The sequence below is a fragment of the Citrobacter sp. MGH105 genome, assembly GCF_001037485.2.
Lineage (GTDB): Bacteria > Pseudomonadota > Gammaproteobacteria > Enterobacterales > Enterobacteriaceae > Citrobacter > Citrobacter portucalensis.
In genome coordinates, this window is record NZ_CP073048.1 from 2927034 (window position 1) to 3042376 (window position 115343).

Genomic DNA, 115343 nt, shown 5'->3' on the forward strand with positions numbered 1-115343 from the left:
CTCCAGCATCTCTTGTGTATCAATTCCGCTAATGATTATTGACTCACAGCTGGGCGATAGTTGCGCCAGAATAGCCCGCATAAACGGTTCAAACGAAATATGTGCAATCCTTTGTTGAACAAAGTTTTTATCCAGCACGACGTGTTTGAACAGGCCGTCAAAAATTGCCCGGGTTGATATACCGCCAGAACCATAGTTTGTCAGGACTAATGGAAATCGCGCAGCAAGTGCGGCCAATACTGGATTATCTTTACCTTTGTTTAACTCCGGATAGCTTTCATTAATAGTCAGCTCCAGAAATGAAAATCGTTCAACTTGTGAAGCAAATTCAGTATCTGATAATAAAGTATTAGCAACTGCTGGCGTTAAATTAATCCAGGCGGATACTTTTCGCTGAATAAAAAAATGTTGGCACGTTTCGATTAATTCTAGTTTTTCTACAAATAAACGACATTGTTCGTCGTCTGACATCCGAGGTAGGACCAGCTCGGTGGGTATACGCACATCCCCATGCGCACTGGCGAAACTGGTGATGATATCGACGAATTCAAGATCGCCTTTTTCGCTTCTCGCAGGAAGAAAAGAGAACTCAGAATGGTAAAGATTATCCAGTGAAACAATCATCGTGCCAGCCCCGCTGCATGGGTGTTATCCGGCATCCTGTAGCAAAGGATGGAGAAATACGTTACTGCTGATGCAAGTAGAGGCCCTTTCATTTTTCCCTTTTTAGCCGGTAAATCGAATCCTTTTTTTTAGCTTATCCTGATTATAAGCGAATATCCAGCTTTGCACTTTTTAATATCTCGGAATAAATCATATTTTTAGCAAGATACGCTCTTAATGTTCAGGGGTATTGTCTAACCAAAAGCAGAAATAAAAGTTAACTTTCAAATGGTGATGTTGAGGCTGCGCACTCGATGGCAGCCTCGGAGTTGCGGGGGATTAAATACGTCGTGCCTGCCAAAAGTTTTTACGCCAGTAAACGTTATCCAGAGACGAGCGCATCACGCCACGACTGGTTGAAGCATGAATAAATTGATTATTGGTATCGTAAATACCAACATGCAGACCGCTTTCCCCAGACCCGGTTTTAAAGAAAACCAGATCGCCGGGCAGCAAATCGTCTTTATCAATTTCGGTACCAATCTTTGATTGCGTACGCGTATCGCGCGGGAGTTGCAGGTCGAATTTATCGCGCATCGTCATCAAAACAAATCCAGAACAATCCACCCCACTACGGCTCATGCCGCCATAACGATAGGGTGTGCCATGCCAGGTTTGTAGCTGATCATTAAGACCGGCGATAACGGCAATAGAATCCGACAAGCGGGCATTTGGCGCAGGCGCACGATGGCTGCTGCAGCCCGCCAAAAACAATGCTGTGATGAAAAGGAGCCAAAAGCGCATTCAGTACGAATCCTCTGAATTTTATTTTTATGCCAATTTAGCGTGGAAATTATATGATTTTCAAGAACCCATTTCACTTAAGTGGTTGATATGAGCATTCTGTGCCCTTCAATATCCAAACGTCGGAAGTTGACGCCATAGGCCGCAGACAGATTGGCCGGCGTCAGTACCGCATCTCGTGAACCACTGGCAAGCAGTTTCCCGCGTTTGAGTAGCCAGGCTTTATGCGCATGGCGTAAGGTGTGATTAAGGTCGTGGCTACTCATCACAATCGCTATGCCCTGCAAACACAGCTGACTCAACAGTCGGTCCAGTGCGTTTTGTTGCGCGACGTCCAGACTGTTCATCGGCTCATCCAGCAGTAAAAGCTGACCTAATGGATTCGCTTGTGGGCAAATCTGCAGGATAACCGCAGCCAGGCGCACACGCTGCCACTCACCGCCGGAGAGTTGGTTCACGCCGCGCCCCAGTTTATCTCCCAGGCCGAGCGCATCGGCGATCTCCTGTAACAGATCGGTGCGTGCTTTGTCGGGTTGATGCAGCGTCAGAAAATGCCAGACCGGCATGGCAAACGGCGGATTTTGCTGTTGCGCAAGATAGGCGCGATATTGCGCCAGCCTGGCGGCCGGCCATTCCTCCAACGGCATATCACCAAAAGTGATACTGCCCTCTCCGTTTGTCAGACCCGCCATACGCGCCAACAGCGTACTTTTTCCGGCACCGTTTGGTCCCACTAAATGCAGGATCTCTCCTGCTTTTATCTCACCAGTAAGCGGGCCGAGACGGGTCGATTCCGCGACGTCCTGTAGCTGCATCAATCGAGACATTAGTTTGCCAGCGCCTGCTTGATGGTTTGCACCAGGATGGGATCCTCAGGCGTCATATCCGGTGAGAATCGTTGCAGCACTTTTCCATCGCGACCCACTAAAAACTTCTCGAAATTCCACAGGATATCGTCCGGGTAAAGCGGCGCACGACCTTTGCTCACCATTCGCTCGTAGAACCCACTGTCCGCAGGTGCAACGGCCGTTGGTGCGGCATCAATCAGCTTCTGATACAGCGGATGGCGTCCCTCACCGTTGACGTCAATTTTGCTGAACATCGGGAAAGTTACGCCCCATGTGGTACTGCAGTACGTTTTTATTTCCTCTTCGCTGCCCGGCTCCTGGCCCAGAAACTGGTTGCAAGGGAAACCAAGAACGCTGAAGCCCTGTTGGTGCCAGGCTTTCTGCAGATTCTCCAGTTGCTCGTACTGCGGCGTCAGTCCACATTTTGAAGCAACGTTGACGATTAACAGCACATTCCCGGAATACGGCTGCAGTGAGGTAACCTCGCCGTCAATGGTCGTCACTTCTGTATCGAGGATAGAGTTTTGCATAGCATCTCCAGAACAACAGGTGGATTTTCAGTTTTTAATCATAGACCGAACCAACGCGTTCTAGCGCGCGGCTTTTAACAATAGCCAGATAAATACCGGTGCACCCATGGTGGCCGTTACCACGCCGATAGGTAACTCAGCCGAGGCCAGCACCAAACGCGCGACAACATCAGCAAACAATAATGCGATTGCGCCAGCCAACGCACAACCTGGCAGTAAAACACGGTGATCGGTGAGGCCGCACAGTCGCAAAATATGCGGGATCACAAGCCCAATAAAACCAATCGCCCCTGCCAGAGCCACGCTCACGCCAACCATCCAGCCTGTGGCAACCACCAGCAGGTTGCGCCAGAACCATAATGGCAGTCCCAGCTGACGCGCAGAAGTCTCTCCTAACGCCAGCATATTCATCGGCTGCGACTGACAGCAGATCCACACCAACACCGGAATCAACGCCACCATGAGCCAGGCCTGATGCCAGTCTACGCCACCGAAGCCCCCCATCATCCAGTACATCAGCTGTCGTAAGTCAAACGAGGTAGAGAAGTAGATAGCCCATGTCATCAGCGCGCTACAGATTATCCCCAGCGCCACCCCCGCCAGCAGCAGACGGCTGGTAGACAAATGTCGACGGGCGAAACGTAGCAGAATAAGCGTGATAACTAGCGCCCCGGCAATGGCGCAAAGGCCCAACGCCCAGCCGGGGAGTTGCCCCTGCCCCAGCAGCACCGCCGCGATAAGCCCGACTCCCGCGCCGTTAGATACGCCCAGTAATCCAGGCTCTGCGAGCGGGTTTTCAAACAGAGCTTGCATCACTGCGCCAGATAAGGCCAATGCAGCGCCTACCAGCAAAACGGCAAGGGTACGGGGAAGTCGAATTTGCCAGACGAACAGATCGCCGCGGGCGCTGAACCAGTCGCCGGGAGCGATCCATTGTTCTCCTGCGCACAAGCTTAGAATCGTTGCCAGTAGCATCAGTACTGACAGTGACAGTATCCAGCGCACGTTTCGGCGCTGTTGTTGATGGGCGAAAGTCAGCATGTTTTCCATTCTGCTGAAAAGAGATGGAGGTGATTCTACGGTGCTGATTCGGTAGTGAAAAGGAAAAAGGCCGCATAGCGGCCTTTTTAGTTATACGCGTCATACTCTGCGTATCGTTAAATCACTCTTCTTTGGGCGTTGCGTTTTCAACCCGGCTTTTTAACTTCTGTCCGGGTCTGAAGGTCACCACGCGCCGTGCTGTAATGGGAATATCTTCGCCCGTTTTCGGGTTACGGCCCGGACGTTGATTCTTATCACGCAGATCGAAGTTACCAAAACCAGAGAGTTTTACCTGCTCACCATTTTCCAGAGCACGACGGATCTCTTCGAAAAACAGCTCGACCAGTTCTTTGGCATCCCGCTTGCTAAGCCCAAGCTTATCAAACAGATATTCTGACATTTCAGCTTTTGTAAGCGCCATAGGTTCAATCCCTCAATGATGCCTGGAATCGCTCTTTTAATGCCTCTACACATTTGGCGACGGTAGCGGCAATCTCCTCTTCTTCAAGTGTACGGCTGGTATCCTGAAGGATCAGGCTGATAGCGAGGCTCTTATAGCCCTCCGCAACACCCTTACCGCGGTACACGTCAAATAAGTTTACGCCAACTACCTGATTTACGCCAACTTTCTTACACTCGGATAAAATATCCGCAGCGGGAACGTTTTCTGCGACAACGACTGCGATATCGCGACGGTTCGCTGGGAAGCGAGAAACTTCACGCGCCTGAGGCACCACGCGGTCTGCGAGCTTATTCCACTCCAGTTCAAACACCAGAGTGCGACCGTTCAGATCCAGTTTACGTTCCAGTTCAGGATGAACAACCCCAATGAAACCAATACGTTCACCTTTCAGATAAATCGCCGCAGACTGACCCGGATGCAGTGCTGGATTCGCTTCAGCTTTGAACTGAATGTCCGCCAGTTTGCCGGTCAGATCGAGAACCGCTTCCAGATCGCCTTTCAGATCATAGAAATCAACGGTCTCTTTTGCCAGATTCCAGTGTTCATCATGACGGTTACCGCAGATCACGCCCGCCAGCATTAGATCCTGACGGATCCCGAGGTTGGCCTGCGTATCTGGCACGAAACGTAAACCCGTTTCGAAAATACGTACGCGGTTCTGCTGACGGTTCTGGTTATACACTACCGTAGACAGCAAGCCGGTCCACAGGGACAAACGCATTGCCGACATATCAATAGAGATTGGGCTTGGCAGCAGCAGCGCTTCTTCACCCGGGTGCAGCAGCGACTGGACTTTCGGGTCGACGAAGCTATAGGTAATGACTTCCTGGTAGCCTTTGTCATTCAGCATGGTTTTTACACGTTTCAGCGACAAATCCGCTTCGCGATGCGTACCCATGATAAGACCCGCCTGAATCGGCGTGTTCGGGATATTGTCATAACCGTATACGCGGGCGACTTCTTCGACCAGGTCTTCTTCGATTTCCATATCGAAACGCCAGCTCGGCGCGACCGCTTTCCACTCATCCTGCCCTTCCGTCACGTCACAACCCAGACGACGCAGAATGTCACTCACCTGCTCATCGGCAATATGGTGTCCGATCAGACGATCCAGTTTGCTACGACGAAGCGTAATGGTTGCGCGTTTTGGCAGCGTGGCTTCATTCGTCACGTCAATGACTGGGCCCGCTTCACCGCCGCAGATATCAATCAGCAGGCGCGTTGCACGTTCCATGGCCTTATGTTGCAGCGCAGGATCGACACCACGCTCATAGCGGTGAGATGCATCGGTGTGCAGGCCGTGACGACGCGCGCGACCGGTAATAGACAACGGGCTGAAGAATGCACATTCCAGCAGGACGTTTTGTGTTTCATCATTCACGCCGGAATGTTCGCCACCAAAGATGCCGCCCATCGCCAGCGCTTTGTTGTGGTCCGCAATCACCAGCGTATCTGCATTCAGCTTCGCTTCGCTGCCGTCCAGCAATACCAGGGTCTCACCCTCTTTTGCCATACGGACAACAATTCCGCCTTCAATGCGGTCTTTGTCGAATGCGTGCATTGGCTGACCCAGTTCGAGCAGCACATAGTTAGTCACGTCAACCACGGCATCGATAGAACGAATACCGCAACGGCGCAGTTTTTCTTTCATCCACAGCGGGGTCGGCGCTTTAACATTGATGCCTTTCACCACGCGGCCCAGATAGCGTGGGCAGGCTTCCACGGCTTCGACCTGAATCGGCAGGACGTCGCTAATGGTCGCGGCTACTGGCGCGATTTCCGGCTCAACCAGCGGGGCTTTGTTCAGTACAGCAACGTCACGCGCTACACCGATGATGCCTAAGCAGTCGGCGCGGTTCGGCGTGACGCTGATTTCGATGGTGTTGTCGTCAAGCTTCAGGTATTCACGGATATCGGTACCAATTGGCGCATCGGCAGGCAGTTCGATAATCCCGTTATGATCGTCGGAAATACCCAGCTCGGAGAACGAGCACAGCATGCCTTCAGATGGTTCACCGCGCAGTTTCGCGGCTTTAATTTTGAAATCGCCCGGCAGAACGGCACCAACGGTTGCCACAGCCACTTTCAACCCCTGACGGCAGTTTGGCGCACCGCAGACGATATCCAGCAGGCGGTCGCCGCCTACATTCACTTTGGTGACACGCAGTTTGTCAGCGTTCGGGTGCTGGCCACACTCAACCACTTCACCCACTACAACGCCGTTGAACGCGCCGGAAACAGGTTCCACACCGTCAACTTCAAGACCCGCCATCGTGATTTGGTTTGACAGCGCATCGCTATCAATCGCCGGATTTACCCATTCGCGTAACCACAGTTCACTGAATTTCATTGTTTTATCCTGCCTTTATTTAAACTGTTTGAGGAAACGCAGATCGTTTTCGAAGAAAGAACGCAGATCGGTAACGCCGTAACGCAGCATAGTAAGACGCTCCATACCCATACCGAATGCAAAGCCGGAATAGATTTCCGGATCGATGCCAACATTACGCAACACGTTCGGGTGAACCATCCCGCAGCCCAGCACTTCCAGCCATTTGCCGTTTTTGCCCATCACGTCAACTTCCGCAGATGGTTCAGTGAACGGGAAGTAGGAAGGACGGAAACGAACCTGCAGGTCTTCTTCAAAGAAGTTGCGCAGGAAATCGTGCAGTGTGCCTTTCAGGTTGGTGAAATTGATGTTGGTATCAACAATCAGCCCTTCCATCTGGTGGAACATTGGTGTGTGTGTCTGATCGTAATCGTTACGATATACACGGCCCGGGGCGATAATACGGATCGGCGGCTGTTTTTCTTTCATGGTGCGGATCTGCACGCCGGAAGTCTGTGTGCGCAGCAGACGCGTCGCGTCAAACCAGAAAGTGTCGTGGTCAGCGCGCGCCGGGTGATGGCCAGGAATGTTGAGCGCATCGAAGTTATGATAGTCATCTTCGATTTCCGGACCGGTCGCCACGGTAAAGCCCAGCTCACCGAAGAAACTTTCAATCCTGTCGATTGTACGCGTCACCGGGTGCAGACCGCCGTTTTCGATACGACGCCCAGGAAGGGAAATATCGATCGTTTCTTCAGCCAGACGAGCATTCAGCGCAGCACTTTCTAATTCGGCCTTACGCGCGTTCAGCGCTTGCTGTACCTGCTCTTTGGCTTCGTTAATCACCGCACCTGCTGCCGGGCGCTCTTCTGGCGGCAGTTCGCGCAGGGTTGTCATCTGAAGGGTCAAGTGCCCTTTCTTGCCCAAATATTCGACGCGGACATTGTCTAACGCGGCAACATCTGAAGCCTGGTTAATGGCGGCCGTTGCACTGGCAACCAGCTCTGCGAGATGTGACATGGTTTTCCTCGTTATGTTGCGATATTCACTAGTCGCTCGTATATACGCAAAATTATTCAAGTTGTATCAACGCGGCCAAAGAGCGAATGCAGCCAATACAGAGACAACTTGAAGGATGACGCGTATAAAAAAAGCCTCCACCAGGGAGGCTTTTAGGCGCTGTTTTCCGTTTCTTCTTTCACGCGCAAGCCTCCTGAGTTCAGGTGCTAAAGTAAAAGAAGAAGCGGAAAATAGCAGCATTCATGCTTGCGTTACCTTGTGTGGTAAAAACCGGACAACCTTTATTGAAAAGGCTTACGGATAAATTGTCAACTAATTGATTGCACTACAAATAAAAGAGAGGGAGCCAGGCTCCCTCTTTTCACCGGCTTATGCCAGAGCTGCTTTCGCTTTTTCGACCAGAGCGGTGAACGCTACTTTGTCGAATACTGCGATGTCAGCCAGGATCTTACGGTCGATTTCAACAGAGGCTTTTTTCAGGCCGTTGATGAATTTGCTGTAAGAAATACCGTTCTGACGTGCTGCTGCGTTGATACGCGCAATCCACAGTTGACGGAACTGACGCTTTTTCTGACGACGGTCACGATAAGCGTACTGACCAGCTTTGATAACAGCCTGGAAGGCAACGCGGTATACGCGAGAACGCGCACCGTAGTAGCCTTTAGCTTGTTTCAAAATTTTCTTGTGACGTGCACGGGCAACTACACCACGTTTTACGCGAGCCATATGTGCTCTCCTGTATCTATATTCTTAGTAAAAAAATGAATTAAACGTTAACGGCTTATGCGTACGGCAGGCACGCGATAACCAGACCCAGATCGCCTTTAGACACGAGGCCTTTTGGACGCAGGTGACGTTTACGCTTAGTAGATTTTTTGGTCAGAATATGACGCAGGTTTGCGTGCTTACGCTTAAATCCACCACCACCGGTTTTTTTGAAACGCTTAGCAGCACCGCGTACGGTCTTAATTTTTGGCATTTTAATAACTTCCACTTCGCATTGTTAATAAACGAAACGTAGGCGAACAACGGCTGTGGAACCCGTAGGCTCCACAGACATTGCTACTTGAAGGCCTTACTGTTTCTTCTTAGGAGCGAGCACCATGATCATCTGGCGGCCTTCGATCTTCGTAGGGAAGGATTCGACTACTGCCAGTTCACTCAGATCGTCACGGACGCGGTTGAGCACTTCCATACCGATCTGTTGGTGGGCCATCTCACGACCGCGAAAACGCAGCGTGATCTTAGCCTTATCGCCATCTTCCAGAAAGCGTACCAGGCTGCGGAGTTTTACCTGGTAATCGCCATCGTCGGTGCCAGGACGGAATTTAATTTCCTTAACCTGGATAACTTTTTGCTTTTTCTTCTGTTCCTTAGAAGACTTACTCTTTTCATAAAGGAACTTGCCGTAGTCCATAATACGACAAACTGGCGGTTCGGCGTTAGGGCTGATTTCAACTAAATCTACTCCAGCTTCTTCAGCTTTTTCGATCGCTTCTCTCAGACTCACAATACCCAAAGCTTCGCCTTCCAGACCTGTTAAGCGAACTTCCAGGGCGCGAATCTCGCCATTGATACGATTCGGACGTGCCGTTTGAACTCGTTTTCCGCCTTTAATACCTTATTCCTCCAGTTGTTGAAGACTGCGGCTGCGAATCTCTTGTTGCAGCTTCTCAATCACTTCATTTACGTCCAGGCTGCCCAAGTCTTTGCCACGACGGGTGCGCACGGCAACTTTGCCTGCTTCTACCTCTTTGTCGCCACAGACCAACATGTAAGGGACACGACGTAAAGTGTGCTCGCGGATTTTAAAGCCAATCTTCTCATTTCTCAAGTCTGCTTTTACACGAATACCCGCATTTTGTAGTTTCTGCGTTAATTCGTTAACGTATTCAGACTGAGAATCGGTGATGTTCATGACCACAACCTGAACTGGCGCGAGCCAGGTCGGGAAGAAGCCCGCGAACTCTTCGGTCAGGATACCGATGAAACGTTCCATCGACCCAAGAATTGCACGGTGAATCATAACCGGAACCTGACGCTCGTTGTTTTCGCCAACGTAAGAGGCGCTTAAACGGGACGGCAGGGAGAAGTCCAGCTGTACAGTACCGCACTGCCATGCACGATCGAGGCAGTCATACAGGGTAAATTCAATTTTCGGACCGTAGAACGCGCCCTCACCCAGTTGGAACTCAAACGGGATGTTGTTTTCTTCCAGCGCAACGGCCAGGTCAGCTTCAGCACGGTCCCACATTTCATCGCTACCGATACGTTTTTCGGGGCGAGTGGACAGTTTGACGACGATTTTCTCGAAGCCAAAGGTGCTGTACATATCGTAGACCATACGAATGCATGCGTTAACTTCATCACGAATCTGCTCTTCAGTACAGAAGATATGTGCATCATCTTGAGTGAAGCCACGAACACGCATCAGGCCATGCAGCGCACCTGACGGTTCATTACGGTGGCAGCTACCAAACTCAGCCATACGCAGCGGCAGATCGCGATAGGATTTCAGACCCTGATTAAAGATCTGCACGTGGCCTGGGCAGTTCATTGGCTTAATGCAGTATTCACGGTTCTCAGAAGAGGTGGTGAACATTGCATCTTTGTAGTTGTCCCAGTGACCTGTTTTTTCCCACAGCACACGGTCCATCATGAACGGACCTTTCACTTCCTGATACTGGTATTCTTTCAGTTTTGAACGAACGAATACTTCCAGTTCACGGAAGATAGTCCAGCCATCGTTGTGCCAGAACACCATACCAGGTGCTTCTTCCTGCATATGATACAGGTCAAGCTGTTTACCGATTTTACGGTGATCGCGTTTGGCTGCTTCTTCCAGACGTTGCAGGTAGGCATTCAGGGCTTTTTTATCTGCCCATGCAGTACCATAAATACGCTGCAGCATCTTGTTATTGCTGTCGCCACGCCAGTATGCCCCTGCGGTCTTCATCAGTTTGAAGTGATGGCAGAAACGCATGTTCGGCACGTGCGGGCCACGGCACATATCGACATATTCTTCATGATGGTACAAGCCAGGCTTGTCATCATGGGCAATGTTTTCATCAAGAATGGAGACTTTATAGGTCTCGCCACGCTTCACGAAGGTTTCACGCGCTTCGTACCAGCTGACTTTCTTCTTAATGACATCGTAGTTTTTCTCAGCGAGCTCGTGCATCCGCTTCTCGAGCGCGTCGATGTCTTCCTGGGTTAACGTACGGTCAAGATCGATATCGTAGTAAAAACCGTTATCAACAACCGGTCCGATCGCCATTTTGGTGTGCGGCCAGAGTTGTTTGATCGCGTGCCCTAACAGGTGCGCACAGGAGTGACGAATGATCTCCAGACCTTCTTCATCCTTCGCGGTGATGATGGAGAGCTTCGCATCATGCTCAATCAGATCGGAAGCATCTACCAGCTCACCGTCAACACGGCCAGCAATAGTGGCTTTCGCCAGACCTGGACCGATGTCCAGCGCAACATCCATGGGGCTTACAGCGTGGTCGTAATGGCGTTGGCTGCCATCAGGAAGAGTAATAACAGGCATGTTATATCCTTATTTGCAGTGGTGCCCCACACGTAAGAGCACATACAAAGATTCAATATTTAAAATTATCAAAAAGGTCTGGGCTGATTCCCGCTTCACTCTGCGAAATATGTCACTGGTCGCCTTAGAGACTACACTGGACCTACACCCGCTTTTTGATAACACCGTTTGACAGTGTACACGGCATTACGGGTCGATCAAAGCAACAATCAACGCGCGCTCTATGATGTAAATCAATTCACTGACACCCAACCGTCTTTGTTACACTTGCACAAAGTCATCTAACCTGAGCAGGAAAAAAACAATGCCCACAAATCGCTTTGCGAAGAAACACTGGAAGATGGTTGTGATTCTGCTCGTTATTTGTGCGGCCATGTTGATGCTGCGCTGGGCTGCGATGATCTGGGGCTAAATGACGCTCACCCACTGTTCCGCTTTCGTTTATTTATCGATTAATCGAATTTGTCTGAAAATAGTGCGTTATGACCAGATAAAAAAATAAAACGCAAATTAAATATTAAATAAACTTAACTTTAATTTAGGAAAGCCAGGTCATTTATTTGACCCGGCTTGTCATTACATCCGATAGCCGAGGGAAACTGTCGTGCGGCGATCGGTATGCTCCGGCGCTGTTGCCGGCGGTTCAGAGTTCCAGGTCACGTTGTAAGCCACCTTTAACCCAAAGTGCTCATTGATGGCAACGTTGAGGGCAGTTTCAGAGTTGAGCGTGGTATCGTCAGCGCCGAATACCGACACACCCTGAGTAAACTTGGTATTGTCCGTCATCTGCCATGCATAGGCCCCGGACGCATAGCCCAACGGCTGTGTTTCGGTGGTGCCATCCGTGTGCTCGTCATAGCGCACGCCAGGACCGAATTCGAAACGGAAGCTGTGCACAGGTCCGTTGAGGAACTGACGACCGTAACCTGCGGTCAGTACGTCACGCTCGCGATAACCGTTGTAACGGTCGGTCAACCAGCTTGCCTGCCCAAAGAGATAGTCATAGTCGGTCATGTTATAACGACTACGGCCACCTACGGCATATTTCTCCGATGAACGCTCATCATTTGAGGAGGTATTGCTGGCATTTCCCCACAGAGACCATGCGGTCGTTTGGCCGTACCAGGTCATGGTGGTATCTGCGGTTAAAGAAGAACTTTTTGTGTTGCCTGACTGGGCGAGATATCCCGCGTTCAGGTTACCTTCAAAGGGTTTTTTCGCGCTGGAAGGGTCATCCATGACAGTAAAAACGGAATCATCGGCTACAGCATGCATTGACGCAAGCAGGCCTCCCGTCAGCAGTAATGCTGCGGGCACTGTCTTCAAAAGCTTCATTTATTAAGAGTCCGTACAACAAAAAAAGAGACCATTACGGTCTCGGAAACTTTCATATGGATCAATGACAAAAGACCCTTGAAAGGTAACAAATTATAAAAAGACTCGAATAACATAGCAATAAATTCTTATTTCATTTTTTGAATAAGAGCGTTCCTAAACCTTTATTTTATTTATATATCTTTATGACGATAATTTTAAATAAAGATATGAAAAATCATGTTGTTAATTACTTCACTTTCGGGAGGTTAAGTGCCAGACTGAGTTCAGCCTAACAGGAGGTAAAGATGGTACGTATCTATACGTTAACACTTGCGCCCTCTCTCGATAGCGCAACAATCACCCCGCAAATTTACCCGGAAGGTAAGCTTCGTTGTACCTCGCCGGTTTTTGAACCCGGCGGCGGCGGTATCAACGTCGCTCGCGCAATTGCCCATCTTGGCGGAACCGCAACAGCGATTTTCCCCGCGGGGGGAGCAACCGGAGAGCATCTTGTTGCATTGCTCGCCGACGAAAATGTTCCCGTATCTACCGTCGAAGCCAAAGACTGGACCCGACAAAATCTTCATGTCCACGTGGAGTCCAGCGGCGAACAATATCGTTTTGTCATGCCAGGCGCTGCGCTGACCGATGACGAGTTCTACCAACTTCAGGATCAGGTGCTGGAAATTGAGTCTGGTGCGCTGCTGGTCATCAGCGGCAGTTTGCCGCCCGGCGTACAGCTTGAGAAGTTGACCCGACTCATTACCACCGCACAAAAACAGGGGATCCGCTGTATTGTCGACAGTTCAGGCGAAGCACTGACGGCGGCGTTAGCCATCGGCAATATCGAACTGGTCAAACCCAACCTCAAAGAACTGAGTGCGCTGGTAAACCGTGAACTCACTCAACCCGATGATGTGCGCAAGGCCGCGCAGGAAATCGTACAGAGTGGGAAAGCGCACCGCGTTGTGGTCTCGCTTGGGCCGCAAGGGGCGCTGGGCGTAGATCGCGATACCTGCGTTCAGGTGGTTCCGCCACCGGTGAAAAGTCAAAGTACCGTAGGCGCAGGCGACAGTATGGTCGGGGCTATGACGCTTAAGCTGGCTGAGAACGCGTCTTTTGAGGATATTGTCCGTTACGGTGTTGCCGCGGGCAGCGCAGCAACGCTGAATCAGGGTACTCGCCTGTGCTCTTTGGACGACACGCAAAAAATATATTCGTATCTCGCTCAGTAATGACACCGTCCCTCTTTTGAAGAAAAAGGGGGATTCTCGCGTAAAACTGTCAGCATGGGTGTTATGCGACTATGATAAAAAATCACGTGATTACAAAGAAGTGAATCATGTGCAGTCAGACGTCTCCACAACGGTGCGAGGTGAAGAAGAGCGACAAACATTAAGTGCCTTTCCAGCGATGACGCGTCCGTGGTGTGCGTCAGTTCGTGTTTTTTAACCGCATTCTTGCGCTAACCTTATGATCTGGCAGACAACATGGGGAGAGACATCATGTGGCAGGCTATCAGTCGTCTTTTAAGCGAGCAATTAGGTGAAGGCGAAATCGAACTGCGTAATGAACTGCCCGGCGGAGAGATCCACGCCGCATGGCATTTACGCTATGCGGGGCGAGATTTTTTCGTCAAATGCGATGAAAGAGAGCTGTTAACCGGCTTTACGGCAGAAGCCGATCAGCTGGAGCTACTTTCCCGCAGTCAAACTGTATCTGTACCGAAAGTCTGGGCAGTAGGCGCAGACAGAGATTACAGCTTTCTGGTGATGGATTTCCTCCCTCCCCGTCCGCTTGATGCGCATAACGCGTTTATCCTCGGTCAACAGCTTGCGCATTTGCACGAATGGAGCGACCAGCCTCAGTTTGGTCTCGACTTCGATAACGCGCTCTCTACCACGCCGCAGCCAAATACCTGGCAACGTCGCTGGTCAACCTTTTTCGCTGAGCAGCGTATAGGCTGGCAGCTGGAACTCGCCGCTGAAAAAGGCATTGCGTTTGGCAATATTGACGCCATCGTCGAACATATCCAGCAACGTCTCTCTTCTCATCAGCCGCAGCCGTCTCTCCTGCACGGTGATTTGTTGTCCGGGAACTGCGCCCTCGGCCCGAACGGTCCGTACATCTTTGACCCTGCCTGCTACTGGGGGGACAGAGAGTGTGACCTGGCAATGCTGCCGTTACATACCGATCAGCCGCCGCAAATTTATGACGGTTACCAGTCTGTCTCGCCACTGCCGCTGGACTTTCTCGACAGGCAGCCAATCTACCAGCTCTATACGCTGCTGAATCGGGCAATTCTGTTCGGGGGACAGCATTTAGTTGTGGCGCAGAAAGCGCTGGATAGATTACTGGCGGCTTAACGACGTACCGTGTTGCTTATCAGGCCTGCCGTTTCGCAACGTGGCAGGCCCGATAGAGTGGCACTTACAAAAAGCCCAGCAGTGAGAAGAAGAAGTAGCCGATCACGATAACGATCACCGGCAGAATATAAAGCGGGAAAATTTGTAAGAAGATCGTATGGTGCGGTACCACAATTCGCGACTCCAGTTGCTCGCGGGATAATCCTTCACTGCCCTTTGCTTGTTCCAGAATTAGCTGATCCTCAACGCCTTCGCGTAAGAAACGCGCCTGGCGGCTCATTCTGGCGCCTGAGTCCTGCAGCGCCAGGCCGATAAAAATCAGAATGAATATCAGCCAAAAAACGAGATTCAGTCCACTTTGAAAATCGGGCGTTGGCGAGTTATACCAGAACACGTTAAGAAAAGGTGTGTTCACCCGCATCATGTCGATCATCACATGGGCAAAATCGAGCATGACCGCGTTAATCCCTTCCTGCTTTTCGCTGTGCGCGTACATAAACTTCAGTACTGAAACCAGCGTTGAAATCAGCGCGGGAATGAAAACCACCCATCCCACCAGCCTTTTCAAGATGGCAATGCGTCCAGCTTGTTGATACGTCATGAGTTCCCCTTGATTAAGACGTGTCATTTTGGCCTAAGTTTACCCGTTGATTACCGTTTTCGCCTGATCTTTAAAGGCGGTATACTTCTGAATTAGCCATAATGAACGCTCAGAGTCCGTCCAGGCTGGCTCTAATCCCTTTTATCACCGTAAAGGAGAGGTTGTAATGTCAACCCCGCGTCAAATTCTTGCTGCAATTTTCGATATGGATGGGTTACTGGTCGATTCTGAACCGCTTTGGGATCAGGCTGAACTGGATGTGATAGCAAGTTTAGGCGTTGATATCTCCCGCCGCCATGAACTTCCCGATACCCTTGGCTTACGCATCGACATGGTGGTTGATTTGTGGTTTGCGCAGCAACCCTGGAACGGCCCCTCACGTCAGGAAGTCACCGAGCGCATCATTACCCGGGCCATTGCGTTGGTTGAAGAAACAAAACCGCTGCTGCCAGGCGTTCGTGAAGCTGTGACACTGTGCAAATCTCAGGGAATCAAAGTAGGACTGGCATCCGCCTCGCCGCTACATATGCTGGAAAAAGTGCTGACCATGTTTGATCTGCGCGATGACTTCGACGCGCTGGCTTCTGCAGAAAAACTGCCTTACAGCAAACCGCACCCACAAGTTTACCTCGATTGTGCGGCGAAACTGGGCATTGACCCGTTAAACTGCGTAGCACTGGAAGACTCAGTGAACGGCATGATTGCCTCGAAAGCTGCCCGTATGCGTTCCATCGTCGTACCAGCGCATGAGAATCAGGACGATCCTCGCTTCGTTCTTGCCGACGTCAAACTAACCTTGCTCACCGAACTCACAGCCGCTCATCTGCGCGGCTAATCCTGTAACGGGCAATGATCGTATTGCCCGTCTTTTCAGACCTTAATTTTTAAAACGCCGTTTCATTTTTAATTGTGTTTCTGTTTAACCTCTCCTATCCTTGCCCTATAGCGCAAGCGTTAATGACATAAATAGTTGAGGTAAACATGATTCAGGAAGCTTTTCGTCTCGAGGGTAAAGTCGCCATCGTCACTGGATGTGACACCGGCCTCGGGCAGGGTATGGCAGTGGCGCTGGCTGAAGCGGGCTGCGATGTAGTCGGCGTGAATCGTAAAATACCGCATGAAACCGCAGAGAAAATTAACGCCCTCGGTCGACGCTTTATGGCCATTCAGGCCGACCTCAGTCAACAAGATGCTCTCACCAGCATCGTGACACAAACGGTGTCGGCGTTTGGCCGGGTCGATATTCTGGTCAACAATGCAGGAACTATACGCCGTCAGGATGCGCTGGACTTCAGTGAAAAAGATTGGGATGACGTGATGAATCTGAATCTCAAATCCGTTTTCTTTCTGTCGCAGGCCGTGGCGCGCCAGTTTGTGGCGCAGGGCAATGGTGGAAAAATCATTAACATTGCCTCGATGCTCTCTTTTCAGGGGGGTATCCGTGTACCTTCCTATACCGCATCAAAAAGCGGCGTTCTGGGCATCACTCGCCTGCTCGCCAATGAATGGGCGGCCAAAGGAATTAATGTCAATGCTATCGCGCCCGGCTATATGGCGACCAACAACACCCAGCAACTGCGCGCAGACAGCGAGCGCAATAAGGAGATTATCGATCGTATTCCCGCAGGGCGCTGGGGCACGCCGGATGATCTAAAAGGTCCGGTCGTGTTCCTCGCAAGTCCCGCCTCTGACTATATTCATGGCTATACGCTGGCCGTGGACGGTGGTTGGCTGGCGCGGTAAAGGCGCACTTGTGACAAAGGGTTACAACGTCACCTCTTCCGCCTACTGTATAAAACCCCTATACTGTATGAATCGACAGTTTATTGGGTTTTATCATGACGGCGGAAGGCCACCTTCTTTTTTCTATTGCCTGTGCGGTATTTGCCAAAAATGCCGAGCTAACGCCCGTTCTTGCGCAGGGTGACTGGTGGCATATTGTTCCTTCAGCCATTTTAACGTGCCTGCTGCCGGATATCGATCATCCCAAATCTCTGCTGGGGCAGCGTCTGAAGTGGATATCAAAACCCATTGCCCGCGCATTTGGCCATCGCGGGTTTACGCATAGCCTGCTGGCGGTTTTTGCCCTGCTGGCCACGTTCTACCTGAAAGTCCCGGATACCTGGATAATACCGGCCGATGCCTTACAAGGTATGGTACTCGGCTATCTTAGTCACATTCTGGCTGACATGCTGACTCCAGCAGGCGTTCCCCTGCTTTGGCCCTGCCGCTGGCGTTTTCGTCTGCCCATCCTCGTGCCGCAAAAAGGCAATCAACTGGAGCGGTTTCTGTGCATGGCACTGTTCGCGTGGGCAATCTGGATGCCGCAGACCGTACAAGAGAACAGCGCGGTACGCTGGTCTTCGCAGATGATTAATACGCTACAAATGCAGTTCAATCGTTTCATAACGCATCAGATTGACTAATAAATCAGCCAAAAAGTCATTTTCGGTATAAACAATTCCATTTGAATATAAGAGGCAAGTCACAGTTCTGCTAATCTTGCGCCAACAGAATCACCTTTCAATGGTGATACGCATAATAAGATCAGGAGAACGGGGATGAACTTTCCATTAATCGCGAACATTATCGTGTTCGTAGTGCTGCTGTTCGTGCTGGCGCAAGCCCGTCACAAACAGTGGAGTCTGGCAAAAAAAGTACTGGTCGGTCTGGTCATGGGTGTGGTGTTCGGCCTCGCGCTGCACACCATTTATGGCTCCGACAGCCAGGTTCTTAAAGATTCAGTACAGTGGTTCAACATTGTTGGCAACGGTTATGTCCAGTTGCTGCAAATGATTGTTATGCCGCTGGTCTTTGCCTCTATACTCAGTGCCGTTGCGCGTCTGCACAACGCCTCTCAGTTAGGTAAAATTAGCTTCCTGACCATCGGCACGCTGCTGTTTACCACGCTGATTGCCGCACTGGTAGGTGTTCTGGTGACCAACCTGTTCGGCCTGACCGCCGAAGGTCTGGTGCAAGGTGGTGCCGAAACCGCCCGTCTGAACGCGATTGAAACCAACTATGTTGGCAAAGTGGCTGACCTCAGCGTTCCGCAACTGGTGCTGTCGTTTATTCCGAAAAACCCGTTTGCCGATCTGACTGGCGCGAACCCGACGTCGATTATCAGCGTGGTTATCTTCGCCGCATTCCTGGGTGTAGCCGCACTGAAACTGCTGAAAGATGATGCACCAAAAGGCGAGCGCGTTCTGGTCGCTATCGATACCCTGCAAAGCTGGGTGATGAAACTGGTTCGTCTGGTGATGCAGTTGACGCCGTACGGTGTTCTGGCGCTGATGACCAAAGTGGTTGCAGGTTCCAACCTGCAGGACATCATCAAGCTGGGTAGCTTCGTCGTGGCCTCTTATCTCGGTCTGGGCATTATGTTCGTTGTACACGGGATCCTGCTGGGTGTGAACGGCGTTAGCCCGTTAAAATACTTCCGCAAGGTATGGCCAGTGCTGACGTTCGCCTTCACCAGCCGTTCCAGCGCAGCCTCAATTCCGCTGAACGTTGAAGCGCAGACCCGTCGTCTGGGCGTGCCTGAATCCATCGCCTCATTTGCCGCCTCGTTTGGTGCCACGATTGGTCAGAACGGTTGTGCGGGCCTGTACCCGGCAATGCTGGCAGTAATGGTTGCACCGACCGTCGGTATCAACCCACTGGACCCAATGTGGATTGCCACGCTGGTTGGTATCGTGACCGTGAGCTCCGCAGGGGTTGCGGGTGTAGGTGGCGGTGCAACATTTGCCGCGCTGATCGTCCTGCCCGCTATGGGTCTGCCGGTCACGCTGGTTGCGCTGCTGATCTCCGTTGAGCCGCTGATCGATATGGGTCGTACCGCGCTGAACGTAAGCGGTTCCATGACTGCCGGTACGCTGACCAGCCAATGGCTCAAGCAGACTGATAAAACGATTCTGGACAGCGACGATAACGCCGAACTGGCGCATCGCTAAGTCTGTCAGCTAAAAAACAAAAAACCGCCGGAGTATCATGCTCCGGCGGTTTTTTTATATCCATTAATCCCTTAGTTCATTTTCCTGGCGAACCTGATTAGCCCAGCGCTGTGCTGATTCCGGGACCGTAAATGCAGGCGAACGTTGAAACGCCTCCCCCATTAAGACAAAAGCGACATATTTTCCGCGTAGTATCCATACGTCACGAAACGCATCCATTTTAACCGCATGCTCTGGTGGCGCGGGCTCCACGCGAGGAACATAGCTGATAACCGGACGATTTTGTTGGCGAAGAGGTTTCATAATCAGTTGCTTCACTAAAGACAAATTCTAAAAATCAGAAAACCGCTATCTTAGCCGATTTTGCCGCCTTGCGTCCTGCCTTGCGTGCGCTGTTTGCCTGGTTCATCGCGCTTTACGTCATCGGCCTGTACCTGCGCCGCTGAGTGAGTGGTCTATAGTTAAAGCTTTTGACAGCAACAACGACCCTTTCAGCAATGAAACCAGGAGACGAGTTTAATGTCACAGAATGATAAGCATCCACTCCATCACTCAGCGCCGGTTCATGATGCCAGCGAATCCCAGCCAGGACTTGATTCACTGGCACCCACAGACGGTTCACATCGGTCAACACCTGAACCCACGCCGCCAGGTATGCAGCCCACTACGTCCGGCAGTTTAAAAGCGCCGGATATCAAAAGTGACAAACTCAATGCACTGGACAGTTTTCGTAAAGGAAGCGAAGATTTTGCTCTGACAACTAATCAGGGTGTGCGAATCGCAGACGATCAAAACTCTCTGCGTGCAGGTAATCGCGGGCCAACCCTGCTGGAAGACTTTATCCTGCGGGAAAAGATTACCCATTTTGATCATGAACGCATCCCGGAGCGGATTGTACATGCCCGAGGTTCTGCCGCTCATGGTTACTTTCAGTCCTATGTCAACCTGAGTGCGACGACGAAAGCGGACTTTCTAAGTGATGAAAATAAAATCACCCCGGTTTTTGTCCGATTCTCTACCGTTCAGGGCGGCGCAGGCTCTGCGGATACGGTCAGAGATATACGGGGATTTGCGACCAAGTTTTACACTGAAGAGGGCATTTTCGACCTGGTGGGAAACAATACTCCCATCTTCTTTATTCAGGATGCCCATAAATTCCCGGATTTCGTCCATGCGGTTAAACCGGAGCCGCATTGGGCTATCCCGCAGGGCCAAAGCGCCCATGACACCTTCTGGGATTATGTCTCATTACAGCCTGAAACGTTGCACAACGTCATATGGGCAATGTCCGATCGGGGTATTCCGCGCAGCTATCGCACGATGGAAGGCTTCGGTATTCACACATTTCGGTTGATTAATGCGCAAGGGAAAGCCACCTTTGTCCGTTTCCACTGGAAACCGCTGGCAGGCAAAGCCTCGCTGGTATGGGATGAAGCGCAAAAACTTACCGGTCGGGATCCTGACTTTCATCGCCGCGATCTGTGGGAAGCTATCGAAGCGGGCGATTATCCGGAATATGAACTGGGACTACAGCTGATTCCCGAAGAAGATGAATTTAAGTTCGATTTTGACCTGCTCGACCCAACCAAGCTGATCCCGGAAGAGCTGGTTCCGGTGCAACGCGTCGGTAAAATGGTGCTGAACCGCAATCCTGATAATTTCTTCGCCGAAAATGAACAAGTCGCTTTTCATCCCGGACATATCGTCCCTGGCATCGATTTTACTAACGATCCCCTGCTGCAGGGTCGCTTGTTCTCCTATACCGATACTCAAATCAGTCGCCTGGGCGGGCCCAATTTCCATGAAATCCCGATTAATCGCCCGACCTGTCCGTACCATAATTTCCAGCGTGACGGCATGCATCGAATGGACATCGATACCAATCCAGCCAACTATGAACCGAATTCCATCAATGATAACTGGCCGCGTGAAACGCCGCCGGGGCCAAAACGCGGTGGATTTGAGTCGTATCAGGAACGGATTGAAGGAAACAAAATCCGCGAACGTAGCCCCTCTTTTGGCGAATACTATGCGCACCCTCGCCTGTTCTGGCTAAGTCAGACGCCAATTGAACAGCAGCATATTATCGGCGGATTCAGTTTCGAACTCAGTAAGGTTACGCGCCCCTATATTCGGGAAAGAGTGGTCGAACAGTTAGCTCATATTGATGCTGCCCTCGCCGAGGCGGTTGCCGATAATCTCGGTTTTAAGCTAACCAAGGAACAGGCCAGCATTGCGCCACCGCCCAACGTCAACGGTTTGACAAATGCACCGTCACTCAGTTTATATGCAGGTGCGCAAGGTGAGATTAAGGGCCGCGTGGTCGCCATCCTACTTAATGACCAGGTGAAATCGAGCGACCTGCTCGCCATCATGCAAGCCCTACAGGCCAAAGGCGTTCATGCCAAATTGCTCTATTCCCGAATGGGTAAGGTAGTTGCCGATGATGGATCTGCTCTGACGATCGCCGGTACTTTTGCGGGTTCGCCATCCCTGACGGTCGATGCGGTTATCGTTCCATGCGGTAATCTCGCGGACATCATTAAGAACGGTGATGCCCGATATTATTTACTCGAAGCGTATAAGCACTTAAAACCTATCGCCCTGGCCGGCGATGCTCGTCAGTTTAAAGTAACGTTGAATATCAAAAATGAAGGAGAAGAAGGTGTGGTGGAAGCGGACAGTGCAGACGCACAGTTTATGGATACCCTGTTGACGCTGATGACCGCACACCGCGTCTGGTCACGTGCCGGAAAAATAGAAACGATTCCCGCCTAAAAAAATGCGGCGCACGATTGCGCCGCAAACTCAGGAATTACACGTTCAGAAAACTGCCAAGACGATAACCGCGCTCCGCAATTGCATATTTCAGTGACGAAGACGTCAGCACGTCGAGCTCAGTTAAGCGGGGGTAACAGTAGGCACTTTGACGAATAATGTCATCGATAAAGGCCGGATGACACATCACTTCCAGCGAAGACTCTCCCCGGTCGGCTGACGCATCCAGCGTCTGTAAAAACAGAGCCTCGGAAATCGCTTCACCGTAAAACTCGCTGCTGAATCCCTGGGAGGTACGTAACGTTTCCGGAAAACCAGACGCCTGAAACACGGTCTGACGATCGATACGCAATGCAATCCCCTTCTCGGCAGCAAACCCGGCTACGATAGGGAAAATTTGCGGGAACATATGCACATGGTGATGGCTATCCAGATGCGTCGGCTCCCGCCCGAACAGGTCAATAAAACGCTGATACTGCGCGGCCAGTTCCTGAGAAATTTCATCCAGCGGCAAAGTGTCCTCCTCTGCCATCTGCCAGATCCATTTCCCCAGTAATCCGTCACGGGTAAGGCCCGGCATTGCCGTCAACGGCCTACCCAGCGTCAGAACAAAATGCATCCCGACGGCAAGTGCAGGTATGTCGCGACTCAGCTGTACCGCATGGTCAATCGCCGCACCGTTAACCAGTGCCGTTGTCGAGGTGACAACGCCATTACGACAGGCTTCAACAATGCCGTAGTTTTGTCCTTTACTCAGGCCAAAATCATCCGCATTCACTATCAGTACGCGTTCCATAGCCGACCTCAGTTAGTGTTGTTCGCTTTTGAGTTTCTCAATGCACCCGGCGAAGTTTGGCAACCATTTTTCATGCGCCAGGATTAGCTCACGCGCCAGAATCTCGGCATCGCTGTCAGAATGCACCAGCGGACTCAGGTTTAACGCCAGCAGCACATCATTCAGCTCGCCGCTCAATGCCGCATTGCTCGCCGCAACCTCAAAGCCTTTAATGGTGTAGATAAAGCCAAGTACTTTCTCATCAAAATGGGTAATACGTGGGTGCGGCGTAGCACCGTTACGTCCCAGCGTGCAGGTCATCTCAACCGCCCAGTCCGCAGGAATGTTATCAACATGTCCATGATGTGGAATGTTGACGTAGTGCTCGGTCTGTTTGTCGTTGTAGATGGCGTTGATCACTTCACAGGCCGCATCGGAGTAATACGCGCCACCGCGCTGCTCCAGCTCTTTCGGCTTAACGTTTAACTCAGGATTTTTGTAGAGGTCAAACAATTGTTTTTCTACTTTTTGTACTACCTGGGCACGTGCGCCGCCCTTATAGTACTCGCCCATTTCGATCGCCAGCATCTCTTTTGGCTTGAAGTAGTACAGCAAATACGAGCACGGCAGCAGCTTCAGCGAACGAATCAACCCTTCGCTGAACGGCAGGTCGAAAATGTTCTTCACGGTGGAAGCTTTCAGTTGTCCAGAAGCCACGCCGTCCAGCAGTTCATCAAAGCGCGATGTACCGTTCACCAGCACGTCTTTAATAAAGACCATGTGGTTCAGACCGAACAGATCGATGGATAAATCATCGCTTTCTTTCAGCGCCAGCACATCGCTAATGAACATTTTCATGCCGACAGGAATATTACACACGCCGATGAATTTCTTAAAATTCGTGTGGCGATAGACCGCTTCAGTCACCATCCCTGCCGGGTTAGTAAAGTTAATCACCCAGGCATTCGGGCACAGTTCTTCCACATCTTTAATAATATCAAAGATAACCGGAATGGTACGCAGACCTTTGAACAGCCCACCCGCACCGTTGGTTTCCTGTCCCAGATAACCGTGGCTCAGCGGAATGCGTTCATCCTTTTCACGGGCTTTCAGTTGCCCTACGCGCAGTTGGGTGGTAACGAAATCAGCATCTTTCAGTGCTTCACGGCGGTCCAGCGTTTTAAACAACTTCATCGGTACGCCGGCTTTGTCGATCATGCGCTGGCAAAGGTCAAAAATAATGTCCAGCTTCTCTTTTCCACCGTCGACATCAACCAGCCACAACTCAGAAACCGGTAATTCATGATAGCGCTTAATAAAGCCTTCAAGTAATTCAGGGGTGTAGCTGCTCCCGCCACCGATAGTGACGACTTTTAATTTCTGGCTCATACTTTCTCCCTTCAGTGTCAAAACACTGACGTGTATTATGCTCAACCCGTTTGTCAGGTATAGCGTGGCTGTCCCGACGCTATTTTGGGCAAGCTATAAAAAATGGGTTATTGGCAAATAATATCTACTGATTAAATTCAGTTAATTTCTTACGGTAGCTATTCGGTGTAAACGACGTCAGCTTTTTAAACGTTTTAATAAACAGGCTTGGACTACTGTAGCCAGACTCGTAAGCAATATCCGTTACAGAATAGTTCGTCATTTCCAGCTGTTTTTTAGCAAAGTTAATGCGGATTTCATTAATAATCTGCATCGGCGTTTTGCTGTAATAACGCTGGGTAGCGCGGGTCAGATACTCCTGGGATTTCGCGGACAGGTGTACCATATTTTCCAGCGCATTCTCGCTAAACTGCCGTTTGTCGTGCATGGTCTCGACGGTGGTTTTAAGCCACTGCGGAATATCATCCAGCACCTGCTCTTCGCGATGATGGCGTAACCGATTAATAATATAGAAGGTGACCACTTCTACAAATTCATCCAGCCCGCTCTCGCGAAAGTTCAGTGATGCAATAACCGTTTCAATGTAGGTAAGAAACGAGTTATTCGCCCGATAGACCTGCGATGCAACGAAACAAAATGGCAGCAGCGGGTGATAGTGCTGTTCAAAAAAACGTTTACTGATGCCGACGTTAAGGATCCTTGTCGCACCAAAATCATAAAAACTCTGGTGGTGCGATCCCAACGGGATAAAGACAAAGTCTCCACGTTCTAGCAGTACGCGTTTACCGTTGATTTCCTGATAATAGCGCCCGGTTAAAACCAGGGTAAACTCATAGTAGTCATGCTGATGCAGCCCGCTGATACTCTCAGTTTTGTTATAGATGAACACATGGAAATTTTTGCCATTAAACAGCTGCTGTTCATAAACGGTTTTGATTTCCGGTGCGTTAATCTGTAGCTGCATTATGCACTCCTCGCTATTTCAGCTTTTCGTGAAGCTCAATCAGTTCAGTCACCAGCTCACGCGCCAGCATTGATGTCATCAGGTGGTCCTGTGCGTGGACCAGCACCAGGCTGACTTTCATTTTACCTTCACCCTGATCGCCTTCAATCAATTTCGTTTGCACGAGGTGCGCTTCGTTCAGCGCCAGACGAGACTGGTCCATCATGGCCCTGGCCGACTCAAAATCACCTTGCTTGGCCATTTTGAGTGCCCCGTACGCCAGGCTACGCGCCTGACCGGAGTTGATGATGAGGCCCATCACCACTTCTTCAAGTTCTTCTGCTTCTGACTGCGTGTCGACGATATTCTCGATATCCAACATACTTTTTTCCTCTGGTTCAGTCCGGCATGACCGTAAAGCCATGCCGGATTAAATTTAGAATTTTAATGCGTTAGCGATATCTTCTTCGCTTTCTTCTTGGTCAATAACGTTCTGCGCTTTGTTGGCTACCACCACGAACGGCAGGTAAACCAGCGTTGCGATACCGAGGTTGAACAGCGCGACCAGCAGAGCAGCGACGCTACCGTTGGTGTTAAAGAACGCGCCCAAACCGGTTGGCATAGTCCACGGTGCAATGTTGGTAATCGGTGGAATAATGCCTGAGTAGTAAGCTGCCAGCGTAATCGCCGCCAGAATCGGTTGTACCAGAATGAACGGGATAAACATCACCGGGTTCATGATGATCGGCAGACCGAACAGGATAGGTTCGTTAATCTGGAACAGACCTGACGGCAGTGCCAGTTTAGCTACCTGACGATAGTCAGGACGACGCGATGCCAGGAAGATAGCGATAATCAGACCCAACGTTGCTCCGCTACCCCCAAGGAAAATATAGGAGTCGAGCATCGGTTTCGCCCAGACGTGGAACGTCTTACCGGCTTCCAGCGCGGCGTCTACGGAACCAAACTGTTGGTAGATAGAGATGTTTTCCAGCGCCCATGGCGTCATGATACCGCTGTCCAGCGCAGTCAGCGCCAGTGAACCGTGAATACCGAAGAACCACAGCAGCGGAACAAAAATCACATAGGCCCAACCCACTACGCTACCCAGCGATGCCAGCGGCGTTGAAATGGAATCCATAATGATCTGGTGGAAGTTGGTACCCCAGGTGTTCAGCGCCCAGGCGATGATCCCCATAATGGAGAGAATAAGGAAGCCAGGAATCAACGCAGAGAAGGAACGCGATACGGACGTCGGTACGCTATCAGGTAATTTAATCACCCAATTACGATGGACCACAAAAGTGAACATTTCCGCGACCACCAGGCCGATAATAATACCGGAAATAATATTGGCACCGCCGAGCCAGTTCGCGCCAACGGCATAGGCTTCACCCACGCTATAAGGCGTTACGGTCATAAACGCGGCGACGGATAACAGCCCGGCAGCCAGTGAGTCGACTTTACGTTCTTCTGCCAGCGCCATGCCGATAAAGAACGGTGCCATCAATGACATGATACCCAGCGTACCGTTATAGACGTTTCCACCAATGCCTTTCAAGCTATTCAAAGTTTCAATAGTTGAAGCATCAAGTCGAATGCCCATTGAATAAAAAAACGACCCCTCCCCAAAGCTCAGGAAAACGTTATTGATTAATACAAACATGGCCCCTGCGAGGGTTAACGGCATTAAACGAATAAAGCCGTTCTTGATTGCATTAACGTGTGGCTGCTTTCCAATTTTTACAGCAAAAGGAAGGAGTACCTTTTCAAGTGAAGCAATAGCGTTACTCATAGAAAAATACCCTTAAATACCGCAATTAAAAATTGCGGTGAATGTTAATGAAATAACTCTTTGACGGGAAAAATTAAAATAAAATAATTAATTTGCTGCGGCTTTTTTAATTGCTGCAACAGCAGCCTTAAGCACGCCTAAACCATCGACTTTGCCATACAGCAGCGAGTCAATCACTTCCACAGGCTTGTTGGGTAACAAACGCTGAATTTCGGGCAACATATAAGCAATTTGTGGACCTAATAACACGACATCGGCGACAGGACCTTTTTCTCCGGCCAGCGTTTCAGGAAATGCTTCAATAATAACCGGTACTTCGTATTTTTCGGCCTGAGCACGCATCTTCGAAACCAACAATGAAGTCGACATGCCCGCAGAACAAAACAGATAAATGTGTTTCTTTTCCATTAAAACGATCCTCATGTGCGATTATCTGTCAACCAGACACTCCGCAAGCCATAACCTGCATCCATGCTCTGGGTAACTTGCGTCAGCTAAATTACTTTTTTAGGTGGCTGAAATGAGTATACGGGATTGCACCGGTGGATGGTATTTCCTTGACCAACTAAATTGTCTCTCCTTGACCTATCGTTATGACCCCCCTCACATTTCGGGCAAATAATTCGCAGCAATAAATAAGATCGTTCGGCACAAAAAAACCGGCACGATGGCCGGTTTTCCAGAGAGCTCAGGCAATAAGCAGTTGTTACTTCTTCGCCGCCTGCGGGTCAGTGTCGTACTCTGCGCAGGTCTGGTAACCGGAGTTAATCACATGTCCGGTGTCGTCTAAAGCAACAAAATAGGTTTCAGCTTTACCATCTCGTTGACCCAGGATGTAGGTCTGGCATGTCCCTCGCGCATGAATCATGCTGACTTCAGAAGAAGGTTTACCGGCAATCTGCGCCACCTGCGCCCTGCTCATCCCTTTCTTCACATCTTTCACCACGGGCTGAACAAATTGGTCTTTGGTGCGATCGTAGGCCGTACATCCTGCCAGCATAGTCAAAACAGCCGCTGCGCTTAGAATTCCTGTTAGGTTCTTGTTCATATTCCGTCCTCTTGTATTTCAGCGTGTTATATAAGCCTGGAGCACAACAACACATTTTTCAAGCAATCAGATGATACTTAGGTCGTTTCGGAAAATTCTATTAAAACAAAATGATGTTAGATCAGGCCTGCATCCCTTGTCGTTTGGGTCCCAACGCGTTAGCTTTAACACATCATTTTTTTGATCATTTCATTTTTCGGAGGGGGTTAAATGACTCTGCAGCAAGAGATAATCCAGGCGCTTGGCGCAAAACCGCAAATTAATGCAGAAGAGGAAATTCGCCGCAGCGTGGATTTCTTGAAATCCTACCTGCAAACCTACCCTTTTCTGAAATCACTGGTATTAGGGATAAGCGGCGGACAGGACTCAACGCTCGCGGGAAAACTTTGCCAGATGGCTATTTCCGAGCTTCGCGAAGAAACGGGGAATGACGCGTTGCAGTTTATTGCCGTACGTCTGCCGTATGGCGTTCAGGCTGATGAACAGGACTGTCAGGATGCCATCGCCTTTATCCAACCTGACCGCGTGCTCACAGTAAATATTAAGGGTGCGGTACTGGCCAGTGAACAGGCCCTGCGTGAAGCGGGTATTGAACTGAGCGATTTTGTCCGTGGCAATGAAAAAGCCCGTGAACGTATGAAGGCCCAGTACAGTATCGCCGGAATGACCAGCGGTGTTGTCGTGGGTACCGATCATGCAGCAGAAGCCATCACCGGATTTTTCACCAAATACGGCGATGGCGGTACTGACATTAACCCTATTTTCCGCCTGAACAAGCGTCAGGGTAAGCAGCTGCTTGCCGCGCTGGGTTGCCCGGAACATTTATATAAGAAAGCGCCAACCGCCGACCTCGAAGACGATCGCCCTTCTCTGCCGGATGAAGCCGCATTAGGCGTCACCTATGACAACATCGACGATTATCTGGAAGGAAAAACGCTGGCTGCCGACATCGCGAAAAAAATTGAAGGCTGGTATCTGAAGACCGAGCACAAACGTCGCACACCGATCACGGTGTTTGATGACTTCTGGAAAAAAGCGTAATTTTTTTAATCACATATCGCCGGATAGCACTGGGATCACCGCTGTCCGGCCCCTCCCCCTGGTCTGATGCCGCTTTTTTAATCGGTTTCAAACTGCTACACTGGATGAATAACCAGCATCCGGAGTGAGAAGTGGTACGGCGTCAATCAGCCCCACGCCTGACATTTGAGGCAGCGGCAATCTATGAATATCCAGAACACCTGCGTCCATTTTTGAGTGCGCTTCCCACCGCACCAGGCGTCTATCTGTTTCACTGTGAAAGTGACACTATGCCTCTCTACATTGGTAAAAGCGTCAATATTCGCAGCCGCGTGCTGGCACACCTGCGTACCGCGGACGAAGCGGCAATGCTGCGTCAGGCCAAACGCATTAGCTGGATTTGTACGGCGGGAGAAATTGGTGCCCTGCTGCTGGAAGCGCGGTTGATCAAAGAACAACAGCCGTTGTTTAATAAACGACTGCGGCGCAATCGTCAGCTTTGCGCCTTGCAGCTTACCGACCGAACTGTTCAGGTTGTCTACGCACGAGATATTGATTTCTCCCATGCACCCAATCTGTTTGGCCTGTTTGCCCATCGTCGCGCAGCGCTACAAGCGTTGCAAAACCTCGCGGATGAACAGCAGCTGTGCTACGGCCTGTTGGGGCTGGAACCCCTGAGTCGCGGGCGTGCCTGTTTTCGCTCCGCGCTTAAACGCTGCGCCGGGGCGTGCTGCGGGAAAGAGAGTCATGAAGCGCATCACTCGCGTCTGCTAGAGGCGCTGGAAAGAGTGAAAGTGATTTGCTGGCCATGGAGCAATGCCATTGCCTTGCAAGAAACCGGTGCCGAAATGACACAGTACCATATCATCAACAACTGGCTGTGGCTGGGAGCCGTTTCAACGCTGGATGAAGCGACTACCCTGGCGCGTATGCCAGCAGGCTTTGACCATGATGGCTACAAAATTCTCTGCCGGCCTGTTCTGTCTGGTCAATATGACATTATTGAACTGCATCCGGAGAATGCCCCGGCATCCAGTTAATCTCGCTGAACAGCAATTTTCCCTCGCGTTCCAGCAGTCGTAATGTGTGTTTGCCGTCATGCCAGCTCGCACCCTGGTCGGCCGTCAGCAGTTTATCGCCCAGTTGCCATGCACCACTGATAACAAACACCACGCCGCCGCGTGAACCAAAGGTCGTAAAGGTGCGATCGGCCACTCTGACTTTTGCCTGGCAAACATCTCGTCGGGTCATGATATTAAAATCCATCGACATCTGCCCTTCCGTCAGCTTTGCTTTTACCACCTTGTCACCGGCAAAGGTAAAAGGTTGATGCTGTTTCAGGGTATGCGTAAAGATGTTCGCTTCTTCCAGAGTGACTTCCCCTCCCTCCAGCAGCGTAATCACGCGCTCTACACCCGGGAAAAGTGAAAATTCACCGTTTGCTGCAATGGAGGCGATACTCGCCCGCCAGTGAAAATCTCGTGTTGCTGGCGGAAAACAGCAAATCTCACGCGTTTCTCCCGCACCATTCCGCCAGAGATTAACCGGCATTTTGCGGATATCAAAGTATTCCATCATCCCTCCAGAAAGGAGCAGCATGGCAGCCTGCCGTAAACAGACAGCCATAAATCATCATTATTATGTTCACCCTGCAGATTATTGTTATCGGCAGCAGAGTTGATTTGCCTTAGCGATAAACCCGGCATTTTGCAAAAAAGAATAACGCGCTGATCCAGGTAGAATTTTCGCGGGCTTCAGGAGAATAGCGTGTCGTGCGTCCGGTGCAATAGGCAGAAATGAAAAAACCGCCGATCCTGCCCACATCGTTATACGTGTTGTGGACAAGAGCGGCGGTCTTGAGTTTGGTTTCACACTGTGCGGCAATCAGCGCGACACAGTGTGAGTGATTTAGTGTAGACGCTGATCGATTACTCGGCAGCTTCCGGCATTTTACCTTTCTGCGCTGCACGTTCTGTCAGACGCTTCTCAAAATTGGCATTAAACTGCTTTTTCTGTTCCGGGGTCAGAATGTTGTAAATTTTGTTCTGGGTTTCCATATGCGCCAGCATGTTGGCTTTGCGCTGTTCTTCCATCTTCGCAATCTGCGCTTCGGCTTTCGCTTTATCGAAGCTATCGCTGGCGATGATATCGTGCATTGCACGGCGTTCTTCCAGCGGCGGACGTTTCATCTGATCGCGCTGGCCTTTCATGATCTCGCGAATCTGCTGTTTCTGAGCGTCAGTCAGATTCAGGTCTTTAAACATCATGTCGTGATGCGGGGCAAATTTGCCGTTGTGGTGCATCATCGGTTTAGCATCCGCTGGTGCAGCTGTTGTAGTGTCAGCAGCATGAGCCAGGTTCGCAGCACCCAGCGCCAGAGTAGAGGCAACAAACAGAGCAGTCAGTTTACGCATAATTTCTATCCTTTCTTTCAGTTATTTTTACGACACTCATGCGACTCTTATGCAATGTGATGTCGTGTTGACGAGATTAACTTTACCGGCTTAAGCGTCAATTAATCAGAGCAACGGTAAAACAGTGAAAGTGTAAAAAACAAACTTTCATCAATTATGAAGAAAAAAAGAATAAATTGCGCAGAGTTGCAATAAAAAATTACAACCGGATGATTTTGAAAGGATTATGGAGAACTATACCTGAACCCTGATTATTAAGAAAGCAATTCACCAGGAATAATCCGTAATAAATAAAAACAGCACGCAAAAATAAGCCCTAAAGGATAAACCTGCAGGGCGAATATATTTATCACAACTTTTCGAGCATCAATCCGGCACGTAAACCACAAGCCACGTTAGGGTTGGGAAAGAGAACGTATTCAACATCATGGGTGACGATAAAACGTTCATCTCCGTCCTGCGCCAGCAAGGTGCCTTCTTTAAAGGGGGTAAAGTTTAGCGTCTGGTTATCCATGTGGAGAATGAAATCGTCGCTACGACGCGTGATTTGCGACACCACGCGATAACGCAGCGGGGATATTTCTCTCGTCGGCACCCGCTCACCCCGCAGCAGTTTCTCCAGTGCGTCTGCCGTTTGCGCAAACTGGGTGAGATCGTTTTGCCCGAACGGCAGCGCTTTACCCAGTTCCAACGTACAGGCCAACGCACCAAAATATTCACCACTAAAATGGGTGAACGTGCCGCCAGGCGTCTGATGGAAAACCAGCGCTTCCAGTCCCGCATCTCCCAGCCATTCAAGAAAATCCTCGTCCCAGGCAACGTTGCGTTGTGGCAATACGCCAAAGCGCAGATGCTGTGAACCGCGGATCGCGGTGTGCAGATCCAGATGCCAGCGTGTTGGCTCTTTCGCCCGCGAATAAAAATCTTCCAGACACAGCTCAAGCTCATGGGCTCGGTGCGTTTCTTCACTTGCGGTAAAAATCTGCCACCGACCGCCAAACATACGATTCAGGTCGCTATGACAATACCGTTTTCCCGCAGCCAGCGCCTGCGGGTTTCCCAGAATCACCAGCAGCCGCCATGTCAGTGTCAGCTCGCCGCTAAACAGCCTGGAAAGCAATGAATCGAGTATCTCTACCGGCGCTGTTTCATTGCCATGGATCCCCGCAGACAGCACCAGAGAATGTTCAACGGGTGCAAGCGGCGTCAGTTCCAGAATTCCGTGACCGATCCACTGCCAGTCAAAACCATGAGTGGTTCCTTGCGTTTTCTCTGGAGTGGCGCCTGCGAGCGTGATCGCCAGAAAGTTATCCATGGTGCATCCCCTCCTGCTGGAAAGGATACACTGAGCCGAGGTTGAGCAATTGCGTCAGCGTATCCAGCGCTTCACGCCCCTCGCGCAACAGCTGTGGGTCGGCAAGGTCGGCAGCGGTAAGACGATCGCGATAGTAACGGTCAACCCAGTTATTCAACGTGTTAAACAGCGTGTCGTTCATGATAACCGCCGGATTCACCGCCTGCTGTTCCTGCGGAGTGAGCACCACTCTCAGGCGCAAGCATGCCGGACCACCGCCGTTGGACATACTTTCACGCAGATCGAATACCCGCAGGTCATCGATCGGATTGTCTTCCTCGAGAAGCCGGTTCAAATACCTCCACACGCCAGCATGCTCCCGACACTCCTGCGGCAGGACCAGCATCATCGAACCGTCACTACGACTCAGCAACTGACTGTTAAACAGATAAGTGGTCACGGCATCCTGCACCGACACTTCCGCTGTCGGGACTTCCAGCGGGGTAAAACCTGCCACCTGGCTGCGCAACTGCTCTAACAATGCCTGCTGTCTGACAAACGCCTGCTGATGACAAAACAGCACCTGGCGATTCGACACCGCAATCACATCGTTATGGAACACGCCAAGATCGATAACGTCCGGGTTTTGCTGAGCAAAAATGCGCTGATGTGGGTTAACCTGATTCAGTCGCGCGACCGCCTCGCTGGCCTCACGGGATTGCCTTGCCGGATAGCGCTTCGGTTGGGATGCATTGCCTTCTTCACGACCGTAAACAAATAGCTGTACGCCGGGGTCACCGTAATCTCCACCGAGGCGGTTATGGTTTGCCGCCCCTTCATCGCCAAAAAGCGCAACCTGGGGTAACGCACCGTGGACCGCAAAGCTATTCTCATCACGGAAAATCGCCCGTAACAATGCTTCGGTAGTAGGCGCTTCCAGTGAACGGTGGAACTTATTATTCAGATTCGCCACCGTCAGATGCACTTTCCCGTCCAGCGAGTCTGCCGAAGGGCACACCGTTGCCGCATTCGCTACCCACATAGGAGATGCGGAGCTGGCACTGGAGAGCCAGTGAGGCGCCTGACGCGCCACTTTATCCAGCACCTGTTCGTCACTGCCGCTAAAACCCAACTGACGCAGAACCGGAATATAAGGCCGCTCGTGGGGCGGGATCACCGCCTGAGGAAATCCCGCATCCGCCAGCGCTTTCATCTTTAGCAGACCTTGCTTTGCCGCCAGACGCGGGTTCGACACCTGAAATCGATGTTTGGTTGAGGCCTCATTACCAAATGACAATCCAGCATAGTGGTGAGTTAGCCCCACCAGACCATCAAAATTTACCTCACGGGCTTTCATAGCTTATCCTCGCGAGAAAAATCCAGTCCGGGGCTAAGCGCCGATGGCAGCGTTAAGGCCGGGGATTCCAGACTTGCCATCGGCCAGGCGCAATAATCTGCGGCATACCACGCGCTGGCGCGATGGTTCCCGGAAGCGCCTACACCGCCAAACGGTGCGGTACTCGCAGCGCCGGTTAACGGCTTATTCCAGTTGACGATCCCTGCCCGCGCCTCCAACAGTAGCTGTTCAAACTGGCCGCGATCGGGCGAAACTAACCCACACGACAATCCAAAGCGGGTATTGTTCGCCAGACGAATCGCATCATCAAAGCTGTCATAACGCCAGACGCCGAGCAGCGGACCGAAAACCTCTTCATCAGGTACGTTCCCCGCCCCGGTCAGTTCGATGATTCCAGGGGTCAGCAGTGACGTTCCGGCATTTACCAGACGTGGCGCTAACAGCGTACGGCCGCCCAACGACGCCAGACGCTGCCAGGCATCATAGACGTGCTGCGCGGCCTGTTCGGAAATCAGTCCACCCATAAATGGCTGCGGTTGTGCATCCCAGTTGCCGGGCACTAAACGCTGACTAACCTCCACCAGACGCGTCAGGAACGCATCACCCTGCGCGCCTTTTTTTACGAGCAGGCGGCGGGCACAGGTACAGCGCTGTCCGGCGGTGACAAATGCGGATTGAATAGTCAGATGCACCGCGGCATCAATATCCTCCGGATTCTCAATAATCAGCGGGTTGTTGCCCCCCATCTCCAGGGCAAGGATTTTTTCCGGCTGGCCGGATAACTGCTTATGCAGCTGATAACCGGTATTCGCACTGCCGGTAAACAGCAGGCCATCGAGGTCTTCCAGCGCACTCAGCGCCTGCCCCGTTTCACGTCCGCCCTGCACCAGATTCAGCACGCCCGGCGGCAACCCCGCCTGCTCCCACAGTTTTATTACTGCCTCACCGGTCCACGGCGTCAACTCGCTGGGTTTGAAAATCAACGTATTGCCTGCCAGCAATGCCGGAACAATATGACCATTGGGTAAATGTCCGGGGAAGTTATACGGACCAAAAACCGCCAGCACGCCGTGTGGGCGATGGCGCAACGTTGCCGCACCATCCGGTAGTTCGCTGTGCTGCTCACCGGTACGGGCGTGATAAGCTTTGACGGAGATAGCGATTTTATTGATCATCGCCGTCAGTTCAGTCGCGGCTTCCCAATGAGGTTTTCCGGTTTCCTTGGCGATAATCTGAGTTAGCTCGGCTTTATTGCTTTCCAGCAATAAAGCAAACTTTTCAACAATAGTCTGGCGTGCGCTGAAAGGCTGTTTAGCCCAACCGGCAAAGGCTGCGCGTGCGGCCTGGCACGCTTGCGTCACCTGCATTGCATCTGCATCATTACCGTGCCACAGCACATCACCGCTTACCGGGTTGGTTTTCACCCGACGCTCGCCCAGACCCGTCACCCAGTCACCGTTTATCCATAGTGTCATGCTGTTTTCTCCTCTGCACAAAGACGTACAAAACGTACATGGTCGCCCGCGTGGCATTTCAGGGCATCCAGTTGCGCCGCCGTCAGTACCAGACGTTGGGTATCCGGGTCTGCGCGAACCAGCATGACGCGGAAATTTTGATAGTTTTCATTGGCAACCAGACAGGCCGGATAATCGCCGGTTGCTGGCTGACCTTCCGCCACTTCCACCAGCCTGCTTTTACGAATAGCCCGAACCCGGTCGATATCGCATTCCAGCGTTGGCCCGCCGTCGAAAATATCGACATAGTTGCGGTAGCGAAATCCTTCTTTCTCCAGCACCGCCCGCGCCGGGGCCGTTTGCGGATGTACCTGACCAATCACGCCTTGCGCTTCATCAGACAGAAAATGGGTATAAATAGGATGCTTGGGCATCAGTTCAGCAATAAAGGCTTTCTGTCCTGTTCCGCAGAGAAAATCCGCCCGGCTGAACTCCATTGAGAAAAAGCGTTTACCGAGGCTTTGCCAGAACGGAGAGTAGCCATGCTCATCGATCACGCCGCGCATCTCGGCCACGACCTTCTCATTGAATCGGTCGCGAAAGGCCGCCATAAACATAAAGCGCGATTTTGACAGCAAATAGCCGTTGCCCTCTTTACGCCAGTCCGGATCGAGAAACAGAGTGCAAAGCTCACTGCTACCCGTGTGATCGTTACTCAGAAACAGTGTCGGCAGCGCGTTATAGACATTCAGCTCTTTCGAGGCGTGGACCAGGGTACCAACCCGATAGTTGTACCAGGGATCGTTAAGCCCCACCGCCACCTCGATGGCGCAAATTCCCGCCACGGTTCCGCTGGCGCTGTCTTCAAGCACAAACACATATCCCTGCTCACTTTTTGGCAACTCACCGCGCCAGGTTTGGAGTGAACGTTCGATACGCGCCATCAGCGTAGCTTCATTCGCCGGTAGCGAGGTCAACCCGCCACCGGTCTTACTGGCAAGCTGCATCAACGCGGTGATATCCGCGCGTTCAATGGGACGAATCACCATCATGATGAACCTCCTGCTTTAATGCGTTCGCAGGCCAGCGCAAAGCGATCCAGTCCGGTAGCGACTTCTTCTTCGCTGACGTTGAGCGCTGGCGCAAAACGCACCACGTTAGCGCCAGCGATCAGTACCATCACCCCGGCAACAGCAGCTTCTTGCGAGATGAGTTTCGCTTTCCCGGCAAATTCCGCGTTCAGCACGCAGCCGATCAGCAGTCCGAGTCCACGAATTTCACTAAACAGTCCAAAACGTTCGTTAATGGCGTTTATACGCTCCACAAACCAGTCGTGGCGCTGTTTTACTCCGTTGAGCACTTCCGGTGTATTCACAATTTCCAGCAATTTACCTGCCACCGCCGTAGCCAGCGGGTTTCCGCCGTACGTTGTACCGTGTGTGCCAACCGTCATCACGCTGGCGCAACGCTCTGTCGCCAGCAGTGCGCCGATGGGGAAACCACCGCCCAGCGCTTTTGCTGTCGTCAGAAGATCCGGCGTCACGCCGTAGTGCATATAGGCATACAGTTCCCCGGTACGGCCAACGCCGGTCTGAACTTCATCAAAAATCAGCAGCGCATTATGGCGATCGCATAACTCACGTAGCCCCTGCAAAAAGGCTTTTGTTGCCGGTACCACACCACCTTCACCCTGCACAGGCTCCACGATAACCGCACAAGTGGTGTCATCAATCAGTTGGCTGGCAGAATCGAGATCGTTGTATACGGCATGACGGATATCCGGCGGCAGCGGCGCGAAATCCTGTGAGTAGGCAGGCTGTCCTCCGGCGCTGACGGTAAACAGCGTGCGTCCATGGAAAGCATTTTTAAACGCTACAATCCCGCTCTTCTGACTGCCAAAACGATCGTGGGCATATTTACGCGCCAGTTTTAGTGCCGCTTCGTTGGCTTCTGCACCGGAGTTACAGAAGAAAATGCGCTCGGCGAAGGTGGCGTCAATCAGCTTTTTCGCCAGACGCAGTACCGGCTCGTTGGTGTAGCCATTTCCCGTATGCCAGAATTTGCTCGCCTGGTCGTTTAATGCCTCGCGCAATGCCGGGTGGGCGTGACCCAGCGCGTTAACCGCAATGCCTCCCGCGAAATCGATATACTCTTTACCCTGCTGATCCCACAGACGTGAACCTTCACCCCGCACCGGAATAAAAGGGGCCGGAGCATATACGGGCATCATCCATTCATCAAAATTTTCACGCGTAATTGACAGAGACATAGCGACCTCAACGGTAAATAAAAGGTTATTTATATGTTAATAAATATAGTGTTTGCGGTGTAAATGTAGATTGCAGGGTTCGTGCCAGCCAGCGAAAAAAGTGCATAAACGGAGGTCGATGACGAAATATCAACAGGTTACAACGTGGCGATATTCACTGCATGTGCATATAAAGTGAATATGTTTGCGCATCAGGCGACTAAACAGAGGAAAAAACGCAGTTTTATTCAGTCGCCAAATATAATTCTGGAATTGTGATCGTATACGAAATTTTTCGGAAATTATTGCTCCATTCCGACGCGCTTCGCGCCAAAACGGTGCAGTTTTTGCTCCATCGTTAACACCATTAGCAATCATTGTTGGAATCAGGTGACAAGAAGCAGTCAGCCTGCAGAAATTCTGCTACCATCCTTGCACTATTCATCTTGCAAAGTGGCAGCGACTATGAAATTTGTCTCTTTTAATATCAACGGCCTGCGTGCCCGTCCCCATCAACTGGCAGCCATTGTCGAAAAACACCAACCGGATGTTATTGGCTTACAGGAGACAAAAGTCCACGACGATATGTTCCCTCTCGAAGAGGTAGCAAAGCTCGGTTACAACGTCTTTTATCACGGCCAGAAAGGTCATTACGGCGTGGCGCTGTTAACGAAAGAAACGCCAATTGCGGTACGTCGTGGCTTCCCAGGCGATGACGAAGAAGCGCAGCGTCGGATCATCATGGCAGAAATTCCGTCCCCTCTGGGCAGCATCACGGTGATCAACGGCTACTTCCCGCAAGGAGAAAGCCGTGACCATGAAACCAAATTCCCGGCCAAGGCCGCGTTTTATCAGAACCTGCAAAACTATCTGGAGACTGAACTGAAACGCGACAATCCGGTATTGATTATGGGCGATATGAATATCAGCCCAACCGATCTCGATATCGGCATCGGCGAAGAAAACCGTAAACGCTGGCTGCGTACCGGTAAATGTTCCTTCCTGCCGGAGGAGCGTGAGTGGATGGAACGCCTGCTGGGCTGGGGTCTGGTGGATACCTTCCGTCACGCAAATCCTGAAAAGAATGACCAGTTCTCATGGTTTGATTATCGCTCAAAAGGCTTTGACGATAACCGTGGCCTGCGTATCGATCTGCTGCTGGCGAGCAACCCGCTGGCGGAACGCTGCGAAGAAACCGGCATCGACTATGAAATTCGCAGCATGGAAAAACCGTCCGACCATGCGCCTGTATGGGCTAAATTCCGCGTCTGACCTTCTGCGTCTTTTTACTCTCCAGGCCCGGCCTGGAGAGTCTGTTTATTCTGTGCAAAATCAATAAAGTGACGGTAATACATTGTTACGGCCGGGAATTTATTATATCTTCGCGCGCGCTTTTCGCTGACGAAAATGCTCCATTGCACTCGGTTTTACAGGAGAACCCCCATGAAAAAGAAGTTCGCATAAAGCAGAATACCGGCTGCTGATTGTCGCGGTCCTGTTCTGCGTTCTGGCGGGAGTTTTCCATCATTATGGTCTGAGCGACCTGATAACCAATTTCCATCATTTACAAGACGTCATCCGCCAAAGCGGTATGTTCGGCTATACGCTTTATATCCTGCTGTTTATTGTTGCTGCGCTGTGTCTGATCCCAGGCAGCATCCTGGTGATCGTCGGCGGTGTGCTGTTTGGCCCCGTGGCTGGGACGCTTATCTCGTTAGTGGCAGCAACCGTGGCCTCAGCGCTGTCGTTTTTGCTGGCTCGATGGCTTGGACGGGATCTACTACTGAAATACGTTGGGCACACGGCGACGTTTCAGGCTATCGAAAAAGGCATTGCCCATAACGGAGTAGACTTTCTAATCCTGACCCGGCTCGTGCCGCTGTTCCCCTATAATATTCAAAATTACGCCTATGGGCTGACGGCCATTCCGTTCTGGTCATTTACCGTAATATCGGCACTTACTACCTTACCCGGCATCTTTATCTATACGCTGATGTCGCATGAACTCGCCAGCGAAGGCATTACCCTGGTATTCATCGGTAAGCTCAGCGTGGCAGGGCTGGCGTTATTCACCCTCGTTCAGGCAGCCAAAGCCTGGGCCCGATATAAGCATATCGATCCGTCAGCCAACCATGAGTGTACGGGTAAATGATAAAACGGAATAAAGCGCGGCTGGCTCGCTATTACCGGGCGGGTTTGATTGCTCTGCTACTGCTCGGGCTAATGGCATGGGCATGGATACCTGGCGTGAGTGATTTTCTCCACGGCAGCCTGGCAGCATTTACCACACTCGATCAGCATGCTCTTGAGAACTTTATTCGTTCTTATGGAACCCAGGCGGCAGTGGTGTCGTTCTTCCTGATGATCTTACAGGCCATCGTTGCACCGCTTCCTGCGTTTGTGATCACGTTTGCCAATGCCTCGCTGTTTGGCGCATTTTGGGGCGGCGTACTATCCTGGAGCAGCGCAATGGCAGGTGCGGCGCTGTGCTTTTTTATTGCCCGCATTTTAGGTCGCGGTGCGGTGGAAAAGCTGACCGGAAAAACGGTGCTGAACAATATGGACGCTTTTTTCGAGCGCTATGGTAAGCACACTATTCTGGTCTGCCGCCTGTTACCTTTTGTGCCGTTCGACCCGGTAAGCTACGCGGCTGGCCTGACCTCAATTCGTTTTCGCCATTTTTTCATCGCCACCGGCATCGGACAGTTACCCGCCACTATCGTCTACTCATGGGCGGGAAGCCTGTTAACCGGCAGCACATTTTGGTTTGTGACGGGTCTGTTTGTCCTGTTTGCCCTAAGCGTGGTGATATCGATAGCGAGAAGCCTTTATCTTGAGCGCCAACGGAAAAAAAGCTGAGACCTTCCCCCATTTTTAACCATGGAGATATTATGCGTTACTGCTTATTGTGTCTGAGTTTGTTGCTCTGCCCGCTGGCGACGTTTGCCCAGGACGCCAGCTGGCAACAAATCAAAAATGACGCCCGTGGTCAAACGGTGTGGTTCAACGCCTGGGGTGGCGACAATGCAGTTAACCAGTATCTCGACTGGGTTAGCGGCGAGATGAAAACGCACTACGACATTAACCTGAAAATCGTGCGCCTGGCGGACGCCGCCGATGCCGTAAAACGCATCCAGACGGAAGCGGCATCCGGGCGAAAAACCGGCGGCTCTGTCGATTTACTGTGGGTTAACGGCGAAAACTTCCGTACGCTAAAAGAAGCCGGGCTGCTGCAAACCCAGTGGGCGCAAACGCTGCCTAACTGGCGCTATGTTGATACACAAAAACCGGTGACCGAAGATTTCTCCGTTCCAACAGAGGGGGCTGAATCACCGTGGGGCGGTGCCCAACTCACCTTTATTGCCCGGCGCGATCTTACCGCGCAGCCGCCGCAATCTCCGCAGGCACTGTTTAAATTCGCGCAGGCGCACCCTGGCACGGTGACCTATCCACGCCCGCCAGACTTTACCGGAACGGCTTTTCTTGAGCAGTTGCTAATTTCGCTCACCACCAAACCACAGGCATTGAAAGTTGCGCCAGATGCAGCGACATTCGCCGAAGTTACCGCGCCATTGTGGCAGTATCTTGATACCTTGCATCCTGTACTTTGGCGTGAAGGCAAAGATTTTCCTCCCACGCCAGCACGAATGGATGCACTGCTCAATAGCGGCACCCTGCGTTTATCATTGACCTTTAACCCTGCCCACGCGCAGCAAAAAGTGGCGAGCGGCGAATTGCCTAAAAGCAGCTACAGTTTTGGTTTCTCACAGGGCATGCTCGGCAACGTGCACTTTGTTGCCATTCCGGCGAATGCCCACGCCAGTGCCGGAGCAAAAGTCGTGGCAAACTTCCTGCTTTCTCCTGAAGCACAACTGCGCAAAGCTGACCCGGCTATCTGGGGAGATCCTTCGGTGCTTGATCCACAAAAATTACCTGACGAACAGCGTGATGCGCTGCTGGCGCGGATCCCACAGGGGCTCCCTGCCGTGTTGCCAGAACCGCATGCAGCCTGGGTAAACGCTCTGGAACAAGAATGGCTACGCCGCTACGGTACGCATTAATTCTGCTACTCTGGGCCATCATGGCGGCAGTTTATCTGCCGTTGGCGCCAGCGGCATGGTCTCTGATAACACCGGCGCTTAGTACCACACACTGGCTGGCGCTCTTTGCCGATCCTCAACTCCCGCAGGCGTTACTGGCAACGCTGGTTTCCGTCGGCCTCGCGGCTGGGGGCGCGCTGATTATCGCGCTGCTGGCGATCCTCGCCTTGTGGCCCGGCGCAGGCTGGGTACGTCTGTATACGCGTCTTCCGTGGCTGCTGGCAATTCCGCACGTTGCCTTCGCCACCAGCGTGCTGTTGGTTTTTGCTGAAGGCGGCCTGCTCTGGCAATGGCTTGCGTTCTTCAGCCCACAGCCGGACCGCTACGGCATTGGACTTGGCGTAACGCTGGCGGTGAAAGAGAGCGCTTTTTTGTTATGGATTCTCTCGGCCCTGCTGAGTGAAAAACAACTTTCTCAGCAGGTTATCGTATTGGATTCGCTGGGTTACAGCCGACTGCAATGCCTGAACTGGCTGGTTCTGCCCGCTATCGGCCCGGCATTAGGTAAAGCTATGCTGGCAGTCGTGGCCTGGTCACTCTCCGTTGTTGATGTGGCAATCGTTCTTGGCCCCGGCAATCCGCCAACGCTTGCCGTATTGAGCTGGCAGTGGCTCAGTCAGGGCGACGTCGAACAGCAGGCGAAAGGCGCACTTGCCAGTCTGTTGCTGGTGCTGTTACTCCTTGTTATCGCGCTGGTGGGTTATCTGCTCTGGCGTACCTGGCGACATACTATTCCGGCAGTAAACGGTGAACGCCAGCATTTTTCATCTATGACAATCGTACGCCCGCTGGTACAGATTTTGCCCGTCAGCGGTGTGGTATGCGCGCTGGTACTGGCGCTTATCGCCAGCTATTCCTCGCTAAACAACGAGGCGCTCAGCAATAGCCTGCAACTGGGGCTCCTTTCCAGCGTGCTGGCGCTTCTGATACTTTTTGCCTGGCTGGAATGGGGTCCACAAACCGGACACCGCTGGGTCTGGCTACCGCTCATTTTGCCTGCGCTACCGCTGGTAACCGGACAATATCTGCTGGCGTTATATGCCGAACAAGATGGACTGATGACGACCATTATCTGGGGCCACCTGCTGTGGGTGATGCCCTGGATGCTATTTGTGCTTAAACCGGCGTGGCAGCGCATTGACCCACGATTAATTTTGATTGCGCAAACCCTGGGCTGGACGCGGGGGCGGATATTCTGGCTGGTGAAATGCCCGCAGCTGGCGCGCCCGGCATTGATTGCCTTCGCGGTTGGCTTCTCGGTTAGTATCGCCCAGTATATGCCAACGCTGTGGCTAGGTGCCGGACGCTATCCCACGTTAACCACCGAAGCGGTGGCATTAAGCAGCGGCGGTAGCAGTGCGATTCTGGCAACACAAGCGTTGTGGCAGCTGCTTTTACCACTGCTCGTTTTCGCACTTGCAGCCTTTCTCGCCGCGTGGATCGGCCGCTTTCGACAAGGACTCCGCTAATGCTTACCGTACGAGGCGTTTCGTTGTACCAGGGCGCGAAAGCGCTGGTGAAAGACGTTAATTTTCAGGTTAACAAAAGTGACATTGTCACAATTATGGGACCTTCCGGCAGCGGGAAATCTTCGCTGTTTTCATGGATGATCGGGGCGTTATCTCCCCAGTTCCAGTCCTCAGGCGAACTGTGGCTTAATGAACGACGCATCGATACGTTACCTACCACGCAGCGCCAGATTGGCATTTTGTTTCAGGATGCGCTGCTGTTTGACCATTTCAGCGTTGGGCAGAATTTACTGCTAGCCTTACCCGCCAGACTGCAAGGTCCTGCCAGGCGTCATGAGGTAGAAAGCGCCCTCGCACGCGCGGACCTGGCAGGATTTTATTCACGCGATCCGGCTTCGCTCTCCGGTGGGCAGCGTTCGCGGGTCGCCCTGCTCCGCGCGCTGCTGGCGCAGCCCCAGGCGCTGTTACTTGATGAACCCTTTAGCAGGCTGGATGCGTCGCTACGCGATAACTTTCGCCAATGGGTCTTCACCGAGGTGCGTAAATTGGGGATCCCTGTGGTACAGGTGACACATGACGCGCAGGACGTACCGCCTGCAGGCCGCGTATTTCAGATGGAAAACTGGGCGTGAATGTGGCGATATGCTGCGTTAACGCAAGGTTTTTACGTAACTGGCGGCACAGAATGTCGTCTTCTTTTTTTCAACGTCGGGCTATTCGATGAAACGTGTTTCTCAAATGACCGCGCTGGCACTGGCTTTAGGGCTCGCTTGCGCTTCTTCCTGGGCTGCTGAAACAGCACAGACGCTCACCCTCAACCAGTTACAGCAAAAGCAAGGCGCGGCGATCGATACCCGTCAGAGCGCTTTTTACAACGGCTGGCCACAATCACTCAATGGTCCTTCAGGACACGAACCTTCCGCACTGAACCTGTCTGCCGCCTGGCTCGACAAGATGAATGATGAACAACTCAGCGCCTGGGTTAAGTCACATCAACTTAAGACCGACGCTCCGGTGGCGCTGTATGGCAGTAATAACGACATGCAGGCCGTTAAATCCCGTCTGCAAAAAGTTGGCTTTAACCAGATTTCAACCCTCAGCGATGCGCTGACAGATCCTGCGCGTCTGCAACGTCTGCCGCACTTCGAACAGTTGGTCTACCCACAGTGGCTGCACAATCTTCAGCAGGGTAAAGACGTGACGGCCAAACCGGCGGGTGACTGGAAAGTGATTGAAGCCGCCTGGGGCGCGCCGAAGTTGTATCTGCTCAGCCACATCCCGGGCGCGGGCTATATTGATACCAATGAAGTTGAAAGCGAACCGCTGTGGAATAAAGTTTCCGACGAGCAGCTCAAAGCGATGCTGGCGAAACACGGTATCCGCCACGACACCACGGTGATTTTATATGGCCGCGATGTTTATGCCGCCGCGCGCGTGGCGCAAATTATGCTGTACGCAGGCGTGAAAGATGTTCGTCTGCTCGACGGCGGCTGGCAAACCTGGTCCGACTCAGGTTTACCGGTCGAACGCGGCACTCCGCCAACGGTGAAACCAGAACCTGATTTCGGCGTAAAAATCCCTGCCCAGCCGCAGCTGATGCTCGATACGGAACAGGCTCGCGGTCTGCTGCATCGCCAGGATGCGTCTTTGGTAAGCATTCGTTCATGGCCAGAATTTGTCGGTACTACCAGCGGCTACAGCTACATTAAGCCAAAAGGCGAGATCGCAGGCGCGCGTTGGGGCCACGCGGGCAGCGACTCTACCCATATGGAAGATTTCCATAATCCGGATGGCACCATGCGCAGTGCGGATGACATCGCCGCCATGTGGAAGCAATGGAATATCCTGCCGAATCAACAGGTCTCTTTCTATTGCGGTACCGGCTGGCGTGCTTCAGAAACGTTTATGTATGCCCGTGCAATGGGCTGGAAAAACGTCTCTGTTTACGATGGTGGCTGGTACGAGTGGAGCAGCAATCCGAAAAACCCGGTCGCCAGCGGTGAACGGGGTCCGGACGCCAGCAAGTAAGACAGGCATTATTGCCGGATGCGGTGAGAACGCTTTACCCAGCTACCTATATCATTGTTGTAGGCCGGATAAGCGAAGCGCATCCGGCAACGCATTACCTTACATCTGACGCTGAACGGTTTTCAGCGTCAGATATCCGCTCCAGATCCGGGTGAACGTTGTCATCCAGCACAACGCGCCAAAGACCCACGCCAGCACGGCAAAATAGTCCGGGAACAGACACCCCAACACAAACAGCAAAATTGTCTCAGTTCCTTCGGTCAGCCCGCCAAGATAATAAAACGATTTATGCGCGTAACCGGGGTTATCAATCTGATGTTTCGCTGCCAGTGCGGCGAAGGCCAGAAAGCTGCTACCGGTGCCAATAAACGCGAACAACAGCCAACTGCCTGCCAGCGCATTTTGCGCCGGAGCGGCAAGAATAAAACCAAACGGCACAAGGGCGTAAAACAGAAAATCGAGCGATATATCGAGAAATCCGCCGGCGTCGGATAGCCCTCTGCGCCGTGCCAGCGCCCCATCCAGTCCGTCAAACAACCGATTGAGCACAATGGCCACCAGCGCCGCCAGATACCAGCCTAACGCCAGAAATGGCAACGCCAGCACGCCAATGGCAAATCCGACCAGCGTAAGTCCGTCCGGGGTAATCGCCGGTTTATCGATAATACCTACGCACCGATGCAACAGCGGTTTTAATCGTGGATGAAGATGGCGGTCAAGCATGCGGGCGTCCTTTAAAACTGTCGCACAGTCCCTGCGAGGGAATATCGAGAGCGGCATTAAAACGCGCCGAGAGATTTTGAAACGCAATCAGCGCGGTCATTTCCGTAATGGCATCATCGGTAAAATGCTGCTTCATCTGCACTTTCAGCGCATCGTCAACCTGTGGAGGCGTTGCGGTAACCGCATCGGCATAGGCCAGCGCTACGCGTTCTTCTGCACTGAACAGCGTCGATTCTTGCCAGTTGGCAACCTGCAAGACTTTATCCAGCGCGCCACAGCGTTCTGCCAGCCGTAAACTATTCGCATCAACACAGAAAGCACAGTGGCAGACCTGAGAAACGCGGGTCATCAACAGCGCACGCATCACCGGCGTTAAGCGCGCCTTTTTACGCTCCAGAAACCCGACAAACAGCGCCACCAGCCAGAACAGAAACGGCATCCGCCCCCACCAGCGCGTGGGATGCAGCACATCGCCATAATGTTTTTTCTGCGTGGCAACGAGCGGTTTTAAACTGGAAGGGATACGCGTTAACGGCTTTACCCACGACTGAGGTTCGTTCAACGGTGGCTCCTGAATACTTTAGATAAAACAAAGATAACGATAGTATGTCATTTTCTGCTGTTAGATCTTGATGAATATGATGAAAACCCTCGACGTGGTCGCCGCTATCATTGAACGTGATGGCAAAATTTTACTGGCTCAACGTCCGCTGCATGCGGATCAGTCAGGCATGTGGGAGTTTGCCGGCGGTAAGGTTGAATCTGGCGAAAGTCAGCCCGAGGCGCTGATCCGTGAACTGCGTGAAGAGTTGGGCATTGAGGCGGTCGTGGGGCGCTACATTGCCAGCCATCAACGCGAGGTTTCAGGCCGATTGATTCACCTACACGCCTGGCATGTACCGTCTTTTCAGGGGGAATTGAGAGCATTTGAACATCAGGATATCGTCTGGTGCTCACCTGAAGAGGCGCTGCGTTATCCACTGGCGCCCGCCGATATCCCGCTGTTAGAGACGTTTATCCTTTTACGCGCCGCCAGACCAGCGGATTCGTGCTGATCGCTTTATCATCGCGCTGGCACTGCAACAGAACGCCATCGGCTTTAATCACCGCCCCTTCAGAGTAGTTTTGATCCTGATAAATACAGCACTGGCTACAGGGCTGCGCCCGCTGACCGCTGGAACTGAACACTTCCGGCGGTACATTCACCTGCACGTCCGGGCGATAAAGCTGATTTGCCAGCGTCGCGCAGGACACCAGTACCAACGCTCCTGCCATGATTAAACGGCGCATTGTCTTTCCTTTTTAACTGACATTTATGCTCAGTATAACGGTATAAATCGGCAGAAACTTTAGTCCCTTCTATCATCGCTTTTGGTTATGACCCACGGCGCAATATTAATTTACTTAGCGGGGTTAATTTTTTCTTGCGTCACGTCACACTGCTGATGGTATAGTCAAAAACTGCACAACACATAACATAAATATCAAAAATATAACCATATCAATACATAAGAGGTTCTTATATCTATGGATCAGACATGTTCTCTGGAGTCATTTCTTAACCATGTGCAAAAGCGCGACCCGAATCAGACCGAGTTCGCGCAAGCCGTTCGTGAGGTAATGACGACGCTGTGGCCCTTTCTCGAGCAAAACCCGCGTTATCGTCAGATGTCGTTGCTGGAACGTCTGGTTGAACCGGAGCGCGTGATCCAATTCCGCGTAGTTTGGCTGGACGATCGCAATCAGGTACAGGTCAACCGCGCGTGGCGCGTACAGTTTAGCTCTGCCATTGGCCCGTACAAAGGCGGTATGCGTTTTCACCCTTCCGTGAACCTGTCTATCCTGAAATTCCTGGGTTTCGAGCAGACCTTTAAGAACGCACTCACCACGCTGCCAATGGGCGGTGGTAAAGGCGGAAGCGATTTCGATCCGAAAGGTAAAAGCGAAGGCGAAATCATGCGTTTCTGCCAGGCACTGATGACCGAACTGTTCCGCCATTTAGGTCCTGATACCGACGTCCCGGCGGGCGATATCGGCGTGGGTGGTCGTGAAGTCGGCTTTATGGCCGGGATGATGAAAAAACTGTCCAACAACAGCGCCTGCGTCTTTACCGGTAAAGGTCTCTCTTTTGGCGGCAGCCTGATCCGCCCGGAAGCCACCGGCTACGGTCTGGTGTACTTCACCGAAGCAATGCTCAAACGCCATGGTCTGGGCTTTGAAGGCATGCGCGTGGCGGTTTCTGGCTCCGGCAACGTAGCGCAATTCGCCATAGAGAAAGCCATGGAGTTTGGCGCGCGAGTAGTTACCGCCTCCGATTCCAGTGGTACCGTAGTTGACGAAAGCGGATTTACCAAAGAAAAACTGGCGCGTCTGTGCGCGATCAAAGACAGCCGTGACGGTCGCGTGGCGGATTACGCCCGTGAGTTTGGCCTGACCTATCTGGAAGGCAAACAGCCGTGGTCGGTTCCGGTCGATATCGCCCTGCCGTGCGCCACTCAGAATGAACTGGATGTCGATGCAGCGCGCGTACTGATCGCCAACGGCGTGAAAGCTGTCGCCGAAGGGGCAAACATGCCGACCACTATCGAGGCCACCGATCTGTTCCTCGAAGCGGGCGTACTGTTCGCACCGGGTAAAGCCGCCAACGCAGGTGGCGTAGCGACATCCGGTCTGGAAATGGCGCAAAACGCCGCTCGTCTGGGCTGGAAAGCGGAGAAAGTGGATGCGCGCCTGCACCACATCATGCTGGATATTCACCATGCCTGCGTTGAATACGGCGGCGAAAGCAAGCAGACCAACTACGTACGTGGCGCCAACATCGCGGGCTTCGTGAAGGTTGCCGACGCGATGCTGGGTCAGGGCGTGATTTAACATTGTCTCTGCAGGCCGGATTGGGCACGGGTGCCGCATCCGGCTAAGCCTGATGCGCTATGCTTATCAGGCCTACAAACTTACAGACCCGCCTCTTCAGATGGCGGGCTTTTTTTCGCCGGACGTTTACGCGGTGCGCTTTTTTTCTTATCGCTACCACTACCGCCAGGTGCAGCAATTCCACGAAAGCGTCGTACCGGTGTGCTGCGCGCCTGATCGATAAGCTGATACAGCGTCCCCACCAGCGGCTGCATGAAATCCTGATAGCGACACTGCTTTTCGCTGATTTGGGTCAGGATAGATTCCCAGTGCGCGGTCATGTCCGGGCGCGTCGCCATTTCTGGCAGCGAGTGGAACAGCGCTTTTCCCGCGTCGGTCGAATGGATATAACGTCCTTTTTTCACCAGGAATCCGCGCTTAAACAGCAGCTCGATAATTCCGGCGCGTGTAGCTTCCGTACCTAAACCATCCGTTGCGCGCAGGATCTTTTTCAGATCTTTATCCTGCACGAATCGCGCAATCCCGGTCATCGCTGACAGCAGCGTGGCATCGGTAAAGTGCCGCGGGGGCTGGGTCTGACGTTCAACCACTTCGCCTTTTTCGCACAGCAGTTCGTCATCTTTTGCCACCACCGGCAGCGGCGTTCCGTCGTTATCTTCGTCGCGCTCTTTGTTACCGAGGAGCGTGCGCCATCCGGCTTCCGCCAGAAAACGCGCTTTGGCGACAAACTTACCTTTGGCGATATCCAGCTCAATAACGCACTTCCTGAATACCGCATCTGCGCAAAATTGCATCAGATACTGACGGGCAATCAGGTTGTAAATTTTCGCTTCGTTGTCGTTCAGGTTAATGGACGAACTGCGTGCGGTAGGAATGATGGCGTGGTGCGCATCCACTTTTTTGTCGTCCCAACAGCGATTTCGCGTATCGGGATTGACCGCCGGCTGCGGGAGCAGATCCAGCGCATGGACGCTAATCGCGTTCAGTACCGCGTGACGTCCGGCAAAGTGTTCTTCCGGCAGATAACGGCTATCCGAACGCGGATAGGTAATCAACTTATGGGTTTCATACAGCTTCTGGCAGATATCCAGAACGTTTTGCGCACTTAAACCGAAGCGCTTCGCCGCTTCAATCTGCAACGCCGACAGCGAGAACGGCAACGGCGCGGATTCTGATTCCCGTTTATCGTTATAACTGGTGACTATCGCCGGTTGACCGTTAATGCGGTTCACCACGTGTTCAGCCAGCGTGCGATTCAGCAAGCGCCCTTCTTCATCCTGATACGGCTCACACGCTTCGCTCGGCTGCCAGATAGCGGTAAACCGCTCATCGGCGGGCGTTACGATATGCGCTTTCACTTCGAAGAAGTCTTTGGCGACGAAGTTCTCTATCTCTTCATCGCGACGCACAACCAGCCCGAGCACCGGCGTTTGTACGCGCCCGACCGAAAGTACGCCCTGATAGCCCGCGTTACGTCCAAGAATGGTGTAAGCGCGCGTCATATTGATACCGTACAACCAGTCCGCACGCGCTCGCGCCAGTGCCGACACGCACAGCGGGATAAACTCACTGTTGGCGCGCAGCCGCTCAATAGCCCGCTCAACGGCCTGTGGGTTGAGGTCGTTAATCAGGCAACGCTGCACCTTCTGGCGCTTTTCAGGTGCCAGTTGCAGGTAATCCAGCACTTCATCCACCAGCAGTTGCCCTTCACGATCGGGGTCACCGGCGTGAATAACTTCGCTGGCTTCATGCAAAAAGCGCTTAATGACGTTGAGCTGTTTGGTCACCGAGGGGCGCGGTTGCAGTTGCCACTTTTCCGGGACAATCGGCAGATCGACCAGACTCCAGCGAGCGTAACGACTGTCGTAGGCATCCGGCTGCGCCTGTTCAAGCAGGTGACCAATACACCAGGTCACCACTTGTCCATTTCCGCATTCAATAAAACCATCGCCTTTGCGATGCGGCTTCGGCAGCACATCGGCGATAGCACGTGCCAGACTTGGTTTTTCGGCAATAAACAACCGCATCGAGTTAACGAATCTCAACCATGGCGCGACCGCCACGAGCTTCCACTAACTCACCAATGGCGGTGAGATCGATACTGAACTGCGCCGCTGCCGCTTTCACTTCGGCTTCAGCTTCCGGCGTTACCGCCAGCAGTAGACCACCTGAAGTTTGCGGATCGCACAGCAGATCGCGTACCGATTGCGGCATTTCACCCATCAGGTGTCCGTAGCTGGCAAAGTTACGTTGGGTACCCCCCGGCACCGCGCCCTGCGCGATGTATTCTTCAACGCCAGGCAGCTTAGGAATATCCTGGTAGACGATCTGTGCCTGAACGCCTGCGCCCTGGCACATCTCACTCAGATGCCCCAGCAGACCAAAACCGGTAACATCAGTCATGGCTTTCACGCCGTCAATATCGGCGAATGCCGCACCGGCAATGTTCATCCGGCACATCACTTCTGTCGCCAGTCCTTTGTGTTCTTCCTTCAGCAGTGATTTTTTCTCTGCGGTTGTCAGAACACCAATGCCCAGCGGCTTGGTCAGGAACAACTTACACCCTGCTTCAGCGGTGCTGTTTTTCTTCACGCGTTCGGTCGGCACAACGCCGGTTACCGCAAGGCCGAAGATAGGCTCTGGGGCATCGATAGAGTGGCCGCCCGCCAGCGCAATACCCGCCTGACGGCAGGCAAAGCGTCCGCCTTCGGTGACTTCGCGGGCGATTTCCGGTGCCAGCTTATCCAGCGGCCAGCCCAGAATAGCAATTGCCATAATCGGTTTGCCGCCCATAGCGAAAATATCGCTGATGGCGTTAGTCGCGGCGATGCGTCCAAAATCAAACGGATTATCGACAATCGGCATAAAGAAATCGGTGGTACTGATAACGCTGGTGCCGTTTCCAAGATCGTATACGGCCGCGTCGTCGCGGGTTTCATTACCCACCAGTAAGTTCGGATCAACAAACTTCGCCTGCTCGCTGTGCAGGATGGTTTCCAGCACTTTTGGGGAAATTTTACAACCGCAACCGGCTCCGTGGCTGTATTGCGTTAAACGAATAGCTTGCTCGCTCATGGACATCTCCTGTCATTGCAATCCGGATATGGTAGCGCTCATTCCTTGATGTGGTAAGAGTGACTGTCTGAATTCGGGTGTCTTTGCTCAGAATCCAGACAGTTTTGCCGTTGATATCAGAAATAACGGACGAATGCGCTCGGATCGGCAAGGTTAATCGTCGTGGATGCTTTTAGCTGCGGTGTGCCCAGATAGAGGAAACCGACGATTTTATCTTGCGGGCGACAGTCGAATGCTTCGCGCACGACCGCACTTTCGGTTAATGCACCACTGCGCCAGATACCGCCAAAGCCCTGGGCAATTGCGGCCATCTGCATAGCCATCACCGCACAACCGGCAGACATTTCTTGTTCCCACAGAGGAACCTTGTCGTTTTCTTCACATTTCGCCACCACGGTAATACTCAGCGGTGCGCGAAACGGTGCGCTGCGCGCTTTTTCCTGGGCTTTCGCGTCACTGCCTGCGGCAATCGCCCCTTTTTCAAGCACCGCGCTAAAACGATCACGCCCTTCGCCCTCAATGACAAAGAATTGCCACGGTTGCAGCGTTTTGTGGTCTGGCGCGCGCATACCCGCCCGCAGAATGTTTTGCAGTTGCTCTCCTGTCGGGGCCGGCTCGACGAGACGAGAGGCGCTACGACGGGTAATCAGTAATTCGAGTGCATCCATTTGCTTAACTCCAACAATGAGATTTGTTCACAAAATTAACACGTGAGCGGATTTTGTTACAGCACAGGCGGTGATTCCTGCTGACAAGTGCCTGTCGGGTCATTACGATAGCCTCATCTTATCGCCTTTCTCCGGAATTTCGGGATGGCGTGTTGTTAATCGGTAGGGAGAATACATGCGAACCCTGTGGCGATTTATTGCCGGATTTTTTAAATGGACATGGCGATTACTGAATTTCGTCCGTGAATTTGTGCTTAACCTGTTCTTCATCTTGTTGGTGCTGGTGGGCGTGGGCATCTGGATGCAGGTCAGCAGCAGCAATACCAGTGAACACGCTGAGCGAGGCGCACTGCTGCTGGATATCTCGGGGGTGATTGTCGATAAGCCTTCGAGCACCAGTCGCTTAAGCGTTATTGGTCGTCAGCTGTTTGGCGCCAGTTCCGATCGTCTGCAGGAAAACTCCCTGTTCGATATCGTGAATACTATTCGCCAGGCAAAAGATGATCGCAACATCACCGGCATTGTGATGGATCTGAAAAATTTTGCCGGGGCCGACCAGCCTTCCATGCAGTATATCGGTAAAGCGCTGCGGGAATTCCGCGACAGCGGCAAACCGGTCTTTGCCGTGGGCGATAACTTCAGCCAGGGGCAGTACTACCTCGCCAGTTTCGCCAATAAAATTTATCTCTCTCCGCAGGGTTCCGTTGATCTGCACGGCTTTGCCACCAACGGTTTGTACTACAAGTCCCTGCTCGACAAGCTGAAAGTTTCCACGCACGTGTTCCGTGTCGGGACTTATAAGTCTGCCGTAGAACCGTTCATTCGTGATGATATGTCTCCTGCCGCGCGCGAGGCCGACAGCCGCTGGATCGGCGAGCTGTGGCAGAACTATCTCGACACGGTCGCTGCCAACCGCCAGATCCCTGCTCAGCAGGTGTTCCCGGGCGCACAGGCCATGCTGGACGGTTTGACAAAAGTCGATGGTGATACCGCGAAATATGCGCTCGACAACAAACTGGTGGATGCACTGGCCTCCAGCGCCGAAGTCGAAAAAATGCTGACCAAACAGTTTGGCTGGAGCAAAGCGGATAAAAATTATCGCGCCGTCAGCTATTACGATTACTCGCTGAAAACGCCAGCGGATACTGGGGACAGCATTGGCGTCGTCTTCGCGAATGGCGCAATTATGGACGGTGAAGAAACCCCTGGGAATGTGGGCGGTGACACGACTGCCGCGCAGATCCGCGAAGCGCGTCTTGATCCGAAAGTGAAAGCAATTGTCCTGCGCGTGAACAGCCCTGGCGGCAGCGTCAGCGCTTCCGAAGTCATTCGCGCTGAGCTGGCTGCGGCAAAAGCGGCAGGCAAGCCGGTTGTCGTGTCCATGGGCGGCATGGCGGCATCCGGCGGGTACTGGATCTCCACCCCAGCAAGCTACATTGTGGCGAACCCCAGCACGCTGACCGGTTCAATCGGGATCTTTGGCGTGATCAACACTGTGGAAAACAGTCTGGATTCCATTGGTGTACACACCGACGGCGTGGCGACATCCCCACTGGCGGATATCTCCATCACCAAAGCGTTACCACCTGAAGTGCAGCAAATGATGCAACTGAGCATCGAGAACGGCTATAAGCGCTTTATCACGCTGGTCGCAGATGCGCGTAAGACAACGCCTGAGCAGATTGACAAAATCGCGCAGGGCCACGTCTGGACCGGCCAGGATGCGAAAGCCAACGGTCTGGTAGACAGTCTGGGTGATTTTGATGACGCCGTGGCGAAAGCGGCTGAGCTGGCCAAACTGAAGCAATGGCACATTGAGTATTATCAGGACGAACCGACATTCGTTGATATGGTGATGGACAGCATGTCCGGTTCCGTTCGTGCCATGCTGCCTGAAGCGATCCAGGCGATGCTCCCGGCGCCGCTCGCTTCTGCGGCGAGTACGGTTAAAGCGGAGAGCGATAAGCTGGCAGCGTTTAACGATCCGCAAAACCGCTATGCGTTTTGCCTGACCTGCGCCAACGTTCGCTAACCTGCCAATGCTGCCCCTGTCGGGGCAGCATTTTTTACGCATTCTGATGTCGCGTACTGCGAAAATCTCCAGGCGTACAGCCAAACTCCCGACTAAACAAACGAATAAAGTGCGCACAGTCGCTAAATCCCAGACGCAGCGCAATCTCCGTGACACTCTCTCCAGAATTCATCAACAGCCAGTGGGCATAACGCAAACGCGCACGTCGGATAAACTCTCCCGGCGACTGGGCGAACTCGGCGTTAAACAACCGGGTAAGCTGTCGCGGACTCAGGTTGACTTCAGTGGCCAGCCAGCGGGTCGAAATGGGCTTTACCAGTCCTTGCTCAATTAAAAAGACCGCTTTGCGTAACCGACTGTCGCTCACGTGGGTAAAACCTATCGCTCTGGAGACCGCCACTGACGTGCTGTCTATGCGGTTGGGGACGGACATCTGGAAGATGGCTTTTGTCGCCCTGTCGGGACCACAGTGGCGGCGAATAAGCTCTGTTGCCAGCCCTATCGTCGAAATGCCCCCCGGACAAGTCAGAATCCCTTTTTCCTCAACAAAATCGACCCCGCTACGGGCAGCCAGCTGAGGAAATTGCGTTTTAAAATCATTCAGATGCCAGGGATGGATCGCCGCCATCAGCCCATTGAGGAAACCTTCTTGCGCCAGAACAAAGCTCCCCGTGCAGATACCTACCAGCGGAATGTTGAGCTGATGCGCAAGATGCAGGTAACGTCGCGCGGCCCGATCGGCTTTCGCCATACTGCGCAGCAAGCCGCCAATCACCACCACATAATCAAATTGTTCCGGTGCAACGAATGCGCTATCCGGCATCATCGCCATTCCTGAACTGCTTAGAACTGGTCGGTCTGGTGTAGCGCTCATCAGACGCCAGGAGCAGCGAATTTTCTGGCTATCATCCCCCATATCCGCCGCATGACGTAACGCATCGGTTAACCCCGCCAGCGCCAGCAGAGGAAATTCCGGCCACAGAAGAATGCCGACATTCAACTGTGGTCTGCGCGGTGTCTCTGTCTGACTCGCATCGATAGCCGTAATGATGTCTCCATCCGCCCACTCGCCTGGCTGAAAAATTCTCAGGTCTTTCTTCACTTCAGGCTCCCGTTATAAACGTGAAAGGCGGCGTAAATTCGCGCTGGGGGGTAATGAAACACAAAGCAATCCAATCAATATCAAGAGAGCGCCTGCGATAAACGCGGGCTGCAGGGATTCACCAAGAAAGAGTACCCCGGCAATGATTCCCATCGCTGGCGTCATTAAAATCAGGGTTCCCAAAGATGCGACATGATAATAACGCAGCAGGGTAAACCAGATCAGGTAACTTAAAAAGGCGACAATCACCGTCTGAAAAGTCAGACTCATCACCAACACAGTCGTCAGTTGTACCGTCGTTTCTCCCAGCATCAGTCCGATAAGCAATAAAATCAGCGCGGTAGTCGCCAGTTGATAAAACAGTGTGCAGGACGAGGGAATAGTGGCGAGTCGGCTACAGCGGATCGCCACACTGGACGCCCCCCACGCCATACCGGCGAAAAGCCCGCACAGATCGCCCGTCAGGCTCCATTGTGTGTTGCCATTTTGAGGAACCATCGTAACGGCGATGGCGATGCCCAAAAAGGCGATCGCAAGCCCACACCATTGCAGACGACTCAGTCGCTCTTCAGGTAAAAGAAAATGTAATCCAATGGCCGAAAACAAAGGCGCAGTATACAGATAAAGCGCCATATGGGAGGCCGTCGTTAACGTGATCCCTACGGAAACCAGCACAAATTCAAGCGCAAATAGTAATCCAACGATTGCGCCCATTTTGGCGATATTACGGTCACGCAGAAGGCCAAAAATATTATCTCGTCGCTGAAACAACAATCCAATAAACAGCGCGGCGATTGCGGAACGCAAACCGACCTGTAAAAAAGGTGACATATCATCAGCAGCCGCTTTAATTGCCACCTGCTGACTGCCCCAGACACCGCAAATCACCACCATCAGCAAAATAGCCGCATTATCAATTCTCTTTCTGATCATTTCTGCACTCGACAACAACACACACCATAGAAGGCTGCTACTGTAGGGCCGAGGGTGCAAAACCACACTGAACAAACGGGACAAGGCACTGAACATAAATGACATATTGATCGGATGGCAGGTATGCGTCATTTGCACTGTATTTTTTCGGGGGGAACTTTATACTGCGCCTGTTTATGCACAACTTAACCTGTGACGCCCATGCAAAAGAAATCGATTTACGTTGCCTATACCGGCGGTACCATTGGTATGCAGCGCTCAGAACAGGGTTATATTCCTGTTTCCGGTCATCTCCAGCGTCAGCTGGCACTGATGCCTGAATTCCACCGCCCAGAGATGCCAGACTTCACCATCCACGAATACGTCCCGCTGATGGATTCCTCAGACATGACGCCAGAAGACTGGCAGCATATTGCTGAAGACATTAAAGCGCACTACGACGATTACGATGGTTTTGTCATTCTGCACGGCACTGACACCATGGCGTTTACGGCTTCGGCGCTCTCATTTATGCTGGAGAATCTGGGCAAGCCAGTCATTGTGACAGGGTCACAAATCCCATTAGCAGAGCTACGTTCTGACGGACAAATCAATTTGCTGAATGCGTTGTACGTTGCAGCAAATTATCCAATCAATGAAGTGACCCTGTTTTTCAACAACCGACTGTTTCGCGGCAACCGGACCACTAAAGCGCATGCTGATGGTTTTGACGCGTTTGCCTCACCCAACCTCGCACCACTGCTGGAAGCCGGGATCCACATTCGTCGGCTGGGAACACCGCCCGCACCTCACGGCACAGGTGAGTTGATTGTGCATCCTATCACTCCGCAACCGATTGGCGTGGTCACTATTTATCCAGGGATCTCCGCTGATGTAGTACGCAACTTCCTGCGCCAGCCAGTAAAAGCATTAATTTTGCGCTCCTACGGCGTGGGCAATGCGCCGCAGAATAAAGAGTTCCTGAAAGAACTTGAAGATGCGAGCTCGCGTGGCATTGTGGTGGTGAACCTTACGCAGTGTATGTCCGGCAAGGTGAACATGGGGGGCTACGCGACAGGGAATGCGCTGGCGCATGCTGGCGTGATTGGCGGCGCGGATATGACCGTCGAAGCCACACTCACCAAACTGCACTATTTGCTGAGTCAGGGACTGGATACGCAGACAATTCGTGAAGCAATGACGCAAAATCTGCGTGGTGAGCTCACGCCCGACGATTAAAGGAGTCTATGCCCATGGCCCGAGCCTTACTGTTGGTCGATTTACAAAATGACTTTTGTGCCGGTGGTGCCCTCGCGGTCCCACAAGGTGATAGCACGATCGATATCGCCAACCGCCTGATTGACTGGTGTGCCATACGCGGCGACACGGTCGTTGCCAGTCTGGACTGGCACCCGGCGAATCACGGTAGTTTTGCCAGCCAGCATCAGGTCGAGCCCTACAGCCAGGGGCAACTCGATGGCCTGGCGCAGACGTTCTGGCCCGATCATTGCGTACAAAACAGCGAAGGTGCTGCCCTGCATCCGCTGCTGAACCAGCGTGCGATAACTCAAACGTTCACTAAAGGTGAGAACCCGCTGGTCGACAGCTACAGTGCTTTTTTTGATAACGGTCGTCGTCAGGCTACCGCGCTGAATGCATGGCTACTCGAACACCGCATTGCCGAGCTCATCATCATGGGTCTGGCTACCGACTATTGCGTTAAATTCACCGTTCTGGATGCGCTCGATCTTGGCTACACCGTCAGCGTTATAACCGACGGCTGCCGTGGCGTTAATATTCAACCCCAGGACAGTGCAAACGCCTTTATGGAAATGGCTGCTGCGGGCGCAACGCTGTATACGTTGGACGACTGGCTGGAAACCCAGCCGTAAGCGATGCCGACAGGGTCACTCCTGTCGGCGCGTTATCTCAGGCCAGCGCTGAAATCTCTTCCAGCGATACTTTGCGTGTTTCGATGCCAAAACAAAAAAGAATCAGCGCGCATAGCATCAACATTGCTCCTAGCACGATAAAGACCGTAACAGAGCCATAGCGGGTCAACAAAATAGCGACGCCATAAGGCGTAAACACAGCGACAATCCTCCCCACCGCATTCACAAAACCCGATCCTCTCAATCTAAGATGCGTGGGCCATAGTTCCGGGACATAAACTGCAGAGGCAAAGCAGACATACATATACAGAAAAAAAATCATCACCAGTCCGTAGCTCAGAATTGCCCACTCTTCAGTTTGAAGCGAATAGAAATACCCAAGCAAGGCGATAATAATCAACAAGAATGAGCCAAACAATCGCCGAGGAAAGCGATCGATAATTAACGCGGCAATAAATATCCCAACCGGCGCGCCAATCATAATTATCGCGGTCATAAATATGGATTTCGTTACATCGATTCCCGAATTAACAAATATCGTCGGGATCCATACCGTAATGGTATAGAGCGAAATATTCATTGCAATAAGCACCGTGATCGCCACCAGTGTACAGCGCAACATTGGCCCCTTAAACAAGAGCCAAAATGAACCACTTATCGTGCTTAATTCCGCCGACGAGCATTCGTTCCGGCAGGATGGTAAAGTGATGTTTTTTTCTTTCTCAATTTGCGATTCCACCTGCATAAGATGTTTTTCAGCTTCGCTTCTCTGCCCTTTGCCAGCCAGCCAACGCGGGGATTCAATATAGTATTTTCCCGACAGATACCAGGCCAACAGCATTGCCATGCCGCCGAGCAGAAACATCACCCGCCAGCTTAAAAGTGCAATAATCACGACGCCAATTGCCGCAGATAGCATTGGTGCCCAGTTGCCGACAAATGACAGACGGGCAGACCATTTCCCACGAACCGCGGGTGGAATGAATTCTGTAAATGAGGCATAGCCCACCATAATTAGCGCCCCCATTCCAATCCCCATCAGACAGCGGAAGAAAATAAGCCAGTACATGTTGAGCACAAACGTTGCAGCGCAGGCTGAGGCCCCGACGATTAACAAATTGACGCGGAACGCTTTGCGTCGACCGAGATAATCACCAATAAAGCCACCGGCTAGCGAACCGATAAAGTAACCGAACATCAGCGCTGAGGTAAACGCGGCATTGAGATAATTGTTTGACCAGCCTGTGCTGACTAGTTTTGCTAATACCACATTCCCGGAATAGCTGAGAAAACCAGTTATTAACAAACTAAAACTAATAATTCCAAAAATACGAAAATGAAATCGAGATAAAGGTAAGCGATCTAATCTTGCGCCGATAGGGTCACATTGTTCCATCTGGATGCCTCAAATTCAGCTAAATAGAAAGTATGGCGATCGCGGCAGAAAAATTTTTGCCGCGCCATCCATCATCATTAGATTCTTATGGCATTTACCAGGTGCAAACTTAAAATAATATCGACACAACCCTCGTTATAGCTAATAAACGAGTTGAATATTATTCTCTTTGCAAAATGCAATCCACTCTGCACCCGGTGCCTTATTGGTTATTAGGTAATTAATATGGCTAAAGTCCACGAGCTGAACGAAAGCTTTACGGTCAAACTTTGAGTGATCAACTAACAGGGCCACCTCAGTCGCCTGGCGGATCATGGTTTTTTTGATTTCCGCTTCCGCTTCATTAGAATCAAGCGCCCCACTCTGCATATCCAAACCTTTGCAGCTCATCACCATGATATCAACATGATAACGGCTGATAATCTCCTTGGTGATTCTTCCCTGCAGCGACAGCGTATTCTTATTCAACTCACCGCCGGTAGAAACCACGTTAATTTCTGACTGCGCCAACTCATGAAATGCTTCAGCCGAATTGGTAAGCAACGTCAGATCGTTTCTTTCCTTCAACAGCTTTAATAATTCCATCGCGGTACTGCTGGAGTCGGCAGCCATTGTGGTCTTATTTTTAATAAACGGTAATGCATTACGGGCAATAATCTGCTTTTCTTCGAAGAAAGATTTTGCACGCTTATAAAAATGAATATTGTCGGACAACGCGGTGGTATTGAGCACTGCACCGCCATATGTTCGGGTCAAAAAACCTTCATCTTCCAGTTTTTCAAGATCGCGGCGAATCGTTTCCTCAGTCACCTGAAAGATTGAACTTAAATTAGATACCGCCACTTTCTTATCGTTAGCCACCATTTGCTTAATGGCTTGAATCCTGTCTTTTGCCGCCACGATGACACCTCTGTTTCCTGCAAAGTAATAATAAGACCCTAGTATCTCACAGGCTATGTTTATTTTCAAAAGAACATGTCTGAATCACAGATTTCAATACTTTTTTACGCAGAAACAGAGGTCAATTCTATCCGACTTAATTTATATCCAACGCTTCCGCCATTCGCCTCATCAATAATGAATCATCATCTGTCAGGGGAATGGTTAACGCCTCGACGTTCTCGCGAACCTGTTCAGGTGCGGTTGCACCACTCAGTAAGGTGATCAAATCGCTTTGCTTTAAAATCCACGCCAGAGCTAATGCGGGGATTGTGCAGCGGTATTTTTCACACAGTGGCTGCCACTGCTCTAGCATATCAATCACCCGCAGCATATTTTCCCGCTGAAACCAAACCTTGTTAGCCCGTGCGCCGCCAGGAACATAATCTCGGGCGATAGTACCAGTCAACAACCCCTGCTCAAGCGGTGAATATACCTGCACGATGATGCCATTCTGCTGGCATAGCGGCAGCAGATCAGCTTCCAGCGCCCGGTCAAGAATGCTGTACTTGGCCTGGATGATATCCAGCTCACCGTGTTTGAGATACTCCCTTATATGCCCGGCATCGACGTTCGCCGCACCAATCGAACGGATTTTTCCCTCTTTTTTCAGTGTGTTCAGCGTGTCTACGGTTTCCGCAATCGGCGTAAAACAGGGTTCAACCGACTGCCAGTGGGTCATATAAATATCAATACTGTCGATACCCAATCTTTGCAGGCTGGCATCAACCTCCTCACGAATCGACTCAGGCGTGAGGTTTTTATACAGCTGGCGATCGCCCACTTTGTTAAACAGGCTGCCTGTTCGCTCCCAGACGATGCCGCATTTGGTTTCAACCACTACCTCGCTGCGCGGTAACTTTTTCAGCGCCTGACCGACTATCACTTCACTGTTGCCAAAGTTGTATCCTGGCGCGGTATCAATCAGATTAATACCGCAGCGATGCGCCTCAACAATGGTATCAATACAAATCTGCAAATCGAGATCGCCATTCCATGCCGGACCGCCGCCAATGGCCCATGTACCTAATCCCATGCGGGAAAGCGTAATATCCGTACTGCCTAAAGGAATCATTTTCATCTGCCGCTATTACCCTTCGTATTCGTCAAGAAGTTGTTCAACCAGCTTTCTGTTCTTCACACCCGTTGTCGCACCCACGCTCAGTACCGATATTGCCGCCGTTGCATTAGCAAACAGCGCGCAGTCGCGAAGCGGCTTACCTTCAAGCAGCGCGGAGATAAATCCTGAAGCAAAGTTATCCCCCGCGCCGATGGTGTCGATGGCGGTAATCCCCGACACGGCCGGGACTACCATTTTCATATCGACACGTTTGATAAAGCAGCCTCTTTTACCGGTCTTAATCACGACGGTTTTCACACCACAGTTCAGGAAACTGTCGGCAATCTCATCCAGCGTATCTTTCCCGGTGAGCAGTTTTGCCTCTTCAAAATTGGGAAACAGATAATCCACGTAGCTCAACGCTTCACGGATGTCGTCCAGCGTTTCGTTAAGCCGTGGTTTAATCATGTCGGCGCAGATAATTAATCCATGCACTTTGGCCTGAGTGAAAATATCCGTTAACGCATGGCCATCAAGCAGCGGACTATTAAAAATACTCGCCAGCGACAGCAGCTTTGCCTGCGAGAATCGGTCAAAATCAACATCGTTTATATTCAGTTTCCATAAACTGCCGTTACGGTTAGTCACAAATGTGCGTTCACCATCAGCGGTGACTAAACCTACGTTAATGGAAGTATCAATATCAGCATCCTGCTTCAGGCTTTTAATATCAATATTCTCCCGATGGCAGTGGTCGACAATAAAATAACCGGCTGCATCATTACCTATCCGACTCATTAACGCCGTGCGATGGCCAAGGCGAGAAATAATCGTCGCCTCATTAATAGCGTCACCTCCCGTGGTCATTGCTATTCGTTCTAATGGATAAGAGTCAACATCAAAGATATTTTTACTCACTGGTTGCAAGGGAATATCAACAATTGCCGCCCCTATACAAATAACCTCGATATTATCCATATTGTCATTCCGCTTTACCGTCAGAGCCAAACAGTTTGATTTTCTCCAGCGCGCGCTCTTTTACCGCTTTGCGAACTTCACGCTCAACGTGCAGGAACGGCTGATTCTGGTTCTCCTGCACCGCCGCCATTGCCGCCTGGCACAGTTCGGTATGAATATTGATTTTCGAAATACCTAATGAAATGGCTTTTTTGATACCCGCATCGCTAATGCCGGACGCGCCGTGCAGCACCAGCGGAACGGATACCGCTTCGCGCACGCGTTTGACCACGTCGAAATTCAGTTTCGGCTCAGAAGTATAGACACCGTGCTGGTTACCAATCGCTACCGCCAGAGAATCGCAGCCGGTACGCTCGACAAATTCCGCCGCCTGGCTCGGGTCGGTATAGTGATAGCCCGCCAGCGCTTCTTCATAAACCGTTTCATTCCCCACGTGGCCCAGCTCCGCCTCAACCGGAATACCCAACGGATGGAAGAAGTCCACCGCCTCTTTAGTCAGGCGAATATTCTCTTCGAAATCAAAAGCGGAGGCATCGCGCATCAGTGAATTCATGCCGTGAGTCCAGGCGTTATGGATAATTTCCATACTGCGCCCGTGGTCCCAGTGGGTAATAACCGGCACTGAGGCTTTTTTCGCCATCGAAACCATCATATGCGAAAAATCTTCAAACGATGTATTACCCACAAAGCCGGTGCCGAATGAAATAATTACCGGCGATTTAGACTCTTCCGCCGCATCCATCACCCCCATTAACATTTCCGCATTCCACACGTTAAAGTGGGCAATCGCATAATGTTTATTCTGGGCATCATTTTCCCAATATTTAATATCTGCCAGCATGGTTGTCTCTCCCTTTTCAATAAATTAATGGTTAACTTTAATAACACCTTTGATAATTTCGCATTTGTTGTTAACTGACTCATCAAACGCGTGCTGAACATCTTCATAATCATAAATATGCGTCACCATCGACTTGACATCGAAACGCCCGGAGGAAATGGCTTCAATAGTGACCGGATAGCGGTTGGCGTAGCGGAAAACGGTCTGAATGGAGACTTCACGGTTAATTTTGAGGAAATTAATCGCCGAATCACCGGGAACCGTCCCAACGATCATGATTTTCCCGCCGCGCATCACCAGGTACGGAGCCTGCTTAACGGTGATCGCCGAGCCGGCAGTTTCAAAAACAATGTCAGCTCCCATATCGCCGGAGAACTGCTGACAGCGGGCAACGGTGTCCTCTTTCGCTCCGTTGATCACCGTCGTCGCACCAAGCTGCTCGGCCATGGCCAGACGTTTTTCCAGAACATCAACAACGGCGATGTCGGTAGCCCCCAAACATTTACAGGCTTGCAGGGTCATTAAACCAATACAGCCCGCCCCCAGAATGACGATTTTCTTGCCCGGTTTAACGTCTGCCAGCATTGCGGCATGCATCCCTACCGCCGCAGGCTCTACCAGCGCGCCTTCCATGGTGTCCATGTTATCGGGCAGCTTGTAAGTGAAGCTCTCCGGATGGCACAGATAGTGGGTTAGCGCGCCGCGATAATTAGGCTGCGTGGCCATAAAGTCGACATCAGGACAGATGTTGTATTTGCCCTCCAGACAGTAGCGGCAGTGACCACACGGCACGCCGGGTTCAATGTTCACCCGATCGCCCGGTTTAAATTTACTGACGCGATTTCCTACCGCCACCACCGTACCGGCACATTCATGTCCGAGGCCAATTTCCTGGTTTGGGTCTTTTGGCGGAATAAAGGGACCTGATTCGAAACCGTGAACATCTGAACCGCAAATACCTACGTATTCAATTTTGATCAGTACTTCATGCTCTTTGGGTACCGGGATATCGGCGGCAATAATTTTCATCGTGCCCGGCGTTTTTAATATCGCTTTTGAATTTTTCATTTTATTTCCCCATCAATATTATTTGCTGGTAACTGCATCAATACCGAGACTTTCGACAGAGACGCCTTTGGTTTCAATTCCGATGGTAGCAATGGCGACAGCGACAATAATGGAGACCGCACCCAGCAGGACAAACACCCCCGTTACGCCATAACCGTTAAGCAACACCGCCACCGCATAAGGCGCGGCGATACCGCTGATACGCCCTACCGCATTCGCCAGACCAGAACCGCGAAGTTTTGCTTCGGTCGGCCATATTTCCGGAACATATACCGCAGAGGCATAACAAACATACATATAGACAAAGGTAATCAGGAAGAAGCCAATTAGCGTAATCAGCAGCATGCTGGTTTGCAGTGAATAGATATATCCCAGCACGGCGATTAATACTAATAAGCCCACCCCCATGGTCTTTCTGTGAATTTTATCCATCACCAGCATGGCGATAAAAATCCCAAACGGCGCACCGAACATGCTCATGGTATTTAAGACAATCGAGTCTTTCAGGTTAATCCCCTGAGTCATAAATATGGTCGGCAGCCAGTTAATTAAGGTGTACTGCACAACGTTCATGGCAATCAGGACAAAGGAACCTAAAATAACGCGCTTCAGTAACACACCCGTTAATAAGGCCGAATAAGGAACCGTGCGCGGGGCTTTGCCGTCATCTTCAATTACCACAGGCGGCAGCGGCTTGCCGGTCTGCTGAACAACCCCTTCTTCAATGGCCCGCATCACCTTTTCAGCTTCGGCGTAGCGTCCGCGGGATTCCAGCCAGCGGGGCGACTCCGGGAAACTACGCCAGGCAATAACGGTCGCCACCAGCGACAGTATGGCCGGGATCAGCAACTGCACGCGCCAGTTCCATTCGGCGCTGATTAACGGCGTCAAACCCATCGCGATCAGCGAACAGAGCGGATAAGACCAGTTACCGATAAACGAGACCCGGCTTGACCAGGTGCCGCGATTCCTGCCGGGCATATATTCGGTGAACCCGGCAAACAGAGTCACCAGCAGCGCGCCTAATCCAACCCCCATGACAAAACGGCAGGCGATCAGGAAGGTCATATTCGGTGAGAATGCCCCAATGACCATGGCAATAATATGAATCGCTTCATACAGGATAAACGCATTTTTACGCCCGATTTTATCGCCTATGATTCCGCCGCCGAGCGCGCCGAGAAACATTCCCGCCGTCGTAATGGCGGAAAACGTGGCGGTGGTGGAATTATCAGTCCAGCCAAGTTCTTTTAACTGCGCGAGAATTAATCCGCCGACGGCATTACTCCAGCAGACCAGTAATCCAAAGGCGACCATGGCAAACATCGATGAGTGCCAGCGACAGTCAGGCAGCCTGTCCAGCCTGGCGCCGCAGTGCGGTTTCGCTATCTGTTCCATCCGGGAACCTTCCTTTAATAAATGGGATTATTCATCAAAGTCATAGGTCATGATGACCTTAATCGCGGTTTTATCGACCATGGCGTCAAACCCTTCGCGCCATTGCGACAAGCCGATACGGTGAGTAATCATCGGTTTAACTTTGATCGCGCCGCTGGCCAGCAGGCGTATAGCGTTGCGCCAGGATGTGGAATCGTAGGCCATATGGCCAATGATGCTTTTATTCCACGCGGTGATGTCGTTGATGGAGAAATCGAGAGGTTTAAAGCCCATACCGACGCGAACGACTTCACCATTCGGGCGCAGCATTTCGATTGATTGTTTAAGGGCGATATTGGCACCAGAGCATTCGATGACCAGCCCCAGATTGTCTTTACCGCAGATTTCCTGGCAGCGTGCAACCACATCTTCGGTCGAACCGTTAACGACAGCTGTCGCGCCCAGCTCTTTGGCGATCGGGAAGCGTACGGCAACATCCTCTTCCAGCCCGACCATCACAATATTAACGGCCCCCATAATGCGCGCCATTTGAACAGAAAAGAGTCCTAACGGACCGGTACCAAAGACCACCACATCCTGGCCTGGAAGAAATTTGGATTGCTGAGCGATAGATTTGTAGGCATTGCAGATAGGATCCAGTACAGCCGCCTCTTCATAATCTACCCCTGCCGGGATTTCCCACAGAGCATGGCGGTGAATTTTGAGGATTTCCCCAGGGACCAGACAATATTTAGAAAACCCACCGCCCCAAGTATTGTTGTCCAGACCTAAATTCACCTTTTCTGTACAACAAAGAAAATCGCCCTGTTCACAGGCCGGACAAACGCCGCAAACGTGCCCGCTGTTGTCAGACACAACTCGCTGTCCCACCTTCCAGTCCTTAACCTTGTCGCCAACCTGCACAATTTGACCCGCAAATTCATGACCACGAATCGAATTAAACTGCTCGGATCCACTGTCGACATTGTAGTGTTTCATGTCAGCGCCGCAGATAGCAGCAGCCTTAATTTCAATCACAACGTCATCCGGACCACATACAGGTTCCGGAACATCAATCATCTTGTAGCCGCCAAAGGCCTTGCCAAATCTCGCCAGTGCTTTCATGGAATTTTCCTTTGTGTTTAGTTTTGCATCAGTGACCATCATACTTATCCATATAATTTTTGAGGTCAACACCAAATCTTTAAAACACAGATTTTGATCTGTATTTCACAACCAAGATCACAAATAAATGCAAAGATGAACTGAAACCCAAGTGAACGTGGCTGCCGCTTCGCTAAAATGGCGTGAACCTCTTCGCATTTTTCCTGTTATGAAACTGTTAACCTGCGGATGCTGTTTTTTTCGCCACGCCATTTCCGTGGCGTGTTTGCTTGTTTAAATGTCAAAGAGGAACACCGATGAAACTATTGCCTTTGTTGGCAGCATTACCCCTGCTCTGCGCCAGCGTTGTTTCCGCCAGTTCACTGATGTCAGTTGGCTACTTTAATGGTGGCGGCGACGTCACTGCCGGTCCCGGTGGCGACATCAATAAACTGGATGTTCGCCAGATAACCCATCTCAACTATTCGTTTGGCCTTGTCTACAACAACGAAAAAGACGAGACCAATGACGCCTTAAAAGACGTCAGCAAACTGCATCAGATTTGGCTTTCACAGAAAGTGCAGGATGATTTGCTGAAAATTCCACAGCTGCGTAAACAAAATCCAAACCTGAAAGTGTTGCTTTCCGTCGGCGGTTGGGGAGCGCGTGGATTCTCTGGCGCGGCAGCCACGAAGGAAACACGCGCGGTGTTTATTCAGTCTGCGCAGGAGATAATTGCGAAATATGGTCTGGATGGCATCGACCTCGACTGGGAATATCCAGTTAACGGTGCCTGGGGACTGGTCGAAAGCCAACCGACTGACCGCGCTAACTTCACCGCGCTGCTAACAGAACTGCGCGCCGCATTGGGGCATAAAAAACTGCTGACCATCGCCGTGGGCGCAAATGCAGAAAGTCCGAAAAGCTGGGTGGATGTAAAAGCAATTGCACCATCGCTCGACTACATCAACCTGATGACCTACGACATGGCTTACGGCACCCAGTATTTCAACTCGAACCTGTATGATTCGACGCAATGGCCAACGGTCGCCGCGGCAGATAAGTACAGCGCCGATTTTGTGGTCAATAACTATCTCGCCGCCGGTCTGAAACCGAGTCAAATGAATCTGGGCATTGGCTTTTATGGACGGGTACCAAAACGCGCCGTTGAGCCAGGTATTGACTGGAGCAAACCTGACGCGCAGAAAAACCCGGCTACCCAGCCCTATTTCGAGTCAGCTCAAATTGAGTTGTTCAAATCACTGGGCGTCGACCTGAGCAAAGACACCTACGTGAAGTACAACGATATCGTGGCGAAGTTGATCAACGATCCGCAAAAACGCTTTAGCCAACATTGGGATGATGAAGCGAAGGTGCCGTGGCTGTCGGTACAGTCTGCGGATGGAAAAAAACTCTTTGCCCTCTCCTATGAAAACCCGCGTTCGGTGGCGATCAAAGCCGACTACATCAAAAGCAAAGGGTTGGCAGGCGCCATGTTCTGGGAGTATGGCGCGGATGACAATAATCAGTTGGCAAAGCAGTTAGCCGATTCGTTAGGCATCAAACACTGATCCCAACGCCTGACACAATAGGTTATGATTAGCGCATTCCGCTGCGCCAGCTTTTGGCGCAGCTCTTCATTTCTACTGGAGGCATGCGCTTTTATGGCTTTTATCCCTAAAAATTACGCCCGTCTGGAAGTCGGTTACCGGGAAAAGGCGCTTAAACTCTTTCCCTGGGTCTGCGGACGCTGTTCCCGTGAGTTCGTGTATTCAAATTTGCGCGAGTTGACGGTACACCATATCGATCACGATCACTCGAATAACCCGGAAGATGGTAGCAACTGGGAAATGTTGTGCCTGTACTGCCACGATCACGAGCATTCCAAATATACGGAAGCGGACCAGTATGGTTCAACGGTGGTTGCAGGAGAAGATGCGCAAAAGGCCGTAGGCGAAGCGAAATACAACCCGTTCGCCGATCTGAAGGCGATGATGAACAAGAAATAACATCAACTGCAGGCCCGACACAGATGTTTGCCGGGCCTGGGTAATCAGGATTTAAACGTCGCAATCGGTTCTGGTGTAATACCAAACTCAACCTTCAACTGCTGCTTGCTCTTCATCACCATCTCACCGTTGGTATCAATCGTCATATGCTGCGCGTCAATATTGTTTCGCGCCTGCCATAACATCACCAGCTGTAAGCTATTCTCTTTTTGTTCTGCCGTTAGCGCTACGCCATCCGGCCATTTTCCGAGTTCAACGGCAGTCGATAAGCGCTGATAAACTTCCGGCGTCATGCTGTTGATCATCTCATCAAGATTCATGTTAAATCCACTCTCCGTAGAATAATTTGCTGAATCGTTTCTTCAACCCTTGGTTTGCTCACCGTTTTCACCATCGGTGAAGTTCAAAGACGCTGAGTTAACGCAGTACCGTTCACCGGTAGGTTTCGGACCATCCGGGAAGACGTGTCCCAGGTGTGCATCACAGTTTCCGCAGCGGATTTCAATGCGCTGCATGCCGTGTGACGTATCTTTTATGTAACGGATAGCCTCATCGCTGACAGGCTCGTAAAAGCTGGGCCAGCCGCAGCCAGAGTCATATTTTGTCTCGGAACGAAATAGCGGATTGTCGCAGATCAAACAGTGGTAGATGCCGTCACGTTTGTTATGTAGCAAACGTCCGGTAAATGGCGGTTCTGTCCCGTGATTCTGCGTTACGTAGAACTGCATTTCGGTTAAATTTTTTTTCAGTTCTTCTGGAGAAGGTTGATTAGCCATTTGCTCACATCTCGCTTTATCTAAACTCACATCGCGAGACAGATTCTAACAAAACATTAACACCGGAGTGCGAACTTTTGTTCTAAACTTGATCCTTGCGAAATGGCAGCCTGCAATTCGTGATCAGAATCACGTTTTTATCTTGATTGCCCTTTAAAATTCGGGCCGCCGACCCCATGTGGTTTCAAGCCCAAAGGAAGAGTGAGGCGAGTCAGTTGCGCAAAGCTTAGGCAGCAGATTGATTTGTCGCAATGATTGACACGATTCCGCTTGACGCTGCGTAAGGTTTTTGTAATTTTACAGGCAACCTTTTATTCACTAACAAATAGCTGGTGGAATATATGACTATCAAAGTAGGTATCAACGGTTTTGGCCGTATCGGTCGCATTGTTTTCCGTGCTGCTCAAGAACGCTCTGACATCGAGATCGTTGCAATCAACGACCTGTTAGACGCTGACTACATGGCTTACATGCTGAAATATGACTCCACTCACGGCCGTTTCAACGGTACCGTTGAAGTGAAAGACGGTCATCTGATCGTAAACGGTAAAAAAATCCGTGTTACCGCTGAACGTGATCCGGCTAACCTGAAATGGGACGAAGTTGGTGTTGACGTAGTAGCTGAAGCTACTGGCCTGTTCCTGACAGATGAAACCGCTCGTAAGCACATCACTGCTGGCGCGAAAAAAGTGGTTCTGACTGGTCCGTCCAAAGATAACACTCCGATGTTTGTTAAAGGCGCTAACTTTGACAAATACGAAGGTCAGGACATCGTTTCTAACGCTTCCTGCACCACTAACTGCCTGGCTCCGCTGGCTAAAGTTATCAACGACAACTTCGGCATCATCGAAGGTCTGATGACTACTGTTCACGCGACCACCGCTACTCAGAAAACCGTTGATGGCCCGTCTCACAAAGACTGGCGCGGCGGCCGCGGCGCATCCCAGAACATCATCCCGTCCTCTACCGGTGCAGCTAAAGCAGTAGGTAAAGTACTGCCAGAACTGAACGGCAAACTGACTGGTATGGCGTTCCGCGTTCCTACCCCGAACGTATCCGTTGTTGACCTGACTGTTCGTCTGGAAAAAGCTGCTTCTTACGAAGAAATTAAGAAAGCAATCAAAGCTGCTTCCGAAGGCCCGATGAAAGGCGTTCTGGGTTACACCGAAGACGACGTAGTATCTACCGATTTCAACGGTGAAGTTTGCACTTCCGTGTTCGATGCTAAAGCTGGTATCGCACTGAACGACAACTTCGTGAAACTGGTATCCTGGTACGACAACGAAACCGGCTACTCCAACAAAGTTCTGGACCTGATTGCTCACATCTCCAAATAAGTTGAGATGAAACAGTAATCTGTAAGAGCGACTCAGGTCGCTCTTTTTTTTGCCTGAAGAAAGGATTGCGTAATGATTAATAAAATTTTTGCACTTCCGGTAATCGAACAAATTACCCCTGTCCTCTCCCGCCGTCAGCTTGATGAGCTTGAGGTTCTTGTTGTCGATCACCCACAGGTTAAAGCTTCTTTCGCACTGCAGGGCGCACATCTTCTTTCCTGGAAACCAAATGGTGAAGAGGAAGTCCTGTGGTTAAGTAATAATACCCCGTTTAAAACCGGCGTAGCGCTGCGTGGCGGCGTACCAATTTGCTGGCCGTGGTTTGGTCCGGCTGCTAAGGAGGGCCTGCCCTCGCATGGTTTTGCCCGCAACCTGCCATGGACGCTGAAAGCGCACAACGAAGACGACAATGGCGTGGTGCTGACGTTTGAACTGCAGAGCAACGCTGAAACGCGTCAGCTTTGGCCGCACGAGTTCTGTCTGCTGTCTCGCTTCAAAGTGGGAGCCACCTGTGAAATGGAGCTGGAAGCTCATGGTGAGTTTGAAACCACCTCGGCACTGCATACCTATTTCAACATTGGTGACATTGCGGCAGTGAAAGTCAGTGGTCTTGGCGATCGCCTGATCGATAAAGTGAATGATGCTAAAGAAGATGTGCTGGCTGATGGTATCCAGACCTTCCCGGACCGCACCGATCGTGTCTATCTGAATCCGGAAGCGTGCAGCGTGATTCATGATGATGCGTTGAATCGCAATATAGATGTTGTCCACCACCACCATCTGAATGTCGTGGGCTGGAACCCTGGCCCGGCGCTGTCCGTCAGCATGGGCGACATGCCGGATGATGGCTACAAAACGTTTGTTTGTGTAGAAACGGCTTACGCGACCGCTCCGCAGAAAACCACCGAAGAAAAACCATCTCGCCTCGCGCAGACTATTCGTGTAGCTAAACGCTAACACAGCTCTGCGCACCATGCCGGATGCGGCTAACGCCTTATCCGGCCTACAAACTACATACAGCCGTAGGCCTGATAAGCACAGCGCCATCAGGCAATTCCGCGCACCGTGCCGGATGCGGCTGACGCCTTATCCGGCCTACAAACTACATACAGCCGTAGGTCTGATAAGCGCTGCGCCATCAGGCAGTTCCGCGCACCATGCCGGATGCAGCTGACGCCTTATCCGGCCTACAAACTACATACAGCCGCAGGCCTGATAAGCACAGCGCATCAGGCAGTTCCACGCACCATGCCGGATGCGGCTAACGCCTTATCCGGCCGACAAACTACATACAGCCGTAGGCCTGATAAGCACAGCGCATCAGGCAGTTCCGCGCACCATGCCGGATGCGGCTGACGCCTTATCCGGCCTACAAACTACATACAGCCGTAGGTCTGATAAGCGCTGCGCCATCAGGCAGTTCCGCGCACCATGCCGGATGCGGCTAATGCCTTATCCGGCCTACAAACTACACGCAGCCGCAGGCCTGATAAGCTCAGCGCATCAGGCAGTTCCGCGCACGATGCCGGATGCGGCTAATGCCTTATCCGGCCTACAAACTACACGCAACCGTAGGCCTGATAAGCTGCGGGAACATCGGCATTTGGCAAATCAGGCCATATCCAGCGCGGTTTTACCTTTTGGCGCCGGATACGCCTTATCTAACTGCTTCAACTCATCTACAGAGAGCGTTATCTCCAGCGCGGCGGCATTTTGTTCGACATGCGCTACGCTTGCGGCTTTCGGAATGGCTATTACACCCGACTGATGAATCACCCATGCCAGCAAAATCTGCGCAGCGCTAACATTGTGCGCGTGCGCGATGTCATTCACCACAGAGTTAGAAAGCAAATCGCCACGCAGTCGTCCCGCCTGGGCCAGCGGACTGTATGCCATGACCGGCATCTGCTGCTGCTGGCACCACGGCAGTAAATCATATTCAATACCGCGCGAGGCTAAATGATAAAGCACCTGGTTAGTCGCACACTCTCGTCCACCGGGTACCTGCCATAACGCCTGCATATCATCATAATCGAGATTTGAGACGCCCCAACGGCGGATTTTCCCCTGCGCAATCAGTGTTTCCATGGCATCGATGGTCTCTGCAAATGAAAAATCGCCCATCCAGTGCAGCAAATAGAGATCCAGATAATCAGTTTTCAGTCGACGCAGGCTCGCTTCGCAGGCGGCAATGGCGTTCTGTCCACCAGCATTCCATGGGTAAACTTTCGAGACTAAAAAAGCGCTATCACGCCGTCCCGTTAATGCTTCACCCACCACCTCTTCCGCTGCACCATCAGCGTACATTTCTGCGGTATCAATCAATCGCAGGCCGAGATCCAGTCCGGCCTGCAGCGCAGACACTTCATCCCGGCGTCGGCTTGGATCCTCGCCCATGTACCATGTTCCCTGCCCAATAGCAGGAAGCGATACCTGGTTTGTAAACGTCACCTGTTTCGCTGTCATCGCACCCTCCTGTGTTAATGCACCACAGTAAAGCAAAACAACGTGCATGTGTCCTGTTAGGGTGCACAAATTGCACCATCATGGATTGGCGTGTCGCCCGTTAATGCGATTAAAGTAAAAGGCCCAGGCTCTGATGCAGTCCCGGGCCGAAATAATGAATAATTATAGCTGTACAGCGCTTATTTCAACCGACCTAAATATTTACCTTCTTTCATGGCGTTAATTTTTCCATTTTTATAGACGATGACGGAAATCAAACCCGCACTGTAGGATTGTGCATCCGCATTGTTTTCATCGTTTGCCGCAGGCTTGCCATTAATATAAGCAATGCCATCAGCACCACGTTTAAAGTCCACGCCCAGTTTATTCACATGCACGGGTGTGGTTTTGCTGGCGTGTACCGGGGCATTAGCATCGCTGACCTGAGTTTTGTGTTCATGCTGTAATTGCTGACGATATGCTTCGCTGATAGCATAAGCAGGCGCAGCAGATGAAGCCACCAGCGCAGCGATAATAATCAATTTCTTCATGAGTTAAACCTTAGTATTTATCGTGTTTGTGGTGATGGTCGGAATGGGTGCCATCAGAGCTATACAGATTTTGCGCGTTTTCCAGGGCCTGTTTTTCAGCCGCGGCATTGATTGTCGCCTGACGGTTTTGTTCGGCGATGTAGCAGGCATCGCGGCTGATCCCTTTACTTTCGCATGCACTCATGCGTGAAGCCTCGCTGGTGCATCCAGCCAGGATCCCGCCCATCACAGCTATCATGATTAACTTTTTCATTATTTATACCAGGTTTTACTCAAGATATCCCCATGGCATATTTAAGGCCTTACCACGAGAGTTGCTATCACTACTTTTAAAGTTTAATGAATATCGGCAATAGGATATTTAATGTCAATTTTAATTTTTTCAGACAAATACCTAAAGAATGTAAAATAAAAACAAATGATTAATTTTTATTTTTTTCACCTGAAAGTTAACATTCAAAATAAGCCAAAATAGTTATCAGTTATCTTTACGCCACTTGAAAATAAATAGCTCGCGCATCGTGACACAATAAAACACAGTATTATCAATAAATTATGACCCCAGAAAACGACAGCCCAGAATAATAAATCATTAAGGCATGGCGATATTACCTCATGCAAAAAAGAATAGATACCAGGCTAGTAAAATGAGAGGTTTATTTTTCGTAACAGCGACAGGAATAATACGTTAAAATTTCGTTGTAGCCTGACAGAATGTCAAATCAGCACAAAAGATGAAATCTCATGTTTTAGATCAATATTCATATCAGTAGCGCACAAAAAAGCCCGCACTGATGCGGGCTAGTGTTTGATGCGCAGTAGCATCAGAACTTGTATGTTACACCCACCGAGAAGATGCCAGACCAGGACTTATCGACCATCGGGCTGTCTTTCACTTCATCACTCAAACGCACATAACGGCCAGTGCCGTATACGTTCCAGTTGCCAAGGAAGTTATAGCTCGCGGTCAACTCCAGATACGGATCCCATCCATCGTCAGCGTTGTAGCTTTTCAGACCACTGCGGCGAGACTCGTGATTGGACACGCCATAATAATAGTCGTTGTAGTTTTCGCTGCTGTACTGCACACCGATACCCGGTGTCAGAGTCAGCCCACCATTGGTGTAACGGTAGAGCCAGGCCAGATCCCAGATAAAGCCGTTGCTGTTATCCAGAGTATCGCCCGCCAGTGCAGTACGCAGGAAACCATACTGGGTGTTATGTACATACGAGAGGCCAGCCATCAAGCTGCTTTTACGCTTGTCGAGTTGGCGCAAAGCATGGCTATCGCTATCACCTGGCTTGAAGTGTGTCGGATCATAGTACGCCATGATGGAAAGCTTATCTGTCGTGTCATTCCACAAATAGTAACCGCCACCCAAGCCGTGGAACCACACATTATCGCCTTCATAGGTGACAACCGGAACAGGGTAAACATCGCGGTCATACTGTTTGTATGGGCTGTTAATCACGCCGACACCCGCGCCAACAGTCCACTGGCTTTCCGCCTGTGTGGTGCTAACTGCGGTTGCGGCAAGGACGCCAAGTGCCAGAAGTTTGAGTTTGGTCACAATCCATAATTCCTTATTCAAATGTGTAGCGGTCAAAGTGTAACCGCCAATACGCTTCAGCCCAACTATTTTACGTATTCGCCCCAGAATGTAACCCCCTAATTTCTCAGCGAGTGATGACATTTTGCTTGCAGGACGATGAACACTGCATGAATCCCGCTCCAATTCTTTACATAAGATGTGCTTTTTTTGCTGATGAGTTATTGATATGCCATTGAAATTCATTTGCGCACACAGGCAAGTTTTGCAAATGCCATCTACGCTTAATTTTAGAAGGTGTATCACCGAATACGTTGATCTCCTGACCACTAAAATGGCATGAGAGTTGCTTATTTTTTCAGCAGCGACGTCGTTCAGTTTACCTCTTCAGGGGCCTCTACTATTCATATGAACGGCTCTTAACATGTGCTAAAAAACGAAAGGACGGCATACCATGAATATATTCGATCACTATCGCCAGCGTTATGAAGCTGCCAAGGACGAAGAGTTCACGCTGCAGGAGTTTCTTACCACTTGTCGGCAAGATCGCAGTGCTTATGCCAACGCGGCAGAGCGGCTATTAATGGCTATTGGTGAGCCTGTCATGGTCGACACTGCCCACGAACCTCGACTATCTCGACTCTTTTCGAATCGGGTAATTGCACGCTATCCCGCCTTTGAAGAGTTTTACGGCATGGAAGACGCCATTGAGCAAATTGTTTCTTATTTGAAACATGCGGCTCAGGGTCTGGAAGAGAAGAAGCAGATTCTGTATCTGCTGGGGCCTGTGGGAGGGGGGAAATCATCTCTTGCTGAGCGGCTGAAGTCGCTGATGCAGAGAGTACCGATTTATGTCCTGAGTGCCAATGGCGAACGTAGCCCGGTCAACGATCATCCGTTATGCCTGTTTAATCCGCAGGAAGACGCGCAGATCCTGGAAAAAGAGTATGGGATCCCGCGTCGCTATCTCGGTACGATCATGTCGCCCTGGGCTGCGAAACGTCTGCACGATTTTGGCGGGGACATTACAAAATTCCGCGTCGTCAAAGTCTGGCCGTCTATTCTGGAGCAGATCGCAATCGCCAAAACGGAGCCTGGTGATGAAAACAACCAGGATATTTCTGCGCTGGTCGGGAAAGTGGATATTCGTAAACTCGAACACCACGCCCAGAACGATCCTGATGCCTACGGTTATTCGGGGGCACTGTGCCGCTCAAACCAGGGGATTATGGAGTTCGTTGAGATGTTTAAAGCACCGATTAAAGTGCTGCATCCTCTGCTGACCGCCACCCAGGAAGGAAACTACAACGGGACAGAAGGTATCTCTGCCCTGCCGTTTAACGGGATTATTCTTGCCCACTCGAACGAGTCCGAATGGGTAACGTTCCGTAATAACAAAAACAATGAGGCGTTCCTTGACCGTGTTTACATCGTCAAAGTGCCTTATTGCCTGCGTATCTCTGAAGAGATCAAAATTTACGAAAAACTGCTTAACCACAGTGAGCTGACCCATGCGCCTTGCGCACCGGGCACACTGGAAACGCTCTCTCGTTTCACTATTCTTTCTCGCCTGAAAGAACCTGAGAACTCGAGCATTTACTCGAAGATGCGCGTTTACGATGGCGAAAGCCTGAAAGATACCGATCCGAAAGCGAAATCCTATCAGGAGTATCGGGATTACGCCGGGGTTGATGAGGGAATGAACGGTCTGTCCACGCGTTTCGCGTTTAAGATCCTCTCTCGCGTCTTTAACTTTGACCATGCCGAAGTGGCTGCTAACCCGGTACATCTGTTTTACGTACTGGAGCAGCAAATCGAACGTGAACAGTTCCCGCAGGAGCAAGCTGAGCGTTATCTTGAGTTCCTGAAAGGCTATTTGATCCCGAAATATGCTGAATTCATCGGCAAAGAGATCCAGACGGCTTATCTCGAATCCTATTCCGAATACGGACAGAACATTTTCGACCGTTATGTCACTTATGCGGATTTCTGGATTCAGGATCAGGAGTATCGCGACCCGGATACCGGTCAGCTGTTTGACCGCGAGTCGCTGAACTCAGAACTGGAGAAAATTGAGAAACCGGCGGGTATCAGTAACCCGAAAGATTTCCGTAACGAGATCGTCAACTTTGTTCTGCGTGCCAGAGCGAATAACAGCGGTCGCAATCCAAACTGGACCAGTTACGAAAAACTGCGCACGGTTATTGAGAAGAAAATGTTCTCCAATACCGAGGAGCTGCTGCCGGTCATTTCGTTCAATGCTAAAACCTCGACTGACGAGCAGAAAAAACACGACGATTTCGTCGACCGTATGATGGAAAAAGGCTACACGCGTAAACAGGTGCGTTTACTGTGCGAATGGTATTTGCGCGTACGTAAATCGTCTTAACACAAGTGCTCGGTGGCGCATGCGCTTACCGGGCTTGCAAAACAATGTTCCGTAGGCCGGATAGCGCCAGCGCCATCCGGCACTTACAGACATGGCGAACAGTTGGCAGTACGGGGGGCTTATGACCTGGTTTATTGACCGGCGTCTTAACGGCAAAAACAAGAGCACGGTAAACCGCCAGCGCTTCTTACGCCGTTATAAATCGCAAATTAAACAGTCGATCTCCGAGGCCATTAACAAGCGTTCGGTGACTGATGTGGATAGCGGCGAATCTGTCTCTATTCCGACTGATGATATTAGCGAACCAATGTTTCATCAGGGACGTGGTGGCCTGCGCCATCGCGTGCATCCGGGTAATGACCATTTTGTGCAGAATGACCGCATTGAACGCCCACAGGGCGGCGGTGGCGGTTCAGGAAGCGGACAAGGCCAGGCCAGCCAGGATGGTGAGGGTCAGGATGAGTTCGTCTTTCAGATCTCTAAAGATGAATATCTCGATCTGTTGTTCGAAGATTTAGCACTTCCTAACCTGAAGCAGAATCAGCAGCGTCAGCTAACGGAGTACAAAACGCACCGGGCAGGTTTTACCTCTAACGGTGTGCCTGCCAACATCAGCGTGGTGCGATCCCTGCAAAACTCACTGGCGCGCCGCACGGCGATGACAGCGGGTAAGCGTCGCGAACTGCATGCTCTCGAAGCGGATCTGGAAACCATCGCGAAAAGCGAACCAGCACAGTTGCTGGAAGAGGAACGGTTACGCAAAGAGATTGCCGAACTACGGGCAAAAATCGAACGCGTGCCATTTATCGACACCTTTGATTTACGCTACAAGAATTATGAAAAACGCCCCGACCCTTCCAGCCAGGCGGTGATGTTCTGCCTGATGGACGTCTCTGGTTCAATGGATCAGTCGACCAAAGATATGGCTAAACGTTTTTATATCCTGCTGTATCTGTTCTTAAGCCGGACCTATAAGAACGTGGAGGTGGTTTATATTCGCCACCATACCCAGGCGAAAGAAGTGGATGAGCACGAGTTCTTCTACTCTCAGGAAACCGGGGGAACCATTGTCTCCAGTGCGCTGAAGTTAATGGATGAAGTGGTGAAAGAGCGCTACAACCCTGCCCAGTGGAACATCTATGCTGCACAGGCATCGGACGGTGATAACTGGGCTGATGATTCACCGCTGTGTCATGAGATTTTGGCGAAAAAGCTGCTGCCAGTGGTCCGCTATTACAGCTATATCGAAATCACTCGCCGTGCTCACCAAACCTTATGGCGTGAATACGAACATCTGCAATCAACCTTTGATAACTTTGCGATGCAACATATTCGCGACCAGGATGATATTTACCCGGTATTCCGCGAACTGTTTCATAAGCAAAGTACCACCAGCAATAATTAAGCGACCACTTTCGGCCGAGGCTTCGGCTTCGGCTGATTACATTACCCTGTATCATGATCGTGACATTTTGCAATGGTTTATCCCGCCGCTTCGTTAGAGCGAATGTGGAGCATGTGGTAAAATCGCATCTCTAACCTATGGGCTGTAATTCATTATGAAGTTGCATCATAAAGCGCTCAGGCTCTTTATCTCAGTCAGCGTTATTGTTTTGACATCTTCTTTTTTGGTTTATGAACTGATTGCCAGTGATAAGGCAATGAATGCCTATATGCGCTATATCAATGAGAAAGCCGACTCCTCCTTTCTCTATGATAAGTACACCAATCAGAGTATTGCAGCCCATCTGATGCGCACCTTTTCATCCCCTAAGGAACCCGCATCTGTCGAACAACAAAAAGCGTTCTGCGATGCTTTCGATAGCGTTAACGGTACACATGGGCTCAATCTCACAACGCATAATTACCTGCCATTACACGGTACGCTTCAGACCACCTCAACCAAATGTAGCGGGCAACTCGAAGACGTATTCCTGTTACCCTCTTTTGACCGGGCGGTGAACGTCAATCGCCTGCAAAAAGATTACGGTCAGGGATTAGGAACGCTGGAGTATAAATTTCGCTACTACGTCGATCTCAAGAATAACTACGTCTATTTTTATAATCTGATCGACTCACGGAAATTTGCGATACACAACTGGACATTTTTGCAAAAAGGCTCGCTGGGCATCGATCAGAATGATATTGACGGTATTTTCACCGGCCGCACGGTGATTTCCAGCATTTATGAGGATAACCTGACCGAGAAAAAGGTGATGAGCTTTTTAACCCCGGTCTACTATGCCGGTAAGCTAAAAGGCGTGGTGATGGTGGACATCAACAAAGAGAATTTAAAGAATATTTTCTATACCAGCGATCGTCCTCTGGTCTGGCGCTATCTTAACGTGACGCTCTCTGATATCAGCTCAGGTAAAGAGATCCACGTTCACCAAAGTGAGACCAATCTATTCCGCTACGTTCACTATGAGAAGGACATACCTGGCGGTATACATATCACCCTCTCACTTGATGTTATGTACTTTATTGTCTCGTCCTGGAAGATATTCGCCTTCTATCTACTGGCAACGATATTGCTGCTGAATATGGTTAGAACGCATTTTCGCTTGTATCACAACGTCACACGGGAAAACGTCAGTGATGCGATGACAGGGCTCTACAACCGTAAAATTTTAACGCCAGCGCTTGAGCAGCGTTTGCAACAGTTGGTGAACACGGGAACGCTCGTGACCTTTATCGCCATTGATTGCGACAAACTAAAAGTTATTAATGATACGTTGGGGCATAAGGAAGGCGATCGCATTATCACCCTCCTGGCCAAAGCTATTCAAACGTCCATTCGCAAAAGTGACTATGCCATCCGCCTCGGTGGCGATGAGTTTTGCATTATCCTCATCGATCACCCCAGTGAATTAACGCCCCGCCTGCTGGAGAGGATTCGCTATAACTTACAAATTATTGCGCAAGATAGATCAATCAGCTTCTCTGTCGGGATTTATAATATGCAGCCAAACGACACCATTGATGATGCCTATAAAGCATCTGATGCACAGCTCTACCTGAACAAACAGAAAAAACGCACCGATGCGTAATTATTTTTCTGACAGGATTTTCATTGTTGTACCAGGAGTAAGTCATGACGGAAGTAAACAAAGGTAACGCAACGCACCAGCGTTTAATCTCCCTGTTGTCAGAACACGGTGCGACCTACCGCGTAGTCAGCCATGAAGCCGTAGGCAAATGTGAAGCTGTCTCTGAAATTCGCGGTACCGCACTGGGTCAGGGTGCAAAAGCGCTGGTCTGCAAAGTAAAAGGCAACGGCGTCAATCAGCATGTTCTGGCGATCCTCTCTGCCGATCAGCAGGCCGACCTGAGCCTGTTGGCCAGCCATATTGGCGGGTTGAGAGCGTCACTTGCCAGCCCGGCGGAGGTAGATGAACTGACTGGCTGCGTATTTGGTGCTATCCCACCGTTTAGTTTTCATCCGAACCTCAAGCTGGTCGCCGACCCGCTGTTGTTTGAGCGTTTTAATGAAATTGCGTTCAATGCCGGAATGCTGGAAAAATCCGTGATCATGGATACCGCAGATTACCTGCGCATCGCGCAACCAGAATTAATCCCGTTCCGCAGAGAACAATAACTGCACAAGTTAGCAGTAAAAAACATCGCTTCGTGCATTAGCCCAAAAAAATCATAATCATTAAAAAAAGCCTGTTCCGTCACGCATTTACGCGTACAGTAAGCAGGCTTATTTTTTCTTTTGGCAAGGAAACTACGATGTTTGATGTCACTCTGCTGATCCTGCTCGGACTGGCAGCTCTGGGCTTTGTCAGCCACAACACCACTGTCGCTGTTTCAATTCTGGTGCTGATCATAGTCCGCGTTACCCCACTGAATACCTTCTTTCCCTGGATTGAAAAACAGGGCCTGACCGTCGGGATTATAATTCTGACCATTGGCGTCATGGCGCCGATCGCCAGCGGAACACTACCGCCCTCCACGCTCATCCACTCCTTTGTGAACTGGAAATCACTGGTTGCTATTGCCGTTGGGGTATTTGTCTCCTGGCTTGGCGGACGCGGCGTTACGCTAATGGGCAGCCAGCCTCAGCTTGTTGCTGGTTTACTGGTGGGCACGGTACTGGGCGTGGCGCTGTTTCGTGGTGTTCCAGTGGGGCCGCTTATTGCGGCAGGTCTGGTCTCATTGATTGTTGGGAAGCAGTAGCCAGCCCGTTCAGATAACGGCCTGGTGTCTGTCCCAGGCCTTTTTTGAACATAGTGATAAATGCCGTGGTCGAATCGTACCCGAGCATTTGCGCGACCTGTTGTACATTGCGACCATCAATTAACGCCTGCAGCGCCAGAATCAGCTGGAGCTGGTGACGCCAGCGGCGAAAACTCAACCCCGTTTCTTTGACGACCAGGCGAGCAAGGTTACGTTCACTCATCGCAAATACGCTGGCCCATTGTCCCAACGTCTGCCATTGTGCAGGCTCTCTCGCCATCGTTGCGACCATTCTGCGAATTTTCGGGTGATCGGAAACCGGTAACTGCATTTGCTCCTGGGGTTGCTGCGGCAGTTCATCAAACAACACTTGCGTCAGCCGATGGGTTGCCGGCTCCAGCCGTTGGGCATCCGTTTTAGATGCCAGCGCCAGAATAAGCTCCCGGCACAACGGAGCAATTTTCAGCGTGCAGCAACGATCGGGCATCACGACGGCCTGCGGCTCAATAAACAAAAAGCACAATTGCGCGCCAACGGTAACGTGGTTGCTGTGTGGAATTTCACCGGGGATCCACACCGCATATTGCGGGGGCACCATCCACATAGCATTCTCAACCTCACAGGTGATCGCGCCATGCAATGCCAGAATCAACTGGCCTTTACGGTGCTGATGCAACGGACTGAAAAGTTCATCTTCCCGGGCCTGAATACAAAACGCCACCGCCGCATCGTGGTGAAGATCGGGTTCGTATCCATCCAGCCTCAGTCCTAACATAAAAATGTCCGATTTAAGCGATAAACTGTCATTTTAGCTTGATTCATCCATTGAGTAAAAACGCTAAGGTATCGCCTCGCCTGACTATATGAGAAAAAAATGACAAATACACCTTCCTCCCGTGGCAAGAGCGCAGCATTGCTGATCGCGGGGATCCTGATGATTGCCACCACATTGCGCGTCACCTTTACCGGTGCAGCCCCGTTACTGGATGCAATTCGCGCCGACTACGGTCTGAGTACCGCCCAGACGGGGCTTCTGACCACGCTGCCACTGCTGGCTTTCGCACTGGTTTCACCTCTGGCTGCTGCCGTTGCGCGCCGTTGGGGTATCGAACGCAGCCTGTTTGTCGCTATGCTACTCATTTGCGCGGGTATTGTGATACGTTCGCTGCCCTCACCAGGGTTCCTTTTTAGCGGCACCGCGATCATTGGTTGCGGAATCGCCTTGGGAAATGTGCTTTTACCCGGACTGATTAAGCGTGATTTTGCTCAGCATGTGGCGAAACTCACTGGCGCATACTCGCTGACCATGGGCGCGGCAGCGGCACTGGGTTCCGCCATTGTGGTACCACTGGCGTTGAACGGGTTTGGCTGGCGCGGTGCGCTGATGGTACTGATGGCCTTTCCGCTACTGGCACTGATTATCTGGTTACCCCAATGCCGCCAGACGGCCAATGCCAGCTTGAGCAACTCGCGCGCTCTGCATTCCCGCGCGATCTGGCGCTCCAGCCTCGCCTGGCAGGTGACGCTGTTTCTGGGGATCAATTCGCTTATCTACTACGTCATCATCGGCTGGCTGCCCGCCATTTTGATCAGTCACGGCTACAGCGAGGCGCAGGCCGGTTCGCTGCATGGTTTACTGCAGCTGGCGACCGCCGCGCCGGGGTTATTGATTCCTCTCGTCCTGAACAGATTTAAGGATCAGCGCGCCATCGCCGCTCTGGTTTCATTAATGTGCGCCGTCGGCGCGGCGGGATTCGCCATAATGCCCGACCAGGCATTGCTATGGACCATCCTGTTTGGCTTTGGCTCAGGCGCGACGATGATCCTCGGCTTGACCTTTATTGGCCTGCGCGCAAGCTCAGCGCATCAGGCTGCTGCCCTCTCCGGCATGGCACAGTCTGTCGGATATTTACTGGCGGCCTGCGGACCACCACTGATGGGGAAAATTCACGACCTCAACGATAGCTGGCTGATTCCATTAGCGGGTGTCGCCGTGTTAGCGATGCTGATGGCGGTATTTGGTCTGTGCGCGGGGCGTAATCGGGAGATCGCGAGCGCATAATGCACAGGGCAGGTCCGTGGACAACCTGCCCGTTTTTTTATCCGCGCGCGGCGCGCAGCATCGCCTGGACTAACGGCACGGGTTTACCCGCCAGCGCGCCACGTTCATGCTGAAAGAGTGTGCCAACATAAAATGGATGCGTCACCAGCTCAATGGCACGAATATCACCAGCCTCATCCCAACCGGTCACCCGAAGATCGCCGCTTTCAAGCTCGGCGGCAAAATCCTCCGATACGCCATAGTTGCAGTGATATCCCTCGGTGATAACATCCCGCCCGTAGGCTTTGGCAATCAGCGTATTGGCCCGCAGCTCAATATCATCCGTTTTTTCTACCAGCGAGCAGGTCAATGGTGCTATCACCATCCGACCCGTGGTGTCAGTCTCGGCGTGGGCGGCGTCGCGCCAACCCAGCACGTTGCGGGCGTACTCCAGAATTGCATGTTGAAAGCCGCCGCAGGTACCCAGGAATGGGATGCTGTTTTCACGCGCGTAGCGTATCGCTATCAGCGCCCCTTCAAGATGGCGATATGGACTGCCTGGAACGACCCAGATGGCATCATAGCCAATCAAGTCCTCACTGCTGTTGATATCAGAAGTAGTTAGCCAGTCATAATCAGCCACCAATTCCAGGACGGCGGCAGCATCATCGATAGCAAGGGGAATAGCCTGGTGCGCCACAATATCGGGGCTGTAATCGCCCACCAGCGCAATGCGAAGCGTATCTTTAATTGGGGAAATTTCCATTAAGCTTTCCTTGTGTCCTGACAATAAGGGACAGCATAAGGAGCCTCAGCCTACCGACTTTTTAGTGGTATCACAATCCCTTAAATTGGGAGTCAGGGTGGGCAAAATGCTATAATGGTCACGTTTTACGATCTTATTTAACCATAATAAAATCGATGAGCAATACCTGAGCGGTAGCTGAAAGGAGCGGATGAAGAGATGAAGATTCAGTGTAAACGTGTGTATGACCCGGCAGAAAAAAGCGATGGTTATCGCGTGTTAGTCGACCGGTTGTGGCCACGCGGGATAAAAAAGACTGACCTTGCTTTCAACGAATGGAATAAAACGCTGACGCCATCTTCTGAATTGCGCAAAGCATTCCACGCAGAACTGATCGATTTTTCACACTTTTCCGAGCAATATCGCGCAGAGCTGGCCCAACAGCAGCAGGAAGGAAAGCGCCTCGCAGAGATTGCCCAGCAGCAAACCTTAACGCTACTGTATGCGGCGAAGAATACCCAGCAAAACCACGCGCTGGTGCTCGCTGAGTGGCTACGTCAATGCTGACCGCGTATTACTTGGCCGTTGCCGGATGATCTCTACGCCAGAGTGACCATTCATCAATCACTTCCCCGTTGGGTAGTTTGCAGTCAGACTTAACACCTTGCGGAGTCTGCACCGCAATCAACGAGCCGCCCTTTTGTTCGCAATACACCGATGCTGGATTCGCCATGCCAACTTTCGGTGGCACAGGCGCTTCCGGTTCCGTGGTACACCCCGCCAGCACCAGCAAGCCGGGCAAAACAATAGATGCCAGTTTCATATTTACTCCTGTTAAAAACCTTATCCTGGCAGGTTACCCCGACTTTCCATCTATCTCCATGTTTTCCTGCCAGCTATCCATTTTATGTTTACATTCTGAGCTGGATGGCGTGTTTCATCTTTCACCTTGATGTTCTATCATGCGGGCAACGTCAGCCCAGTCATTACTCAGGAGCATTTACATCTCATGTCGGACATGATCCTTGCCAGAGTCTCACAATCCTTAGCCACGGAGCAGTCTGTTGAAAGTCTGGTTCGTCAACTTCTGGAGATGCTGGAGATGGTGACTGAGATGGAATCGACCTACCTGACCAAGGTCGATCTGGATGCCCGTCTGCAGCATATTCTGTATGCGCGTAATAGTCGCCAAATGCAGATCCCCGAAGGGCTATCCGTGCCGTGGGATGAAACGCTGTGCAAACGCGCTATTGAGGAAAACTGTCTGTACAGTGACAACGTGCCCGCACGCTGGCCGGAATGTACCGCCGCTCGCGCACTGGACATCACCACCTTTCTGAGCACTCCCGTTCATCTTCCCGACGGAACGTTTTACGGAACGCTCTGCGCTACCAGTCGCCAGCAGCAGGCATTGAGCCAACGTGGAGAACAAGTATTACATCTGTTTGCCGGTCTGATCGCCCAGTCGATTCAAAAAGAGTCGCTGGTTGCTCAGTTACGTGAAGCGAACGCCGCGCTGATTGCTCACTCCTACACTGATGCCCTGACAGGGTTACCGAATCGGCGCGCAATTTTTGAAAATGTGGAGACCCTTTTTTCGCTTGCCCGTCACCTCAGGCAGAAGATAGTTGTCGCCTATATCGATTTGGATGATTTCAAATTGATCAATGACCGCTTTGGCCACGAGGTTGGTGACCAGTTCCTGATCCAGATTGGGCAGCGCCTGCTCCGTGAATGTAGTGATAATGACATTCTCGGTCGACTGGGCGGCGACGAATTTTTAGTCGTTCGCCTGTCAGCGGAAGATGAACTTGATCAGCTTATGCGTCTGCAGCAGGTGAAAAATCAGCTGCAACAGCAGATTTGCGGTGACTACCACCTGGGTGACATTCATCTGTATTATCCTGGTGCCAGTCTGGGTGTGGTGGAAATTGATCCGCTGGAGACTGATGTAAACTGTGCGCTTCATCTTGCAGACAGCGCAATGTATCAGGATAAAAAACGTCAGGATAAAACCCCTTTTGTCGTACATTAAGCCCTGCTATGCTGGCTCGTCTTTAAATAACTCTGGTAGATAATCGTATGCGACTCGGTATTATTTTCCCTGTCATTATTTTCATTTCCGCTGTCGTTTTCTTATCCTGGTTTTTTATTGGCGGCTACGCTGCGCCGGGAGCATAACGATGAAAAAAACAACGATTATTATGATTGGCGTGGCGATCATCGTGGTTCTGGGCACGGAACTGGGGTGGTGGTAACCAAAATAAAGGCCACTTATCAGTGGCCCCTATTATCTACATGTTTAGTTAGCTTTTGATTTTTCTGTAGATAAACAACACTACAATCGCACCGATAACCGCTACGACGAAACTGCCGAAGTTGAAACCATCAACTTTACCAAAACCAAAGAAGGTACTGATCCAGCCCCCCACTACCGCACCGACAACCCCTAAGATAATGGTCATAAAGAATCCGCCGCCATCTTTACCCGGCATAATCCATTTTGCCAAAATCCCAGCGATAAGACCGAAAACCACCCATGAAATAATGCCCATAATTTTCCTCACTTATGTTTTTAAATTAACGATTCACTCGTTGTATAAAAGCATAGCATAGCGCTGAAAAATTAAAATTTGTGATCGTCATCACTTCATATTTTCATCTTTTTCCGATGTTTCATAAGGTTATGACTGCTGACCGGCAGGCTAAATTTTTGCCGCTCCTCGTCATTAATGTCGAATCGTCAGTCATTATGCTTAACTCTTTTGCCGTCAGCCCCGTTATTGCTGGGTTTTCACTTCTGGCACACTTTATGCTTAAACAACCCGTCGATACGACAAATCGTAGTCCACGGTGCTTATCGCGTGGCTGCGTCTACAATTCGCGCTATTTCAGCATTTAACAGGTCTGTTATTGATGAAAAAAATCACCAGTGTTTGCCCATACTGTGGGGCCGGGTGCAAGCTCAAGCTTGTTGTCGAAAATAACAAAATCATCCGCGCCGAAGCCGCAGAGGGTGTAACGAACCAAAATCAGTTATGCCTGAAAGGCTATTATGGTTGGGACTTTCTTAACGACACACGCCTCCTGACTCCCCGTCTGACTCGCCCGATGATCCGTTATGAAAAAGGTGGCAAATTCACGCCCGTTAGCTGGGATGAAGCCATTCGTTACACCGCAAAACGCTTATCTGAAATCAAAAATACCTATGGCCCTCGCGCCATCATGACTACCGGCTCTTCCCGGGGAACCGGAAATGAAACCAACTACGTGATGCAAAAATTCGCACGTGGCGTACTTCATACCAATAATGTCGATTGTTGTGCCCGCGTCTGTCATGGCCCTTCCGTTGCCGGATTACAGGAAACGTTAGGCAATGGCGCCATGAGCAATTCCATCAGCGACATTGAAAACTCAAAATGCCTGCTGATCTTTGGTTATAACTGCGCCGACTCGCACCCAATCGTGGCCCGACGAGTGATTAAAGCTCGCCAGAATGGCGCAAAAATCATTGTCTGCGACCCACGTCGTATTGAAACCGCCCGTATTGCTGACCAACATTTGCAGTTGAAAAACGGTTGCAACATGGCGCTGGTTAATGCCTTTGGTCATGTTCTTATCGAAGAGCAACTCTACGATCGCGAGTATGTGCAAAAGCATGCGGAAGGGTTGGAAACATACTGGGAAACCGTTAAGGGCTATGCGCCTGAAGCCGTTGAACATTTGACCGGCATTCCCGCACAGCAGGTTCGTCAGGCAATGCGTACATTTGCCGCAGCACCATCGGCAACCGTAATGTGGGGGATGGGCGTCACCCAGTTTGGTCAGGCCGTTGATGTGGTTCGCGGTTTGTCGAGCCTGGCGTTGTTGACCGGGAATCTGGGTCGCCCTAACGTCGGCGTTGGCCCCGTTCGCGGGCAAAATAACGTGCAGGGAGCGTGCGATATGGGGGTACTACCTAACCAGTTCCCGGGGTATCAGGACGTGACCGATTCCGCCGTCAGGGAAAAATTCGCCAGCGCATGGGGCATTGACGTTAATCAGATGGATGACAAGGTTGGAACGCGCATCACCGAAGTTCCTCACCTTGCTATCGAAGGCAAAATAAAAGCCTACTACATCATGGGAGAAGATCCGCTGCAAACCGAGGCGGACCTGGGCCTGGTTCGCGAAGGGTTTAACGCGCTCGATTTTATCGTCGTGCAGGATATCTTCATGACTAAGACAGCGGAAATGGCCGACGTCCTCCTGCCGGCCACCTCATGGGGCGAACATGGCGGTGTCTTTACCTGCGCCGATCGTGGCTTCCAGCGTTTTGAGAAAGCGATTGAACCCACCGGTGATGTAAAGCGTGACTGGGAGATTATCAGCCTGCTGGCCAGCGAAATGGGCTATCCAATGCAGTATCAAAATAACCAGCAAATCTGGGATGAGATGCGCGAGCTGTGCCCGCTGTTCTACGGCGTGACCTATGAGAAAATGGGGGAAATGGGGCATGTTCAGTGGCCGTGCCCCGATCTCGATAGTCCTGGTACGCCGTACCTTTACGCGCACAGCCAGTTTGATACCGTCAACGGCAAAGGCAAACTGTTTGCCGCACCGTGGCGAGCGCCCGCAGAAGTTCCGGATGACAATTATCCGCTGGTGTTGTGTACCGTGCGTGAAGTTGGGCATTACTCTTGTCGCTCGATGACCGGTAACTGCGCAGCGTTACAAGCGTTGGCTGATGAACCAGGATATGTGCAAATCAATACCCATGATGCCGAAAAACTGGGTATCCGTCATCGTGATCTGGTGTGGGTCAGCTCGCGTCGGGGTAAGGTCATCAGCCGTGCGGATGTATCCGAGCGTATCAATTCCGGAACGGTGTATATGACCTATCAATGGTGGATTGGTGCATGCAACGAGTTGACCCAGGATAACCTCGATCCAATCTCGAAAACGCCGGAAACCAAATATTGTGCCGTAAATATCGAGCACATTAGCGATCAGAGATGGGCTGAAAAGTATGCCGCTCAATCGTATAGCGACATGAAATCACGCTTATGTGAGGCCATTGCGTAATTCCCCACCCTCGCCACCTGAGTCTGGATACCCAGACTCAGGTTTTATCTCATTACTTTACCAGGTGTGGTTCACTGAAGCGGATGGAGGAAGATTCCTCCTGCATATCCCGCTGCATAAAACCGAGATTCATCAGAAACAGGCCAGCCATAAACGGTAGTTCGTACAATTCTTCAATCATATCGCCATATTGGACATTGTGCAGGAAGATGGGAGCCAGCAGACGATGATGCTCTACCGTATCGGAAATCAAAAATGCGCAGGCGGTGATCGTCAGCAGCCAGAGCGGTAACGGTTCATTACGCACGCGTCGGACAATATCCAGGCGTAAGCGCTTCGACAACAGCACCGGCAGAATAATCATGGAAATCATTACAACAGAGATAGCTCTGAACAGAAGTCTAGGCTGCTCCGGGAAATAGTCACGGCCCCAACTGGTGCTTCTCCCCAGCAATACCAACCACCACACGGCTGCCCAAAGCCAAAATTGCTTCTCGCCTTCAGGGCGTGATAAAGGCCGGATATAGCCAAGGGTAAATACGGCACCAAACAGTAGCCATAGCGCCTGCCCATTTTCGATCCATCTGACGACAGTGCCGTTAAGCAGCGGAAGATTCCAGTTCGCGGTGAACGGGATCGCCACAATGACCAGTCCTAGAATAAGTGTGGGGAATGTAATTTGGGTATTCAGTTTCATAAGCGCGAAGTTCTGTATTGTTACTATTTTGCGATCATAACTCCTGTGAATGATCGACAATTAGCATTCAATGCGAATTTCTTAAGGTATTCTTAAGAAATCTTTTTTCGGACATCACTACGTTCAACACAAATAAAAAAACCGCACGGCGCCGTCAAAACACTGTGCGGTTAGTACATTAAAATTCTGTGTATTCAATCAGTAAGAGTATTTAACGCCTACCATCCGCAGACTTCATGCTCATTCTCGGTATCGTACGAACGAACGGTATTGACCAAGTCTTTGACCACTTCAGCTGCCACATCTGGCACCAGTAATGTCATCGGCGCTTCTGTTTCATAATCAACAGAAACACCGTTACTGTTATTGGTCACGGTTACGGTATAGGTTGCTTTGCCCATGATTTACTCCTTGCCGGTGCGCACGACTTTTCGTTGATTTGCACTCTCCATCAGAACTTCCGGGGCAACGAAAAAATCGATATTAAAGTAAGTGTCGTCGGTCATCACTTCGATGTTATGCCATTTTTCCGGCGGAAAAACGCCAAACTGACCGGCTTCAATAACCATCACCTCTACTGGCTCCGGACTGTGTTCATCGGCGTATCCGAGATATTTGACCGCCCCCTGCATAACCGAAAGTCGTGGATAAACCCCAGCACGAGTTCCTTTATCAAGGTGGCGTTCGAAAATTCCGGCAGGCGCAGTTTCTTTGTTCCAGAATGGTGTAGAGCGTGTATGGATATGATTCTGTGGAATTTGAAGCATTTTTCTTCCCTTTTCCAGTCGACAACCAGCGAGTCTTATTGAATCGCTGCTGTACACAGGGTACGCCTCAAAATATACATTTAAAATACCATTTATTGGTTATAACCCTACAATTATAAATGAAAAGCAAAGCGTCATATTGAAGGCCCGCCGCAACCAGCGGGCCGATAGCATCACGACTGAAGCGTGGCCAGACGAGCGGCAAAACCAACGAAAATCAGGCCGATTAGGGAATTACCCACTTTGGCCAGTTTTTTCTTCGTGCGAATATACTGTGTCACGAACGCGCCGGAGAAAATAAGGAAGCTCAGATAGAAAAAGCTCACTACTTCAAGCGTAATGGCCAAAATAAAGAATGACAGCCCTGAGTGCGGTGCATTGACATCAATAAACTGCACGAAGAACGAAACATAAAACAAAATAGCTTTTGGATTCGTCAGGCTCAGAATTAATGCACGCTTAAAAATAGCGCCAAACGGGACTTCCTCAGGTGCGGAGTCGCTTGCTTTCGATTTCAGTGTCGCATATAGGATCTTCGCACCGAGGTACAGCAGATAAAACGCGCCAAGATAGCGAACGATGTTGAACAAAACGGGCGTTGTTTTGATCAATGCGGCAACACCGGCATAGGCCAAAAACATCAACACGGCATCACCGATAAACACACCACTTGCGGCGAGATAACCCCCCTTCACTCCCCGACCGACGCTGTTCTTCAAAACAAATATCGTATTTGGCCCCGGTACCAACACGATAAAAATGGCTCCCACCAGATACGTCCAGTAATTCAGAACTCCATACTCTGCGAACACGTTAACCTCTTCCTGAAAAAACACATGCACTTGCTGCGATACAATATGCTAACGAATGCATCGGGTGATGGAAAGAGAAGGTTATGAATTAAAAAACCCGCCACTGGTGACGGGTGTGTACAGGTAAGGTTAGCCCAGATTAATGGTGCAGCATCTCATCCACAACCTCTTCTCCCTTCAACTGATAAGGGTAATAGGTAGGCCAGTTTTCCATCTCTTCAAGCAAGGCTGCCTGCGAGGTATTTCCCATATAGATATGGAAGTGGCTCGATTTACGCGGCGCGATAATATGATCGCTAAATTGCACATATTTAGGCGCTTTGCTGTCAGCGGCTTTACACTCAAACAGATACCGTACACCTTTCTTGCCTGATTTATAATTCAGGATCTTATATCCGGCGTAGTCGTATTTACATGATGCAACCTGATTCCCGGTATGAAACTCCATCACGCCATTTTCAATACCGATAGTGTCTACGTTGGTTGCATAGCCTGTACGGTAATACGCTTTGATTTGTTCTGCCGTTTTGCTTTTATCTTTCTCCGCTTTCTTTTTGAATACTGGATCAAGTTCGCCGCTGACCAGATACGGATAAACAGATTGCCACATGCCATCCCAGTCGGTCAGCGCCCTGTTCTGCACCTGGTTATCATCAAATACCCCTTCCGACGCCTTTTGTTCTGCTTCACTCATTGGCGCACCATGGGAATGATGACCATGCGCCAGAACCGAACTACTGACTAAAAGCATCCCCAGAGCGATTGTCAGTTTCTTAAAACGAATAGCCAAAATTTCACCCTCAAATCATTTGTGAGTGAGTTGTTATAATATAACATCACATTTAAATCAACGGCGTTGTGAAGTATTTAACCGCTCTGGTGCGCGATTTTCCAACGGCTGTCAAAATGGACCTGATACTGCGCAACAACGGCAGGTTCGTCACGAATAACTAACACATTTTCAGAGTTGGCAAATTCTGCGGATTTGGCAAAGTTGAACGAACCGGTTTCCAGCGTGTCGCCATCAATAATCATTACCTTGTCATGCTGGATGTGGTAGTGACTATCCAGTTGCACATCAACCCCATTCGCGGCAGCAAACGCGATGGCCTTCTGGCTAACCTTGCCCTGGTTACGTTTCTTATCGATAACAGCCCGGACCACAACGCCTCTCTTTTCAGCGTTTACCAGGGCCTGAACAATATCTGCAGACTGAAATGAATAAGCCATCATATCGATGCTGTACTGCGCATGGTTAATTGAATCCAGCACTAAAGCCCGAGCCGACCCTTCCGGTGAAAAACCCACCTGAATGGAAGCATGTGCTGCAAAAGCCCCCGCCCCGTACATTAGCGCAGCCACAGCGATAGTTTTTACGATCACGTTAGTTATTTGCCTGAAATGCGAAAGAGACCTAAGAGAGTAGCGTCCGCGTGCAGATCTGATCAAGCAGCGCCTGCTGATGACTGATAATGAGCATGCCTAATGGTCGACGCTGGCATTCTTCGAGCAGCAGTACCCAGATATCTCTTTGAATGGAAGGGTCGAGCTGGGCGGTAATCTCATCGGCAATAAGAAAACGGGTACGCGGGTCCAGCGCACGAAGTATGGCGATTCGCGCCAGTTCACCACCAGAAAGCTGTCCAGGGCGACGGGTTAACCATTCCGGTTTGATATGCAGGCGGGTAAGGATTTCTGCGCCAGGCCGCCAGGCATCATGCACCGCATCGCCGGTGCTGCGTCGGGGGTTAAAGGTTAATTCCGGATGCTGTGGCACCAGTTGCACCGGGCAATACTGGTGCATCGGCAAAGGTTGATCATCAATCAGAATGTCACCGGAAGTTGGTTTCTGCCAGCCCGCCAGCACGCGTCCCAGCGTCGTTTTGCCCGTTCCACTGGGCGCACAAATCCCAATACGTTCTCCAGGGCGTAGAGAGAAGGTCAGATTTTGCCACAGAACCTTTTCCCCCTGACAGATTGTTACATCACGACAGCACAGCATCGCGCTCTCCAAAAAGTTGATTTCTTTCAGGCAGCGCCCGCCATTGTCGTTGCAGGTGTTCGCTAATCTCTCCGCGTAACAGCTGTTCCCGGCTGACGTTATCCGACACCATTCCCTGATGCAGCGCGACAATACGATCCGCATGGCGGGCCGCCAGCGTGAGGTCATGTGTTACCCATAAAACGCCAGCCCCTTGCTCACATTGCTCACGCAACTGTTCAAGAAGTTGATTAGCGAGAGGTGCATCAAGCCAGGCGGTAATTTCATCCGCCAGAATATAGCGAGCCTGACTCAGAGACGCATGACAAGCCAGAACACGTTTTGCCATACCGCCTGAAAGCTGACGCGGAAAAGCATCTAATACACGACTTTCCAGTCGGCTACGTTGGAGCAATCGTTCAATTTTTCCGGCATTCCATTGCTGGTCAGAAAGCTGGCATGCCCTGCGCAGATGCTTTTCAATCGAGAGCAGCGGGTTAAGTGCCTGAATACCTTGCGGGACGTAGCTGAAGGTATTGCCACGACATTTGCGAATGTCATCACTGTCCAGCGTTTTACCTTCCAGGGTAATAACGCCGTTGAAACGCAAATTGTCTGGTAAGAGATCGAGCAGACATTGCAGCAACAGGCTTTTACCTTCTCCACTTCCTCCAACTAGCGCCACCATCTGACCAGGCGCTACGTCGAAAGAGATATCCTGCAACAGCGAAGTCCAGTTTTTCGCGCCGTACCAGCGATAACGCGCCACGTCCAGCGAGACCTGCCTTAAACTCAACATGCGTCACCTCGTAACCATAAACGATGCACCGCCCTTGCGAGCTGATCGAATAACATCACCAGACTGAACAGCATCAGTCCTGGAAACAGCACTAACCACCAATCACCATGACTGATAAACCTCAGCGCATCCGCCAGCAGCAGGCCCAGCGACGGTTCATGCGGTGCCAGTCCAAAACCGAGGAAGCTTAACGCCGCGCTGTGTAACACCGCATGGGGAAACATCAGCAATGTCCCGGTTAACCACTGGGGTAACAACGCTGGTAGATAGTGATGCCGCCAGCAGTAAAAATGGCCGTGTCCCAGACGCCAGGTCAACGTCAGATAGTCACTGTGGGCCACGCGCTGCGCCTCAGCACGCAGGATCAGCGCCAGACGCGGCCAGTGCGTTAGTGCAACCGCCATGATTACCCCGTTTTTCCCGCCGCCCAACGTAAAACAGATCAAAATAAGCAACAGCAGATGCGGCATCGATAGCATGGCATCAGTAATCAGACGCATAAGTACATCCAGACGCGGATGTATGCGCGAAACCGCCGCCATCATTAACGCAATGAAACCGCTGCACAACGCCGCACCAATACCAATTTGCAGACTGGTTAGTGCACCCTGAAAACAACGGACCCACAGATCGCGACCGAGGTTATCGGTGCCAAACCAGTACATCGCATCAGGTGGAAGATGACGGGCAAGCAGATTAACGCTCAACGGGTTGTCCAGCATTGCGGCACCATACACTGCAATGAATAACAGGCAGCTAAAAGAGAACAAAAGACGAATTAGCGTCGGCGTCGGGTTATAGAGCATCAGGTCGCTCCAGAGCACGGTTCAACATACGGACAAGCCAAGTAGACAGCGAATTGCCAATGAACACCAGTACGGTACTGAACAACACAATCCCCATCAGTAACGGCAGATCGCCGCGTAACCCGGCATCAATAGTGGCCTGCCCCAGACCTGGATAAGCAAAGACTTTTTCGGCCAATAGTGCACCTCCCAACAGTTCTCCCAGTGAGGCAAACTGCAAACACAGCGCAGGCGTAATTGCATGACGCAGAACCTGATGGCGTAACAGTGACCAGCCTTTATCTCCCTGGGAACGCGCAAAACGGACAAATTCGCTTTTCATTACGCTGGCGATGCTTTCCCGCGTATGAAGCGTAATTTGTCCCAGCCCCAGCAAACTGAGCGCGCAAACGGGAAGCACCAGATGGCGCAGACGCTCAGTCAGCGTCGCCATATCGCCGCTGTTGCCCGGCTCCCACGCGCAGCAGACCGGAAATACCGGCCAGCGCACGGCAAATAACGCCAGCAGCAACATGCCAATCCAGAAGGTCGGCAACGAGGAGAGCAGATAGCTGAGGCGACAGATTGCTTTGTCCGGCCAGCGATTCAGGTAGCGACCCGCGACAAACCCCATTGCCGTTCCCAATATGCCGGAGAGTAGCCACGCGCCGCCAAGCAGCGCAAACGAGGTGGAAAAGCGTTCCTTGATCACGCTGGCAACCGGCGCATTAAACAACATGGAATAGCCGAGATCGCCCTGCAATACACGAACAAACCAGTGACCAAAACGCTCCCATAGCGGCTGGTCCAATCCCCAGCGAGCAGCAATGCGCGCATATTGCTCCGGCGGCACATGCAGGAGATCGTTGCCGATATAAGCGCGAATCGGATCGACTGGAGAAAAGCTGAGCAGCACAAAAGTGCCAGCCGCAACCAGCACTAATAACACTATCAGCCGTAGAAAATGGCCCACAACAGACTTCATCAACGGCAGGTCCAGGTCCAATCGTCCAAATTATTGAGCAGTGACCAGCTACCGTGAATCTCCGGTGCGCCTTTGCCTAAATCAATACACGGATTTGCCAGGTAGGTGTGCTGAATATTCAACAGCCATGCCCAGGCAGCATCGCCCTGCACGCCAGCCCCTTGCTTACCATCCCACTCCACCTGTTGCCAGAAAGGTAACGCTTTTTGCCAGTCTGGGGCGTCGATAGCCTGTTTAAGGTGCTGTTCAACAACAGGATTGCTGTAATAACCTGGGTTGTAATATTCCACGCCCGCGGCCTGATTACTGTAATGATGGAAAAGCTCCATCGGATCCAGGCTTCCCCAACCAAATAGTGTTGGGTTCGCATGCATGTGACGCTCAACCGTTTCCCAGCTTCCTGATTGCAGCGAGATCTGAATACCCACCGGCTCCAACATTGCGCGAACAGCTTCGGCTAAATCCCGGCGCGTACTGTCACCGCTGGCGTACCATAAAGTCAGTCGAGCCTCTTTGCCGTCTTTCACTCGCACGCCATCTTTACCTACCTTCCAACCGGCTTCTTCCAGAATCGTACGTGCTTTTTCGCTATCACCATCTTTGAACGCAACGGATTGCCCCTGCCATGGCAGCCCCTGCACTGCGCTATACGCAGGAATCGCATGACCTTCCATGACCTGCTCGGCAAGCTGCTTACGGTCGATGGCATAGTTGATGGCGCGCCTGATGGCAACATCAGCAGTGATATCGTTCCCAATTGGATAGCCATTGGCGTCTTTTTTACCTGCAGGAACCATCGGGAACACAATGCCCCGGTTTTCCACGCTATCGCGTACCCAAAGTTTCAAGTTTTTCTGCTGAGGAGCGACCGCCATCGACGGCGCGATACGTACGAGTCCCAGTTGGCCACTGCGCGCTGCGGCATAAGCGTTATCTTCATCAAGGAAGACAAACACCAGCTTACTGAAATCATTTTTCTTACCGGCATACCAGGGGTTAGCCTCCACGATCAACTGCTGTCCCGGCTGAAAACTCACCAGCCGATAAGGACCCGCGCCAATCGGATTTTTGGCAAATGTTTTTTCGTCATACCGTTTCGCCGGAACAATACCCAAAGAACCCAGCACATTCACAAAGGTGCTCTGTGGGCTATTCAGCGTAATTTCTACCGTGCGGTTATCTTTCAGGCTGGCATGGGTGAAGTTTCCCATATCGATTTTGCCGCCGCTTTTTGCTGCTTTGTTATAGGTGAACACCACATCTTCAGCGGTTAGCGGGGAACCATCAGAGAATTTAAGGTCAGGTTTTAACGTCAACGTCCAGGTTTTGCCGTCTGCGCTGGTCTCTACTTTTTCCGTCAGCAGGTTTCCCCAGCTCATATCTGCATTTTGTTTTAATAATGGTGCATGCAAAAGCAAATAGCTGCCATGACTCCAGCCCAGCATCGGGTCAAACCCTTCCGTTGGTTCTGGGCCAATTGCCAGTTTTAACGTCTGCCCTTCGCTCGCATTTTGCGCGGCAAGAAGTGGTGAGGTTAATGCGAGAGTCAATGCGCACGTAAGCAGTGCCAGCTTGCCTTTGATCATTATGATATCCAGATTTACGTTATTTTTATGCCGCATAACGATTTACCGTCGTTAAGCAGTCTCCTGGGGAAGGGATTATGGCGGACAGAAATGATGAAAAAAATGATGCGGCGCAGAAAAGTATGACGATTTTCTAAAATTATCATACTTTTTTCTGATACTCCGTTATGAGTACGATGTGAATCTCAGAAAATAGATTAATCCCTCGCCATTTATTCACAGGAATATTAATCCCGAACTAATAATTGCCTGTGCGGACTATTGACCCTTCCTGCTAATTCCTTATCTAAAACTCATGACAATTTATGTATATTTATTCAAGAAAAACACCAGAAGTGACAAGTTATGTAAATTTGTAATGATAATTATTTGTATTATCATTTCCATCAATTATCTTACTGCCTTTGAATTTTTAACAAAGGAAGTTTGACTATGCGTTTAAAACCTGTTGCCTCTGTCGTTCTGTCCTGTTTAGGATTTTCCAGCCCCCTGGTATTTGCTGAAGATGTCATGGTGGTAACCGCTTCTGGTTATGAAAAGAAAATCACCAATGCCGCCGCCAGCGTCTCTGTTATTTCGCAGCAAGAGTTACAAACCAATAAATATAATGACTTAGGTGAAGCCCTGCGTTCTGTTGAAGGGGTAGATGTTGAAAGCAGCACCGGTAAAACCGGCGGTCTGGAGATCAGCATCCGTGGCATGCCTGCCAGCTATACCTTGATCCTGATTGACGGTATTCGTCAAAACGGCAGCAGCGACGTAACGCCAAACGGTTTCTCTGCCATGAATACCAGCTTTATGCCCCCTCTGGCGGCGATCGATCATATTGAGGTGATCCGCGGCCCGATGTCGACGCTTTATGGGTCCGACGCAATCGGTGGCGTGGTGAATATCATCACCAAAAAAAGCACCGATAAATGGAGCACTTCCATCAATACCGGCGTTAACCTGCAAGAGAGTAATAAATGGGGTAACAGTACCGTTGCCAACTTCTGGTCAAGTGGCCCGTTAATCGCGGGCGTACTGGATATGCAGGTTCGGGGGAGCACAACCCAGCGTCAGGGTTCCAGCGTCACCTCCCTCAGCGATACCTCCTCCACCCGCGTACCTTATCCTACCGAATCGGAAAACTACAATATCGGTACGCGCTTCGACTGGAAAACCAATGAGAACAATACGCTGTGGTTAGATCTCGATTCCGCCAGACAGCGCTATGACAACGATGACGGGCAGTTGGGCAACCTGACAGGGGGGTATGATAAAACGCTACGCTATGAGCGTAACAAAGTGACCCTCGGCCACGATACAGCCTTAACTTTCGGCACCTGGAAATCCTCCCTCGGCTGGAATGAAACTGAAAACAAAGGCCGGCAATTGGTATCTTCCGCACTCACGCCAGAGAACGCAGGTCGGGCCGGTGACGCGCGTGAACTGAAGAACACCAACGTCATTCTTGACTCAGTGCTGCTGACGCCATTAGGTGATTCACACCTCTTAACCCTTGGCGGAGAATACTGGGATGCACGGATGAAAGATGGTGTGGTGCTGGCCAATACCGGCGAGACGTTTCATCAAAAAACGTGGGCAGCCTATGCGGAAGATGAATGGCATATTCTCGACTCTCTGGCCTTAACCGTAGGAACACGCTATGAGCATAACGATGTCTTTGGCGGTCATCTCAGCCCGCGTGCCTATATGGTCTGGGACGCATCCGACGAATGGACCCTCAAAGGCGGCGTAACGACAGGTTATAAAGCACCATCACTAAGCCAGTTGCATAACGGGATCAGCGGTGTAACCGCGCAGGGAACGGTGAATACGGTCGGTAACCCGGACCTCAAACCTGAGGAAAGTATCAGCTACGAAACCGGGCTGTATTACGAGAACGACGCCGGGCTTAACGCCAACATTACCGGCTTCTATACCGAATACAAAAATAAAATTGTCTCATATTCTATCGATGATAATACCAACAGCTATACCAACAGCGGCAAGGCAAGGACCGATGGCGTTGAATTTGCCAGCACCTTCCCTCTATGGTCGGATGTGCTGACCTTATCTCTCAACTACACCTACACTCAGAGCAAGCAAAAAGATGGTGACAATAAAGGCGCGCCATTAAGTTACACACCAAAACATATGGCTAACGCCCGTCTGAACTGGCAGGCAACGGAAGATATGAACGCCTGGCTCAGCGCACGTTATCGCGGCAAAGCCCCACGCTTTACCGAAAATTACGACAACCTTAGCGCGGTACAAAAGGCCGTCTATGACGATAAAGGCGCTGATTTAAAAGCCTGGACCGTTGTCGATATGGGGATGTCTTATAAGCTGACCAAAGATCTGACGCTTAATACGGCGGTTAATAACGTGCTGGATAAAGACTTTAGTGAGGTCAAATTGTACCAGGTGGGGCGTAATAGTACCTACGCAGGTGATTATTATCAAACGGCGCAATCCACTACCGGATACGTAAACCCTGGTCGTAACTACTGGGTATCTTTAAATTATCAGTTCTAATTTTATAAGATCCTGTTGGTCGAACTATCACGTGCATCCCATCCAGCCGGTATCATTCAGAAAAATATCCTGAATGATTTCATAGAGTCGCCTTACAAAGGCGACTCACATCTTCTTCTAACCGCATCCCTAATTCATTTATCCCAACATAAACCTAATCGCCTTGTCCATAGCACGGTACATTCATAAACGCCGTGAATTATATTCATTCAGAATAATTACCATGAGTCATAATTACCTTTCGTATTTTTATGAATTCATTCATCAAATTTATATAATAAAAGTCAACATTATTACTGATTTGAAAGCCCATAAAGAAAGTGGTAACATTTGCAAAAATAATATTCATGGTAAAAGCAATGATTATCACACACAATATATTAAATAAGATAATGGAAAATAGAATTTCCGATGATTGCATTATTTACCTGTCCGGACCATCATCATTGGACACTCCATTAAGTAGAATGCGCGATAAAAATTTTATTTGCGTAAACGGAAGTGCCGGTCATTTAATCGACAACAACATCCCTATTTTTATCTATGTTGTTTGTGATGGCTCATTTTATGAAAACAATAAAGACTTATTTCATAAGTATTCCTCCTATGCTCAGCATACCTTTATTAGTGAAGATGTTATTAAAAGAGCTGATTCAACAGAGGCAGAGTACTTGCTCAACACATGTTTTCTGTTAAAGGACATTTGCAAATCCAGAGGTGGTATCGGTAGAAAGATTCGCTATAAAATAAAAACAATGACTAACAGGAATCTTCGAATTAAATGTTCTGCATTCAGAAAAGTGAAAACAATTGCATTTTCAACTAACGTAACACATGGCCATTTTGGTAGCGCTACGGTCGCATTTAGCGCGTTACAAATAGCCATTAGTCTAAAGTTTGAAAGAATAATTTTTTCCGGTTTAGATTTGAAAGGTAGCTGTAAACGGTTTTACAATGAAGTTAACGCCCAACCCACGACTCTCCCCGCTGATCTTAGCTTTATATTAAGGTCGTTTTCTTATGTAAGTAGCCACTATGACGGTAAGATCTACAATCTTTCCCCACAAACTGCTATTCCCTACGATGTTATTCCGTTCATCAAGACAGAAGAAGTAGCTTGTTCCAGCTCCTACTAGCAATACACCAATGATAAGAATATTTAAACAATCAATATAAAAACACCCCTTCCTGCACCATTAGGTACAATGCCAAAACAATAACCCCGACGATACCGCCTAAAAATAGTACTGCGGCAATCGCAAGCTGGTTGCGATTTGTGTACTTCGCTTTGCTTCGCACATCCAACTTATTTTTCGCCGCTCTGTGACTTGAATCACGCTCCATCGCGAATGTTATATCTGCCATACCATTATCCAGTTGCTGTATTTGAAAACATAGATAACCACCACATCGATAAGGGTATAGATTTTAAATAACAGAATCTGAGATTTGTCTCACGATAAAGATAATCGTCGGATTTTTGCTACCGAAACAGATTTTATGCTCCTTTTTCATCAATAAGGTTATCTTGTATTTATTCGACAAAAACCTTCACTTTAGGCTTTGACAGCAGAATCATGACGAACTCAGTGAAGGTTACTGGTTTATAGAAATAGTACCCTTGTAGGAAAACAATGTTGTTTTTGTTGAGATAATCAAGCTGGGCCTTCGTTTCAACCCCTTCTGCAACGATGCTTAAAGATAGTTTACGAGCCAGATCGAGGACACAATCCAAAATTCGGGTTGAATCGGGAAGCTCATTTACCCTTCCCACAAAGCTCTGATCGATTTTAATGTAATCAATGTGCAGGTCATGCAAATAAGAAAGCCCAGAATAGCCCGTACCAAAATCATCCAGCGCAATCACAAAGCCATTCTCATGCAGGATATTGAGCCTCTGCACAAGATCTTCATCCACATCTAACGGCTCGCGCTCAGTAACTTCGATTACCAGATTGAGGTCATCTCGGTTAAAACTATCCCTGTAATGCAGGCATTCCTGCACGAATGTAGGGGATGTGATATGGGATGCGCTGAAGTTAATGCCTATATGGAAGCCGGATGGCAGTTTGCTGGCAATGGCGTTCATGTTTTCCGCGACCTGCCTCATCAGGCTTTGAGTTAGTGGCACTATCAGGCCTGATTTTTCAGCGACGGGAATGAAGGAAGCAGGAGAGATATACCCGGCCTTAGGATGTTTCCATCGGGCGAGCACTTCAACTCCGCGTAACGTCCCCTCGCGACCATTTACGATAGGTTGATAAAAAGGGACGATCTCTCCTTTAACTATCGCCCTGCGCAACGTTTCTTCAGGGGTATCGTTCTTGTTCAGATACTTATCAATGGCATAAGCGGCTGCAAAAGACATTAACAGGATAAAACCCAGAATCCCTGAACCCTGTGTAACCAGCCTTTTTGCACTAAACAGTGGCGGTTTATTATAAATAATACTGAACGGATACTTTGCGGAATTAAGTTGACCAGACGCACGTGCGCTTGTTGTAACGGTTTTCACATCGCCCAATAAACCAAGTACGTTGTCACCCACCAGCAATGAGTATGCTACTCCCTTTAACGGAACTTTCAGAGCCCCTCGAATATGCACCCCACTAATAGTGACAATAATACGACTGGTTTGAAAACGAGTTTGATACAGCAGAACAGGTATCTCGTTTTCCGTATTTCTTGCGGGGGTCAGCAACAGATTTGTATCAGCAATTACGGGGATTTGCTTAAGTAAAATCCTATTCCCCGGCAATGACGTACACCAAACCTTCCCCTGCCGGATAATGATCAGCGTTCGCAAATGGGGTCGGAGCGCAGCTTCGGTTCCAAGTTGGTATTGTCCCTCCAGATCGCACTTTTTTTCAGCAATATGCCTGGCGGTGCGGGTTGCCTGGAAAGCTTCATCAAGTATGTTATCCATATTTTTCGCGGCATATCTGGCTCCTCCAAGGGTTTCTGTCGAAGATGAATACCAAAGCTGCATATTAAGAATAAAAACACCGATCAAAAAAAGACACACCGCAGCGGTTACCGGTAAAAGTGCTTTGCGCATTCTCATGTCCTGTAGCGAAAACTGATCAGTCGTTGCGATGAGCATTGACGTGTTCTAATTTATCTCTACAGAGCATGGTAGACAGAAACAAAAGTCGCCATGCGTCTAGTCACATTTCCTCAATAACAACGTAACTTACTAATTCATCGATAAAATCATTACTGAAATTTGCAGTACAAAACCGGCGTTGCACCTCATCCAATTTTGCTATCATAGGAATGCACTAATAAGAGGTAATCAAATGAAAATCTTTATCACTGACAATGACGGGAACCTGATTCCTGTTGACGGAAAAAGCGTTGTCGTCGAATTGAATAGTGGCGGAACCATCGAGATCGCCGAGGAGTACAGGCGGGATGATGTTCCTGAAGGCATTAATCTGTGGGGTGGACGAGAACCCTCCCCTTCACTCTCTTTCGAGGAAATCAAAGCCAGAACAGAAGGCCTGGGCGTTTATCCCATCGCAGCCAACGCTCTGCATGTATTTCCGTACAAACTTTCAGCAAAAGAATAATTGCACACAGCAGACGAAGCGTTTTTCTCAAACCAAAGTAAGGCCATGGTTATCATAAAAAACTCTGGCTTTGGGGGGAAGTCAGCTCGCCGATATCTGCTACTTTCTAATTGCAGCCCATGCCGGCGCTGCATTATTTCATCACTATATACAGAAGGATAATACGCTTTTGAGAGTGATGCCTGAGCATAACCATTTGAATAATTAATAAATGATTAAAATATCAAGAACATAAGCACTCAAGACCGTATGTGCGTGTTCTTAAATATTAATCGTCATCATAATGCTTATGTTTCTTGTGATCACTCATAGCCTCTTTGAAAGCATCCGCTTGTGTATTAGCGGCCTGCAGTCGACTCATATTAGCACTGTAATTATTCCAATATTCTTTTTCTTCGTGATAACAAACATCACGGCTAATTCCCTTCGCTTCGCACTTTGCTAAGCGTTGTTCTTCTGATACACAACCAGACATCAAGGAAACAGCAGAAAACGCACCCAATATTATCATTAATTTATTCATATAAATAACCTTAGAATGTCCAGCCGGCGCCGACTACAATACTATTAGCTTGTGCGCCAAAGACCTTATAACCTTCATAGCCTGCATCAACAGTGAAACCTGCAATGGGGATAAACTGAATACCAGCGCCATAGGCAAAACCTGTAGAAGTGTCAGTTTCACCATTAGCTTTGATCGCACCTCTCCCAATACCCGCCATTACATAAGGTTTTACCACATCATTTACTTTATAACTTGCGCCGACTAATGCAGAACCATAACCACGATCTATATCATTATCGTCATTTGCTGAAATGGTTAAGGATGTCATAACACCAAAATCACTCTCATCTGGGGTATAACCATATTTAGCGTTAAAACCATTAAGGTTCTGTCCATCTGTCCGGGTATGTACATAACCGCCGGTGACTACGCTTTCTCCTGCATAAACCGTCATAGCAAAACATAATGTAACAGCCACTAAACCTGTTTTTAAACTTAGCATTTTAATAACCATTTTCATCATCAACTAATAGTAAGTAACACACATAATAAGGAATCATGCTTTGAGTTTTATTTCTCAAGCATGTTGCCAACAGAAAAACAGAAAGGTAAAAAAACATCAATCGGAGAAAATGTTCTTTTTTGGACATTACTAATATTCAGAATAATCAACTGTCATAACACGCTGATAAAAATGGATTTAAAATTAGAGTAAAAATCTTAAAACGCTTCTTCCTTTTACATATTTCCGATATTTTCCTTATTGTTAAAATGATTATTTCCCATCTGATAATCAATAAGATACAAACACCACTCAATTATAGTTAGTTCTTATACCCGAATAGAGTTAAATAAAGAAATATTGACAGCCATGGATATTTTTATCAAAAAATAAAATTGTAATGGCAAAGATAAAAATTTGATCTTCAGTGCTATTTAAATGAGTTTAATAGTATGAGCGCCAGGAAAGCATTTTGCAGGTAAAAAAACGGGAACCTCTCGGCTCCCGTTCTCATACAACCCAAGGTCTGGATTACATGTTTTCGATAATCGCGTCACCGAACTCTGAACATTTCAGCAGCTTAGCGCCGTCCATCAGACGTTCGAAGTCATAAGTTACGGTCTTGGCGTTGATTGCGCCTTCCATACCTTTAACAATTAAATCAGCCGCTTCGGTCCAACCCATATGGCGCAGCATCATTTCAGCAGACAGAATGATGGAACCTGGGTTCACTTTATCCTGACCTGCATACTTCGGTGCAGTACCGTGGGTTGCTTCGAACAGAGCGCATTCGTCACCGATGTTTGCACCCGGCGCGATACCAATACCACCAACCTGTGCGGCCAACGCATCGGAGATGTAGTCACCGTTCAGGTTCATACAGGCAATCACATCATACTCAGCCGGGCGCAGCAGGATCTGTTGCAGGAACGCATCGGCGATAACGTCCTTAACCACGATCTCTTTACCGGTTTTCGGGTTCTTGATTTTCACCCATGGACCGCCGTCGATCAGTTCACCACCGAATTCTTCACGCGCTAACTGGTAACCCCAGTCTTTGAACGCGCCTTCGGTGAACTTCATGATGTTGCCTTTGTGTACCAGGGTAACTGAATCACGATCGTTGGCGATGGCGTATTCAATCGCTGCACGCACCAGACGTTTAGTCCCTTCTTCAGAACACGGTTTGATACCAATGCCGCAATGTTCCGGGAAGCGGATTTTCTTCACGCCCATCTCTTCGCGCAGGAATTTAATCACTTTCTCAGCATCGGCAGAGTCAGCTTTCCACTCAATACCCGCGTAGATGTCTTCGGAGTTTTCGCGGAAGATGACCATGTCGGTCAGTTCAGGGTGTTTAACCGGGCTTGGTGTGCCCTGATAATAACGCACCGGACGCAGGCAGACATACAGGTCAAGTTCCTGACGCAGAGCTACGTTCAGAGAGCGAATACCGCCGCCAACAGGAGTGGTCAGAGGGCCTTTAATGGCAACACGATATTCACGAATCAGATCTAAGGTTTCAGCAGGCAGCCAGACGTCCTGGCCATAAACCTGAGTGGATTTCTCGCCGGTGTAGATTTCCATCCAGGAGATTTTACGCTCGCCTTTATAGGCTTTCTCGACAGCAGCATCGACAACTTTGATCATCGGTGGGGTTACATCAACGCCGATACCGTCGCCTTCAATGAACGGGATAATCGGATTTTCAGGAACGTTGAGTTTGCCGTTTTGCAGGGTGATCTTCTTACCTTCCGCCGGAACAACTACTTTGCTTTCCATTCACCTCTCCTTCGAGCGCTTCTGGTTCTGCTCGTCTGTCATCACGCTGCATGTGCGTTTGCGTCCTGCTACACGGATGCGTTAGAGCAACTTTTTGTTAATGATTTGTAATGAGCGTGTCAATACTACCCTATTGTTCGCCGCCATGAAAGACACTCGTTCTTAGGCTATAATGCGGCAATTGATATAATCTGAAAATACCATGCAAAAAACTTCTTTTAGAAATCACCGGGTTGAGCGATTCAGCTCACGACAAGTCACTAAGCAGCGTAAAGAAAACCAGCCAAAACGCGTGGTTTTGTTCAATAAACCCTACGATGTTTTGCCGCAATTTACTGACGAGGCTGGCAGAAGCACATTAAAAGATTTTATTCCCGTGCCGGGAATTTATGCGGCGGGCCGACTCGACCGGGACAGCGAAGGGCTTTTGGTGCTGACCAATGACGGCGCGCTGCAGGCGCGGTTAACGCAACCCGGTAAGCGTACCGGGAAAATTTATTACGTCCAGGTTGAAGGTGAGCCGACAGCAGAAGCGCTGGACGCCCTGCGTAACGGAGTAACGCTCAATGATGGCCCCACGCTACCCGCAGGCATTGAAGTAGTAGAGGAACCCGTATGGCTGTGGCCGAGAAATCCGCCAATTCGGGAACGGAAAAACATTCCCACCAGCTGGTTGAAAGTTACCTTATATGAAGGTCGCAACCGTCAGGTACGTCGTATGACAGCGCATGTTGGATTTCCTACGCTGCGCCTCATCCGCTATGCCATGGGGGATTACACGCTGGAAAATCTTGCTAACGGCGAGTGGCGGGAACTGAAATCGTAACCATACGGTTTAACGTGAGTGTTAACAGGGAAGAATGAAAAAAAATGGATAAGCAGCTTTTTGCAGCATTCATCCTGCTCGGCGTGTCACCGTTTTGTTCAGCAAAACTGGACTGTGAGACGATTGCCGGAACAGCAGCAGGAGAGGCAAACTACCTTTATGAGTCTGCCAAAGTAAAAACCGACTCACGCCTGCATTTCTATTCTGCACCAGCAACAGAGTGTCAACTCCCCGCGTTCATGGTCAATGGCGACACCGTCGAGGTACTCAGGAGTTCACAGCGCTACAAAAGCACGGGCATGCTTTCCAAAGATGAGCCTTATCGTTACGTACGTTATCGGGACGCTAAAGGAGCCTTCGCCACCGGCTGGGTCTCGGTAGATGGATTAACGCCGTTATCCAGTCCGCTTGCAGTAAGCGCGTCTTGCCAGACATGGGCAAATAAAGCGATGTCGCAGCGCGGGTTCTTACCCTCCTCCTCCGCAAACCACTATCAGGTAACAGGAGACACCCGCGCATGGTTCTATGCGATGCCAACCGAACAGTGTCGCAGCCCGTCCGTATTTTTAGTGCCCGGCGACCTCGTCTCTGTACAAGAACAATCCAACGATGATTTTATGGAAGCGGTCTATTACACCACCGATCGCCAAATCATACGCAGCTGGTTAAAAAAGTCGCAGTTACAGGCTATAAACAGCGGTGACCACTATCGCGACGACATCAACCCGCTGTCGACAGAAAAGGCAACGAGAGTCGCCACCCTTGGGCTACGTCACGACCACCAATGTATTTTTTATGAAAGCTGGAATGCTAAAAAGGCCATTGAGATTATCGTGCGCGAGGATCATCAAACCGCATTGTGCCGTGGAGGGGCCGACCCACAAACGTCGCCTCCTGTGGCTTATATTAGTATCGACAAGGCCAGCGGCGAAATTAGCTGGCCAGATGTTGCCGAAGGATTTGCTGAGGAATAAGGGGAAAATATGTTCAAACCGCACGTCACGGTCGCCTGCATTGTGCATGCAGAAGATAAATTCTTAGTCGTTGAAGAAACGATCAATGGCAAAGCCTTGTGGAATCAACCTGCAGGACACCTGGAAGCCGATGAAACGTTGGTGCAAGCCGCAGCACGCGAACTGTGGGAAGAAACGGGCATTAAAGCGCAGCCGCAGCATTTCATTCGTATGCATCAATGGATTGCACCGGACAGAACGCCCTTTTTGCGTTTTCTTTTCTCTATTGAGCTTGCCAATATGTGCGCTACAGAACCTCATGACAGCGATATAGATTGCTGTCGTTGGGTCAGCGCAGAAGAGATTTTCTCTGCGCCAAACCTGCGTTCGCCGTTGGTTGCAGAGAGTATTCGCTGTTATCAGAGCGGACATCGCTACCCACTGGCCATGATCGGCGAATTTAACTGGCTGTTTACAGAGGGTGTCAAGTAAAGGGCTGCGTGCTAGAATATGCCGCCTTGAAGTTCAATGTCGTGAGTATTCCTATGTCTGAAAGCCCAAAAAAAGTGATCGTCGGCATGTCCGGCGGTGTCGATTCCTCCGTTTCTGCCTGGCTGTTACAACAACAGGGCTATCAGGTAGAAGGCCTGTTCATGAAGAACTGGGAAGAGGACGATGGCGAGGAATACTGCACAGCGGCCGCCGACCTTGCGGATGCGCAGGCTGTCTGTGACAAACTCGGCATTGAACTGCATACCGTCAACTTTGCCGCAGAATACTGGGACAACGTCTTTGAATTGTTCCTTGAAGAGTACAAAGCGGGCCGTACGCCAAACCCGGATATTCTGTGCAATAAAGAAATTAAGTTTAAAGCCTTCCTTGAGTTTGCCGCCGAAGATTTAGGTGCCGATTACATCGCCACCGGTCACTACGTGCGTCGCGCGGATGTCGACGGCAAAAGCCGCCTGCTGCGTGGGCTCGATGGCAATAAAGACCAGAGTTATTTCCTCTATACGCTCGGCCATGAGCAAATCGCACAAAGCCTGTTCCCGGTCGGTGAACTGGAAAAACCGCAGGTGCGTAAAATTGCCGAAGATCTCGGTCTGATTACGGCCAAGAAAAAAGACTCCACGGGTATCTGCTTCATCGGCGAACGTAAGTTCCGTGAATTTCTTGGTCGCTACCTGCCCGCTCAGCCTGGCAAAATCATCACCGTTGACGGCGAAGAGATTGGCCAGCACCAGGGGCTGATGTACCACACTTTAGGTCAGCGTAAAGGTCTGGGTATTGGCGGAACGAAAGAAGGGACAGAAGATCCATGGTATGTGGTGGATAAAGACGTTGAGAACAACATTCTGGTTGTCGCTCAGGGGCATGAACATCCACGTCTGATGTCCGTTGGCCTGGTGGCGCAACAGCTGCATTGGGTCGATCGCGAACCGTTCACCGGCACCATGCGCTGTACGGTGAAAACCCGCTATCGTCAGACCGACATTCCGTGCACCGTTAAGGCACTGGATGCTGAGCGTATTGAAGTCATTTTCGACGAGCCAGTCGCGGCGGTCACGCCGGGTCAGTCGGCTGTCTTTTACAATGGCGAAGTGTGCCTCGGCGGCGGCATTATCGAACAACGATTGCCTCTGCCGGTATAATTACTTACACATTTGATACAAGGAAGCAGTGAACGTGGCAAAGAATTATTATGACATCACCCTCGCCCTGGCAGGCATTTGTCAGTCGGCACGCCTGGTGCAGGAACTGGCGCACCAGGGGCATTGTGATGCCGATGCATTACACGTTTCACTGAACAGTGTCATCGACATGAATCCCAGCTCTACGCTGGGCGTGTTTGGCGGCAGCGAAGCCAACCTGCGTCTTGGCCTTGAAACGCTGCTTGGCGTGCTGAACGCCAGCAGTCGTCAGGGATTGAACGCGGAACTCACCCGCTATACGCTAAGCCTGATGGTGCTGGAGCGTAAGCTGTCAGCGGCCAAGGGCGCTATGGACACGCTGGGAGACCGTATTAGCGGCTTGCAGCGCCAGCTGGACCATTTTGATTTGCAGTCAGAAACGTTGATGAGTGCGATGGCTGGCATTTATGTTGACGTCATCAGCCCACTCGGCCCGCGTATTCAGGTCACGGGTTCCCCGGCCATCCTTCAGAGTCCACAGGTACAGGCTAAAGTACGCGCTTCGCTGCTGGCTGGCATCCGTGCTGCCGTGCTCTGGCATCAGGTTGGTGGAGGCCGTCTGCAACTCATGTTTTCTCGTAATCGCCTGACGACTCAGGCAAAACAAATTCTTGCTCATTTAACCCCGGAGTTGTGATCTATGGAATTATCCTCACTGACCGCCGTTTCCCCTGTCGATGGACGCTACGGCGATAAAGTCAGCGCGCTGCGCGGGATTTTCAGCGAATACGGTTTGCTGAAATTCCGTGTACAGGTTGAAGTACGCTGGCTGCAAAAACTGGCCGCGCACGCAGCGATCAAGGAAGTTCCTGCTTTTGCTGCCGACGCAATCGGTTTCCTTGATGCGATCGTCGCTAACTTCAATGAAGAAGATGCTGCGCGCATCAAAACCATTGAGCGTACGACCAACCATGATGTGAAGGCAGTTGAGTATTTCCTGAAAGAGAAAGTGGCGGATATCCCGGAACTGCATGCCGTTTCCGAATTTATCCACTTTGCGTGTACCTCAGAAGACATCAACAACCTGTCTCACGCGCTGATGCTGAAAACCGCACGCGACGAAGTGGTCCTGCCATACTGGCGTAAGCTTATCGACGCGGTGAAAGATCTGTCTGTACAGTATCGCGATATTCCTCTGCTCTCCCGTACCCACGGTCAGCCAGCCACCCCGTCTACGCTAGGCAAAGAAATGGCTAACGTGGCTTACCGTATGGAGCGTCAGTATCGTCAGCTCAACCAGGTTGAAATTCTTGGTAAGATCAATGGTGCAGTCGGTAACTATAACGCCCACATCGCCGCTTACCCGGAAGTTGACTGGCATCAGTTCAGCGAAGAGTTTGTCACCTCGCTGGGCATCCAGTGGAACCCGTACACCACGCAGATTGAGCCGCACGACTACATTGCCGAGCTGTTTGACTGCATCGCCCGTTTCAACACTATCCTGATCGACTTTGACCGCGATGTCTGGGGTTACGTGGCGCTGAACCATTTCAAACAGAAAACCATTGCGGGTGAAATTGGCTCTTCCACCATGCCGCACAAAGTTAACCCTATTGATTTCGAAAACTCCGAGGGTAACCTGGGTCTGTCTAACGCGGTACTGCAGCATCTGGCAAGCAAACTGCCGGTCTCCCGTTGGCAGCGTGACCTGACTGACTCTACCGTTTTGCGTAACCTGGGCGTAGGCATTGGCTATGCGCTGATCGCGTATCAGTCCACGCTGAAAGGCGTGAGCAAACTGGAAGTGAACCGCGATCATCTGCTGGATGAACTGGATCATAACTGGGAAGTTCTGGCAGAGCCGATTCAGACCGTGATGCGTCGCTACGGTATTGAAAAGCCGTACGAGAAGCTGAAAGAACTGACCCGCGGTAAGCGTGTTGACGCCGAAGGTATGAAGCAGTTTATCGACGGTCTGGCGCTGCCGGAAGAAGAGAAAACTCGCCTGAAAGCAATGACGCCTGCCAATTATATTGGTCGTGCCATCACCATGGTTGATGAACTGAAGTAATCTGTTTGATGCCGGAGCGCGCTTGCGCCTGTTCCGGTATTTCGTTCATATCGTAGTAAGCCGGAATACATCAGCGTTTCCGGCTTTTTTATTGCCCACGAGATTATCCCTTTGCCCGGTTTATTAAATGTTTATCCCCACAGCCACATAATCAGCGTTAGACTATAAAATTGATTTTGTAAAATTAGCAAATACAGTTAATTATCATAAAATCAATTAGTTAATAAAAAACCATCTTAGACAATTGCGGGCAATATGAGTCATTTCATCGCCCCAAATCATGCCCCAAGCTAATTTTTGCCCCCAAATTTGCCCCAAAAAAGTAAAAATGGGTAGTGGTCTATCTGCCATTTAGCAACCTCGAGAAGCTAAAAGCCATAATGGAATATTGGTGGTGTGGAGCTTCAAATCCTATCGTTCTACTCAATATCCTATACTTTCAGTCTGACAGTTGGCTGGAGGTTTCTATGTGTGGACGCTTTTCACAGTCAATGACACGTGAGGACTATCTCGCCCTGCTCGCTGAAGAAGCTGAACGTGATATCCCATATGACCCTGAACCGATCGGGCGATTCAACGTGGCGCCAGGCACCAAAGTTCTGCTGCTGAGCGAACGTGACGAGAAACTTCATCTTGATCCAGTTATCTGGGGATACGCCCCCGGGTGGTGGGATAAACCACCGCTAATTAACGCACGCTCTGAAACTGCGGCTAACAGCAGAATGTTTAAACCACTCTGGCAACATGGTCGCGCAATTTGCTTTGCCGATGGCTGGTTTGAGTGGAAAAAGGTAGGTGACAAGAAGCAACCCTACTTCATTCATCAAGCCGATGGTCAGCCAATATTCATGGCGGCAATTGGCAGCACACCATTTGAACGTGGAGATGAAGCAGAAGGTTTTCTGATAGTGACGGCTACTGCCGATAAAGGACTGGTAGATATTCACGACAGGCGACCGTTGGTACTGTCACCAGATGCTGCTCGCGAGTGGATGAGGCAGGACATTGGAGGGAAAGAAGCTGCGGAAATTGCGACCGACGGTTCCATGCCGGCTGATAAATTTATATGGCACGCCGTGACACGTGCCGTTGGGAGTGTGAAAAATCAGGGCTCACAGTTAATCCAGCAAATATGACGCAGCATTATATCGCCAATATCATAGCAACCATTTGATATAATTGAAATTATCACGCTTTTACTTTCAATAACATTTAGTGGTTATCTTTTACAACTCATTGATTATCTAAATTTTGATTTTAGTTTTAGAGAAGCGTTTTCGCCAAAAATCCAAGTTTTGCCGCCGGCACATTCAACACGCTACCACTACTGGCAAACCTCGATGATAAAGCTTTTACTGCCGATGAGGTCCGCTATGAGCGAGGAGCGGACGTCGTAGAGACATGAGAATAAGAGCGGCTAGGTTGTGGATTTTGTGCTTTTTACTCCCATCCCATTTCTTTGTAGGTCTTACTATCCTGTTCAGGGAAATCAGTTTGATATTCACCCCAATTACGGAACGTATAATATTTTTTCATTGCTTCAAGGTGCGAGTCTGCATCACATGTCCACACTAATCTGTAGTCCAGATCCAGCAATTTCCGAGCAGAGTCTCCCAGTGGACCGGCAAGACAAAACAAATCTAAACCAGCTTCATTTGTCCACAGCTCGTGCTTCATAATTTTATCCCCATGGACTGCCATCCATGAATTAATATATCACGATGTTAGCAACGTCCGCTCCTGGCACGAAGCGGACCAGGTCACTGAGCTGAAGGTCCGCTGTGAGCGTTAAACGGAAATTAAAGGGGGCGAACACGACATTAATTATCATGCTGCTCGGTTCAGCTTATCAGGCATGATTAATTAACATTCAGTCGCAATGCTAAATCCTGCGGATAGGGATCA

Annotated in this window: 120 protein-coding genes, 2 pseudogenes and 1 other annotated feature (2 of these 123 cut by a window edge); of the genes and pseudogenes, 48 read left to right on the plus strand and 74 right to left on the minus strand. The window is 50.6% G+C overall.

Annotation, left to right across the window (positions count from 1 at the left end; all coding sequences use genetic code 11):
- From SK35_RS13990 to thrS, 13 genes are all read right to left on the minus strand, one after another.
- Positions 1-624, minus strand: partial view of an EAL domain-containing protein gene (locus SK35_RS13990; protein WP_048214327.1) — the 5' portion only. 90 nt of this gene lie to the left of the window's left edge; only the first 624 of its 714 coding nucleotides appear in the window; its start codon is at positions 622-624; its stop codon lies beyond the left edge, outside the window.
- Between the two features lie 318 nt (positions 625-942).
- Entirely contained in the window at positions 943-1407 is a 465-nt protein-coding gene (locus SK35_RS13995) for an NlpC/P60 family protein (protein WP_003832591.1), read from the minus strand.
- A 77-nt stretch (positions 1408-1484) separates the two neighbouring features.
- Positions 1485-2234, minus strand: coding sequence for a vitamin B12 ABC transporter ATP-binding protein BtuD (btuD, locus tag SK35_RS14000; protein ID WP_048214328.1), 750 nt, complete (start codon positions 2232-2234; stop codon positions 1485-1487).
- Positions 2234-2785, minus strand: a complete 552-nt coding sequence (locus tag SK35_RS14005; RefSeq protein ID WP_048214329.1) for a glutathione peroxidase — start codon at positions 2783-2785, stop codon at positions 2234-2236. The genes btuD and SK35_RS14005 overlap by 1 nt, the downstream gene beginning before the upstream one ends.
- A 60-nt stretch (positions 2786-2845) precedes the next feature.
- Complete coding sequence (btuC, locus tag SK35_RS14010) at positions 2846-3826, minus strand: vitamin B12 ABC transporter permease BtuC (protein WP_048214330.1); 981 nt, start codon at positions 3824-3826, stop codon at positions 2846-2848.
- A gap of 121 nt (positions 3827-3947) precedes the next feature.
- Entirely contained in the window at positions 3948-4247 is a 300-nt protein-coding gene (ihfA, locus tag SK35_RS14015; RefSeq protein WP_003030571.1) for an integration host factor subunit alpha, read from the minus strand.
- A gap of 4 nt (positions 4248-4251) precedes the next feature.
- Complete coding sequence (gene pheT, locus SK35_RS14020) at positions 4252-6639, minus strand: phenylalanine--tRNA ligase subunit beta (protein WP_032943162.1); 2388 nt, start codon at positions 6637-6639, stop codon at positions 4252-4254.
- Between the two features lie 15 nt (positions 6640-6654).
- Positions 6655-7638 carry a phenylalanine--tRNA ligase subunit alpha gene (pheS, locus tag SK35_RS14025; RefSeq protein ID WP_003832580.1) on the minus strand — a complete coding sequence of 328 codons (984 nt, stop codon included), beginning with the start codon at positions 7636-7638 and terminating at the stop codon, positions 6655-6657.
- Between the two features lie 124 nt (positions 7639-7762).
- Positions 7763-7887 (minus strand) — a sequence feature (Phe leader region).
- Positions 7838-7882 (minus strand): pheST operon leader peptide PheM, encoded by a 45-nt coding sequence (gene pheM, locus SK35_RS14030; protein WP_001386830.1) that lies wholly within the window; start codon positions 7880-7882, stop codon positions 7838-7840. (Overlaps the previous feature by 45 nt.)
- 120 nt (positions 7888-8007) lie before the next feature.
- Complete coding sequence (gene rplT, locus SK35_RS14035; protein WP_003030578.1) at positions 8008-8364, minus strand: 50S ribosomal protein L20; 357 nt, start codon at positions 8362-8364, stop codon at positions 8008-8010.
- Positions 8365-8419: 55 nt separating this feature from the next.
- Entirely contained in the window at positions 8420-8617 is a 198-nt protein-coding gene (gene rpmI / locus SK35_RS14040; RefSeq protein WP_003030583.1) for a 50S ribosomal protein L35, read from the minus strand.
- A 96-nt stretch (positions 8618-8713) separates the two neighbouring features.
- Positions 8714-9256: a translation initiation factor IF-3 gene (gene infC / locus SK35_RS14045; protein WP_048997935.1), complete on the minus strand. Its 543-nt coding sequence runs from the start codon at positions 9254-9256 to the stop codon at positions 8714-8716.
- A gap of 3 nt (positions 9257-9259) precedes the next feature.
- Positions 9260-11188, minus strand: coding sequence for a threonine--tRNA ligase (gene thrS / locus SK35_RS14050; protein WP_048214331.1), 1929 nt, complete (start codon positions 11186-11188; stop codon positions 9260-9262).
- Between the two features lie 304 nt (positions 11189-11492).
- On the opposite strand from thrS, the gene yniD reads away from it, so the two are divergent.
- Positions 11493-11600: a small membrane protein YniD gene (gene yniD, locus SK35_RS14055; protein ID WP_003030590.1), complete on the plus strand. Its 108-nt coding sequence runs from the start codon at positions 11493-11495 to the stop codon at positions 11598-11600.
- 164 nt (positions 11601-11764) lie between these two features.
- Here the strand turns inward: yniD and SK35_RS14060 are convergent, their stop codons facing one another.
- Positions 11765-12523 (minus strand): DUF481 domain-containing protein, encoded by a 759-nt coding sequence (locus tag SK35_RS14060; protein WP_003832568.1) that lies wholly within the window; start codon positions 12521-12523, stop codon positions 11765-11767.
- A 287-nt stretch (positions 12524-12810) separates the two neighbouring features.
- On the opposite strand from SK35_RS14060, the gene pfkB reads away from it, so the two are divergent.
- Both pfkB and SK35_RS14070 read left to right on the plus strand, forming a co-directional pair.
- Positions 12811-13740, plus strand: a complete 930-nt coding sequence (gene pfkB / locus SK35_RS14065) for a 6-phosphofructokinase II (RefSeq protein WP_008784575.1) — start codon at positions 12811-12813, stop codon at positions 13738-13740.
- A gap of 270 nt (positions 13741-14010) precedes the next feature.
- On the plus strand, positions 14011-14871 hold the full coding sequence (locus tag SK35_RS14070; protein WP_048214332.1) for a fructosamine kinase family protein: 861 nt from the start codon (positions 14011-14013) through the stop codon (positions 14869-14871).
- 64 nt (positions 14872-14935) lie between these two features.
- Here SK35_RS14070 and SK35_RS14075 read toward each other — a convergent pair whose 3' ends face one another.
- Complete coding sequence (locus tag SK35_RS14075) at positions 14936-15472, minus strand: YniB family protein (protein ID WP_008784573.1); 537 nt, start codon at positions 15470-15472, stop codon at positions 14936-14938.
- Positions 15473-15638: 166 nt separating this feature from the next.
- Between SK35_RS14075 and hxpB the strand changes: the two genes are divergently transcribed.
- From hxpB to tcyP, 4 genes are all read left to right on the plus strand, one after another.
- The gene (hxpB, locus tag SK35_RS14080) at positions 15639-16307 is read left to right on the plus strand and encodes a hexitol phosphatase HxpB (protein WP_048214333.1); all 669 of its coding nucleotides are present in this window, start codon (positions 15639-15641) and stop codon (positions 16305-16307) included.
- 146 nt (positions 16308-16453) lie between these two features.
- Positions 16454-17215: a 2-dehydro-3-deoxy-D-gluconate 5-dehydrogenase KduD gene (gene kduD, locus SK35_RS14085; protein WP_048214334.1), complete on the plus strand. Its 762-nt coding sequence runs from the start codon at positions 16454-16456 to the stop codon at positions 17213-17215.
- An 83-nt stretch (positions 17216-17298) separates the two neighbouring features.
- Complete coding sequence (locus SK35_RS14090) at positions 17299-17898, plus strand: metal-dependent hydrolase (protein ID WP_008784570.1); 600 nt, start codon at positions 17299-17301, stop codon at positions 17896-17898.
- 135 nt (positions 17899-18033) lie between these two features.
- Positions 18034-19425, plus strand: coding sequence for a cystine/sulfocysteine:cation symporter (gene tcyP, locus SK35_RS14095; protein WP_006684833.1), 1392 nt, complete (start codon positions 18034-18036; stop codon positions 19423-19425).
- A 63-nt stretch (positions 19426-19488) separates the two neighbouring features.
- Here tcyP and cedA read toward each other — a convergent pair whose 3' ends face one another.
- A complete protein-coding gene (gene cedA / locus SK35_RS14100) occupies positions 19489-19731 on the minus strand; it encodes a cell division activator CedA (RefSeq protein WP_231587320.1) in 243 nt (80 codons plus the stop codon).
- Positions 19732-19944: 213 nt separating this feature from the next.
- On the opposite strand from cedA, the gene katE reads away from it, so the two are divergent.
- On the plus strand, positions 19945-22203 hold the full coding sequence (gene katE / locus SK35_RS14105) for a catalase HPII (protein ID WP_048214336.1): 2259 nt from the start codon (positions 19945-19947) through the stop codon (positions 22201-22203).
- 37 nt (positions 22204-22240) lie between these two features.
- Here the strand turns inward: katE and chbG are convergent, their stop codons facing one another.
- From chbG to osmE, 7 genes are all read right to left on the minus strand, one after another.
- Positions 22241-22999 carry a chitin disaccharide deacetylase gene (gene chbG / locus SK35_RS14110; protein ID WP_048214337.1) on the minus strand — a complete coding sequence of 253 codons (759 nt, stop codon included), beginning with the start codon at positions 22997-22999 and terminating at the stop codon, positions 22241-22243.
- A 12-nt stretch (positions 23000-23011) separates the two neighbouring features.
- Positions 23012-24367 (minus strand): 6-phospho-beta-glucosidase, encoded by a 1356-nt coding sequence (locus SK35_RS14115; protein ID WP_048214338.1) that lies wholly within the window; start codon positions 24365-24367, stop codon positions 23012-23014.
- A gap of 124 nt (positions 24368-24491) precedes the next feature.
- Positions 24492-25334 (minus strand): transcriptional regulator ChbR, encoded by an 843-nt coding sequence (gene chbR / locus SK35_RS14120; protein WP_085951046.1) that lies wholly within the window; start codon positions 25332-25334, stop codon positions 24492-24494.
- A gap of 10 nt (positions 25335-25344) precedes the next feature.
- Positions 25345-25692, minus strand: coding sequence for a PTS N,N'-diacetylchitobiose transporter subunit IIA (chbA, locus tag SK35_RS14125; protein ID WP_048214339.1), 348 nt, complete (start codon positions 25690-25692; stop codon positions 25345-25347).
- A 54-nt stretch (positions 25693-25746) separates the two neighbouring features.
- Positions 25747-27105, minus strand: coding sequence for a PTS N,N'-diacetylchitobiose transporter subunit IIC (chbC, locus tag SK35_RS14130; protein WP_006684840.1), 1359 nt, complete (start codon positions 27103-27105; stop codon positions 25747-25749).
- An 87-nt stretch (positions 27106-27192) separates the two neighbouring features.
- The gene (gene chbB / locus SK35_RS14135; RefSeq protein WP_003832547.1) at positions 27193-27513 is read right to left on the minus strand and encodes a PTS N,N'-diacetylchitobiose transporter subunit IIB; all 321 of its coding nucleotides are present in this window, start codon (positions 27511-27513) and stop codon (positions 27193-27195) included.
- A 298-nt stretch (positions 27514-27811) separates the two neighbouring features.
- Positions 27812-28153, minus strand: coding sequence for an osmotically-inducible lipoprotein OsmE (gene osmE, locus SK35_RS14140; RefSeq protein ID WP_003030621.1), 342 nt, complete (start codon positions 28151-28153; stop codon positions 27812-27814).
- A gap of 210 nt (positions 28154-28363) precedes the next feature.
- Here osmE and nadE point away from each other — a divergent pair, with 210 nt between their 5' ends.
- Together nadE and cho are read left to right on the plus strand one after the other, a co-directional pair.
- Positions 28364-29194: an ammonia-dependent NAD(+) synthetase gene (gene nadE, locus SK35_RS14145; RefSeq protein WP_032943150.1), complete on the plus strand. Its 831-nt coding sequence runs from the start codon at positions 28364-28366 to the stop codon at positions 29192-29194.
- Positions 29195-29325: 131 nt separating this feature from the next.
- A complete protein-coding gene (cho, locus tag SK35_RS14150; protein WP_048214340.1) occupies positions 29326-30213 on the plus strand; it encodes an excinuclease Cho in 888 nt (295 codons plus the stop codon).
- Here cho and ves read toward each other — a convergent pair.
- From ves to astC, 7 genes are all read right to left on the minus strand, one after another.
- Positions 30173-30748: an environmental stress-induced protein Ves gene (ves, locus tag SK35_RS14155; RefSeq protein ID WP_032943147.1), complete on the minus strand. Its 576-nt coding sequence runs from the start codon at positions 30746-30748 to the stop codon at positions 30173-30175. The genes cho and ves overlap by 41 nt on opposite strands.
- Positions 30749-31101: 353 nt before the next feature.
- Entirely contained in the window at positions 31102-31587 is a 486-nt protein-coding gene (spy, locus tag SK35_RS14160; protein ID WP_003832537.1) for an ATP-independent periplasmic protein-refolding chaperone Spy, read from the minus strand.
- 349 nt (positions 31588-31936) lie between these two features.
- Positions 31937-32902, minus strand: a complete 966-nt coding sequence (gene astE, locus SK35_RS14165; protein WP_048214341.1) for a succinylglutamate desuccinylase — start codon at positions 32900-32902, stop codon at positions 31937-31939.
- Positions 32895-34238, minus strand: a complete 1344-nt coding sequence (gene astB, locus SK35_RS14170; protein WP_048214342.1) for an N-succinylarginine dihydrolase — start codon at positions 34236-34238, stop codon at positions 32895-32897. Before astB ends, astE begins: the two co-directional genes overlap by 8 nt.
- Positions 34235-35713, minus strand: a complete 1479-nt coding sequence (gene astD / locus SK35_RS14175) for a succinylglutamate-semialdehyde dehydrogenase (RefSeq protein WP_048214343.1) — start codon at positions 35711-35713, stop codon at positions 34235-34237. The genes astB and astD overlap by 4 nt, the downstream gene beginning before the upstream one ends.
- Positions 35710-36744 (minus strand): arginine N-succinyltransferase, encoded by a 1035-nt coding sequence (astA, locus tag SK35_RS14180; protein ID WP_048214344.1) that lies wholly within the window; start codon positions 36742-36744, stop codon positions 35710-35712. The genes astD and astA overlap by 4 nt, the downstream gene beginning before the upstream one ends.
- Entirely contained in the window at positions 36741-37961 is a 1221-nt protein-coding gene (gene astC, locus SK35_RS14185; RefSeq protein WP_048214345.1) for a succinylornithine/acetylornithine transaminase, read from the minus strand. Before astC ends, astA begins: the two co-directional genes overlap by 4 nt.
- Before the next feature lie 444 nt (positions 37962-38405).
- On the opposite strand from astC, the gene xthA reads away from it, so the two are divergent.
- The 7 genes from xthA to SK35_RS14220 all read left to right on the plus strand — a co-directional run bounded on the left by xthA (position 38406) and on the right by SK35_RS14220 (position 45537).
- Positions 38406-39212 (plus strand): exodeoxyribonuclease III, encoded by an 807-nt coding sequence (gene xthA, locus SK35_RS14190; RefSeq protein WP_048214346.1) that lies wholly within the window; start codon positions 38406-38408, stop codon positions 39210-39212.
- A gap of 223 nt (positions 39213-39435) precedes the next feature.
- A complete protein-coding gene (locus SK35_RS14195; RefSeq protein ID WP_187426987.1) occupies positions 39436-40092 on the plus strand; it encodes a TVP38/TMEM64 family protein in 657 nt (218 codons plus the stop codon).
- Positions 40089-40799, plus strand: a complete 711-nt coding sequence (locus tag SK35_RS14200; protein ID WP_048214349.1) for a TVP38/TMEM64 family protein — start codon at positions 40089-40091, stop codon at positions 40797-40799. The genes SK35_RS14195 and SK35_RS14200 overlap by 4 nt, the downstream gene beginning before the upstream one ends.
- Before the next feature lie 32 nt (positions 40800-40831).
- Positions 40832-42001: an ABC transporter substrate-binding protein gene (locus SK35_RS14205; protein ID WP_008784548.1), complete on the plus strand. Its 1170-nt coding sequence runs from the start codon at positions 40832-40834 to the stop codon at positions 41999-42001.
- Positions 41974-43509: a thiamine ABC transporter permease gene (locus SK35_RS14210; RefSeq protein WP_048214350.1), complete on the plus strand. Its 1536-nt coding sequence runs from the start codon at positions 41974-41976 to the stop codon at positions 43507-43509. The genes SK35_RS14205 and SK35_RS14210 overlap by 28 nt, the downstream gene beginning before the upstream one ends.
- Positions 43509-44141: an ATP-binding cassette domain-containing protein gene (locus SK35_RS14215; protein WP_048214351.1), complete on the plus strand. Its 633-nt coding sequence runs from the start codon at positions 43509-43511 to the stop codon at positions 44139-44141. Before SK35_RS14210 ends, SK35_RS14215 begins: the two co-directional genes overlap by 1 nt.
- An 88-nt stretch (positions 44142-44229) precedes the next feature.
- Positions 44230-45537, plus strand: a complete 1308-nt coding sequence (locus SK35_RS14220) for a sulfurtransferase (protein ID WP_048214352.1) — start codon at positions 44230-44232, stop codon at positions 45535-45537.
- A 99-nt stretch (positions 45538-45636) separates the two neighbouring features.
- Here the strand turns inward: SK35_RS14220 and SK35_RS14225 are convergent, their stop codons facing one another.
- Together SK35_RS14225 and SK35_RS14230 are read right to left on the minus strand one after the other, a co-directional pair.
- Positions 45637-46260: a CDP-alcohol phosphatidyltransferase family protein gene (locus SK35_RS14225; RefSeq protein WP_048214353.1), complete on the minus strand. Its 624-nt coding sequence runs from the start codon at positions 46258-46260 to the stop codon at positions 45637-45639.
- Complete coding sequence (locus tag SK35_RS14230; RefSeq protein ID WP_048214354.1) at positions 46253-46822, minus strand: carboxymuconolactone decarboxylase family protein; 570 nt, start codon at positions 46820-46822, stop codon at positions 46253-46255. The genes SK35_RS14225 and SK35_RS14230 overlap by 8 nt, the downstream gene beginning before the upstream one ends.
- A gap of 79 nt (positions 46823-46901) precedes the next feature.
- Here SK35_RS14230 and SK35_RS14235 point away from each other — a divergent pair, with 79 nt between their 5' ends.
- Positions 46902-47315 carry a pyrimidine (deoxy)nucleoside triphosphate diphosphatase gene (locus SK35_RS14235; RefSeq protein ID WP_048216321.1) on the plus strand — a complete coding sequence of 138 codons (414 nt, stop codon included), beginning with the start codon at positions 46902-46904 and terminating at the stop codon, positions 47313-47315.
- Here the strand turns inward: SK35_RS14235 and SK35_RS14240 are convergent.
- Positions 47275-47535: a DUF1496 domain-containing protein gene (locus SK35_RS14240; RefSeq protein ID WP_187426988.1), complete on the minus strand. Its 261-nt coding sequence runs from the start codon at positions 47533-47535 to the stop codon at positions 47275-47277. The genes SK35_RS14235 and SK35_RS14240 overlap by 41 nt on opposite strands.
- Before the next feature lie 252 nt (positions 47536-47787).
- On the opposite strand from SK35_RS14240, the gene gdhA reads away from it, so the two are divergent.
- Positions 47788-49131 (plus strand): NADP-specific glutamate dehydrogenase, encoded by a 1344-nt coding sequence (gene gdhA / locus SK35_RS14245; RefSeq protein WP_003832501.1) that lies wholly within the window; start codon positions 47788-47790, stop codon positions 49129-49131.
- An 80-nt stretch (positions 49132-49211) separates the two neighbouring features.
- On the opposite strand, the gene SK35_RS14250 is transcribed toward gdhA, so the two are convergent.
- The 3 genes from SK35_RS14250 to SK35_RS14260 form a co-directional block, all read right to left on the minus strand.
- Positions 49212-51158, minus strand: coding sequence for a DNA topoisomerase III (locus SK35_RS14250; protein ID WP_048214356.1), 1947 nt, complete (start codon positions 51156-51158; stop codon positions 49212-49214).
- A gap of 4 nt (positions 51159-51162) precedes the next feature.
- Positions 51163-52206 (minus strand): selenide, water dikinase SelD, encoded by a 1044-nt coding sequence (gene selD, locus SK35_RS14255; RefSeq protein ID WP_048214357.1) that lies wholly within the window; start codon positions 52204-52206, stop codon positions 51163-51165.
- Positions 52207-52322: 116 nt separating this feature from the next.
- Positions 52323-52874 carry an NAD(P)H nitroreductase gene (locus SK35_RS14260; RefSeq protein WP_048214358.1) on the minus strand — a complete coding sequence of 184 codons (552 nt, stop codon included), beginning with the start codon at positions 52872-52874 and terminating at the stop codon, positions 52323-52325.
- A gap of 175 nt (positions 52875-53049) precedes the next feature.
- Between SK35_RS14260 and sppA the strand changes: the two genes are divergently transcribed.
- Positions 53050-54906 (plus strand): signal peptide peptidase SppA, encoded by a 1857-nt coding sequence (gene sppA / locus SK35_RS14265; RefSeq protein WP_032943122.1) that lies wholly within the window; start codon positions 53050-53052, stop codon positions 54904-54906.
- Positions 54907-54940: 34 nt separating this feature from the next.
- On the opposite strand, the gene SK35_RS14270 is transcribed toward sppA, so the two are convergent.
- Both SK35_RS14270 and SK35_RS14275 read right to left on the minus strand, forming a co-directional pair.
- Positions 54941-56008, minus strand: a complete 1068-nt coding sequence (locus SK35_RS14270) for a GlxA family transcriptional regulator (RefSeq protein ID WP_053069290.1) — start codon at positions 56006-56008, stop codon at positions 54941-54943.
- A 12-nt stretch (positions 56009-56020) separates the two neighbouring features.
- Complete coding sequence (locus tag SK35_RS14275) at positions 56021-56941, minus strand: DMT family transporter (protein ID WP_048214359.1); 921 nt, start codon at positions 56939-56941, stop codon at positions 56021-56023.
- 201 nt (positions 56942-57142) lie between these two features.
- On the opposite strand from SK35_RS14275, the gene ansA reads away from it, so the two are divergent.
- Together ansA and pncA are read left to right on the plus strand one after the other, a co-directional pair.
- Positions 57143-58159: an asparaginase gene (ansA, locus tag SK35_RS14280; protein WP_003832492.1), complete on the plus strand. Its 1017-nt coding sequence runs from the start codon at positions 57143-57145 to the stop codon at positions 58157-58159.
- A gap of 14 nt (positions 58160-58173) precedes the next feature.
- Positions 58174-58812 (plus strand): bifunctional nicotinamidase/pyrazinamidase, encoded by a 639-nt coding sequence (gene pncA / locus SK35_RS14285; protein WP_048214360.1) that lies wholly within the window; start codon positions 58174-58176, stop codon positions 58810-58812.
- A 37-nt stretch (positions 58813-58849) separates the two neighbouring features.
- Here the strand turns inward: pncA and SK35_RS14290 are convergent, their stop codons facing one another.
- The 8 genes from SK35_RS14290 to SK35_RS14325 form a co-directional block, all read right to left on the minus strand.
- Entirely contained in the window at positions 58850-60208 is a 1359-nt protein-coding gene (locus SK35_RS14290; protein ID WP_048214361.1) for an MFS transporter, read from the minus strand.
- Positions 60209-60349: 141 nt separating this feature from the next.
- Positions 60350-61108, minus strand: coding sequence for a DeoR/GlpR family DNA-binding transcription regulator (locus SK35_RS14295; RefSeq protein WP_032943120.1), 759 nt, complete (start codon positions 61106-61108; stop codon positions 60350-60352).
- A gap of 136 nt (positions 61109-61244) precedes the next feature.
- Entirely contained in the window at positions 61245-62228 is a 984-nt protein-coding gene (gene ydjG / locus SK35_RS14300; RefSeq protein ID WP_032943118.1) for an NADH-dependent methylglyoxal reductase, read from the minus strand.
- A 9-nt stretch (positions 62229-62237) separates the two neighbouring features.
- Positions 62238-63185, minus strand: a complete 948-nt coding sequence (locus SK35_RS14305) for a carbohydrate kinase family protein (protein WP_048214362.1) — start codon at positions 63183-63185, stop codon at positions 62238-62240.
- Positions 63186-63189: 4 nt separating this feature from the next.
- Positions 63190-64026, minus strand: coding sequence for a ketose-bisphosphate aldolase (locus SK35_RS14310; RefSeq protein WP_048214363.1), 837 nt, complete (start codon positions 64024-64026; stop codon positions 63190-63192).
- 24 nt (positions 64027-64050) lie between these two features.
- Positions 64051-65094: an NAD(P)-dependent alcohol dehydrogenase gene (locus SK35_RS14315; protein WP_048214364.1), complete on the minus strand. Its 1044-nt coding sequence runs from the start codon at positions 65092-65094 to the stop codon at positions 64051-64053.
- An 18-nt stretch (positions 65095-65112) separates the two neighbouring features.
- A complete protein-coding gene (locus tag SK35_RS14320; protein WP_048214365.1) occupies positions 65113-66492 on the minus strand; it encodes an MFS transporter in 1380 nt (459 codons plus the stop codon).
- 27 nt (positions 66493-66519) lie between these two features.
- Positions 66520-67596, minus strand: coding sequence for a zinc-binding dehydrogenase (locus SK35_RS14325; RefSeq protein ID WP_048214366.1), 1077 nt, complete (start codon positions 67594-67596; stop codon positions 66520-66522).
- A gap of 296 nt (positions 67597-67892) precedes the next feature.
- Between SK35_RS14325 and SK35_RS14330 the strand changes: the two genes are divergently transcribed.
- Both SK35_RS14330 and yajD read left to right on the plus strand, forming a co-directional pair.
- Positions 67893-69146 carry a glycoside hydrolase family 18 protein gene (locus tag SK35_RS14330; RefSeq protein WP_048214367.1) on the plus strand — a complete coding sequence of 418 codons (1254 nt, stop codon included), beginning with the start codon at positions 67893-67895 and terminating at the stop codon, positions 69144-69146.
- Between the two features lie 93 nt (positions 69147-69239).
- Positions 69240-69584 carry an HNH nuclease YajD gene (gene yajD, locus SK35_RS14335; RefSeq protein ID WP_003832478.1) on the plus strand — a complete coding sequence of 115 codons (345 nt, stop codon included), beginning with the start codon at positions 69240-69242 and terminating at the stop codon, positions 69582-69584.
- Between the two features lie 44 nt (positions 69585-69628).
- Here the strand turns inward: yajD and SK35_RS14340 are convergent, their stop codons facing one another.
- Together SK35_RS14340 and msrB are read right to left on the minus strand one after the other, a co-directional pair.
- Complete coding sequence (locus SK35_RS14340; RefSeq protein ID WP_003030693.1) at positions 69629-69904, minus strand: YeaC family protein; 276 nt, start codon at positions 69902-69904, stop codon at positions 69629-69631.
- Between the two features lie 42 nt (positions 69905-69946).
- Positions 69947-70360: a peptide-methionine (R)-S-oxide reductase MsrB gene (gene msrB, locus SK35_RS14345; RefSeq protein WP_003832475.1), complete on the minus strand. Its 414-nt coding sequence runs from the start codon at positions 70358-70360 to the stop codon at positions 69947-69949.
- Between the two features lie 341 nt (positions 70361-70701).
- Between msrB and gapA the strand changes: the two genes are divergently transcribed.
- Positions 70702-71697, plus strand: a complete 996-nt coding sequence (gapA, locus tag SK35_RS14350) for a glyceraldehyde-3-phosphate dehydrogenase (protein ID WP_003030697.1) — start codon at positions 70702-70704, stop codon at positions 71695-71697.
- Positions 71698-71769: 72 nt separating this feature from the next.
- Complete coding sequence (locus SK35_RS14355) at positions 71770-72654, plus strand: D-hexose-6-phosphate mutarotase (protein WP_048214368.1); 885 nt, start codon at positions 71770-71772, stop codon at positions 72652-72654.
- A 654-nt stretch (positions 72655-73308) separates the two neighbouring features.
- On the opposite strand, the gene SK35_RS14360 is transcribed toward SK35_RS14355, so the two are convergent.
- From SK35_RS14360 to SK35_RS14375, 4 genes are all read right to left on the minus strand, one after another.
- Positions 73309-74163, minus strand: a complete 855-nt coding sequence (locus SK35_RS14360; RefSeq protein WP_048214369.1) for an aldo/keto reductase — start codon at positions 74161-74163, stop codon at positions 73309-73311.
- A gap of 179 nt (positions 74164-74342) precedes the next feature.
- Positions 74343-74693, minus strand: coding sequence for a hypothetical protein (locus tag SK35_RS14365; RefSeq protein ID WP_048214370.1), 351 nt, complete (start codon positions 74691-74693; stop codon positions 74343-74345).
- Between the two features lie 10 nt (positions 74694-74703).
- Positions 74704-74946, minus strand: coding sequence for a hypothetical protein (locus SK35_RS14370; protein ID WP_048214371.1), 243 nt, complete (start codon positions 74944-74946; stop codon positions 74704-74706).
- A gap of 571 nt (positions 74947-75517) precedes the next feature.
- The gene (locus SK35_RS14375) at positions 75518-76264 is read right to left on the minus strand and encodes a MipA/OmpV family protein (protein WP_048214372.1); all 747 of its coding nucleotides are present in this window, start codon (positions 76262-76264) and stop codon (positions 75518-75520) included.
- 433 nt (positions 76265-76697) lie between these two features.
- On the opposite strand from SK35_RS14375, the gene yeaG reads away from it, so the two are divergent.
- The 5 genes from yeaG to SK35_RS14400 all read left to right on the plus strand — a co-directional run bounded on the left by yeaG (position 76698) and on the right by SK35_RS14400 (position 82814).
- Complete coding sequence (gene yeaG, locus SK35_RS14380; protein ID WP_003030707.1) at positions 76698-78632, plus strand: protein kinase YeaG; 1935 nt, start codon at positions 76698-76700, stop codon at positions 78630-78632.
- Between the two features lie 121 nt (positions 78633-78753).
- A complete protein-coding gene (locus SK35_RS14385; protein ID WP_048214373.1) occupies positions 78754-80037 on the plus strand; it encodes a YeaH/YhbH family protein in 1284 nt (427 codons plus the stop codon).
- 154 nt (positions 80038-80191) lie between these two features.
- Positions 80192-81682, plus strand: a complete 1491-nt coding sequence (gene dgcJ / locus SK35_RS14390) for a diguanylate cyclase DgcJ (RefSeq protein ID WP_048214374.1) — start codon at positions 80192-80194, stop codon at positions 81680-81682.
- A 44-nt stretch (positions 81683-81726) separates the two neighbouring features.
- Complete coding sequence (locus SK35_RS14395) at positions 81727-82230, plus strand: YbaK/prolyl-tRNA synthetase associated domain-containing protein (RefSeq protein WP_032943105.1); 504 nt, start codon at positions 81727-81729, stop codon at positions 82228-82230.
- Positions 82231-82367: 137 nt separating this feature from the next.
- Positions 82368-82814: a DUF441 domain-containing protein gene (locus tag SK35_RS14400; RefSeq protein WP_003832453.1), complete on the plus strand. Its 447-nt coding sequence runs from the start codon at positions 82368-82370 to the stop codon at positions 82812-82814.
- On the opposite strand, the pseudogene SK35_RS14405 reads toward SK35_RS14400, so the two are convergent.
- Positions 82791-83589, minus strand: a pseudogene (locus tag SK35_RS14405) (AraC family transcriptional regulator). The gene SK35_RS14400 and the pseudogene SK35_RS14405 sit on opposite strands and share 24 nt — an antisense overlap.
- A gap of 99 nt (positions 83590-83688) precedes the next feature.
- Here SK35_RS14405 and SK35_RS14410 point away from each other — a divergent pair.
- A complete protein-coding gene (locus tag SK35_RS14410) occupies positions 83689-84876 on the plus strand; it encodes a CynX/NimT family MFS transporter (RefSeq protein WP_048214376.1) in 1188 nt (395 codons plus the stop codon).
- A gap of 37 nt (positions 84877-84913) precedes the next feature.
- Here the strand turns inward: SK35_RS14410 and SK35_RS14415 are convergent, their stop codons facing one another.
- Positions 84914-85621, minus strand: a complete 708-nt coding sequence (locus tag SK35_RS14415; RefSeq protein ID WP_048214377.1) for a CTP synthase C-terminal region-related (seleno)protein — start codon at positions 85619-85621, stop codon at positions 84914-84916.
- A 198-nt stretch (positions 85622-85819) separates the two neighbouring features.
- On the opposite strand from SK35_RS14415, the gene SK35_RS14420 reads away from it, so the two are divergent.
- Positions 85820-86167, plus strand: coding sequence for a DUF488 domain-containing protein (locus SK35_RS14420; protein ID WP_008784512.1), 348 nt, complete (start codon positions 85820-85822; stop codon positions 86165-86167).
- A gap of 7 nt (positions 86168-86174) precedes the next feature.
- Here SK35_RS14420 and SK35_RS14425 read toward each other — a convergent pair whose 3' ends face one another.
- Entirely contained in the window at positions 86175-86423 is a 249-nt protein-coding gene (locus tag SK35_RS14425; RefSeq protein ID WP_048214378.1) for a putative hemolysin, read from the minus strand.
- Positions 86424-86609: 186 nt separating this feature from the next.
- Between SK35_RS14425 and SK35_RS14430 the strand changes: the two genes are divergently transcribed.
- Genes SK35_RS14430 through yoaJ form a run of 3 tightly spaced genes read left to right on the plus strand, consistent with a single transcriptional unit; the run spans position 86610 to position 87858 of the window.
- On the plus strand, positions 86610-87635 hold the full coding sequence (locus tag SK35_RS14430; RefSeq protein WP_048214379.1) for a sensor domain-containing diguanylate cyclase: 1026 nt from the start codon (positions 86610-86612) through the stop codon (positions 87633-87635).
- 47 nt (positions 87636-87682) lie between these two features.
- Positions 87683-87781, plus strand: coding sequence for a YoaK family small membrane protein (locus SK35_RS14435; RefSeq protein WP_032941789.1), 99 nt, complete (start codon positions 87683-87685; stop codon positions 87779-87781).
- A gap of 2 nt (positions 87782-87783) precedes the next feature.
- Complete coding sequence (gene yoaJ, locus SK35_RS14440) at positions 87784-87858, plus strand: protein YoaJ (protein WP_095533175.1); 75 nt, start codon at positions 87784-87786, stop codon at positions 87856-87858.
- A gap of 48 nt (positions 87859-87906) precedes the next feature.
- Here yoaJ and SK35_RS14445 read toward each other — a convergent pair whose 3' ends face one another.
- Positions 87907-88155 (minus strand): GlsB/YeaQ/YmgE family stress response membrane protein, encoded by a 249-nt coding sequence (locus SK35_RS14445; protein WP_003832440.1) that lies wholly within the window; start codon positions 88153-88155, stop codon positions 87907-87909.
- A gap of 361 nt (positions 88156-88516) precedes the next feature.
- Here SK35_RS14445 and fdhF point away from each other — a divergent pair, with 361 nt between their 5' ends.
- Positions 88517-90664, plus strand: coding sequence for a formate dehydrogenase subunit alpha (gene fdhF / locus SK35_RS14450; protein WP_048214380.1), 2148 nt, complete (start codon positions 88517-88519; stop codon positions 90662-90664).
- 52 nt (positions 90665-90716) lie between these two features.
- Here fdhF and SK35_RS14455 read toward each other — a convergent pair whose 3' ends face one another.
- The 11 genes from SK35_RS14455 to SK35_RS14505 all read right to left on the minus strand — a co-directional run bounded on the left by SK35_RS14455 (position 90717) and on the right by SK35_RS14505 (position 99112).
- Positions 90717-91361: a hypothetical protein gene (locus tag SK35_RS14455; RefSeq protein WP_048214381.1), complete on the minus strand. Its 645-nt coding sequence runs from the start codon at positions 91359-91361 to the stop codon at positions 90717-90719.
- 218 nt (positions 91362-91579) lie between these two features.
- Entirely contained in the window at positions 91580-91762 is a 183-nt protein-coding gene (locus SK35_RS14460) for a DUF1869 domain-containing protein (RefSeq protein WP_003832433.1), read from the minus strand.
- 3 nt (positions 91763-91765) lie between these two features.
- Positions 91766-92128, minus strand: coding sequence for a DUF1971 domain-containing protein YeaR (gene yeaR, locus SK35_RS14465; protein WP_003030735.1), 363 nt, complete (start codon positions 92126-92128; stop codon positions 91766-91768).
- Positions 92129-92301: 173 nt separating this feature from the next.
- Positions 92302-92940 carry a leucine efflux protein LeuE gene (gene leuE, locus SK35_RS14470; protein WP_048216323.1) on the minus strand — a complete coding sequence of 213 codons (639 nt, stop codon included), beginning with the start codon at positions 92938-92940 and terminating at the stop codon, positions 92302-92304.
- 139 nt (positions 92941-93079) lie between these two features.
- Complete coding sequence (gene zinT / locus SK35_RS14475) at positions 93080-93691, minus strand: metal-binding protein ZinT (RefSeq protein ID WP_231912251.1); 612 nt, start codon at positions 93689-93691, stop codon at positions 93080-93082.
- A 116-nt stretch (positions 93692-93807) separates the two neighbouring features.
- Entirely contained in the window at positions 93808-94323 is a 516-nt protein-coding gene (locus SK35_RS14480) for a phospholipase D family nuclease (RefSeq protein ID WP_048214383.1), read from the minus strand.
- 31 nt (positions 94324-94354) lie between these two features.
- Complete coding sequence (locus SK35_RS14485; protein ID WP_048214384.1) at positions 94355-94942, minus strand: ATP-binding cassette domain-containing protein; 588 nt, start codon at positions 94940-94942, stop codon at positions 94355-94357.
- Positions 94926-95720, minus strand: coding sequence for an ATP-binding cassette domain-containing protein (locus tag SK35_RS14490; RefSeq protein WP_048214385.1), 795 nt, complete (start codon positions 95718-95720; stop codon positions 94926-94928). Before SK35_RS14490 ends, SK35_RS14485 begins: the two co-directional genes overlap by 17 nt.
- Entirely contained in the window at positions 95714-96526 is an 813-nt protein-coding gene (locus tag SK35_RS14495; protein WP_048214386.1) for an ABC transporter permease, read from the minus strand. The genes SK35_RS14490 and SK35_RS14495 overlap by 7 nt, the downstream gene beginning before the upstream one ends.
- On the minus strand, positions 96516-97490 hold the full coding sequence (locus tag SK35_RS14500) for an ABC transporter permease (RefSeq protein ID WP_048214387.1): 975 nt from the start codon (positions 97488-97490) through the stop codon (positions 96516-96518). Before SK35_RS14500 ends, SK35_RS14495 begins: the two co-directional genes overlap by 11 nt.
- Positions 97490-99112, minus strand: a complete 1623-nt coding sequence (locus tag SK35_RS14505) for an ABC transporter substrate-binding protein (RefSeq protein ID WP_156174759.1) — start codon at positions 99110-99112, stop codon at positions 97490-97492. The genes SK35_RS14500 and SK35_RS14505 overlap by 1 nt, the downstream gene beginning before the upstream one ends.
- A gap of 396 nt (positions 99113-99508) precedes the next feature.
- On the opposite strand from SK35_RS14505, the gene SK35_RS14510 reads away from it, so the two are divergent.
- Both SK35_RS14510 and waaZ read left to right on the plus strand, forming a co-directional pair.
- Positions 99509-101596, plus strand: a complete 2088-nt coding sequence (locus SK35_RS14510; RefSeq protein WP_048214388.1) for a TonB-dependent receptor — start codon at positions 99509-99511, stop codon at positions 101594-101596.
- Positions 101597-101955: 359 nt separating this feature from the next.
- Positions 101956-102732 (plus strand): 3-deoxy-D-manno-oct-2-ulosonate III transferase WaaZ, encoded by a 777-nt coding sequence (waaZ, locus tag SK35_RS14515; RefSeq protein ID WP_048214389.1) that lies wholly within the window; start codon positions 101956-101958, stop codon positions 102730-102732.
- A gap of 31 nt (positions 102733-102763) precedes the next feature.
- Here waaZ and SK35_RS14520 read toward each other — a convergent pair whose 3' ends face one another.
- A complete protein-coding gene (locus SK35_RS14520) occupies positions 102764-102961 on the minus strand; it encodes a hypothetical protein (RefSeq protein ID WP_048214390.1) in 198 nt (65 codons plus the stop codon).
- A 169-nt stretch (positions 102962-103130) separates the two neighbouring features.
- On the minus strand, positions 103131-104654 hold the full coding sequence (locus SK35_RS14525) for an EAL domain-containing protein (protein WP_048214391.1): 1524 nt from the start codon (positions 104652-104654) through the stop codon (positions 103131-103133).
- Positions 104655-104895: 241 nt separating this feature from the next.
- Here SK35_RS14525 and SK35_RS14530 point away from each other — a divergent pair, with 241 nt between their 5' ends.
- Positions 104896-105168 (plus strand): hypothetical protein, encoded by a 273-nt coding sequence (locus SK35_RS14530; protein ID WP_048214392.1) that lies wholly within the window; start codon positions 104896-104898, stop codon positions 105166-105168.
- Between the two features lie 88 nt (positions 105169-105256).
- Positions 105257-105376, plus strand: a pseudogene (locus SK35_RS14535) (cytochrome b); the annotation flags it as partial.
- Between the two features lie 60 nt (positions 105377-105436).
- On the opposite strand, the gene SK35_RS14540 reads toward SK35_RS14535, so the two are convergent.
- The 3 genes from SK35_RS14540 to icd form a co-directional block, all read right to left on the minus strand.
- Positions 105437-105691, minus strand: a complete 255-nt coding sequence (locus SK35_RS14540) for a hypothetical protein (protein ID WP_048214393.1) — start codon at positions 105689-105691, stop codon at positions 105437-105439.
- A 10-nt stretch (positions 105692-105701) separates the two neighbouring features.
- Positions 105702-106187: an outer membrane beta-barrel protein gene (locus SK35_RS14545; RefSeq protein ID WP_048216325.1), complete on the minus strand. Its 486-nt coding sequence runs from the start codon at positions 106185-106187 to the stop codon at positions 105702-105704.
- Between the two features lie 519 nt (positions 106188-106706).
- The gene (gene icd / locus SK35_RS14550) at positions 106707-107957 is read right to left on the minus strand and encodes an NADP-dependent isocitrate dehydrogenase (protein WP_003841892.1); all 1251 of its coding nucleotides are present in this window, start codon (positions 107955-107957) and stop codon (positions 106707-106709) included.
- Positions 107958-108159: 202 nt separating this feature from the next.
- On the opposite strand from icd, the gene rluE reads away from it, so the two are divergent.
- The 7 genes from rluE (at position 108160) to SK35_RS14585 (ending at position 114574) form a co-directional block, all read left to right on the plus strand.
- Positions 108160-108783 (plus strand): 23S rRNA pseudouridine(2457) synthase RluE, encoded by a 624-nt coding sequence (rluE, locus tag SK35_RS14555; RefSeq protein WP_003832405.1) that lies wholly within the window; start codon positions 108160-108162, stop codon positions 108781-108783.
- A gap of 44 nt (positions 108784-108827) precedes the next feature.
- A complete protein-coding gene (locus SK35_RS14560; RefSeq protein ID WP_053071019.1) occupies positions 108828-109757 on the plus strand; it encodes a hypothetical protein in 930 nt (309 codons plus the stop codon).
- Positions 109758-109766: 9 nt separating this feature from the next.
- Positions 109767-110228 carry an NUDIX hydrolase gene (locus tag SK35_RS14565; RefSeq protein WP_048214394.1) on the plus strand — a complete coding sequence of 154 codons (462 nt, stop codon included), beginning with the start codon at positions 109767-109769 and terminating at the stop codon, positions 110226-110228.
- 53 nt (positions 110229-110281) lie between these two features.
- Positions 110282-111388 (plus strand): tRNA 2-thiouridine(34) synthase MnmA, encoded by a 1107-nt coding sequence (gene mnmA / locus SK35_RS14570; RefSeq protein ID WP_003832402.1) that lies wholly within the window; start codon positions 110282-110284, stop codon positions 111386-111388.
- A gap of 34 nt (positions 111389-111422) precedes the next feature.
- Complete coding sequence (gene hflD, locus SK35_RS14575; protein WP_003832401.1) at positions 111423-112064, plus strand: high frequency lysogenization protein HflD; 642 nt, start codon at positions 111423-111425, stop codon at positions 112062-112064.
- 3 nt (positions 112065-112067) lie between these two features.
- Positions 112068-113438 (plus strand): adenylosuccinate lyase, encoded by a 1371-nt coding sequence (gene purB, locus SK35_RS14580; RefSeq protein ID WP_003832400.1) that lies wholly within the window; start codon positions 112068-112070, stop codon positions 113436-113438.
- Positions 113439-113905: 467 nt separating this feature from the next.
- Complete coding sequence (locus tag SK35_RS14585) at positions 113906-114574, plus strand: SOS response-associated peptidase (RefSeq protein ID WP_048214395.1); 669 nt, start codon at positions 113906-113908, stop codon at positions 114572-114574.
- A 304-nt stretch (positions 114575-114878) separates the two neighbouring features.
- Here SK35_RS14585 and SK35_RS14590 read toward each other — a convergent pair whose 3' ends face one another.
- Together SK35_RS14590 and SK35_RS14595 are read right to left on the minus strand one after the other, a co-directional pair.
- Complete coding sequence (locus SK35_RS14590) at positions 114879-115115, minus strand: hypothetical protein (RefSeq protein WP_044702835.1); 237 nt, start codon at positions 115113-115115, stop codon at positions 114879-114881.
- Between the two features lie 182 nt (positions 115116-115297).
- On the minus strand, positions 115298-115343 hold the final stretch of the coding sequence (locus SK35_RS14595) for a YbgA family protein (protein WP_046670535.1). Its footprint extends 914 nt past the window's final position; 46 of the gene's 960 nt are visible here — the last part of the coding sequence; the start codon falls outside the window, past its right edge — the gene reads right to left on this strand; it ends in the stop codon at positions 115298-115300.

Coding starts and splice junctions, on each gene's coding strand:
- SK35_RS13995 (WP_003832591.1), bottom strand. CDS start 1,407: ATGCGCTTTTGGCTCCTTTTCATCACAGCATTGTTTTTGGCGGGCTGC.
- btuD (WP_048214328.1), bottom strand. CDS start 2,234: ATGTCTCGATTGATGCAGCTACAGGACGTCGCGGAATCGACCCGTCTC.
- SK35_RS14005 (WP_048214329.1), bottom strand. CDS start 2,785: ATGCAAAACTCTATCCTCGATACAGAAGTGACGACCATTGACGGCGAG.
- btuC (WP_048214330.1), bottom strand. CDS start 3,826: ATGCTGACTTTCGCCCATCAACAACAGCGCCGAAACGTGCGCTGGATA.
- ihfA (WP_003030571.1), bottom strand. CDS start 4,247: ATGGCGCTTACAAAAGCTGAAATGTCAGAATATCTGTTTGATAAGCTT.
- pheT (WP_032943162.1), bottom strand. CDS start 6,639: ATGAAATTCAGTGAACTGTGGTTACGCGAATGGGTAAATCCGGCGATT.
- pheS (WP_003832580.1), bottom strand. CDS start 7,638: ATGTCACATCTCGCAGAGCTGGTTGCCAGTGCAACGGCCGCCATTAAC.
- rplT (WP_003030578.1), bottom strand. CDS start 8,364: ATGGCTCGCGTAAAACGTGGTGTAGTTGCCCGTGCACGTCACAAGAAA.
- rpmI (WP_003030583.1), bottom strand. CDS start 8,617: ATGCCAAAAATTAAGACCGTACGCGGTGCTGCTAAGCGTTTCAAAAAA.
- thrS (WP_048214331.1), bottom strand. CDS start 11,188: ATGCCTGTTATTACTCTTCCTGATGGCAGCCAACGCCATTACGACCAC.
- yniD (WP_003030590.1), top strand. CDS start 11,493: ATGCCCACAAATCGCTTTGCGAAGAAACACTGGAAGATGGTTGTGATT.
- SK35_RS14060 (WP_003832568.1), bottom strand. CDS start 12,523: ATGAAGCTTTTGAAGACAGTGCCCGCAGCATTACTGCTGACGGGAGGC.
- pfkB (WP_008784575.1), top strand. CDS start 12,811: ATGGTACGTATCTATACGTTAACACTTGCGCCCTCTCTCGATAGCGCA.
- SK35_RS14070 (WP_048214332.1), top strand. CDS start 14,011: ATGTGGCAGGCTATCAGTCGTCTTTTAAGCGAGCAATTAGGTGAAGGC.
- SK35_RS14075 (WP_008784573.1), bottom strand. CDS start 15,472: ATGACGTATCAACAAGCTGGACGCATTGCCATCTTGAAAAGGCTGGTG.
- hxpB (WP_048214333.1), top strand. CDS start 15,639: ATGTCAACCCCGCGTCAAATTCTTGCTGCAATTTTCGATATGGATGGG.
- kduD (WP_048214334.1), top strand. CDS start 16,454: ATGATTCAGGAAGCTTTTCGTCTCGAGGGTAAAGTCGCCATCGTCACT.
- tcyP (WP_006684833.1), top strand. CDS start 18,034: ATGAACTTTCCATTAATCGCGAACATTATCGTGTTCGTAGTGCTGCTG.
- katE (WP_048214336.1), top strand. CDS start 19,945: ATGTCACAGAATGATAAGCATCCACTCCATCACTCAGCGCCGGTTCAT.
- chbG (WP_048214337.1), bottom strand. CDS start 22,999: ATGGAACGCGTACTGATAGTGAATGCGGATGATTTTGGCCTGAGTAAA.
- SK35_RS14115 (WP_048214338.1), bottom strand. CDS start 24,367: ATGAGCCAGAAATTAAAAGTCGTCACTATCGGTGGCGGGAGCAGCTAC.
- chbA (WP_048214339.1), bottom strand. CDS start 25,692: ATGTTGGATATCGAGAATATCGTCGACACGCAGTCAGAAGCAGAAGAA.
- chbC (WP_006684840.1), bottom strand. CDS start 27,105: ATGAGTAACGCTATTGCTTCACTTGAAAAGGTACTCCTTCCTTTTGCT.
- chbB (WP_003832547.1), bottom strand. CDS start 27,513: ATGGAAAAGAAACACATTTATCTGTTTTGTTCTGCGGGCATGTCGACT.
- osmE (WP_003030621.1), bottom strand. CDS start 28,153: ATGAACAAGAACCTAACAGGAATTCTAAGCGCAGCGGCTGTTTTGACT.
- nadE (WP_032943150.1), top strand. CDS start 28,364: ATGACTCTGCAGCAAGAGATAATCCAGGCGCTTGGCGCAAAACCGCAA.
- ves (WP_032943147.1), bottom strand. CDS start 30,748: ATGGAATACTTTGATATCCGCAAAATGCCGGTTAATCTCTGGCGGAAT.
- spy (WP_003832537.1), bottom strand. CDS start 31,587: ATGCGTAAACTGACTGCTCTGTTTGTTGCCTCTACTCTGGCGCTGGGT.
- astE (WP_048214341.1), bottom strand. CDS start 32,902: ATGGATAACTTTCTGGCGATCACGCTCGCAGGCGCCACTCCAGAGAAA.
- astB (WP_048214342.1), bottom strand. CDS start 34,238: ATGAAAGCCCGTGAGGTAAATTTTGATGGTCTGGTGGGGCTAACTCAC.
- astD (WP_048214343.1), bottom strand. CDS start 35,713: ATGACACTATGGATAAACGGTGACTGGGTGACGGGTCTGGGCGAGCGT.
- astA (WP_048214344.1), bottom strand. CDS start 36,744: ATGATGGTGATTCGTCCCATTGAACGCGCGGATATCACCGCGTTGATG.
- astC (WP_048214345.1), bottom strand. CDS start 37,961: ATGTCTCTGTCAATTACGCGTGAAAATTTTGATGAATGGATGATGCCC.
- xthA (WP_048214346.1), top strand. CDS start 38,406: ATGAAATTTGTCTCTTTTAATATCAACGGCCTGCGTGCCCGTCCCCAT.
- SK35_RS14200 (WP_048214349.1), top strand. CDS start 40,089: ATGATAAAACGGAATAAAGCGCGGCTGGCTCGCTATTACCGGGCGGGT.
- SK35_RS14205 (WP_008784548.1), top strand. CDS start 40,832: ATGCGTTACTGCTTATTGTGTCTGAGTTTGTTGCTCTGCCCGCTGGCG.
- SK35_RS14210 (WP_048214350.1), top strand. CDS start 41,974: ATGGCTACGCCGCTACGGTACGCATTAATTCTGCTACTCTGGGCCATC.
- SK35_RS14215 (WP_048214351.1), top strand. CDS start 43,509: ATGCTTACCGTACGAGGCGTTTCGTTGTACCAGGGCGCGAAAGCGCTG.
- SK35_RS14220 (WP_048214352.1), top strand. CDS start 44,230: ATGAAACGTGTTTCTCAAATGACCGCGCTGGCACTGGCTTTAGGGCTC.
- SK35_RS14225 (WP_048214353.1), bottom strand. CDS start 46,260: ATGCTTGACCGCCATCTTCATCCACGATTAAAACCGCTGTTGCATCGG.
- SK35_RS14235 (WP_048216321.1), top strand. CDS start 46,902: ATGAAAACCCTCGACGTGGTCGCCGCTATCATTGAACGTGATGGCAAA.
- SK35_RS14240 (WP_187426988.1), bottom strand. CDS start 47,535: ATGGCAGGAGCGTTGGTACTGGTGTCCTGCGCGACGCTGGCAAATCAG.
- gdhA (WP_003832501.1), top strand. CDS start 47,788: ATGGATCAGACATGTTCTCTGGAGTCATTTCTTAACCATGTGCAAAAG.
- SK35_RS14250 (WP_048214356.1), bottom strand. CDS start 51,158: ATGCGGTTGTTTATTGCCGAAAAACCAAGTCTGGCACGTGCTATCGCC.
- selD (WP_048214357.1), bottom strand. CDS start 52,206: ATGAGCGAGCAAGCTATTCGTTTAACGCAATACAGCCACGGAGCCGGT.
- SK35_RS14260 (WP_048214358.1), bottom strand. CDS start 52,874: ATGGATGCACTCGAATTACTGATTACCCGTCGTAGCGCCTCTCGTCTC.
- sppA (WP_032943122.1), top strand. CDS start 53,050: ATGCGAACCCTGTGGCGATTTATTGCCGGATTTTTTAAATGGACATGG.
- SK35_RS14275 (WP_048214359.1), bottom strand. CDS start 56,941: ATGATCAGAAAGAGAATTGATAATGCGGCTATTTTGCTGATGGTGGTG.
- ansA (WP_003832492.1), top strand. CDS start 57,143: ATGCAAAAGAAATCGATTTACGTTGCCTATACCGGCGGTACCATTGGT.
- pncA (WP_048214360.1), top strand. CDS start 58,174: ATGGCCCGAGCCTTACTGTTGGTCGATTTACAAAATGACTTTTGTGCC.
- SK35_RS14290 (WP_048214361.1), bottom strand. CDS start 60,208: ATGGAACAATGTGACCCTATCGGCGCAAGATTAGATCGCTTACCTTTA.
- ydjG (WP_032943118.1), bottom strand. CDS start 62,228: ATGAAAATGATTCCTTTAGGCAGTACGGATATTACGCTTTCCCGCATG.
- SK35_RS14305 (WP_048214362.1), bottom strand. CDS start 63,185: ATGGATAATATCGAGGTTATTTGTATAGGGGCGGCAATTGTTGATATT.
- SK35_RS14310 (WP_048214363.1), bottom strand. CDS start 64,026: ATGCTGGCAGATATTAAATATTGGGAAAATGATGCCCAGAATAAACAT.
- SK35_RS14315 (WP_048214364.1), bottom strand. CDS start 65,094: ATGAAAAATTCAAAAGCGATATTAAAAACGCCGGGCACGATGAAAATT.
- SK35_RS14320 (WP_048214365.1), bottom strand. CDS start 66,492: ATGGAACAGATAGCGAAACCGCACTGCGGCGCCAGGCTGGACAGGCTG.
- SK35_RS14325 (WP_048214366.1), bottom strand. CDS start 67,596: ATGAAAGCACTGGCGAGATTTGGCAAGGCCTTTGGCGGCTACAAGATG.
- SK35_RS14330 (WP_048214367.1), top strand. CDS start 67,893: ATGAAACTATTGCCTTTGTTGGCAGCATTACCCCTGCTCTGCGCCAGC.
- yajD (WP_003832478.1), top strand. CDS start 69,240: ATGGCTTTTATCCCTAAAAATTACGCCCGTCTGGAAGTCGGTTACCGG.
- SK35_RS14340 (WP_003030693.1), bottom strand. CDS start 69,904: ATGAATCTTGATGAGATGATCAACAGCATGACGCCGGAAGTTTATCAG.
- msrB (WP_003832475.1), bottom strand. CDS start 70,360: ATGGCTAATCAACCTTCTCCAGAAGAACTGAAAAAAAATTTAACCGAA.
- gapA (WP_003030697.1), top strand. CDS start 70,702: ATGACTATCAAAGTAGGTATCAACGGTTTTGGCCGTATCGGTCGCATT.
- SK35_RS14355 (WP_048214368.1), top strand. CDS start 71,770: ATGATTAATAAAATTTTTGCACTTCCGGTAATCGAACAAATTACCCCT.
- SK35_RS14360 (WP_048214369.1), bottom strand. CDS start 74,163: ATGACAGCGAAACAGGTGACGTTTACAAACCAGGTATCGCTTCCTGCT.
- SK35_RS14365 (WP_048214370.1), bottom strand. CDS start 74,693: ATGAAGAAATTGATTATTATCGCTGCGCTGGTGGCTTCATCTGCTGCG.
- SK35_RS14370 (WP_048214371.1), bottom strand. CDS start 74,946: ATGAAAAAGTTAATCATGATAGCTGTGATGGGCGGGATCCTGGCTGGA.
- yeaG (WP_003030707.1), top strand. CDS start 76,698: ATGAATATATTCGATCACTATCGCCAGCGTTATGAAGCTGCCAAGGAC.
- SK35_RS14385 (WP_048214373.1), top strand. CDS start 78,754: ATGACCTGGTTTATTGACCGGCGTCTTAACGGCAAAAACAAGAGCACG.
- dgcJ (WP_048214374.1), top strand. CDS start 80,192: ATGAAGTTGCATCATAAAGCGCTCAGGCTCTTTATCTCAGTCAGCGTT.
- SK35_RS14395 (WP_032943105.1), top strand. CDS start 81,727: ATGACGGAAGTAAACAAAGGTAACGCAACGCACCAGCGTTTAATCTCC.
- SK35_RS14400 (WP_003832453.1), top strand. CDS start 82,368: ATGTTTGATGTCACTCTGCTGATCCTGCTCGGACTGGCAGCTCTGGGC.
- SK35_RS14410 (WP_048214376.1), top strand. CDS start 83,689: ATGACAAATACACCTTCCTCCCGTGGCAAGAGCGCAGCATTGCTGATC.
- SK35_RS14415 (WP_048214377.1), bottom strand. CDS start 85,621: ATGGAAATTTCCCCAATTAAAGATACGCTTCGCATTGCGCTGGTGGGC.
- SK35_RS14420 (WP_008784512.1), top strand. CDS start 85,820: ATGAAGATTCAGTGTAAACGTGTGTATGACCCGGCAGAAAAAAGCGAT.
- SK35_RS14425 (WP_048214378.1), bottom strand. CDS start 86,423: ATGAAACTGGCATCTATTGTTTTGCCCGGCTTGCTGGTGCTGGCGGGG.
- SK35_RS14430 (WP_048214379.1), top strand. CDS start 86,610: ATGTCGGACATGATCCTTGCCAGAGTCTCACAATCCTTAGCCACGGAG.
- SK35_RS14435 (WP_032941789.1), top strand. CDS start 87,683: ATGCGACTCGGTATTATTTTCCCTGTCATTATTTTCATTTCCGCTGTC.
- SK35_RS14445 (WP_003832440.1), bottom strand. CDS start 88,155: ATGGGCATTATTTCATGGGTGGTTTTCGGTCTTATCGCTGGGATTTTG.
- fdhF (WP_048214380.1), top strand. CDS start 88,517: ATGAAAAAAATCACCAGTGTTTGCCCATACTGTGGGGCCGGGTGCAAG.
- SK35_RS14455 (WP_048214381.1), bottom strand. CDS start 91,361: ATGAAACTGAATACCCAAATTACATTCCCCACACTTATTCTAGGACTG.
- SK35_RS14460 (WP_003832433.1), bottom strand. CDS start 91,762: ATGGGCAAAGCAACCTATACCGTAACCGTGACCAATAACAGTAACGGT.
- yeaR (WP_003030735.1), bottom strand. CDS start 92,128: ATGCTTCAAATTCCACAGAATCATATCCATACACGCTCTACACCATTC.
- zinT (WP_231912251.1), bottom strand. CDS start 93,691: ATGCTTTTAGTCAGTAGTTCGGTTCTGGCGCATGGTCATCATTCCCAT.
- SK35_RS14485 (WP_048214384.1), bottom strand. CDS start 94,942: ATGCTGTGCTGTCGTGATGTAACAATCTGTCAGGGGGAAAAGGTTCTG.
- SK35_RS14490 (WP_048214385.1), bottom strand. CDS start 95,720: ATGTTGAGTTTAAGGCAGGTCTCGCTGGACGTGGCGCGTTATCGCTGG.
- SK35_RS14495 (WP_048214386.1), bottom strand. CDS start 96,526: ATGCTCTATAACCCGACGCCGACGCTAATTCGTCTTTTGTTCTCTTTT.
- SK35_RS14500 (WP_048214387.1), bottom strand. CDS start 97,490: ATGAAGTCTGTTGTGGGCCATTTTCTACGGCTGATAGTGTTATTAGTG.
- SK35_RS14505 (WP_156174759.1), bottom strand. CDS start 99,112: ATGCGGCATAAAAATAACGTAAATCTGGATATCATAATGATCAAAGGC.
- SK35_RS14510 (WP_048214388.1), top strand. CDS start 99,509: ATGCGTTTAAAACCTGTTGCCTCTGTCGTTCTGTCCTGTTTAGGATTT.
- waaZ (WP_048214389.1), top strand. CDS start 101,956: ATGATTATCACACACAATATATTAAATAAGATAATGGAAAATAGAATT.
- SK35_RS14520 (WP_048214390.1), bottom strand. CDS start 102,961: ATGGCAGATATAACATTCGCGATGGAGCGTGATTCAAGTCACAGAGCG.
- SK35_RS14525 (WP_048214391.1), bottom strand. CDS start 104,654: ATGCGCAAAGCACTTTTACCGGTAACCGCTGCGGTGTGTCTTTTTTTG.
- SK35_RS14530 (WP_048214392.1), top strand. CDS start 104,896: ATGAAAATCTTTATCACTGACAATGACGGGAACCTGATTCCTGTTGAC.
- SK35_RS14540 (WP_048214393.1), bottom strand. CDS start 105,691: ATGAATAAATTAATGATAATATTGGGTGCGTTTTCTGCTGTTTCCTTG.
- SK35_RS14545 (WP_048216325.1), bottom strand. CDS start 106,187: ATGGTTATTAAAATGCTAAGTTTAAAAACAGGTTTAGTGGCTGTTACA.
- icd (WP_003841892.1), bottom strand. CDS start 107,957: ATGGAAAGCAAAGTAGTTGTTCCGGCGGAAGGTAAGAAGATCACCCTG.
- rluE (WP_003832405.1), top strand. CDS start 108,160: ATGCAAAAAACTTCTTTTAGAAATCACCGGGTTGAGCGATTCAGCTCA.
- SK35_RS14560 (WP_053071019.1), top strand. CDS start 108,828: ATGGATAAGCAGCTTTTTGCAGCATTCATCCTGCTCGGCGTGTCACCG.
- SK35_RS14565 (WP_048214394.1), top strand. CDS start 109,767: ATGTTCAAACCGCACGTCACGGTCGCCTGCATTGTGCATGCAGAAGAT.
- mnmA (WP_003832402.1), top strand. CDS start 110,282: ATGTCTGAAAGCCCAAAAAAAGTGATCGTCGGCATGTCCGGCGGTGTC.
- purB (WP_003832400.1), top strand. CDS start 112,068: ATGGAATTATCCTCACTGACCGCCGTTTCCCCTGTCGATGGACGCTAC.
- SK35_RS14585 (WP_048214395.1), top strand. CDS start 113,906: ATGTGTGGACGCTTTTCACAGTCAATGACACGTGAGGACTATCTCGCC.
- SK35_RS14590 (WP_044702835.1), bottom strand. CDS start 115,115: ATGAAGCACGAGCTGTGGACAAATGAAGCTGGTTTAGATTTGTTTTGT.